Source organism: Seleniivibrio woodruffii (genome assembly GCF_004339245.1).
Taxonomy (GTDB): domain Bacteria; phylum Chrysiogenota; class Deferribacteres; order Deferribacterales; family Geovibrionaceae; genus Seleniivibrio; species Seleniivibrio woodruffii.
Genome location: NZ_SMGG01000003.1, coordinates 917,188 through 1,032,530, shown reverse-complemented (window position 1 = coordinate 1,032,530; position 115,343 = coordinate 917,188). Strand labels below are relative to the sequence as shown.

The 115,343-nt window shown below is 48.9% G+C and carries 111 protein-coding genes (2 of these 111 only partly in view); 44 read left to right on the top strand and 67 right to left on the bottom strand.

Annotation, left to right across the window (positions count from 1 at the left end; all coding sequences use genetic code 11):
• The 5 genes in view from metG to C8D98_RS04895 are tightly spaced (each overlapping or abutting the next) and all read right to left on the bottom strand, a layout consistent with a single transcriptional unit that may run on beyond the window.
• Positions 1–1,914 carry the 5' portion of a methionine--tRNA ligase gene (gene metG, locus C8D98_RS04915; protein ID WP_132872563.1) on the bottom strand. It extends 21 nt beyond the left edge of the window, so only the first 1,914 of its 1,935 coding nucleotides appear in the window; it begins with the start codon at positions 1,912–1,914; the stop codon falls past the left edge of the window.
• On the bottom strand, positions 1,911–2,657 hold the full coding sequence (locus C8D98_RS04910; RefSeq protein WP_132872562.1) for a PSP1 domain-containing protein: 747 nt from the start codon (positions 2,655–2,657) through the stop codon (positions 1,911–1,913). The genes metG and C8D98_RS04910 overlap by 4 nt, the downstream gene beginning before the upstream one ends.
• Positions 2,644–3,522: a DNA polymerase III subunit gene (locus C8D98_RS04905; protein WP_132872559.1), complete on the bottom strand. Its 879-nt coding sequence runs from the start codon at positions 3,520–3,522 to the stop codon at positions 2,644–2,646. The genes C8D98_RS04910 and C8D98_RS04905 overlap by 14 nt, the downstream gene beginning before the upstream one ends.
• A complete protein-coding gene (gene tmk / locus C8D98_RS04900) occupies positions 3,519–4,154 on the bottom strand; it encodes a dTMP kinase (protein WP_132872557.1) in 636 nt (211 codons plus the stop codon). Before tmk ends, C8D98_RS04905 begins: the two co-directional genes overlap by 4 nt.
• A complete protein-coding gene (locus C8D98_RS04895) occupies positions 4,151–5,077 on the bottom strand; it encodes an MOSC domain-containing protein (RefSeq protein ID WP_132872555.1) in 927 nt (308 codons plus the stop codon). The genes tmk and C8D98_RS04895 overlap by 4 nt, the downstream gene beginning before the upstream one ends.
• A gap of 130 nt (positions 5,078–5,207) precedes the next feature.
• On the opposite strand from C8D98_RS04895, the gene C8D98_RS04890 reads away from it, so the two are divergent.
• Both C8D98_RS04890 and cysK read left to right on the top strand, forming a co-directional pair.
• The gene (locus tag C8D98_RS04890; protein ID WP_132872554.1) at positions 5,208–5,411 is read left to right on the top strand and encodes a heavy-metal-associated domain-containing protein; all 204 of its coding nucleotides are present in this window, start codon (positions 5,208–5,210) and stop codon (positions 5,409–5,411) included.
• On the top strand, positions 5,408–6,352 hold the full coding sequence (cysK, locus tag C8D98_RS04885) for a cysteine synthase A (protein WP_132872552.1): 945 nt from the start codon (positions 5,408–5,410) through the stop codon (positions 6,350–6,352). The genes C8D98_RS04890 and cysK overlap by 4 nt, the downstream gene beginning before the upstream one ends.
• A gap of 365 nt (positions 6,353–6,717) precedes the next feature.
• Here cysK and C8D98_RS04880 read toward each other — a convergent pair whose 3' ends face one another.
• On the bottom strand, positions 6,718–7,077 hold the full coding sequence (locus C8D98_RS04880) for a flagellar protein FlaG (protein WP_132872550.1): 360 nt from the start codon (positions 7,075–7,077) through the stop codon (positions 6,718–6,720).
• Between the two features lie 59 nt (positions 7,078–7,136).
• A complete protein-coding gene (locus C8D98_RS13970; RefSeq protein WP_132872548.1) occupies positions 7,137–9,533 on the bottom strand; it encodes a flagellin N-terminal helical domain-containing protein in 2,397 nt (798 codons plus the stop codon).
• 532 nt (positions 9,534–10,065) lie between these two features.
• Between C8D98_RS13970 and C8D98_RS04870 the strand changes: the two genes are divergently transcribed.
• On the top strand, positions 10,066–11,952 hold the full coding sequence (locus C8D98_RS04870; RefSeq protein WP_132872546.1) for a motility associated factor glycosyltransferase family protein: 1,887 nt from the start codon (positions 10,066–10,068) through the stop codon (positions 11,950–11,952).
• On the opposite strand, the gene C8D98_RS04865 is transcribed toward C8D98_RS04870, so the two are convergent.
• From C8D98_RS04865 to mltB, 5 genes are all read right to left on the bottom strand, one after another.
• Complete coding sequence (locus C8D98_RS04865; RefSeq protein ID WP_243640922.1) at positions 11,939–13,114, bottom strand: M24 family metallopeptidase; 1,176 nt, start codon at positions 13,112–13,114, stop codon at positions 11,939–11,941. The genes C8D98_RS04870 and C8D98_RS04865 overlap by 14 nt on opposite strands.
• Positions 13,115–13,119: 5 nt before the next feature.
• Positions 13,120–14,055, bottom strand: coding sequence for a sigma-70 family RNA polymerase sigma factor (locus tag C8D98_RS04860; protein ID WP_132872543.1), 936 nt, complete (start codon positions 14,053–14,055; stop codon positions 13,120–13,122).
• A 329-nt stretch (positions 14,056–14,384) separates the two neighbouring features.
• On the bottom strand, positions 14,385–14,999 hold the full coding sequence (locus C8D98_RS04855; RefSeq protein ID WP_132872541.1) for a protein-L-isoaspartate(D-aspartate) O-methyltransferase: 615 nt from the start codon (positions 14,997–14,999) through the stop codon (positions 14,385–14,387).
• Positions 14,996–15,874 carry an acetylglutamate kinase gene (gene argB / locus C8D98_RS04850; protein ID WP_132872539.1) on the bottom strand — a complete coding sequence of 293 codons (879 nt, stop codon included), beginning with the start codon at positions 15,872–15,874 and terminating at the stop codon, positions 14,996–14,998. The genes C8D98_RS04855 and argB overlap by 4 nt, the downstream gene beginning before the upstream one ends.
• A gap of 66 nt (positions 15,875–15,940) precedes the next feature.
• Positions 15,941–16,936 (bottom strand): lytic murein transglycosylase B, encoded by a 996-nt coding sequence (mltB, locus tag C8D98_RS04845; protein WP_132872537.1) that lies wholly within the window; start codon positions 16,934–16,936, stop codon positions 15,941–15,943.
• Between the two features lie 187 nt (positions 16,937–17,123).
• Here mltB and C8D98_RS04840 point away from each other — a divergent pair, with 187 nt between their 5' ends.
• The 11 genes from C8D98_RS04840 (at position 17,124) to C8D98_RS04790 (ending at position 30,645) form a co-directional block, all read left to right on the top strand.
• Positions 17,124–17,483, top strand: a complete 360-nt coding sequence (locus C8D98_RS04840) for an endonuclease domain-containing protein (RefSeq protein WP_132872535.1) — start codon at positions 17,124–17,126, stop codon at positions 17,481–17,483.
• A 3-nt stretch (positions 17,484–17,486) separates the two neighbouring features.
• Positions 17,487–18,128: a ribulose-phosphate 3-epimerase gene (rpe, locus tag C8D98_RS04835; protein ID WP_132872533.1), complete on the top strand. Its 642-nt coding sequence runs from the start codon at positions 17,487–17,489 to the stop codon at positions 18,126–18,128.
• A gap of 83 nt (positions 18,129–18,211) precedes the next feature.
• Complete coding sequence (locus C8D98_RS04830) at positions 18,212–18,571, top strand: response regulator (RefSeq protein ID WP_132872531.1); 360 nt, start codon at positions 18,212–18,214, stop codon at positions 18,569–18,571.
• Between the two features lie 20 nt (positions 18,572–18,591).
• Positions 18,592–21,090: a sugar phosphate nucleotidyltransferase gene (locus tag C8D98_RS04825; protein ID WP_132872529.1), complete on the top strand. Its 2,499-nt coding sequence runs from the start codon at positions 18,592–18,594 to the stop codon at positions 21,088–21,090.
• Between the two features lies 1 nt (position 21,091).
• Complete coding sequence (locus C8D98_RS04820) at positions 21,092–23,185, top strand: glycoside hydrolase family 57 protein (protein ID WP_132872527.1); 2,094 nt, start codon at positions 21,092–21,094, stop codon at positions 23,183–23,185.
• Positions 23,186–23,295: 110 nt separating this feature from the next.
• Complete coding sequence (locus C8D98_RS04815) at positions 23,296–25,353, top strand: alpha-amylase/4-alpha-glucanotransferase domain-containing protein (RefSeq protein ID WP_132872525.1); 2,058 nt, start codon at positions 23,296–23,298, stop codon at positions 25,351–25,353.
• 3 nt (positions 25,354–25,356) lie between these two features.
• Complete coding sequence (locus tag C8D98_RS04810; protein WP_132872523.1) at positions 25,357–26,376, top strand: galactose-1-phosphate uridylyltransferase; 1,020 nt, start codon at positions 25,357–25,359, stop codon at positions 26,374–26,376.
• Positions 26,377–26,380: 4 nt separating this feature from the next.
• On the top strand, positions 26,381–27,802 hold the full coding sequence (locus C8D98_RS04805; protein ID WP_132872521.1) for a glycogen synthase: 1,422 nt from the start codon (positions 26,381–26,383) through the stop codon (positions 27,800–27,802).
• Positions 27,802–28,548 (top strand): DUF4912 domain-containing protein, encoded by a 747-nt coding sequence (locus C8D98_RS04800; RefSeq protein ID WP_165871213.1) that lies wholly within the window; start codon positions 27,802–27,804, stop codon positions 28,546–28,548. Before C8D98_RS04805 ends, C8D98_RS04800 begins: the two co-directional genes overlap by 1 nt.
• Positions 28,548–30,125, top strand: a complete 1,578-nt coding sequence (locus C8D98_RS04795; RefSeq protein WP_132872517.1) for a glycoside hydrolase family 57 protein — start codon at positions 28,548–28,550, stop codon at positions 30,123–30,125. The genes C8D98_RS04800 and C8D98_RS04795 overlap by 1 nt, the downstream gene beginning before the upstream one ends.
• 10 nt (positions 30,126–30,135) lie before the next feature.
• Positions 30,136–30,645, top strand: coding sequence for a ferritin (locus tag C8D98_RS04790; protein ID WP_132872515.1), 510 nt, complete (start codon positions 30,136–30,138; stop codon positions 30,643–30,645).
• A gap of 41 nt (positions 30,646–30,686) precedes the next feature.
• Here the strand turns inward: C8D98_RS04790 and vapC are convergent, their stop codons facing one another.
• The 20 genes from vapC to rpmE form a co-directional block, all read right to left on the bottom strand.
• Positions 30,687–31,085, bottom strand: a complete 399-nt coding sequence (gene vapC / locus C8D98_RS04785) for a type II toxin-antitoxin system tRNA(fMet)-specific endonuclease VapC (RefSeq protein WP_132872513.1) — start codon at positions 31,083–31,085, stop codon at positions 30,687–30,689.
• Entirely contained in the window at positions 31,082–31,309 is a 228-nt protein-coding gene (vapB, locus tag C8D98_RS04780) for a type II toxin-antitoxin system antitoxin VapB (protein ID WP_132872511.1), read from the bottom strand. Before vapB ends, vapC begins: the two co-directional genes overlap by 4 nt.
• Before the next feature lie 268 nt (positions 31,310–31,577).
• A complete protein-coding gene (rho, locus tag C8D98_RS04775) occupies positions 31,578–32,819 on the bottom strand; it encodes a transcription termination factor Rho (RefSeq protein ID WP_132873004.1) in 1,242 nt (413 codons plus the stop codon).
• 425 nt (positions 32,820–33,244) lie between these two features.
• On the bottom strand, positions 33,245–34,501 hold the full coding sequence (locus C8D98_RS04770) for a DUF1015 domain-containing protein (protein WP_132872509.1): 1,257 nt from the start codon (positions 34,499–34,501) through the stop codon (positions 33,245–33,247).
• 9 nt (positions 34,502–34,510) lie between these two features.
• On the bottom strand, positions 34,511–35,713 hold the full coding sequence (tyrS, locus tag C8D98_RS04765) for a tyrosine--tRNA ligase (protein ID WP_132872507.1): 1,203 nt from the start codon (positions 35,711–35,713) through the stop codon (positions 34,511–34,513).
• A 92-nt stretch (positions 35,714–35,805) separates the two neighbouring features.
• The gene (locus tag C8D98_RS04760; protein ID WP_207891239.1) at positions 35,806–36,585 is read right to left on the bottom strand and encodes a prepilin peptidase; all 780 of its coding nucleotides are present in this window, start codon (positions 36,583–36,585) and stop codon (positions 35,806–35,808) included.
• Positions 36,586–36,593: 8 nt separating this feature from the next.
• Positions 36,594–37,061, bottom strand: coding sequence for a chemotaxis protein CheX (locus tag C8D98_RS04755; protein WP_132872505.1), 468 nt, complete (start codon positions 37,059–37,061; stop codon positions 36,594–36,596).
• A gap of 3 nt (positions 37,062–37,064) precedes the next feature.
• On the bottom strand, positions 37,065–37,865 hold the full coding sequence (locus tag C8D98_RS04750; RefSeq protein WP_132872503.1) for an LpxI family protein: 801 nt from the start codon (positions 37,863–37,865) through the stop codon (positions 37,065–37,067).
• 2 nt (positions 37,866–37,867) lie between these two features.
• Entirely contained in the window at positions 37,868–38,641 is a 774-nt protein-coding gene (lpxA, locus tag C8D98_RS04745) for an acyl-ACP--UDP-N-acetylglucosamine O-acyltransferase (RefSeq protein WP_132872501.1), read from the bottom strand.
• 129 nt (positions 38,642–38,770) lie between these two features.
• Positions 38,771–39,202: a 3-hydroxyacyl-ACP dehydratase FabZ gene (gene fabZ, locus C8D98_RS04740; protein ID WP_132872499.1), complete on the bottom strand. Its 432-nt coding sequence runs from the start codon at positions 39,200–39,202 to the stop codon at positions 38,771–38,773.
• Positions 39,189–40,199: a UDP-3-O-(3-hydroxymyristoyl)glucosamine N-acyltransferase gene (lpxD, locus tag C8D98_RS04735; protein ID WP_132872497.1), complete on the bottom strand. Its 1,011-nt coding sequence runs from the start codon at positions 40,197–40,199 to the stop codon at positions 39,189–39,191. Before lpxD ends, fabZ begins: the two co-directional genes overlap by 14 nt.
• Positions 40,199–40,717: an OmpH/Skp family outer membrane protein gene (locus C8D98_RS04730; protein WP_132872495.1), complete on the bottom strand. Its 519-nt coding sequence runs from the start codon at positions 40,715–40,717 to the stop codon at positions 40,199–40,201. Before C8D98_RS04730 ends, lpxD begins: the two co-directional genes overlap by 1 nt.
• A 33-nt stretch (positions 40,718–40,750) precedes the next feature.
• Positions 40,751–42,997: an outer membrane protein assembly factor BamA gene (gene bamA / locus C8D98_RS04725; protein WP_132872493.1), complete on the bottom strand. Its 2,247-nt coding sequence runs from the start codon at positions 42,995–42,997 to the stop codon at positions 40,751–40,753.
• The gene (gene hisG, locus C8D98_RS04720) at positions 42,994–43,626 is read right to left on the bottom strand and encodes an ATP phosphoribosyltransferase (RefSeq protein ID WP_132872491.1); all 633 of its coding nucleotides are present in this window, start codon (positions 43,624–43,626) and stop codon (positions 42,994–42,996) included. Before hisG ends, bamA begins: the two co-directional genes overlap by 4 nt.
• Positions 43,626–44,885 (bottom strand): UDP-N-acetylglucosamine 1-carboxyvinyltransferase, encoded by a 1,260-nt coding sequence (murA, locus tag C8D98_RS04715; RefSeq protein ID WP_132872489.1) that lies wholly within the window; start codon positions 44,883–44,885, stop codon positions 43,626–43,628. Before murA ends, hisG begins: the two co-directional genes overlap by 1 nt.
• Positions 44,870–45,685: a peptide chain release factor N(5)-glutamine methyltransferase gene (gene prmC, locus C8D98_RS04710; RefSeq protein WP_132872487.1), complete on the bottom strand. Its 816-nt coding sequence runs from the start codon at positions 45,683–45,685 to the stop codon at positions 44,870–44,872. The genes murA and prmC overlap by 16 nt, the downstream gene beginning before the upstream one ends.
• Positions 45,685–46,752 (bottom strand): peptide chain release factor 1, encoded by a 1,068-nt coding sequence (gene prfA / locus C8D98_RS04705; protein ID WP_132872485.1) that lies wholly within the window; start codon positions 46,750–46,752, stop codon positions 45,685–45,687. The genes prmC and prfA overlap by 1 nt, the downstream gene beginning before the upstream one ends.
• A gap of 7 nt (positions 46,753–46,759) precedes the next feature.
• A complete protein-coding gene (locus C8D98_RS04700) occupies positions 46,760–47,662 on the bottom strand; it encodes a DUF1385 domain-containing protein (protein WP_132872483.1) in 903 nt (300 codons plus the stop codon).
• Positions 47,663–47,840: 178 nt separating this feature from the next.
• Positions 47,841–48,572: an FAD-dependent thymidylate synthase gene (thyX, locus tag C8D98_RS04695; RefSeq protein WP_132872481.1), complete on the bottom strand. Its 732-nt coding sequence runs from the start codon at positions 48,570–48,572 to the stop codon at positions 47,841–47,843.
• Between the two features lie 9 nt (positions 48,573–48,581).
• Positions 48,582–48,791, bottom strand: coding sequence for a 50S ribosomal protein L31 (gene rpmE / locus C8D98_RS04690; protein WP_132872479.1), 210 nt, complete (start codon positions 48,789–48,791; stop codon positions 48,582–48,584).
• A 219-nt stretch (positions 48,792–49,010) separates the two neighbouring features.
• On the opposite strand from rpmE, the gene C8D98_RS04685 reads away from it, so the two are divergent.
• The 4 genes from C8D98_RS04685 to C8D98_RS04670 all read left to right on the top strand — a co-directional run bounded on the left by C8D98_RS04685 (position 49,011) and on the right by C8D98_RS04670 (position 54,122).
• Entirely contained in the window at positions 49,011–49,580 is a 570-nt protein-coding gene (locus C8D98_RS04685) for a type II secretion system protein (RefSeq protein WP_132872477.1), read from the top strand.
• A gap of 271 nt (positions 49,581–49,851) precedes the next feature.
• Positions 49,852–50,112 (top strand): hypothetical protein, encoded by a 261-nt coding sequence (locus C8D98_RS04680; protein ID WP_132872475.1) that lies wholly within the window; start codon positions 49,852–49,854, stop codon positions 50,110–50,112.
• Between the two features lie 96 nt (positions 50,113–50,208).
• Complete coding sequence (gene recJ / locus C8D98_RS04675) at positions 50,209–51,984, top strand: single-stranded-DNA-specific exonuclease RecJ (protein ID WP_132872473.1); 1,776 nt, start codon at positions 50,209–50,211, stop codon at positions 51,982–51,984.
• A complete protein-coding gene (locus C8D98_RS04670; protein WP_132872471.1) occupies positions 51,966–54,122 on the top strand; it encodes a RelA/SpoT family protein in 2,157 nt (718 codons plus the stop codon). Before recJ ends, C8D98_RS04670 begins: the two co-directional genes overlap by 19 nt.
• Positions 54,123–54,292: 170 nt before the next feature.
• On the opposite strand, the gene C8D98_RS13965 is transcribed toward C8D98_RS04670, so the two are convergent.
• Both C8D98_RS13965 and C8D98_RS04660 read right to left on the bottom strand, forming a co-directional pair.
• Positions 54,293–56,686 carry a flagellin N-terminal helical domain-containing protein gene (locus C8D98_RS13965; RefSeq protein WP_132872469.1) on the bottom strand — a complete coding sequence of 798 codons (2,394 nt, stop codon included), beginning with the start codon at positions 56,684–56,686 and terminating at the stop codon, positions 54,293–54,295.
• A 336-nt stretch (positions 56,687–57,022) separates the two neighbouring features.
• Positions 57,023–59,416, bottom strand: coding sequence for a flagellin N-terminal helical domain-containing protein (locus C8D98_RS04660; RefSeq protein WP_132872467.1), 2,394 nt, complete (start codon positions 59,414–59,416; stop codon positions 57,023–57,025).
• A 525-nt stretch (positions 59,417–59,941) separates the two neighbouring features.
• On the opposite strand from C8D98_RS04660, the gene C8D98_RS04655 reads away from it, so the two are divergent.
• Positions 59,942–60,883 carry a GGDEF domain-containing protein gene (locus C8D98_RS04655; RefSeq protein ID WP_132872465.1) on the top strand — a complete coding sequence of 314 codons (942 nt, stop codon included), beginning with the start codon at positions 59,942–59,944 and terminating at the stop codon, positions 60,881–60,883.
• Here C8D98_RS04655 and C8D98_RS04650 read toward each other — a convergent pair whose 3' ends face one another.
• Together C8D98_RS04650 and C8D98_RS04645 are read right to left on the bottom strand one after the other, a co-directional pair.
• On the bottom strand, positions 60,884–62,758 hold the full coding sequence (locus C8D98_RS04650) for a sensor histidine kinase (RefSeq protein ID WP_132872463.1): 1,875 nt from the start codon (positions 62,756–62,758) through the stop codon (positions 60,884–60,886).
• 38 nt (positions 62,759–62,796) lie between these two features.
• Positions 62,797–63,870, bottom strand: coding sequence for a sugar phosphate nucleotidyltransferase (locus C8D98_RS04645; RefSeq protein WP_132872461.1), 1,074 nt, complete (start codon positions 63,868–63,870; stop codon positions 62,797–62,799).
• Positions 63,871–63,988: 118 nt separating this feature from the next.
• Between C8D98_RS04645 and C8D98_RS04640 the strand changes: the two genes are divergently transcribed.
• Positions 63,989–64,957 carry a hypothetical protein gene (locus C8D98_RS04640; RefSeq protein ID WP_132872459.1) on the top strand — a complete coding sequence of 323 codons (969 nt, stop codon included), beginning with the start codon at positions 63,989–63,991 and terminating at the stop codon, positions 64,955–64,957.
• Between the two features lies 1 nt (position 64,958).
• Here the strand turns inward: C8D98_RS04640 and xthA are convergent, their stop codons facing one another.
• The 17 genes from xthA to mrtJ form a co-directional block, all read right to left on the bottom strand.
• Positions 64,959–65,759, bottom strand: coding sequence for an exodeoxyribonuclease III (xthA, locus tag C8D98_RS04635; RefSeq protein WP_132872457.1), 801 nt, complete (start codon positions 65,757–65,759; stop codon positions 64,959–64,961).
• A gap of 10 nt (positions 65,760–65,769) precedes the next feature.
• On the bottom strand, positions 65,770–66,765 hold the full coding sequence (locus C8D98_RS04630; RefSeq protein WP_132872455.1) for an SDR family NAD(P)-dependent oxidoreductase: 996 nt from the start codon (positions 66,763–66,765) through the stop codon (positions 65,770–65,772).
• A 204-nt stretch (positions 66,766–66,969) separates the two neighbouring features.
• On the bottom strand, positions 66,970–67,137 hold the full coding sequence (locus tag C8D98_RS13710; RefSeq protein ID WP_165871190.1) for a DUF2292 domain-containing protein: 168 nt from the start codon (positions 67,135–67,137) through the stop codon (positions 66,970–66,972).
• 42 nt (positions 67,138–67,179) lie between these two features.
• A complete protein-coding gene (locus C8D98_RS04625; RefSeq protein ID WP_132872453.1) occupies positions 67,180–69,561 on the bottom strand; it encodes a flagellin N-terminal helical domain-containing protein in 2,382 nt (793 codons plus the stop codon).
• A 497-nt stretch (positions 69,562–70,058) separates the two neighbouring features.
• Positions 70,059–71,114, bottom strand: a complete 1,056-nt coding sequence (gene rseP, locus C8D98_RS04620) for an RIP metalloprotease RseP (protein WP_132872451.1) — start codon at positions 71,112–71,114, stop codon at positions 70,059–70,061.
• A complete protein-coding gene (dxr, locus tag C8D98_RS04615; protein WP_132872449.1) occupies positions 71,114–72,241 on the bottom strand; it encodes a 1-deoxy-D-xylulose-5-phosphate reductoisomerase in 1,128 nt (375 codons plus the stop codon). The genes rseP and dxr overlap by 1 nt, the downstream gene beginning before the upstream one ends.
• 3 nt (positions 72,242–72,244) lie before the next feature.
• Positions 72,245–73,045 carry a phosphatidate cytidylyltransferase gene (locus C8D98_RS04610; protein ID WP_132872447.1) on the bottom strand — a complete coding sequence of 267 codons (801 nt, stop codon included), beginning with the start codon at positions 73,043–73,045 and terminating at the stop codon, positions 72,245–72,247.
• Positions 73,042–73,767, bottom strand: a complete 726-nt coding sequence (uppS, locus tag C8D98_RS04605) for an undecaprenyl pyrophosphate synthase (RefSeq protein WP_132872445.1) — start codon at positions 73,765–73,767, stop codon at positions 73,042–73,044. Before uppS ends, C8D98_RS04610 begins: the two co-directional genes overlap by 4 nt.
• Positions 73,767–74,324: a ribosome recycling factor gene (gene frr, locus C8D98_RS04600; RefSeq protein ID WP_132872443.1), complete on the bottom strand. Its 558-nt coding sequence runs from the start codon at positions 74,322–74,324 to the stop codon at positions 73,767–73,769. Before frr ends, uppS begins: the two co-directional genes overlap by 1 nt.
• 4 nt (positions 74,325–74,328) lie before the next feature.
• Positions 74,329–75,042, bottom strand: coding sequence for a UMP kinase (pyrH, locus tag C8D98_RS04595; protein ID WP_132872441.1), 714 nt, complete (start codon positions 75,040–75,042; stop codon positions 74,329–74,331).
• Positions 75,043–75,104: 62 nt separating this feature from the next.
• Positions 75,105–75,788: a signal peptidase I gene (lepB, locus tag C8D98_RS04590; protein ID WP_132872439.1), complete on the bottom strand. Its 684-nt coding sequence runs from the start codon at positions 75,786–75,788 to the stop codon at positions 75,105–75,107.
• The gene (gene lepA, locus C8D98_RS04585; protein WP_132872437.1) at positions 75,785–77,590 is read right to left on the bottom strand and encodes a translation elongation factor 4; all 1,806 of its coding nucleotides are present in this window, start codon (positions 77,588–77,590) and stop codon (positions 75,785–75,787) included. Before lepA ends, lepB begins: the two co-directional genes overlap by 4 nt.
• A 169-nt stretch (positions 77,591–77,759) precedes the next feature.
• The gene (locus C8D98_RS04580) at positions 77,760–78,947 is read right to left on the bottom strand and encodes a type II secretion system F family protein (RefSeq protein WP_132872435.1); all 1,188 of its coding nucleotides are present in this window, start codon (positions 78,945–78,947) and stop codon (positions 77,760–77,762) included.
• Positions 78,947–80,392: a GspE/PulE family protein gene (locus C8D98_RS04575; protein ID WP_243640907.1), complete on the bottom strand. Its 1,446-nt coding sequence runs from the start codon at positions 80,390–80,392 to the stop codon at positions 78,947–78,949. Before C8D98_RS04575 ends, C8D98_RS04580 begins: the two co-directional genes overlap by 1 nt.
• Positions 80,392–82,224: a type II secretion system secretin GspD gene (gene gspD / locus C8D98_RS04570; RefSeq protein ID WP_132872431.1), complete on the bottom strand. Its 1,833-nt coding sequence runs from the start codon at positions 82,222–82,224 to the stop codon at positions 80,392–80,394. The genes C8D98_RS04575 and gspD overlap by 1 nt, the downstream gene beginning before the upstream one ends.
• Entirely contained in the window at positions 82,221–83,084 is an 864-nt protein-coding gene (locus C8D98_RS04565; RefSeq protein WP_132872429.1) for a hypothetical protein, read from the bottom strand. The genes gspD and C8D98_RS04565 overlap by 4 nt, the downstream gene beginning before the upstream one ends.
• Positions 83,085–83,105: 21 nt before the next feature.
• Positions 83,106–83,486: a JDVT-CTERM system glutamic-type intramembrane protease MrtJ gene (gene mrtJ / locus C8D98_RS04560; RefSeq protein ID WP_165871189.1), complete on the bottom strand. Its 381-nt coding sequence runs from the start codon at positions 83,484–83,486 to the stop codon at positions 83,106–83,108.
• Between the two features lie 263 nt (positions 83,487–83,749).
• Here mrtJ and gspG point away from each other — a divergent pair, with 263 nt between their 5' ends.
• The 8 genes from gspG to C8D98_RS04520 are packed head-to-tail and all read left to right on the top strand — an operon-like array spanning position 83,750 to position 88,641.
• Entirely contained in the window at positions 83,750–84,184 is a 435-nt protein-coding gene (gene gspG, locus C8D98_RS04555; protein WP_132872425.1) for a type II secretion system major pseudopilin GspG, read from the top strand.
• A complete protein-coding gene (locus C8D98_RS04550) occupies positions 84,168–84,593 on the top strand; it encodes a type II secretion system protein (protein ID WP_132872423.1) in 426 nt (141 codons plus the stop codon). The genes gspG and C8D98_RS04550 overlap by 17 nt, the downstream gene beginning before the upstream one ends.
• Positions 84,590–84,928, top strand: a complete 339-nt coding sequence (locus C8D98_RS04545; protein ID WP_132872421.1) for a PulJ/GspJ family protein — start codon at positions 84,590–84,592, stop codon at positions 84,926–84,928. The genes C8D98_RS04550 and C8D98_RS04545 overlap by 4 nt, the downstream gene beginning before the upstream one ends.
• The gene (locus C8D98_RS04540; RefSeq protein ID WP_165871188.1) at positions 84,915–85,565 is read left to right on the top strand and encodes a PulJ/GspJ family protein; all 651 of its coding nucleotides are present in this window, start codon (positions 84,915–84,917) and stop codon (positions 85,563–85,565) included. The genes C8D98_RS04545 and C8D98_RS04540 overlap by 14 nt, the downstream gene beginning before the upstream one ends.
• On the top strand, positions 85,565–86,485 hold the full coding sequence (locus tag C8D98_RS04535; protein WP_132872417.1) for a type II secretion system minor pseudopilin: 921 nt from the start codon (positions 85,565–85,567) through the stop codon (positions 86,483–86,485). Before C8D98_RS04540 ends, C8D98_RS04535 begins: the two co-directional genes overlap by 1 nt.
• Positions 86,469–87,452: a hypothetical protein gene (locus tag C8D98_RS04530; RefSeq protein WP_132872415.1), complete on the top strand. Its 984-nt coding sequence runs from the start codon at positions 86,469–86,471 to the stop codon at positions 87,450–87,452. The genes C8D98_RS04535 and C8D98_RS04530 overlap by 17 nt, the downstream gene beginning before the upstream one ends.
• Positions 87,449–87,937 carry a hypothetical protein gene (locus C8D98_RS04525; protein ID WP_165871187.1) on the top strand — a complete coding sequence of 163 codons (489 nt, stop codon included), beginning with the start codon at positions 87,449–87,451 and terminating at the stop codon, positions 87,935–87,937. Before C8D98_RS04530 ends, C8D98_RS04525 begins: the two co-directional genes overlap by 4 nt.
• A complete protein-coding gene (locus C8D98_RS04520) occupies positions 87,934–88,641 on the top strand; it encodes a hypothetical protein (RefSeq protein ID WP_132872412.1) in 708 nt (235 codons plus the stop codon). The genes C8D98_RS04525 and C8D98_RS04520 overlap by 4 nt, the downstream gene beginning before the upstream one ends.
• Positions 88,642–88,862: 221 nt before the next feature.
• On the opposite strand, the gene msrB is transcribed toward C8D98_RS04520, so the two are convergent.
• Positions 88,863–89,909 carry a peptide-methionine (R)-S-oxide reductase MsrB gene (gene msrB / locus C8D98_RS04515; protein WP_132872410.1) on the bottom strand — a complete coding sequence of 349 codons (1,047 nt, stop codon included), beginning with the start codon at positions 89,907–89,909 and terminating at the stop codon, positions 88,863–88,865.
• A 117-nt stretch (positions 89,910–90,026) separates the two neighbouring features.
• Between msrB and C8D98_RS13795 the strand changes: the two genes are divergently transcribed.
• The 9 genes from C8D98_RS13795 to C8D98_RS04475 all read left to right on the top strand — a co-directional run bounded on the left by C8D98_RS13795 (position 90,027) and on the right by C8D98_RS04475 (position 97,725).
• The gene (locus C8D98_RS13795; protein WP_186434584.1) at positions 90,027–90,515 is read left to right on the top strand and encodes a hypothetical protein; all 489 of its coding nucleotides are present in this window, start codon (positions 90,027–90,029) and stop codon (positions 90,513–90,515) included.
• 45 nt (positions 90,516–90,560) lie between these two features.
• Positions 90,561–91,040 (top strand): RNA polymerase sigma factor, encoded by a 480-nt coding sequence (locus C8D98_RS04505; RefSeq protein WP_132872408.1) that lies wholly within the window; start codon positions 90,561–90,563, stop codon positions 91,038–91,040.
• Entirely contained in the window at positions 91,033–91,593 is a 561-nt protein-coding gene (locus tag C8D98_RS04500) for a glycogen-binding domain-containing protein (RefSeq protein WP_132872406.1), read from the top strand. The genes C8D98_RS04505 and C8D98_RS04500 overlap by 8 nt, the downstream gene beginning before the upstream one ends.
• Positions 91,590–91,904: a hypothetical protein gene (locus tag C8D98_RS04495; RefSeq protein WP_132872405.1), complete on the top strand. Its 315-nt coding sequence runs from the start codon at positions 91,590–91,592 to the stop codon at positions 91,902–91,904. The genes C8D98_RS04500 and C8D98_RS04495 overlap by 4 nt, the downstream gene beginning before the upstream one ends.
• A gap of 1 nt (position 91,905) precedes the next feature.
• Entirely contained in the window at positions 91,906–92,811 is a 906-nt protein-coding gene (locus C8D98_RS13705; RefSeq protein ID WP_165871122.1) for a cell wall-binding repeat-containing protein, read from the top strand.
• A gap of 234 nt (positions 92,812–93,045) precedes the next feature.
• Positions 93,046–93,630 (top strand): TetR/AcrR family transcriptional regulator, encoded by a 585-nt coding sequence (locus C8D98_RS04490; RefSeq protein WP_132872403.1) that lies wholly within the window; start codon positions 93,046–93,048, stop codon positions 93,628–93,630.
• Positions 93,627–95,102, top strand: coding sequence for a TolC family protein (locus tag C8D98_RS04485; RefSeq protein ID WP_132872401.1), 1,476 nt, complete (start codon positions 93,627–93,629; stop codon positions 95,100–95,102). Before C8D98_RS04490 ends, C8D98_RS04485 begins: the two co-directional genes overlap by 4 nt.
• Entirely contained in the window at positions 95,103–96,170 is a 1,068-nt protein-coding gene (locus C8D98_RS04480; RefSeq protein ID WP_132872399.1) for an HlyD family secretion protein, read from the top strand.
• Between the two features lies 1 nt (position 96,171).
• Positions 96,172–97,725, top strand: a complete 1,554-nt coding sequence (locus C8D98_RS04475) for a DHA2 family efflux MFS transporter permease subunit (RefSeq protein ID WP_132872397.1) — start codon at positions 96,172–96,174, stop codon at positions 97,723–97,725.
• A 79-nt stretch (positions 97,726–97,804) separates the two neighbouring features.
• Here C8D98_RS04475 and C8D98_RS04470 read toward each other — a convergent pair whose 3' ends face one another.
• Genes C8D98_RS04470 through C8D98_RS04450 form a run of 5 tightly spaced genes read right to left on the bottom strand, consistent with a single transcriptional unit; the run spans position 97,805 to position 101,669 of the window.
• Positions 97,805–98,584: an RMD1 family protein gene (locus C8D98_RS04470; protein ID WP_165871186.1), complete on the bottom strand. Its 780-nt coding sequence runs from the start codon at positions 98,582–98,584 to the stop codon at positions 97,805–97,807.
• A 58-nt stretch (positions 98,585–98,642) separates the two neighbouring features.
• Positions 98,643–99,200: a response regulator gene (locus tag C8D98_RS04465; RefSeq protein ID WP_132872393.1), complete on the bottom strand. Its 558-nt coding sequence runs from the start codon at positions 99,198–99,200 to the stop codon at positions 98,643–98,645.
• Between the two features lie 10 nt (positions 99,201–99,210).
• Positions 99,211–100,416, bottom strand: coding sequence for an HDOD domain-containing protein (locus C8D98_RS04460; protein ID WP_132872392.1), 1,206 nt, complete (start codon positions 100,414–100,416; stop codon positions 99,211–99,213).
• Entirely contained in the window at positions 100,409–101,452 is a 1,044-nt protein-coding gene (locus C8D98_RS04455) for a sensor histidine kinase (RefSeq protein WP_132872390.1), read from the bottom strand. Before C8D98_RS04455 ends, C8D98_RS04460 begins: the two co-directional genes overlap by 8 nt.
• Positions 101,453–101,480: 28 nt before the next feature.
• On the bottom strand, positions 101,481–101,669 hold the full coding sequence (locus C8D98_RS04450) for a hypothetical protein (RefSeq protein WP_132872388.1): 189 nt from the start codon (positions 101,667–101,669) through the stop codon (positions 101,481–101,483).
• A 190-nt stretch (positions 101,670–101,859) separates the two neighbouring features.
• Here C8D98_RS04450 and C8D98_RS04445 point away from each other — a divergent pair, with 190 nt between their 5' ends.
• On the top strand, positions 101,860–103,290 hold the full coding sequence (locus C8D98_RS04445; RefSeq protein WP_132872386.1) for an AAA family ATPase: 1,431 nt from the start codon (positions 101,860–101,862) through the stop codon (positions 103,288–103,290).
• Positions 103,291–103,360: 70 nt separating this feature from the next.
• The gene (locus tag C8D98_RS04440; protein ID WP_132872384.1) at positions 103,361–103,615 is read left to right on the top strand and encodes an FmdB family zinc ribbon protein; all 255 of its coding nucleotides are present in this window, start codon (positions 103,361–103,363) and stop codon (positions 103,613–103,615) included.
• Here the strand turns inward: C8D98_RS04440 and C8D98_RS04435 are convergent.
• On the bottom strand, positions 103,612–104,031 hold the full coding sequence (locus C8D98_RS04435) for a bacteriohemerythrin (RefSeq protein ID WP_132872382.1): 420 nt from the start codon (positions 104,029–104,031) through the stop codon (positions 103,612–103,614). The genes C8D98_RS04440 and C8D98_RS04435 overlap by 4 nt on opposite strands.
• 111 nt (positions 104,032–104,142) lie before the next feature.
• Here C8D98_RS04435 and smpB point away from each other — a divergent pair, with 111 nt between their 5' ends.
• Both smpB and C8D98_RS04425 read left to right on the top strand, forming a co-directional pair.
• Positions 104,143–104,622: an SsrA-binding protein SmpB gene (gene smpB / locus C8D98_RS04430; protein WP_347339200.1), complete on the top strand. Its 480-nt coding sequence runs from the start codon at positions 104,143–104,145 to the stop codon at positions 104,620–104,622.
• 93 nt (positions 104,623–104,715) lie between these two features.
• Positions 104,716–105,846 carry an ATP-binding protein gene (locus tag C8D98_RS04425; RefSeq protein ID WP_132872378.1) on the top strand — a complete coding sequence of 377 codons (1,131 nt, stop codon included), beginning with the start codon at positions 104,716–104,718 and terminating at the stop codon, positions 105,844–105,846.
• Positions 105,847–106,026: 180 nt separating this feature from the next.
• Here the strand turns inward: C8D98_RS04425 and C8D98_RS04420 are convergent, their stop codons facing one another.
• From C8D98_RS04420 to gmd, 6 genes are all read right to left on the bottom strand, one after another.
• The gene (locus C8D98_RS04420; protein WP_132872376.1) at positions 106,027–106,779 is read right to left on the bottom strand and encodes an oxidoreductase; all 753 of its coding nucleotides are present in this window, start codon (positions 106,777–106,779) and stop codon (positions 106,027–106,029) included.
• Entirely contained in the window at positions 106,773–107,471 is a 699-nt protein-coding gene (locus tag C8D98_RS04415) for an acylneuraminate cytidylyltransferase family protein (RefSeq protein WP_132872375.1), read from the bottom strand. Before C8D98_RS04415 ends, C8D98_RS04420 begins: the two co-directional genes overlap by 7 nt.
• The gene (locus C8D98_RS04410) at positions 107,468–108,373 is read right to left on the bottom strand and encodes a Gfo/Idh/MocA family protein (protein WP_132872373.1); all 906 of its coding nucleotides are present in this window, start codon (positions 108,371–108,373) and stop codon (positions 107,468–107,470) included. Before C8D98_RS04410 ends, C8D98_RS04415 begins: the two co-directional genes overlap by 4 nt.
• A gap of 10 nt (positions 108,374–108,383) precedes the next feature.
• Positions 108,384–108,677: a VanZ family protein gene (locus C8D98_RS04405; RefSeq protein WP_165871185.1), complete on the bottom strand. Its 294-nt coding sequence runs from the start codon at positions 108,675–108,677 to the stop codon at positions 108,384–108,386.
• A 123-nt stretch (positions 108,678–108,800) separates the two neighbouring features.
• Positions 108,801–110,141 carry a mannose-1-phosphate guanylyltransferase/mannose-6-phosphate isomerase gene (locus C8D98_RS04400; protein WP_132872369.1) on the bottom strand — a complete coding sequence of 447 codons (1,341 nt, stop codon included), beginning with the start codon at positions 110,139–110,141 and terminating at the stop codon, positions 108,801–108,803.
• Positions 110,142–110,151: 10 nt separating this feature from the next.
• Positions 110,152–111,186 (bottom strand): GDP-mannose 4,6-dehydratase, encoded by a 1,035-nt coding sequence (gmd, locus tag C8D98_RS04395; protein ID WP_132872368.1) that lies wholly within the window; start codon positions 111,184–111,186, stop codon positions 110,152–110,154.
• 195 nt (positions 111,187–111,381) lie between these two features.
• On the opposite strand from gmd, the gene C8D98_RS04390 reads away from it, so the two are divergent.
• On the top strand, positions 111,382–112,467 hold the full coding sequence (locus tag C8D98_RS04390) for a DegT/DnrJ/EryC1/StrS family aminotransferase (RefSeq protein WP_132872366.1): 1,086 nt from the start codon (positions 111,382–111,384) through the stop codon (positions 112,465–112,467).
• A gap of 51 nt (positions 112,468–112,518) precedes the next feature.
• On the opposite strand, the gene C8D98_RS04385 is transcribed toward C8D98_RS04390, so the two are convergent.
• Positions 112,519–113,460: a Gfo/Idh/MocA family protein gene (locus tag C8D98_RS04385; protein ID WP_132872364.1), complete on the bottom strand. Its 942-nt coding sequence runs from the start codon at positions 113,458–113,460 to the stop codon at positions 112,519–112,521.
• 217 nt (positions 113,461–113,677) lie between these two features.
• Between C8D98_RS04385 and C8D98_RS04380 the strand changes: the two genes are divergently transcribed.
• Positions 113,678–115,000: an exopolysaccharide biosynthesis polyprenyl glycosylphosphotransferase gene (locus C8D98_RS04380; RefSeq protein WP_132872363.1), complete on the top strand. Its 1,323-nt coding sequence runs from the start codon at positions 113,678–113,680 to the stop codon at positions 114,998–115,000.
• 79 nt (positions 115,001–115,079) lie between these two features.
• On the top strand, positions 115,080–115,343 hold the beginning of the coding sequence (locus C8D98_RS04375) for an NAD-dependent epimerase (RefSeq protein ID WP_132872361.1). It continues 789 nt past the right edge of the window; the window shows 264 of its 1,053 coding nt (coding positions 1–264); its start codon is at positions 115,080–115,082; its stop codon lies beyond the right edge, outside the window.

Here is a 115,343-nt window from a genome sequence, read left to right as displayed (position 1 = left end):
TTCAATGCTGTCGGGCAGTTCGATGACCACATGCTTGTCAGCCTGTGTGGCCGCAAGTATCATAGCCTCGGACTGGATGTTCATCAGCTTTGCGGGTTTCAGGTTAGCCACAACGGCTACCGTTTTACCCAGCATCTCTTCCGCCTGATAGCTCTTGGCGATGCCGGAGACCACCTGACGGATATCGCCGTCGCCGAGGTCAACTTTAAGTTTGAGGAGCTTGTCGGATTTCTCAACCCGCTCGGACTCCACAACCTTTCCGGCCTTTATGACCATTTTCGAAAAATATGCGAAATCGATGGCATCCGCCGCCGCTTCCGCCTTTTTAACATCTGCGGATTTTTCTGCGGGTTTCAGTGATTCCAGCATCTCTTTTTCATCTATTCTGGGGAAAAGCTGTTCGGCCTCGCCCAGTTTCTGACCGCTTTCCAGTCTGCGGACGGCTTTCAGCGAGTTTTCGTCAGCTTTTTCAATGTCCAGTGATGTGTTCAGCTGTTTTCTTATCTTAAGCGCAGTATCCGGCACGAAAGGATAGAGCAGCAGAGACACCAGACGGATGCCGTCCAGCACTGTGTAGAGCACGGAACCCAGACGGGCTTTCTTCGCCTCATCCTTCGCCAGAGCCCAGGGTGCGTTGTCGTCGATATATTTGTTCAGTGCGCTCACAAGCTCCCAGAGGGAAGCAAGCGCCTTGTTGAACGCAAGGTTGTTCAGGTGTGTGTCCACATCGTCAAAAACTTTGCTGATGAGGGCTTCCAGAGCCTCGTCATATTCGCTTCTGTCGGTGTATGCGGGCACTGTTCCGTCAAAGTAGCGGTTGACCATTCCCATTGTACGGTTCAGCAGGTTTCCGAGGTCGTTGGCCAGATCGCCGTTGATGCGGTGGATGAGACCTTTGAACGAAAAGTCGCCGTCCAGACCGAAGGGAACCTCCCTCAGCAGGAAATAGCGGATGGCATCCACGCCGAACTTCTCAACAAGCCAGTTGGGGTCGATTGCGTTGCCCATGGATTTGGACATCTTCTGCCCCTCGACAGTCCACCAGCCGTGTGCGAAAACGCTTTTGGGCAGAGGAAGTTCCGCACTCATAAGCATTGTAGGCCAATAGACGGTGTGGAAGCGGAGAATATCTTTGCCGACCACATGGAAATCCGCAGGCCAGTATTTGCCGAAATTGCTGTCGTCTGCGTTGCCGTAGCCGAGAGCGGCGATATAGTTGGTCAGTGCGTCTATCCATACGTAGATAACATGGTCTTCGTCCTCCGGAACCGGAATGCCCCATTTAAAGGACACACGGGATACGGAGAGGTCACGCAGACCCTCTTTTATGAATGATATTATTTCGTTTCTTCTCGATTCGGGGCGGATGAAATCCTTATTCGCTTCGATATGTTTAAGGAGCGCATCACCGTATTTGCTCATTTTGAAGAAGTAGCTGGGCTCTTTCAGCTTCGCTGTCTCACGTCCGCAAGAGGGGCATGCATTGCCCTCAAGCAGCTGGGTTTCTGTGAGGTAGGTTTCGCAGGGGGTGCAGTACCAGCCTTCGTAGTGGTCGACGTAGATGTCGCCTTTGTCCCGCATTGTGCGGAAGATCTTGCGTACACCCTCTTTATGTCTTTCGTCAGTTGTGCGGATGAAGTCAGTATTTGAAATATTGAGTTTCTCCCACAGGCTCTGATATCTGGTCACAACTTCATCTGCAAGCTGTTTGGGGGTTATGTTCCGCTTCTGAGCCGCCTGTTCGATCTTCTGGCCATGTTCGTCGGTTCCCGTCAGGAAATTTACGTCGTAGCCGCAGAGCCTTTTATATCTGCTGATGGTGTCACACGCCACAGTTGTATACGCATGGCCGATGTGGGGCACGTCGTTTACATAGTAAATAGGCGTGGTGATATAAAATGTTCTCTCGCTCATATCTCTCCTCCGGAATGGTCGTCGAGCAGGTCTTTCAGCCGCACCATATCGTCACCCTCCATAACGGGCTGCTGTTTGCGGCAGCATGAAACTATATCGCCGTCGTATGAATCCTTTTCATACATCAGACAGCACATAAGCCTTCCGCAAACCCCGGAAATTTTCGTGGGGTTCAGGATGAGGTTCTGATCTTTGGCCATTTTTATTGATATGTTGTCAAATTTTCTTAAGAAGGTGGAACAGCAGAACTCTTTGCCGCAGAGGCCGAATCCGCCTATCATCTTGGTGGCGTCCCGAACGCCGACCTGTCTCATTTCGATGCGGGTGCGGAATACCCTTGCGAGGTCACGCACCAGCAGGCGGAAGTCTATTCTGCCGTCAGCTGTGAAAAAGAACGTCAGCTTGCTTCTGTCCAGCGTATATTCCGCCTTGAGGAGCTTCATGTCCAGATTATGCTGAACCACGAATTCTTTGCAAGCCTTGAAAGCCGCCGGTTCGTCTGCGGCGTTTATTTTGCGCTGTTCAAAATCGGCCATGGTGGCTTTGCGGATGACGTTTTTCATCTCCGCTTTGTCGTCCACTTCTATGTCACGGGCGGAATGAATCACGTTTGCCATGTCCTCGCCCTTTTCGGTTTCAACGATAACTTTCTCTCCGAATTTGGCCTCAACGCCGCAAGAGAGGAAATCATATATCTTGCCTGCGGGCTTGAAGGCCACGCCTATGGCATTAACTTTTCTCACTAAGTACCTCAATAGTTTTTATGTACAGGTCAAGCCTGAATATGTCTAAACTGACATTATACTCAAGCCTTTTTAAAATATCCAGTAAATAGTTGGAGAAATCGAGCAGAGTTTCGTTACCCGTTCTCTTATATTTTTCAAGGAGATAGCCGTACAGCGAAGCGCAGTAGGCACGCACTTTCTCTTTGTCGTCCAGAGATTCTATCTCAAAAAACAGCTCAACGGGGTTCAGCGTTTTGCCGAACGTGGGCTGTTTTTCCATATTTTCAAGCATGTACAGAGCATATCCGGCCGAACCGGAGCTGATTGCCACGGCCGCCTTTATCTCATCGTCGGTTTTGTCGCTGTTTGAGCTCACCACCTCACAGACCTCATCGTCGCTGAGAAGCCCGAAGCCTATGCTGATGCATCTTGAGCGGATGGTGTGCAGAACCTGCGGATATCGGGATGTTATAAGAAAGAAATATGTGTCCGCCGGAGGTTCCTCAAGGGTTTTCAGCAGTGCGTTGGCCGCCTCCTGTCCGAAGGTATCCGCACTGTCGATTACATATGCCTTTTTTCTTGCCGTAAGCGGCGTCATGAAGGCGTCGGCCGATATCTCCCTCGCTTTGTCTATCTTAAGCGGGGATTCCTCTATGATGTGTATATCCGGATGTGCGCCGCTGTCCGCCAGAACGCACTGACGGCATTTGCAGTCGGTGAGAAATGCACCGTTCTCGCACAGCACAGCCTTTGCAAGTGCTTTTGCAAAAAGTTTTTTTCCTGTGCCCTCACGGCCGCTGAGTATATAGGCATGATGCAGTCTGTTCTCTTTCAGAACCCTGCCGAAGATCTCTTTTTCCTTCTCATGCCCTATGATTTTCATACAAAGTTATCCAGAATAGCCATAACGTCGGCCAGAACAGCCTCTTTAGGCTGCATGCCGTTTATTGTCCATACGTTCTCATGGGTGTCCGCATACCAGACGAAACCCTCGTGAACCTTTTCGTAAAACTCTGTGCCCAGAGATTCGAACTTGCCCTCGTCCTGCATCATCCCGTCCCTTTTCAGCCTCTCCACAGCCCTGTTCAGAGCCGTTTTCGGGTCTATATCGATGATAAAGGTTATATCGGGCATCCTTTTAACACTATGCTGTGACAGATAGTCCAGAAAAGGCTTGTCCAGACCTCTGCCGAAAATCTGATAGGCATAGGTCGAGGACAAAAACCTGTCGCTTATGACATCCCTGCCGGATTCAAGGTTCGGCAGAACCAGTTTTGTCTGGTGCTCCAGCCTGTCGGCACAGTAGAGCATCAGCTCAGTCTCAGGCTCAAGGGCGAACTTCTGGTTCACCAGAAGCTGGCGCAGAAGCATGCCGACCTCGGTACCGCCCGGCTCGCGGGTGAGTTTCACCCTGCGGCCGAGCTTTGTAAATTCTTTATAGATGCCCTGAGACAGAGTGGTCTTTCCGCAGCCGTCTATTCCGTCCAGAGCTATGTAGAGCGGGTAATCCTTCACTGTGCGCAGTCCGCCTTGGACCCTTGCAGTTTTTCGATGCAGTGGGGAATGGCGTCGATGATGACCTCAAGATTCTCCACCGCCCCTTTGGGACTGCCGGGCACGTTTACTATGAGTGTGTTGCCTCTTGCACCCACAACAGCACGGCTGATGAGGGCACGGTTGGTCTTTTTAAAGCTCTCCATGCGCATAGCCTCTTCAAAACCGGGCATACGCTTGGTGATGACATTGAGCGTTGCGTCCGGAGCTATGTCACGGGGCGACACGCCTGTTGAGCCGTTTGTTACGACAAGATCGAATTTCTGGAGATCGCACATATACTTAAGTGTGTTCTCAAGAGGCTCCTGATCGTCCGCCTGCATTTCGATTCTGGAGAAACATACATTCAGCTTTTCTTTCAGAAGCTTAAGCACTGCGGGGCCTGTTTCGTCCTCTCTCTCGCCTTTGCTCCCCTTGTCGCTGAGGGTTATCACGCAGACGGAAAGTCCTTCCTTGGGTTTAAAAGTGACCTCATCTCCTACTTTTATATCGCCGTCATTTCGGACCACGCCGAATATGCCCTCACGGGGCATAACGCAGTCCCCTGCCTGATAGAATATTGCACATCTGTGGTGGCATATTTTACCGAGCTGGCTGATGGTGATATCGACTCCGCCGATGTTGACTGTATCGCCGACGATGAGGCTCATGAGGTCTATTCCCTCTGTTGTGATGTTCTCAGCGAAATCGCCGCTGGTGACATCAAGCCCCATGTCCTTCATTTTCTTAATGCTCTCTGTGGCCAGCAGACTGACCTGACGGTGCCACTTGCCTGCGTGGGCATCGTTTGCAATCCCGAAATCAGTGACAAGCTTAACACTGTCCACCGGAGTCTTTCTGACCCCCTTAGTTTCGCTTATGTTCAGACTCTGAACTTTAGCCATTTCTTACCCCCTTTGAAACATAGCAAAAATAATATATATTTTTGTTGTTTTGTATTGCAAAAATATAAGAAATGGAGGAGATTGTCAACTAAGGCGGGCTTATTAAGCCTGTTTATCCGGAGGTTAAAAGATGAAAGAAAAGGTGTTCAACGTATCAGGCATGAAGTGCAAACATTGCGTGATGACCGTTACAGAGGCGGTTTCAGAGGTTGAAGGCGTTCAGTCATGCGATGTCAGCCTCGAAAAAGGTACGGTAACAGTTAAATTTGATGATACAGTGGATGAATCCGAAATTTCTTCCGCAATCAAGGAAGAGGGATTCGGCGTTGCATGAAAATCTTTGAGAACAATACACTCGCAATCGGCGAGACTCCATTAATAAAGCTGAACAGCATAAAAGGCACCGAAAAGAACAACATTCTGGTGAAGGTTGAGGGGCGCAACCCCGCATATTCCGTTAAATGCAGAGTGGGAGCATATATCCTTAACGAAGCTATAAAAAACGGTGAACTGAAGCCCGAAATGTCGGTTCTGGAGGCAACCAGCGGAAACACAGGCATAGGTCTGGCTTTTGCGGGTGCGGCTCTGGGATATGAGGTCGCCATAGTTATGCCCGACAACATGAGCCTTGAACGCCGCCTGATGATGAAGGCGTTCGGCGCAAAGCTGATACTCACCGACGGCACAAAAGGAATGGCGGGCGCGGTTGCCGAAGCCGACAAAATGCTTAAGGAAAACCCCGGCAAATACTATCTGGCCAACCAGTTCAGAAACCCCTATAACCCTCTTGTCCACGAAAAGACCACTGGCCCTGAAATCCTCAGGGACACCGACGGATGTGTCGACATGGTGGTATGCGGGATAGGAACCGGAGGAACCATCTCCGGTATAGGCCGCTTCCTGAAAGAGAAGGCAGGAAAGAACGTTGTGATGGTTGGTGTCGAACCCTCAAAAAGCCCCGTCATAACTCAGAAGGTAAACGGCGAAAGACTGAAGCCCGGCCCCCACAATATTCAGGGGATAGGCGCAGGTTTTATTCCTGAGGTTCTGGATCTTAGCACCATCGACCACATGGAGCTGGTTGACGATGCGGTGGCTCTGGACTATTCCAGACTGCTTGCGAAAGCCGAGGGGATAATCTGCGGAATATCATCCGGTGCGGCTGTTGCGGCGGCTCTTGCGGCGGCTGACAAACTGGGCATGACGGGTAAGAACATAGTAGTTATCCTGCCCGATTCAGGCGAAAGATACCTCAGCTCCGGCCTGTTCAACTAAAACAGATAAATAAACTGAATAATAATTAAGAATCCCCTTTGGTGAAAACCGGAGGGGATTTTTTTGTGGGTGGAAAATGAGCGTCATTGCTAACCCTGCCAGAGCTGCGAGCGGCCTGAAGTCTAAAAGACTGCTTCACGCCGTTCGCAGTGACAGGAAAATGAGATTCTTCGGATTTGCCTCAGAATGACAGAAAAAAGGGTCTTCCCTGTTGGTGTTTAGAACCGAGCAGTTCAAGGCGGACGAGAAAAAATTGACGAGCATACATAGAAGTATGTGAGGATAATTTTTTTAAGGACAACGAAGAAATGCGAAGCGTTATAAACGCCGACAAAAAGAGAGGGGAGCCGAAGCCCCCCCTTCCCTTATGACGTGCTGTCGTATAAAAGTCCAACCATCTCTCTTATATTCTTCGATAACTTTATCGCTTCCTCAGATGGTATCTGTCTTATAACTTTTTGTTCATCCTTATCGATGATCTTAACGATTACCTCGTTAATGGAATCATCAATCCTGAACTCACGTCTGACGTTCAGGGAATCCAGAGTTTTGTTAAGCTCGCTGACGGCAGTGTTAACTTCGTCTTTGCGAGGCTTTTTTTCCTGCTCCTGACTCCCGCTTCTGCTGCCTTCCTTTGCAGGCACAGTCTGGCGTTGTTCATTCGTGTATGCAACATTGCTGGTTCTGGTGTCTGCGGCAGTTGGTGTAATACTAATGCTACTCATGATTCCACCATCCTTGCATCAGGGGGCTTAGTTAAAAGCCCCCATAATTTTCGGCAAACTTAACCAAGAAGTTGCAGAGCCAGCTGAGACTGAGCGTTAGCCTGAGAAATCATAGCTACGCCAGCCTGGCTGAGGATCTGATTCTTAGTGAAATCTGACATTTCTGAAGCCATGTCCAGATCACGGATTCTGGATTCGGAAGCTGTCAGGTTCTCTCTTGTAGTGTCAAGGCCTGCGATGGTGTAGTCAAGTCTGTTGATCTGAGCACCGATTGTCGCTCTTGCACTGGAGATCTTGTTAAGAGCTGAATCTATCATTGTGATAGATTTCTGTGCGCTTTCCTGATCTACCATAAGCACATCTGAAAGACCCAGAGCATAAGTGTCTGCCTGAGCGATGCTTGTGTTGATGGTCTGACCTTCGTTTGCGCCTATCTGAAGCTCTGTGGAGTTATCGACAAGGTGAAGTTTGATATCTTCAGCTGTTCCGGCATTGAAAGTCATCTCCTTGTTGGTGTCGTCCCAAGTGATGTCAAGACCGAGTGCGCTGTCGACTTTAACCTCAACGCCTGCGATAACGTTTTTCAGTGTATAGTCGTTAACTTTATCCGAGCCTACAGTGTTGCCTGTGTGGGCATCTGTAACCTTGATTGTCAGCTCGCTGTTCTCGCCTTCCTGAATTGTGGCCAGAGACAGAGCGTTGATGAGGTTTTCGTCACCAACGAATGACAGTTGGCTGTCATTGCCCAGTTTCGCTGTCTGAATAACGAAAGAACCTTTCAGAGCTTCGTTAGTGTTGTCAGTTTCAGTTGAAACGTAGTTTACAAGGTTGTTGTTGACATCGGAAACCACGTCGCTGGTTTCGCTTGTTGCGCCCATGCCCAGTGCCTTGATGGCATCTGTCATTTTGGTTTCGAAATCGGAAACTGTGTCATCGCCTTCCAGATAGATGGTTTTTGATGAACCGTTACCGAAGATTGTCAGCTCCTGAGTCTGGTCGAACAGGTTGCGTCCGTCACTGGTGGTGAACAGTGCAATGTCTCTCAGTTTGGTGCTGGATGTTGCAGCTTCGCCGCCGCCTCTTACTTCAAGGTTGAAGGAGTCGGTCTTGGTAAGACCGTTAGCATCTGTAGCGTTGCTGCCTTCTTTGAAGTTAAGGGTCATAGAACCCACATCAATGTTACCTGTGCCGCTGTCGATGGATGCATAGTAAACTGTTACGTTGTTTGCATCCACAACGTCGTCGCCGTTATCCTTTTTAGTCAGCGAGCTTGCGGTTGTGAAGTTGATTGTGGGGCCTGCCTGTCCGGAGGGACCATCGGAAATTTTGATGGTACCGCCGCCTGATGATGCGATGCTGTCAGCGGTTGTAACAGCACCTGACTGAGCCAGAAGCACTTTGTCACCAGACTGGATTTTGCCGCTAACGCCGAGGCTGATGGTCATGTCGAAGCCAAGTGTACCGCCGGCTGTGTCTGTCAGAGCTACCGTGTCAGCTGAAGATATGCTGATAGTGCTGCCTGTTGCAGCAGCTGTAACGGTTACCCAGTCGCCAACATCGCCTGTTTTGGCGTTGATGAATCTGATTTTTGCAGAAATTGCAGTTGCGCCTGCTGTTACATCCTGATCGAATTTAACTTCGACGTAGCCGGATGAAGTTGCAGTTGAAACTGTTGCCGCTGTTGCTACTGAGAATGAGGAACCTGCCTGCTGATATGAACCTGTAACTGTCATAGTTGCAGATGTGTTAGCAGAAACGTCGCCCACGTTCACTGTGTAGTAGCTTGTGCCGGAAGTGGCCATTGTTTTGATGTCGGTTACAGACGTAACGTTTGAATCGTTGTCGCCTGCTGCGCCGTCTTCAACGATTTCGCCGCCCACTGCATCAGAGTTAAGTGTCATAACGTCTGATTTGTAGACATAGTTTTTACCGGGGTCAACAGTGACTTCGAGGTTATAGTTGCCCTCTGCCACTTTGCCGGTAACAGCTACATCGATGGAGTTTCCTTTGTCGGTTGACCACAGTGCAGTGGCGTTTCCGTTAAGGAGCTTTTTGGTGTTGAACTCAGTTGAGGAGGCAACACGGTCGATCTCTTCTTTCAGCTGATCAACCTCTTTCTGGATCTCCGCACGGTCGTTTGAAGTGTAAACGCCGTTGGATGCCTGAACAGCCAGCTCTCTCATTCTCTGAGTCATAGACTGGATTGTTGCCAGACCGCCCTCTGCGGTCTGAAGCATAGAAATACCGTCCTGAGCGTTTGATGATGCTCTTTTGAGACCTGAGATCTGTCCGCGGAGTTTCTCAGAAATAGCAAGGCCGGATGCGTCGTCTGCGGCACTGTTTATTCTGAGACCGGATGACAGTTTCTCAAGGTTTTTTGAAATGTTGCTGCTCGTCTGATTCACATAATTCTGAGCGATCAGCGAGTTGACGTTAGTATATACTGTTAACGCCATGATATACCTCCATGTTTGAATCGTGTCGGCATCCTTGCCGACAAATACTAAATTGTTGCGCGTCGAAAATTGCCGTTTTTAAAAGAAACAAAACATAAGAGCCTGACCGATAGATCCTCCTGCCGAAAACGAAAAAAGGCCGATGCTTCAATGTCTGAATGCATCGGCCTGATTGTTTCAGTACCTGTTTTTTTAAACTGTGACCTGCAAAACCCTTGTCCAAGGGGCGTTACAGGCAATATAGAGTTTTTCTGAGAATCATATCGGCAGGAATATGGATAACTTTAGAGAAAAGACGTGATTATTTCGTCCGGGTTGAAATAGATTTATTGAAATGTAGTTTCGGGATTCAAAATAAACCGTTACGAGGCTGTTCTCACCTGGTTTCTCCTAATAGATATTTTTTCACCGTTTTATAATCGGACATTAAAATAAATACTTTTGCCCTTTTTTCAAAAAAATCAAAATTTCCATAATTTTATTGACGCACCGCACAGGCGGCGGGTATTATTTTTCCTAACGGGGGAACACCATGGACATTAAAGAAAAGAACTGGCAAACGCTGAAACAGAAATATCCCCAGATATATGAGCGGCTGCTGGCACTGCCTGCACAATCTGACTACGCAATCATCATGTCCTCCAAAGAGGGCATTGTGCCCAACATGAAAAACCTTAAGACAGGCAGGCTTTTCTATAACCCCGTAAACCCTATGGCCGAAGTTCATCAGGATATTAAAAACAGAAAGCTCAAAGTTGCCCAGTTCAACGTTTTTCTGGGTGCGGGAATGCTTTATCACGTTTTCGCTCTGTATGATCTGGTCAAGGTTCAGGGCGGTTCGCACTTTATAGTGGAAAAGAACCCCGACATTCTCCGTGCTCTGATGGAAGTGGTGGACATATCCGCCATCCTGACCCATCCCAACGTTCACTTTCTGGTGGGAGAGGAACTTCCCGTCATATTTACGACAATAAATAACGTGCTCACAGCCACCGATACGAAATTCTACGTCAAGACGGTGAACTTCATAGAGCAGGCTGTGGCCTTTTCTGAGAATAAGGAATATTACCTGAACGTTGTCAGAGCCACTAAGGACGCCATTAAAGAGGTTCTGAACTTCTTCGGCAACGACCCCCACGACTCAATGATAGGCATTGAGAACACACTTCTGAACATTGACGAAATACTCAACAACCCCGGAATAGATCAGCTAAAAGGCGCCTTTAAGGGCAGACCCGGAATAGTTGTAGCCACAGGCCCATCGCTGAACAAGAACGTCGAGCTTCTGCGGGATGTGACGGACAAAGCCGTTGTCGTAGGTGCGGATGCATCTATGAGGGTTCTGGCCAAAAAAGGCATGAAACCCCATATGGTCTGCTCGCTGGAGCGGATGCCGCCAACTGCAAAACTTTTTGAAGAGCTTTCACCGGAGGCATTTGAAGATGTATATTATGCTGCTGCCCCAGTTATCAGCCCCATTACATATCAGACATACAAGGGCAAGCGTATCATAGTATACAGAAACTTTGCCACCTTCAAATGGCTTGATATAGAAAAGGGTACACTAAACATCGGTCCATCATCTGGAAACATGGCATTTAAAATACTCGAATATATAGGCTGCGACCCCATAATACTAATTGGACAGGATCTGGCGTTCGGCGAGGACGGAAACACACACGCAACAGGCAGTACATTCGGCGAACGAGAATCAACATACTACGAAAACTGTTTGTTGGTGGAGGGCAACTACTCACCGCAGGTTCGCTCTTCCAGGGTCTGGAACATGTTCCTGAACTACTACCACAAGGACGTGCTGAACTCTCAGGCAAAGGTTATAAACGCCACAGAGGGCGGCGCAAAGATACACGGCACAGAGATAATGACCTTTAAAGAGGCAATCGGAAAATACGTCACCGAATCTTTCGATCCCCTCGCAGCCATAAAGAAGACTCTGACCTATCCAGACGGCGAAACTCTAACCGCTCAGCGGAAACAGGTTCTGGATAAGGTTGATCAGGGACTGATGACCTGCGGAAAATCCATCGAACTGTTCAAAGGATGCCATGCTCTCTGTATGGAATACATCGAAAAGGTCTGGATTCCGTTCAGTCAGGGACAGCCATACAACGAAGCAGAGGGCAACAGAATTGTCACTGAACTGGAACAGAGCGTCCAGATTTTCAGAGATCCGGATTTCTTCAACGTTCTGATGCACTACGTTCAGTCGTATGCCATAAAGACCATGATAGAGGTTCATGACATAACCGCCAGAGATCTGCCTGTGCACGAGATTCAGGTGAACGTGGTGAGCATTCTGAAAGATATGTATGAAGTGATGATTCAGCTGATAATAAAGATGGAGGAACTGCTGAAGGTTCTGAAAGAGAAACTGGAAGCGGAGCTTATATCCGGATGATCGATGGGTTGAAGCCTGTGATGCATTCCGCACCGGAATTTTTCACCACATAGGTATTCTCAAGCCCCACCAGACCCACGCCGGGGATTCCGCGTTTGGGTTCCACAGCGAACACCGTGTTCTCCTCTATGGGCGCATCAAACCCTTTTGCTATGACCGGATACTCGTCTATCGTAAGCCCTATTCCGTGGCCGAGGAATTTCACCCTCTCCTCACGCACACCCATGAAATATTCAAGAAAAGACTCATCGAGAGGGGTCATGACCTCTTCATATATTTTTGAAGGCACAGCCCCCGCCCTGAGGCGGGACACCGTATCCTCAAGTATCCTGACGCATCTTTCGTGATACTCATAGGCCTCGTCCGGAAGCGTTCCCAGCGAATAAACCTGAGTCTTGTCGGTGTAGTAGCCGTCCACCATACAGCCTATGTCGATGAAGATCAGCTCGTTATCCGCAAGCCTGCGGTCGGCGTTTCCGAAGAACGGAGCGGCAGGACCAAACCCCAGAATTCCGCCCGGCCCGTCAAATGTGTTGTGATACATGGAGTTGTCGCCGAAACAGACCTGCCCCATGAACATCTCGGTATTGAACATTGAGAGCCTTGCAACACCCTGATGTCCGTTGTTCAGCATGAACCTCAGAACTTCCGAACCAAGCTCAACCTCGCTCATCCCTTTTTTTGCCACCGAGGGCACGAAATCGTTCAGGGTTTTTGCATGAAGTTCGCCGGCTCTGCGCATTATATCAAGCTCGTAAGAGGTTTTCACCGAACGGACGACCGAAAGCACAAAGTCGCAGGAGAGTATCTCTTTGAAATTGAAGTATTTGTTCAGCCTTTCAAAATAGGCAAGAGGAACAAACTCCTTCTCAATATGGACACGGCTGCCGCAGTCACCCGCAGCAGCCGCTATGTCTTTAAAACTGTTTATCTTTACCAGAGAGGAAAATTCCGATTCGACCTGTCCCCGCTCAAAACTGCGGCGGACATAGAAAACAGCGTCTCTGCCCCTGCGGACAAGGAGTACGCCGTTCTGCTGCGTTCCCGTGAAATAGTAGATGTTCACCTTGTTCACAATCATCACCGTCTCCCAGTCGGGACACAGCGAGTCCATCCTTGCGGTGAAGTTTGACATCCTCAGTTTCAGTTCGGCAGCGGGCACTTTCGTCAAATCAGCTCCTCCAGCGATATTTTTTTGGTAGCCAGAAGGTTTCTCATTTTGCTGAGAACCCGCTTCTCTATCTGGCGCACACGCTCCCTTGTAATGCCCAGATCGTTGCCGATGGCCTCAAGGGTTTCGGGGTCGTTTCCGCCCAGTCCGTAGCGGCGGATGATTATGACCTTTTCGTTCTCCGACAGGAAGGTCAGCCATTTGAAAATGATGTCCTTCTTGCTGGAGTTCTCAATGCGCATGTAGGGATCGCAGTATTTTTCGTCGTCGGTGATAAATTCGTGCAGAGTGCTGCTTTCGTCACTTCCGACGGGCATATCCAGTGAGGTATCCTGTTTGATGGCATCGAACACTTTTTTCAGAGTCGAAAGGGGCATCTTGCAGGCGGTTGAAAGCTCGTGGATCGTGGGTTCACGCCCCAGCTGCTGCTGGAGGTCTGTCTGGGCACGCATCACCTTGCTGATGTTCTCGGACATGTGCACGGGGATACGCACCATGCGACACTGGTTTATTATGGCACGCTCAATGGCCTGACGAATCCACCATGTGGCATAGGTGCTGAATTTGAAGCCCTTTGTGTAGTCAAACTTCTCAACAGCCTTCAGAAGGCCTATGTTGCCCTCTTCCACAAGATCAACAAGGTTCATGCCTCTGTTGATATATTTTTTGGCGATGGACACAACCAGACGCAGGTTGCACTTTATCATTGTTTCTTTGCTCTGGGGACAGCCTTTTTCAATCCCCTGAGACAGCTCAACTTCCTCGTCTCTTGAGAGCACGGGGTATTTTGATATCTCGTTGAGATAGATTTTGAATACTTCAAGGTCATCGGATGAATAGTCGACCTTGACGTCTATCTCCACCTCACATTCTTCGAGTTTTTCATCAAACTCTTCCTCGAGTTTATCCTCGAGAATTTCACCTTCGTTCATAACAGCTCCGAGTAATAAAAGGTAAATTGTTTGTAGTGCCGGATGACACTCTTTTTGACTTGTCCGGGCAAAATGTAGTTGAATAATTTTGGATTTTGAACAGCAGGCATCCGCAGTTTGTCAATTGAGCCGTTCTGACGGTAATGGTTTTTTGTTCCATACTCCGGTCTCCTGCGGGGGCTGCCGTAATCGATCAGCGCAGGTTTAATGCGCTCTGTCTAAATGTAAAGCACGCCTGAGTTGCATTGTAACGAAGTTATAAAAAAAAGGGAAGAACTAAATAATCAACACAAAGAAAATTTGACACTTTTCCTTGACTTTTTGAATTCTTATGTTCCGACAAAATCCACGAATGAACAGAGTTTGAGAGGCTCCTGGGCTATATTACCGCCTTTTTTGGTAATTTTCACAAGCTTGCCGTTAACGGGAATGAGCATAAGTCCACCCTCCGCAAGCTGGTCAAGAAGCTCCTGCGGAATTGATTTGCCTTCCGCCGTACAGATTATCCTGTCGTAGGGTGCAAACTCGTCCCAGCCCAGTTTCACAGGCTCCAGCTTCATCTTGACGTTGCGCAGGGGGATTCGTTTGATTATCTGATATGTTCTGCGGTGCAGTTCGCCGATACGCTCAACAGTATACACAGTGTCGCAGAGTCTGGCCAGAACAGCCGCCTGAAATCCTGAACCTGTGCCTATTTCAAGCACTTTGTGATGTGGTTCCAGCTCAAGGGACTTGGTCATATACGCCACTGTGGAAGGTTTTGAAATGGTCTGTCCGTAACCTATGGGCAGAGCGTCGTCAACGTAAGCCATCTTATACATGGCCTCATCCAGAAACTTGTGGCGGGGCGTCTTTGCGAACGCCTCCATCACCTTTTTGTCCCATTCGCAGTTGGGACCCACTGTCTTTGAGAAGTATTCCTCTGGAATCCTTATATGTGTCATAACCTTATTTGTGTTCCTATGCCCGAATCGGTGAATATTTCCAGAAGGACAGAATGGCTTATCCTTCCGTCGATGATGTGTGATTTGCCGACGCCGCCCTGAACAGCCTCCAGAGCGCAGTCAATCTTGGGGATCATGCCTCCGGTGAGGGTTCCGTCCTTTTTCAGGATGCGTATCTTTTCGGGAGTCAGGGTCGAGATAAGCTTGCCCTCTTTGTCCAGAACGCCTTCAACGTCGGTTAGAAGAACCAGCTTTCTGGCCTTAAGAGCCGCTGCAATGCTTCCCGCAACGAGGTCTGCGTTAATGTTGTAAGGCTCGTAGTCCTCACCTATTCCCACAGGGGCGATTACGGGGATGAAATCTTTGGCGATGGTGTTGAGCACCTTGACATCAATTGACTTTACAGAACCGACATGGCCGAGATCTATGATTTCGGGGGTTTTAACGAAGTCGTCCCCCTCTTTGATGAACAGTTTTTCAGCGGTGATAAGGTTGCCGTCCTTGCCGGAAAGGCCGATCGCCTTGCCGCCGTTGCGGTTTATGAGGCTGACGATATCTTTGTTTATCTTGCCCGCCAGCACCATCTCAACAACGTTCATGGTCTCGGAGTCGGTGACTCTCATTCCGGAAATAAAGTGACTGGGGATATTCAGCTTTTTCAGCATATCGCCGATCTGGGGGCCGCCGCCGTGGACTATCACGGGGTTTATTCCGATGTATTTAAGCAGAACCACGTCACGGGCGAAGCTGAATTTCAGCTGATCGTCCACCATTGCGTGACCGCCGTATTTTATTACAATAGTTTCGCCGTAGAATTCTTTGATGTACGGCAGAGATTCGATGAGGACATCCGCCTTTCTGATAAGTTCCTGCATGTTCATCCTCCGCATTGTATTATCGGATAAAATCTTACATACAATCAGAAATAAGTGCAAGAAATGTTATTCGGCGTAAACTCCCTCTTCAAATGCGCCTCTGACGGCAGTTTTTATCTCTTCGGAGAGAGAGAAGACCGCCATGGCATAGTTGATTCTGGGGTTGTAGCGGGAAATAGCGTATAAGTTATTGTAGAGTATCCAGTATTCCTTCCCGTCAGTCCCGTCCAGAGTGTAAAGGATGGCCTTTTGCTCGGGGTTTGCGGGGGTTCTGGGGGTTATTCCGTTTGCGGTTAGCTCTTTCAGCTTCTTAACGGGGCGCATGGAACGGGTGTCGAACTGCTGCCATGCATCGCCCGAAACGTCCGACTGAACGGCAGTCTGTTCGCCCAGTCTGTAGCCGTGGGCTGAAAGATATTTGGCAACGCTTCCTATGGCATCGGGCATGGAACGCACGAGGTCGGTTTTGCCGTCACCGTCAAAATCCACTCCGAACTTATCGAAGTTCGACGGCATGAACTGGGGATAGCCTATTGCTCCGGCATAGGAACCCATATAATTATGCGGGTCGACGTTCTCTCTGTCGGCAATTATAAGCAGCCATTTAAGCTCTTTTGTGAAAAATGGTCTGCGGTTTGGCGAGTTGAACGCCAGAGTGGCCAGCATGTCTATGGCTTTCAGTTTAAGCTGATATTTTCCGTAGTTTGTCTCAACGCCGATTATCGCAGCTATGACATATCTGCTGACACCGAACTGATGCTCGGCTCTCACGAGGTCTCCCTCGTTTGCCAGATAAAAATCCAGCCCGCCACGGACACGGTCGTCGGTTATGAACAGTTTTCTATATTCACCCCATGGTTTTGCCTCTGTGGGCGCAGCGGTTCTGTTCAGAGCTATCTCGCTGATGTTTGCGCCGTACATCCACCAGAGAACCTTGTCTCTGGGCACGCCGTAACAGCTCTCCATATTGTCCGCAAACTCATGGAGCTCTTTGTTTATTTCAAGTGCTTCCGCACGGCCGAAAATCATTATAGTTAAAAGCAATAGTAAGTATTTTTTCATAGATGTTTCTGGTCTTTTAATAATTTTAGTTTATAATCGGATAGACAGTCTTAAAGCATGAATGTTTTAAAATGGGAAGAATTTTTTAATATAAATCCACCCCAACCCTCCTTTGCTAAAGGAGGGAGCTTTCCCCCTTTGACAAAGGGGGATCAAGGGGGATTTACATTATTAACGGATTAAACCTATGGAAGATTACAATAAAAACCTGAAAAAATTCTCCCGTGATTTAAGGAAAAACATGACTGATGCGGAGCGCAGAATATGGTGCCGCATAAAAGGAAAACAGGTTCCGGATGTCCAGTTCTACCGACAAAAGATACTTGATAATTTCATAGTGGATTTCTACTGTCCCAAAGCCGCCTTAGTAGTCGAAATCGACGGCGGACAGCATTTTGAAAAGGATGCGGCGGAAGCGGATGAGAAAAGAGATGAAAAGCTCAATGAGCTTGGAATAAAGGTTTTAAGATTCAATAACGCAGAGGTCATGACTAACACAGACGGGGTCATGGCTTGCTTATATGAGGAACTGAAAAAGAGGACATAATATATGCTTGTAGCACCATCGATACTCAGCGCAGATTTTTCGAGACTGGCGGAGGAGATAACCGCCATAGACAAGGCAGGAGCCGACTGGATACATCTGGATGTGATGGACGGAATGTTTGTTCCGAACATAACCTTCGGTGCGCCTGTCATTAAAGCATTACGCAAGACCACGGAGAAGGTGTTCGACGCTCACCTGATGATAGAGAAGCCCGACAGATACCTTGAGGACTTCGCCGCAGCAGGCTGCGACTACATAACTGTTCATCAGGAAGCATGCGTTCACCTGCACAGAACAATCTCCCGCATAAAGGAGCTGGGCAAAAAGGCCGGAGTCTCTCTTAACCCCGCCACCAGCCTTGCCACCATAGAGGAGATACTGCCCGATCTCGACATGGTGCTTCTGATGAGCGTAAACCCCGGATTCGGCGGACAGAAGTTCATTGAGAACACCTACGGCAAAATTTTGATGCTGAAACGGATGAAAAAAGAGGCCAAGCTTGACTTCGTCATTCAGGTTGACGGCGGAGTGAACGGCCAGAACATTGAAAAACTTGCGAAAATGGGCTGTGAGTGTGTGGTGGCCGGAAGCTATGTGTTCGGAAATCCGGACTATAAAGCGGCCATCGAAAGTCTTAAAATTTAATAAGAATATTTTACACCACATCGCATTACAAATTCTATGTCCGTATGGTATCATTATTTAATTAATAAATACGGAGGAATCAGATGGGCACGACTATACTTGTTGTTGATGACGAAGCTGAAATCAGGCTCTTATACCGTTCCGAACTTGAGGACAGAGGTTTCACCGTAATAGAGGCATCCGGCTCTGCCGAGTGCTACGATGCGCTGAAAAAAAACAAGGTGGATCTGATTCTGCTGGATATAAAGCTCAAGGGCGAAAGCGGGATAGACATTCTCCAGCATCTCTCCTCCGGCGAAAAAAAGGTTAAGATAATTCTGGCAACTGCCTACAGCGCATATCAGGATGATTTCTCAACATGGCTTGCGGACGGTTACTGGGTCAAATCCCTCGAATTTGACAATCTGATTGAAGAGATCAACAAGGTACTGAATAAAAATTAATTGTTTTCGGAGTGATTCTTATGAAAGCTGTTGTTATGGCGGGCGGATTCGGAACCAGAATCCAGCCGCTCACTTCAAGTGTGCCCAAACCCATGATCCCTGTTTTCAACAAACCTATGATGGAATACATAATAGGCTCTCTGAAGGCGGCGGGCATAGTAGATATCGTCATTCTTCTCTATTTCAAACCGGAAGTTATTCAGAACTACTTCAAAGACGGTTCCGATTTCGGCGTGAAGATAAATTACGTTCTGCCGGACGACGATTACGGCACGGCGGGAGCTGTTAAAAAAGCTCAGAAATATCTGGATGAGCGGTTCATAATCGTAAGCGGCGACCTCATCTCGGATTTCAAAATACAGGAGATAATCGGTTTCCACGAGGTAAAAAACTCGCTGGCAACAATAACCCTTACCTCCGTACCCGACCCGCTGCAGTTCGGCGTGGTTATCACCGACAAGGAGAGCAAGATCCTGCGTTTCCTTGAAAAACCGGGCTGGGGCGAGGTTTTCAGCGACACCATCAACACAGGCATATACGTTTTCGAGCCTGAAATTCTCCAATATATCCCCGAGGATTCGAATTTCGATTTCTCAAAAGATCTCTTCCCCAAACTGATGGCAAGCGGCATAGACATTTACGGTTTCAACGCCAAAGGCTACTGGCGTGACGTGGGCAACCCCGATTCATACCGTGCGGCACTGCTGGACATAATGGAGGGACAGGTTCACCTTCCCCTCTCAGGCACTCTGCGTGAGGAGAAGACCGCCCATATCCATGTCGGCGAGAACGTTGTGATAGATGAAACAGCACGTTTTGAGGGGCTTGTGGTTCTGGACGACGGCTGCGTGGTCGGCAGAGAGGCTGTAATAATCGACTCTGTCATCGGCAAAAACTCCGTTATCGAGGAGAAGGCGAAGGTCACCGACTCTATACTCTGGAAGGACTGCCTTGTGGGCAAGAGCAGCGTCATTAAGAACGCTGTCCTCTGCGACAGGGTGAAGCTCAGCTCAAATGTCAAGGCGGAGCACGGCGTCATAATCGCCGAGGACACAGAGGTGGGCAGTCAGGTCATTTTTGAAAAGGATGTGATGGTCTGGCCGGAAAAGCAGATAGAAGCCGGCTCCATAGTCAGCAGTAACCTTATCTGGGGCGACAAGTGGAAAAAATCCATCTTCGAAGGCGGAAAGGTTTCAGCCAGAACCAACGTTGAGCTTTCTCCGGACATGGCGGCAAAACTGGGTGCGGCACTGGGAAGCCAGCTTCCGCAGGGCGCAAGGGTTCTGCTCTCCAGAGACTACGACCGAGCCTCACGAATGCTTAAGCGATGCTTCCTCGGCGGACTTCTGTCCACAGGAGTGAACGTTACGGAACTGCGCATGACCCCTCTGCCCATAATGAGGCATAAACTGGCGATGTTCGGCGAAGTGGCGGGTGTTTACTTCCGCCAGTGCCAGACAGACCCCACCAACACAGAAATACTTTTCTATGACGATTCCGCATTGCTGATAGACAGCAACACTGAGAAGAACGTTGAAAGGATATTCTTCCGTGAGAACTACCGCAGGGCAACGCAGGACGACATAGGCGAAATATACGACCAGATGATGGTCAACGAGTTTTATAAGGAAGGGGTGCTTAAGAACATCGACATAACACTCCTGAAAAGCCGCAGAAGCAAGATAGTGGCCGATCTGATGAACGGCACAACGGATATGATATTCCCCGAGCTTCTGAACAAGGCGGGTGTTGACGCTGTGGTGCTGAACGCATACAGAGACGAGAAAAAACTCTCCAGAACCATGCACCAGAGCGAGATAAGTTTTAAAGAGGTCTCAAAAATTGTAAAAGTGACCGAGTCCGAGCTGGGAATCGTGGTTTTCCCCCACGGCGAAAGGCTGGGAATAATCACCGACAAGGGCGACATGCTGTCCGAGGACAGAGCCCTGATGTTCATGCTGAAACTCATCGACCTCACCGCTAAGGGCAAAATACGGGTTTATCTGCCCGCATATGCCCCCACAGTGCTGGACGATTCGCTGATGAACGTTGAGATAACAAGGGGCAAGGGTTCCGGTCTAAAGGCTGAGTTCCTGCGGAATTTCTATTTCACGGGGGATCTCAACCGCAATTTCATCTTCATCCGCAACGGAATCCATGCGGATGCAATGTTCAGCTCACTTAAGATGCTGGAGATGATGGCCCGACAGAATGTAAAAATAAGCGACGTGCTGAAGACCATTCCCGAATATTTCTTCAGCCACACAGTCATAAACTGCCCCCTTGAGATGAAGGGATATCTGATGCGGAAAATGAGCGAAGAGGCCATGGAGAAAGAGGCATCGTTCCTTGACGGCATCAAGATAATGTTCAAGGGCAAGGGATGGGTGCATATGGTTCCCGACCAGTTCACCGCAAACGTACACCTGTACGTTGAGGCGGCGACAAAGGCCGACTACGACAGCATCCACGGACAGTACAAAGAGATGATAAACGGATGGCTTCAGGAGCAGGAGTAGCATGAAAAAACTCAGGCTGTGCTTCTTATGGCATATGCATCAGCCCTACTACAAGGACGACCTTGACGGGCAATACCACATGCCCTGGGTTTACCTGCACGCCCTGAAAGATTACTACGAGCTTCCTTTTTACCACAAAATATACGGACAGGTGAAGGGCACATACAACCTTGTGCCCTCTCTCCTTGTCCAGCTCGCCGACTACACCACAACAGACGTTGCCGACACCTTTATCAGGCTTATGAAAAAGGATGTGCGGGAGCTGACGCAGGACGAAAAGAACCTGCTTATCCCTCAGCTTTTCATGGCCAACTATAAAAATCAGGCCAAGCCGCTGAAACGATACCGTGAGCTTTACGACCGCAAAGGGGACACTCCGCTGTTTGAAACGGCAAAGCTTAATTTTTCAGAGCAGGAACTCACCGACCTTCAGATAATGTATCTGATAAGCTGGTGCGGAATTTTCACACGCAGAAATGTCCCTGTTATTCAAGAACTTATGGACAGGGAGCGGAATTTTCTGCACAAGGACAAGCTGAACCTTCTGGAGGCTCTGGCAGACTTTATAAAGTCCATTCTTCCGCTGTATAAAGATTTACAGAACAGCGGGCGAATCGAAGTTTCGGCCACACCCTTTTACCACCCCATCCTCCCTCTGCTGCTGGATCACAGAAGCGCAAAGGAGGCACTGCCCGACATGCCAATGCCCAGCATAAATGCGGACTTCTCCGCACATGCAAGGGTGCACGTTCAGTCGGCGGTGGACTATTTCAGAGATATTTTCGGCAATCCCCCCAAAGGCATGTGGCCTGCGGAGGGGAGCATTTCCAATAAAGCGGCGGAACTTTTCCGCAATTGCGGAATCCGCTGGATAGCAAGCGACGAGGACGTTCTGTCGGCTTCCATAGGCCGTGACCTGCGTGACAAACATCAGAGACAGAGGCTGTATAAAAAGCACGGTTTCCACACACCCGCCGGCGGCATAAACATCTTCTTCCGTGATAAGGAGCTTTCAGACCTCGTGGGGTTCACCTACAGCGGGTGGGATGCGGGGAAGGCTGTGGACGATTTTATGACCAAGCTGGCAGAGATCTATGACCTGTGCGATTTCTCTCCCATAGTGCCTGTGATTCTGGACGGCGAGAACGCATGGGAATACTATCCCGACAATGCATCAAAGTTCTTCGACCTGCTCTACATGCGGCTCTCCTCCTGCAACTGGGTTGAGACGCTCACAATGTCCGAGGCGACTGAGTGCGACACTCCGGAAGAGCCTCTGGACAGGATACGGGCTGGATCGTGGATATATGCCAACTTCACCACATGGATGGGACATCCTGAAAAGAACGAGGCATGGCGGATTCTGGCGGAAGCCCACAGCAGATATGCGGCAAAGGCCGATATTGCGGAAAACAGAGAACTGATAGAGAAGGAACTTTTTGCGGCGGAGGGTTCGGACTGGTTCTGGTGGTACGGTGACGACCATTTCAGCCTCCAGTCGGACGTTTTCGACAAGCTGTTCCGCAGGCATATAGCAAACGTTTACACACTGCTGGGCGAAAAAGTGCCGCAGGAAGTGAACAGACCCATCAAAAAGAGCCACAAATCAGGGCTTCTCAAAGCTCCGGCGGGGGAAATATCCCCTGTCATCGACGGACGTGTGACCAGTTTCTTCGAGTGGCTGGGGGCGGGCAGATTCGACCTCAAGTTCGACGCAGGGGCAATGACCGCTTCGTCGAACGTTATGCACATGCTCTATTTCGGATTCGACAAAGAGAATATATACATGAGGCTGGACGGCACTTTCAGGGAGATAGCCAATCTCGGCTACGAGCTTGATGTGGAGATAACGGCGGGGGAAACGAAGCATTTCACCTTCCCGCTCATCAACGAATACAACGACGACAGAGGGATGCACTCCTGTCTGGAGTCGGTGTTTGAAGCGGCTCTCCCCAGAAAATTTGCCAACGGCACAGAGAAGATATACGTCACGTTCCGGCTGAAAAGGGACGGCAGGATTCTGGAAACCGCACCCGTGTATAACACGGTGGAGATAGACCTGACCCACGACAGCGGACGGGACTGGATTGCGTAAGAATACATTATATGTCACTGCGAGGGCTTATGCCCGTGGCAGTCTCATCGAGTGAGATTGCCGCGTCGCGTCGCTCCTCGCAATGACCGCCGATTTTCTCAGGAGCTAATATGAAACTTCCCCTTCATCTCGGAATACACTGCCACCAGCCGGTGGACAACTTTTATCATGTGGTGGACATAGCCGTTGACCAGAGCTATCGTCCCTTCTTCGAACTGCTGCTGAAAAAGCCCGCCCTCAAGGTGAGCGTGCATTACAGCGGATGGCTGTTCGAATACATTAAGAAACATCATGCAGACCTGTTCGGCATGATGCAGGAGGCCAACAGAAACGGACAGACGGAGTTCTTCTCCGGCGGGTTCTATGAGCCTGTGCTGGCCGCCATCCCCTCCCGTGACCGCAAAGAGCAGATAAAAAAGCTCAACGGTTTCATCGAGGATAATTTTCAGGTGTCGCCCAAAGGTCTGTGGCTCACCGAGCGGGTGTGGGACAGCTCCATAATCCCCGACTGCGCCGACTGCGGCATAGAATACGTCATAGTGGACGACTATCATTTCATCGCCGCCGGATTCTACGAATCCATGCTCCACGGACACTTCAAAACCGAGCAGGACGGACGGGAGATGCTGATATTCCCCATCAGCGAAAAGCTGAGATATATGATACCTTTCAGGCCTGCGGCGGACGTTGTTCAGTATCTGGGCGATATAGCCGCCGAGGGCGGAAAATCACTTACGATATTTGATGACGGCGAAAAATTCGGTCTCTGGCCTAAAACCCACGAATGGGTCTATGAAAAGGGCTGGCTGAACAGCTTCGTTGATGCGGTCGACAAGAGCGGACACAGCGAATTTGCACTGTTCAGAGACACGGTTCAGGCGGTTCGCCCTGCACAGATAGCCTATCTGCCCACCGTCTCATACTTCGAGATGGGCGAATGGTCGCTCTTCTCCGAACGCACCGCAAAGATGGAAAAATTCGTCAAAGAGACTGAAAAACTCCACGAGGACGACACGGCGAAAGTGTTCGTAAAGGGTGGAATCTGGAAGAATTTTTTAGTAAAATACCCTGAATCAAACAGGATACATAAACGCACGATGAAACTGTCAAAGGATGCAGACAGGCTTAAGGATGCAAGACTCTATGAAGCTCTTTACAAAGCCCAGTGCAACGACGTCCTGTGGCACGGAATCTTCGGCGGTCTCTATCTGCCGAACCTTCGCAACAACGCCTACAGGTTCATAATCGAAGGCGAAAAACTGGTTGAAGAGCTTGAAAAGCCCTCCTACCCTTCCGTTTCCGTCGATGATTTCGATTTCGACGGCTACGAGGAGGCATACGTCCGCACTCCGGAGCTGAATTTCATGTTCGTATCCGTTGATGGCGGTCAGCTGGTGTCCATCGAGGACAAGGTAAACTGCTATAACTTCCAGAACACTCTGGCACGCCGCAAAGAGGCATATCACGAGAAGATGCTGAACCCAGCAGAGCCGGAAGAGACTGAGGAGACCGAAGAAACCGCCGAAGACGACGGAATAGCCACAATCCACAACGACAGCACTGAAGTGAACGAAGAGCTTACGAAACATCTTATATACGACTGGCACAACAAGAACAGCTTTATCGACCATTTTGTCCACCGTTTCGATGCGGAGGAGTTCCGCAATATGAGCTTCGGCGAGATGGGTGATTTTGCCAACCGCCCCGCCGAAATGGATGTCAAAACAGACGGAATAACTTTCACGAGGACAGGCGGGCTGTACAGATACGATCAGAAAACACCCTGTACGGTCACTAAGGAATACTCATTCGATGAAAAGGGACTGAAACTGAAACTGAAAGCCTCTGCAGAACTTGACGAGGAGTTGGACTACGTAATGGAGATGAACCTCCATTTCAACGACCTCGAAAACGTGCTCATCAACGGAAAAGATCCGCAGGAGAGCGAAGGGCAAGCTCTGACTAAAGTCGAATTAGGAGAAAAACATACACCGTCGAAGATTTCACTTGAAATAAGCAACGGTGCGAAACTATATTCATATCAGGTGATGACTGTTTCCCAGTCCGAAAGCGGCGCAGACCTCACCCGACAGGGCATCTGTCTGCTGTTCCCCTTCCGTTTCAGAAAAAATCTTGAGCTTGAATGCAGGCTCACACTGGGCAGGTGACAGATGTCGGAACTCAGATTTGACCCCGTTAAAAAAATATGGTCGGTGATTGCTTCCGAAAGAAGCCGCAGACCTGAAGATTTTCTGGTGCGCAGGCTCACCGCAAACGGCGAACATACGGAAGTGTGCCCCTTCTGCCCCGGCAGCGAGGACAAGGCCGGACAGGAGATTTTTTCGCTGAGAGATGCGCAGGGCGACTGGCTGACAAGGGTCGTTCCGAACAAATATCCCGCATTCCGCATTGAAGGGGAACTGCAAAGGTTCGCCCACGGAATGTATGACTGTGTGGCGGGCATAGGCGCACATGAAGTGGTGATCGAAACCCCGAAACACCACATGAACATAGGCAGCTACACCGACAAGGTTTTAAAGGATGTGTTCACCACCTTCAGAGAGCGTGTGCTCGACTTGAAAAAGGACACAAGATTCAGATATATAATGCCTTTTAAAAACTACGGGACTCTGGCGGGCGCAAACCTTGAACACCCCCACTCCCAGATAATTGCACTGCCTGTTACGCCGGATATTGTTAAAACAAAGCTCACATCGGCGCAGGAGCATTACAGAAATAAAGAACGCTGCATTTTTTGTGATATACTGAATCAGGAAAAGGACGAAGGAAGCAGAATAGTCTATGAGAATCAGGATTTCACAGCCTTCTGCCCCTTCGCATCGTCTCTGCCGTTCGAGGTTCTTATTTTCCCGAAACGGCACACCCACTGCTTCGAAAAATCGGACGATTCGGAGCTGAGCGGGCTTGCGGATATCGTCCGTGAGGTTTTCAGAAGACTTTACAAATGTCTGGAAAACCCGCCCCTTAATATGGTGGTACACACCTCGCCGCCGTCAGTCAGAAGACCTTCTCAGCCGAACTACTGGCAGAGCATCGAACAGGATTTTCACTGGCACATAGAGATTACGCCCAGACTCTCAGGCATTGCCGGATTTGAGTCGGGAACAGGATTCTTTATAAACCCCGTGTCGCCGGAGAGTGCGGCAGGGTTCTTAAAAGGAGTGAACTGACAGAATGATAGCCGTGCATATCACCAGCGAGGTCTACCCCTTTTCCCGAACGGGGATGCTGGGGGATTCCGTTTTCGGACTGGCAAAGTCTCAGGCTTCACTTGGACAGGAAACAGTCGTGTTCTCGCCCATGTACACCTCGGCAGGGTGCTACGAACCCTATGGCCTTGTCAAGGGACGGGATATAACCGTTTATGCGGCCGGGGTCTGCTATTTTTTCACAACCTTTTCAACACAGCTGGACGGCGTGCGCTACGTCTTTTTTAATAATGAGGAACTCTACAACCGCAGATACATCTACGGAACCTCCAGCTATGACTACTCCGACAACGACATCCGCTACGGCATGTTCTGCATGGCCTCCCTGCAATACATCAGAGAGGAGAGTATACATCCCGATATCATCCACTGCCACGAATGGCAGGCGGGACTTGTTCCTGTGTATAAACACCTTTTTTATGAAGATATTAAAGCTAAAATAGTCTTCACCATACACGACATCACCTTTCAGGGGGTCTTCGGCAAGTTCTCCATACAGTCGCTGGGGCTTCCATGGGAAATGTACAACATTGAAGAGCTTGAGTTTTATGAAAATATAAGCCTCCTGAAGGGCGGAGCGACCCATTCGGACTTCATAACCCTTCTGAGCCCGACCTACGCAAAAGAGGTTCAGACCGAGGAGAACTCTTTCGGTCTGGGCTCGTTCATGGCGAAGTTTGAAGACAGAATAGAGGGCATTCTGGGCGGCATAGACTATGATAGGTTCAATCCGGAGACCGATCAGTTCATCAAAATGAACTACAATGCGGACACCGTTCAGCATAAACTTGTCAACAAAGAGGATTTTTTGTCAGAGACCGGACTCGGCAACACTGAGCTTCCCCTCTTTCTGCTGGAAACGAAATTTACAGAGCGCAAGGGGCTTGAGCTTCTGGCCGACTGTGCGGACAAACTTGCCGAAATTCCTGCAAATTTCGCAATTCTGGGCTACGGCGAACCAAAGTTCTGTTCAAAATTTAAGGAAATAGCAAATAACCATAACAATGTCTTTACATCCATCGGTATAAGTGAATCTATGCTCCACAAAGCCTATGCGGCAGCGGACTTTGTCCTGCGCCCCTCACTTTCCGACCCCTGCGGCAAAAGCCAGATGCTTGGAATGCGCTACGGCGCTCTGCCTGTTGTCAGACGCACCGGAGGCCTCATCGACACTGTTGTCGATATCGAAGACGGAGGCTACGGATTTTTCATGGACGGATACAGCCGTCACGACCTGATAAAACAGATCAACAGAGCAGTGGATTTTTTCCAAAATAAGGCTATATTGTTTGAATATGCCGCCAAAGTTATGAGGCTGGACTTCTCATGGATGAGAACGGCGGAGAAATTTATCCTATTGTATCAACGGATTCTTGGAGGCAGCTGATGAAATTTGAGGATATGAACAAGGCAGAATTATACGAGATTGCCAAAAAATTTAATATTAAGAACAGAAGCGCAATGACAAAGGAAGAACTGGCCAATGCTCTGTCAAAATACGACAAGACCGTTTCGAGCAAAGGAGCCGCTCAGGAGAGCGTTTCCAGCCATGTCACCGCTGAAGCGAAGAACGAACCTCAGCCGCTGAAAAAAGAGTATCCCATTCCGGATATCTACAACATAAATACCGTTGTGCTCCTCCCCGTTAACCCCAAAAAGGAATACGTATATTGGGAGGTCTCCGACAAGACCATGAACGAATTCTGCCGCAGCTACAACACCGCAGATCCCATCTTTATCCTCAAGGTGTTCACAGGCGAAGAGGACAATATCGCCGAGCTGGCCAGCGTCCGTGTGGGCAAATACGGCAACTGGTATTTCGACCTCTACTGCCCCGACCAGAGACTCTGGGCTGAAATAGGAATGCTTGACTCAATGGGAAACTACCACACCATAAGCACCTCCAAGCGCATTAAAATGCCCACCGACCGCATCAGCGACCTCATCGACGAGGAGACATGGATGACAGTCGGCGAAAACATAGAAAAAATATATCATCTTTCAGGTGTGACCGACCTTCAGAAAGAGGAACTGCTCTCCAGTGCCAGAATGCACTCAGAGCTGTTTAAAAAACTACATCAGACCGAGGGCGGAATGTCCTCATCCTCACTTACACGCAAAGGCGGTGAATAATGCCGAAAGGTTACTGGATGCTGGTGCTTCACTCGCACCTGCCGTTCGTAAAGCATCCCGAATACTCGTATTTCCTTGAAGAACAATGGTTTTATGAAGCAATATCAGAAACCTACCTGCCCATTTTGAGATATATGAAACAGATGGAGGACGAAGGAGTCCACTTCCGTTTCGCAGTTTCCGTCACCCCTCCCCTTGCGGAGATGATGTGCGACGAGCTGCTGATGAAACGCTATGAGGAACATCTGGAAAAGCTTATTGAGCTTTCGGAAAAAGAGATTGAACGCACCAAGGGAACCTGTTTCGAAGGGCTTGCCCACATGTACAGAAAGAGGTTCGGCGACCTCAAAGAGTTTTACTACGGCTGGCTGGACAGAAGCCTCATAAAAGGATACAAACATTTCCTTGAAAAAGGGAATATAGATGTCATCACCTGCGGGTTCACCCACGGGTTCCTGCCGCTTTTAAACGACAACCTGAAAGCTGTACGTGCGCAGATAGAAATGGCGGTCAAAAGCCACACCGAAAAATTCGGCAGAGCACCGAAAGGAATCTGGCTGCCGGAGTGCGCCTATTTTGAAGGGCTGGATGAGGTTCTGGCGGAATACGGCATACGCTATTTCTTCGTGGATACCCACGGCGTTCTCTATTCCAAACCACGCCCCAGATTCGGCGTTTACGCACCGGTCTACACAGAGTCGGGAGTTGCGGCGTTCGGGCGTGACTACTACTCGTCAAAGCAGGTCTGGAGCTCCAAAGAGGGCTATCCGGGCGACGCTCACTACAGAGATTTCTATCGTGACATAGGCTATGACCTTGACCACGACTATATAAAACCCTACATCAGCCCTGACGGCGAAAGGGTTTTCACCGGACTGAAATATCACCGGATCACAGGCGATTCGGACTTTAAAGAGTTTTATCAGCCGGAAATAGCGTCTCTGAAGACAGTTGACCATGCAAAACACTTCGTTGCGGGACGTGAGAAGCAGATAGAGGAGATCGCAGAACTCATCGACAGAAAACCCATGGTGGTCTCTCCGTATGATGCCGAGCTTTTCGGCCACTGGTGGTTCGAAGGGCCTGAGTTTCTCTATAACGTATTCAAGGAAATGGACAGATCGGACACCGTAAAGGCTATCACTCCCCTTGAGTATCTGAACGAATACTCCACAAATCAGGTGGTTAAGGTCAACCCATCGTCATGGGGCGACAAAGGCTACTATGACGTATGGCTGAACCGTGGCAACGACTGGATATACAGACACCTTCACTTTATGTCCGACAGCATGGTGAACCTTGCAAAATATCATCACGCAACTGCTGACGACACTATCCGCAGATGCCTGAACCAAATGGCCAGAGAGCTTTTCCTCGCACAGTCCAGCGACTGGGCGTTCCTCATAACAACCGGAACGGCCATAGAGTACGCTGTGCAGAGAACAAAAGAGCACATCTATAACTTCCTGCGCCTTAAGGATATGGTTGAAAGCAGGGATTTTGACTACGGCTTCCTTGAGACCGTTGAACAAAAGAATAGTATTTTTAAAAATATGGATTTCAGAATTTACTGCTAAGGAGAGGAAAATGATCAGCAAAAAGATGCTCAAAGCACTGAACAAACAGCTCAATTTCGAGCTTTACTCCGCATATGTGTATCTGGCCATGGCGGCCAACGCAAACACTATGGGACTTAAAGGCTTTTCAAACTGGTTCCACGTTCAGTTTCAGGAGGAGCTGTTCCATGCGGACAGATTCTACAACTATATCCTCGATCAGGACGGAGAGGTTGAACTGGAGCAGATAGACAAGCCCAAAAAGGAATACAAAGACGCTCAGGAGCTTTTCGATGTCAGTCTTGAACACGAAAGGGAAGTCACCAGAAGAATTTACGACATCGCCTCTCTGGCTCTTGAAGAGAAGGATCACGGCACACACAGCTGGATACAGTGGTTCATCACAGAACAGCAGGAAGAGGAAGCGAACGTTAAGGATATCAAAGATAAGCTGAAACTGGCGGGCAGCACCGGACAGGGTCTGTTTATGATCAACACCGAGCTTGCGGCAAGAGTGTTCACTCCCCCCGCAGTTCCCTGAGAAAATTTAGCAATACAAAGCCCTGCTCCGGCAGGGCTTTTTTATGACCAGTTTTCAAGTCGGAGACCGTCTATTCTTTCAAATTCATTCGTATTGTTTGTAACAAGGGTAAGCCCCAGTGACATGGCATGGGCGGCAATCAGCATATCCATTGCACCGATAATCCTGCCCTCTTTTTCCAGTTTTGCCCTGATCTCACCATACTTAACAGCCGCAAGGCTGTCGAAGGACAGTATATTGAGAGGAGAAACAAACAGAGCGAGTGCGTCCCTGTTCTTTTCAGAATGCTGACTTTTACAGACACCATATTCAAGTTCTGCAAGGGTGACAGATGAAATGGCTATCTCTGAAACGGAAAACGTTCTGAATTTTTCAATGATTTCAGGTGGTCTGCGCTTTATGATGTAAATGCAGATGTTGGTGTCAAGCATATACATCAGAAGCCTTCCCTTTCCTGCACAGCCGGCTGATTTCTGTTATCCATGAAAGAATCGTCAAACATGGACAAACCTTTCTCAAAGTTGTCCCAGACTCCGGATTCCGGAATGAGAATAAGCATATTGCCGACCTTTTTGATGATGACCTCATCAACATCAAGCTGATACTCTTTCGGAAGTCTCACCGCCTGACTGTTGCCGCTTTTAAACACTTTTGCACTGCTCATGGCACACCTCATGTATATACTATAAAGTATATACATTTTATTTCAACAGTAAAAGTGTGAGACCCTTCGGCTGTGCCTCAGGGTGACTGGATTTTGCTCTTGGCCGGATTTTTATTCTTTGTTTTTTAGAACCGAGCAGTTCAAGGCGGAAGATAAAAAATATGCGGAGTGTACACGAATGTACATGAGCAATATTTTTTAGCTGACAACGACGAAATGCGAAGCGTTATAAAAAGCAAAAAAAAGCCGCTCAAAAGAGCGGCTTAACTTATTTACCCATATTCTCCAGAAACTCGACGTTCGTCTTCGTTCCTTTCATTTTATCCAGCAGGAACTCCATGGCATCTATACTGTTCATATTTGCCAGGAATCGGCGGAGGATCCAAACTTTGTTCAGTTCCTCTTTGGTCAGCAGAAGTTCCTCACGGCGAGTGCCGGACTTGTTGATATCAAGAGCGGGGAATATACGGCGCTCAACCAGTCTTCTGTCGAGGTGGAGTTCCATGTTGCCGGTACCTTTGAATTCCTCAAAGATAACCTCGTCCATTCTGGAACCTGTGTCCACAAGGGCTGTGGCGATGATCGAGAGTGAGCCGCCCTCTTCTATGTTTCTGGCCGCACCGAAAAATCTTTTGGGCTTATGCAGTGCGTTTGAGTCCACACCACCGGAAAGAACCTTGCCTGAGGGCGGTTCGATGGAGTTGTAGGCTCTGGCCAGACGGGTGATGGAGTCCAGAAGGATAACTACGTCCTTTTTGTGCTCCACGAGTCTTTTTGCTTTGTTAAGAACCATTTCGGATACCTGAACGTGTCTGTATGCAGGCTCGTCGAAAGTTGAGCTGATAACCTCTGCGTTAACCGATCTCTGCATGTCGGTAACCTCTTCGGGACGCTCGTCTATAAGAAGGATTATGAGGTAAACCTCGGGATGGTTTTCGGAAATTGCGTTTGCGATGCTTTTAAGCAGCATGGTCTTACCGGTTTTGGGAGGAGCCACAAGAAGTCCCCTCTGGCCTTTACCGATGGGTGAAATGAGGTTCATTATTCTGGTTTCGTATGCTGCGGGTTTGTATTCGAGTTGGAGTCTTTCTTCGGGGAAAAGGGGCGTAAGGTTTTCGAAAAGGGTGCGCATTCTGTTTGCGGTCTCAAAGTTTACCTCTTCGACCTTAAGCAGTGCGAAATATTTTTCATTGTCTTTAGGGGGTCTTATCTCTCCGGCAACCGTGTCGCCGTTTCTGAGGCCGAATTTACGTATCTGAGCGGGGGAAACATATATATCATCGGGTCCGGGCAGGTAGTTGTAGTTGGGTGAGCGGAGGAAGCCGAAACCGTCCGGCAGAATCTCCAAAACCCCCTGACCGTATATCTGTCCGTTTCTGGCACTGGTGGTTTTAAGGATTTCAAAGATGAGTTCCTGTTTGAGCAGGCCGTCGGAGTTTTCTATTCCGACAGAATCCGCAATAGTGACAAGCTCTTCAATAGCTTTCTTCTTAAGATCGGTAAGATTCACGAGTTTCTCCATTAAGATAATAGTATAAAAGGTTGTATCGAATAACGTTCATGTAAATTAACAACGGGTTGTTTAAAATTGAATCCAGTTTTTATTTTATGATTAATTTTCGGGAACGATCTCCGCTTATGGTGTGCGGCATAAGGACTGTATATGCTTTGATATATTTAATCCCAGAAAAGGCGGATGTCAAGCTATCATTTTGTTCAGTCTGTAAAAAACAGAAGTGTAAATCCACCCCGACCCTCCTTTACTAAAGGAGGGAGCAGTATCCTTTAATTTGCTGTTTAGATGCAAGCAGTACAAGGAAGATGAGCCGAGAGGGCTGCGAGCATACAAAGCAAGTATGTGAGCAGTTCCGAGGCGAGACTGACGAAGTAATGCACCGCATATAAAAAGCAAAGAGGGGGCTGATGCCCCCTTTATCAGAATTGATATATCACAAGTCCTGTCTGCAGTTTCGGGTAGAAGTAGGTAGACTTCTGAGGCATGACCATTCCGCTCTCGGAAATCTCCCTTACTATTTCAATGTCCACACCTTTCAGAATGAAGCCCACGGCCTTTTTATCGGCGGCGAGTTTTTCAATCTGCTCAAGGGTCTGAACGAAGTAGACACCCTCTTTTTTGAGGAGTCTTTCATCGCTGACGTTCAGGAATTTCTTCATGATGCCTTCCTGAAGCAGGTATGTATCGACCTTGCGGTAGACCTGTGCGAGGTTCTCGATTACCTCGTCGTTGGCCTTGATACCGTAATAGGTGTTGTCGTAGTAGATTGCCATTGTGCGTTCGCCTGAGGCATCGTTAACGTATGCGTCGGCTGCGGCGGCATCTGCCAGCTTTTCAATGGTGAAATCGAAGCGCAGTTTCTCTTTGAAAGCCTCGAAGCTGAATGATGAATCCACTTCAAGCACCCTGTGGGTGGGGAAGATCTTCAGACCTTCGTCGTAGAAGTTCACGAACATCATCATGACGTAGTCGTAGGGCTTCTCCTCTTTCTCCATGTCCGCGTTCTGCTCACGGGCATAGTCTCTGTAGTTCAGAGCAGTTTCATATCTGTGGTGTCCGTCGGCGATGTATATTGCCTTGTCCTTCATGAACTCTTCGATCATGCGGACTGTGTTTTCGTTCTGAACAGACCAGATGGTGTTCTTAACGCCGTCATCGTCCATTGCAGACGCTGTGGGCATGTTCTTTTTTGCCTCGTTGAAAACGAGGTTCATGCGGTTATCCTTGTCCATGTAGAGACCGAATATCTGGCTGAAATTGGTTTTGCAGGCCTTCATCAGCTCAAATCTATCCTTTTTGGGACCGGAAAGGGTCTTTTCATGGGGATAAACAGAGCCTTTGCCCAGCTCTTCTATTTTCAGAAGGCCGACGAAGCCTGTGCGGACGTATTCTTTTCCGCCGTAGGTGTAGACCTGCTCATAAACATAGAATCCGGGTTTCTGGTCTTTAACGAGTATCTTGTTGTCGAGGTACTCTTTGTAAAGTGCGGCAGCATTGGCATATTTGTCGTCTGCGCCGTCGGGCAGATCCAGTGTCACAACGTTGTAGGGGCTTTTATCTTTCAGCTCCTGTTTCATTTCGGGAGAAATGACGTCATAGGGAGGGGCAACAACACTCTTCAGAAGCACTTCCTCAAGATTGTAGCGTACGCCCGCAAAAGGTCTTACAATAGACACTGTATCCTCCTAATTTACTGTAAGTTTGGCAAATTTTCTCTTGCCAACCTTTAAGACATATTCACCCTTATCAAGGGCGATGTCAATATTTTCAACCCTGTTACCGTCCAGATATACCCCGCCCGCCTTGGCTGTGCGTCTTGCTTCGCTGTTGCTGGGGGCAAACTGGAGTTTTCCGATGATATCAACAAGTTTATCCTCGGAAGATGCGGTAAATTCTACCATATCTTCGGGGTTTTCATGCTTTGAGAAGATCTTCTCAAAGTTTGTTCTCGCTTCGGCCGCCTCTTCTGCGGAATGGAAACGGGTGATTATCTCAACCGCAAGTTCCTTTTTTGCTTCCATGGGGTGCTTTGAGCCGTCTGCAACGGTTTTTTTCAGCAGTTCGATCTCCGCCATGGATTTGTCGGAAAGCAGCAGATAATATCTGAACATCAGCTCATCGGAAACGGACATCATCTTGCCGAACATGTCGGCGGGGGATTCCGCAATACCTATGTAGTTGTTCAGAGATTTGGACATTTTGTTCACGCCGTCCAGACCTTCCAGAATGGGCATCGTGATGGCTATCTGCGGGGACTGTCCGTAGGTTCTCTGGAGGTCACGTCCCACAAGAAGGTTGAATTTCTGGTCTGTTCCGCCCATCTCAACGTCGCTGCGAAGCTCAACCGAGTCGTAGCCCTGAACCAGCGGATAGAGGAATTCGTGTATGCTTATGGGTTTGTTGTTTGAGTATCTTTTGGAGAAATCATCACGCTCAAGCATTCTGGCAACGGTATACTGGGAGGCCAGCTTTATCATATCCTGAGAGCTCATCGCTCCCATCCATGTGCTGTTGAACGCAACTTCGGTCTTTTCGGGATCGAGAATCTTAAATACTTGTTCTTTATAGGTTTCGGCGTTGGCGAGAACCTGCTCTCTGGTGAGGGCTTTTCTGGTTTCGCTTTTTCCTGTGGGGTCGCCTATCATACCTGTGAAGTCACCGATAAGGAAAATAACCTGATGACCAAGGTTCTGAAAGTGTTTCATTTTCTGGATGACAACGGTATGTCCGAGGTGCAGGTCCGGTGCGGTGGGGTCGAATCCCACTTTGACCCTGAGAGGTTTGTTCTCTTCATACGATTTCTGAAGTTTTTTCAGCAGATCCTCTTCGCTGATTATCTCCTCAGTTCCACGTTTGATCAGTTCCAGTTGTTCTTCCGGTCTTAGCACTTTGCCTCCGGCCGTTTCGGCCTTTATTGAAATAGTCTTTTGTTATAGCTGATATTAATTGAATGTTCAAGAGCGGGTTGGTTATTTTTCACTCACATGCCATACAGGAACTTGTCAACCAACGGCGCATAAAACAGATAAAGTATTGCCGCCGCTGCGATAAACGGCCCGAAAGGCATTATGATGTTTTTTCGGCCGGAAACAGCCTGAAGGGTTATTCCGAACACTGCCCCCATAAATGCCGAAGCGAAGATAACGAAAAAAACGGATTTTATACCCAGCATGGCACCGACAACAGCCATAAGCTTTATGTCGCCGCCGCCCATGCCCTCTTTTTTGCGTATGAGCTTGAAAAGATAGGACGGGATGAACAGGCCGAGAAAACCTGCCAACGCACCGTAAAGTGGAAATTTGAAGCCGTAGAGCAGATATGTCAGCAGAAAGCCTATGACAAAACCTGCGATGTTCAGGCTGTCGGGAATTATGCCGCATTCAAAGTTCTCGTCCGCTGCAGTGAAAACGTCCGCAAATGCCGCCGCCAGCATAAAGAACACAACTGCGCATCCGTGCCACATGGTCAGCGTGTTGCCGAATTTTATATAGCAGGCAAGAAACAGCAATGCCGTCAGCAGTTCCGTAAGCGGGTACATTATTGAAACGGGGGTTTTGCAGTTTCTGCATCTGCCGCCGAGGATGAACCATGAAAATACCGGGATGTTATCGTAAAACCTTATCTTCTGTCCGCATTTGGGGCAGGAGGAAGGGGGGAATGCAATGTTGAGCCCTCTGGGGAGGCGATAGGTAAGCACGTTCATGAAACTGCCTAAACATGCGCCTATGAAAAAGATATAGATACCTTTAAGTATGTCCACGGCTGTGCTTAGTTACCGTCTTTCAGGGCAACTTCTATGACAAAGACCTCATCGCCGACCTTGAAGGTCATTCCGAGGCAGTGAACGTTCTTCTGTTTGCCCACCATATGGTCTTTTCCCATCACAACGTTGGGGATGGATATTTTGAACCGCACACCTGTGCGTGAAAAGATCTGTTTTGCGCCGCCTGCTATCATGTTGAGTATCTCGCCAACGGCATCCATAACGTCTTCGTCCATCTTCTCTTTCTTTTCGCCGATGAACTTTTCGACAACTTTCAGAGCCAGAGATTCCGTCATGCTGATTATGATAAAGCCTGTGGAATCACCCGCCAGACCTATTATTCCGGAGATGTCATAAGGGAGTTTTTCATTGGTTTTGACATAAAGCTGCCCACGCACAGGGTCGATACTGAGCATGGTTCTGAAGACTTCGCATGTTGATGTTATGAAGGGGTTAATGTGTTCCGCTTTCATTACCTATATCGCTACAATCACAATGTTGTTTTCATCAGCAAATCTGATGCATTTGTCTATGTCCACTACGAAAGTTCTTCCTGCCTCCACAGCAAGAACAACTCCATTATTATCTGATAAAATTTTTAATGTGTCAACCCCTACTGTAGGGATATCGAATCTCAGATCCTGTGACGGTTTCGCACATTTAACAACAACCGCACCCTCTTTTGCCAGCCTGCAACCCCTTTCAATGGCGAGGTCTGTGCCCTCTATGGCCTCAAGAGCCATAACGGCTTTGTTCTTTATGACCACTGTCTGGCCTATGTCCAGCCTGCCAAGTTCTTTTGCGGTGTCATAGCCGAAAGCGATGTCCTCTTCCTGCTCTTTCGTGGGGCGTTTCTTAGTATAGATACCTTTTTCCAGATAGAGACTGTCCAGAGCGTAGGTCTGATCCATGATCTGCATGCCGTTTTCGGTTATCAGCTTGCAGACAGCGTCCATGACAGTGTCGTCTTTGCGGTTTCTCAGTCCCGCCAGAATCTTTACAGCCAGCAGATCGAACTTGAGGTTTGAGTAGATGAGCGTCTTGTTCACCTTTCCGGCGAACAGGACGCTCTCAGTGTTATATTTTTTCAGTAATTTCAGAAGTTTGCCAATCTGGGTCACACTTATCTTTTCAAGGTCTATTCCCTGAACATCTGAGAACCCGATGCTGACCGCTTCATCCAGAGCAACAACGAGAACGCTGTGTCCCTTTTTAAGCAGATTTTCTGCGGCAAGCTTGGGCAGGACACCATATCCTGCTACGACGGCAACTTTCAAAATCAGCCCCTTACAAAACTTCTCTTGCTGTCTTTGATGAAGTCGATGAACTCCAGCACCTCAGGATAGGGATGCAGGAACGACAGTTCTTCGGGCAGATCGACAAGTTTAACAGTCAGATCCATATAAATGGAAAGAGCACGCTTCAGCTCCATTCTGACCTCAGGTCCGATCCCTCTTCTCTTAAGACCGACACTGTTAAGCCCTTCAAGCTCAGCAGGTGTTCCCGCAAGCATACAGAAAGGGGGTGCGTCCTTAAGCAGGGTTGCTTTTCCGCCTATCATACAGCCGGAGCCGATACGCACGAACTGGTGCGCTGCGGCGAATCCGCCCATGTTTACAAACGAACCCACACGGCAGTGACCGCCGAGTGCTGAAAAGCTGGTCATGGTCACGTTGTTTGCGAGCTTGCAGTCGTGGGCAACGTGTGCGTATGACATGATGAAGCAGTTATCGCCTACAACAGTCTCCCACACGTCCTCTTTTGTTGAGGCTCTGTGCACTGTGCTGAACTCACGGAAAAGACAGTTCTTCCCGATTATCAGTTTTGTGTCTTCGCCTTTAAAGCTGTAGTCCTGAGGGTCGCCGCCGATATGGGCGTTCATGCAGACCCTTGTTCCGTCGCCGACAACAGTGTCACGTTCAACAACAGCGTTGTAGCCGACTATAACGTTCTCACCGATAACGCAGTTTTTACCGATGAAAGCGCCCTTTTCAATTACGGCACTGTCAGCGATCTGCGCACTGGGGTGTACTATCGCATCCTTATGAATCATAACCGACTCCTGAGTATCTTCATCATATTTCCCCTTCAGTTAAAAGGGGGTTAAGGGAGATTTGTATTCTGACATTCCCATCGGATGAGACTGCCGCAGGCCTACGGCCTTCGCTGTGACCGGATCTCTCTAGCCGGCTCTCATTATTGCTGTCAGTTCGCCTTCACATGCAAGCTGGCCGTCAACAAAAGCTTCGCCCTTGACCTTTACGAGGTCTTTTTTCTTTTTAAGAACTTTTATTTTCATAACAAGCTGATCGCCGGGAACAACCTGTTTGCGGAATTTTACGCCGTCAACACCCATGAAGAAGAAGAGAGCGTTCTCCGGAACCTCCTCAGCGGTTGAAATGGTATGTATTCCCGCAACCTGCGCCATAGCCTCGACGATGAGCACGCCGGGCATAACGGGGTATGAAGGGAAATGTCCCTGAAAGAAGGGTTCGTTCATTGTTACGTTCTTGATAGCGGTTATACTTTCGCTGTCCATCTCCAGAACCCTGTCAACAAGCAGAAAAGGGTATCTGTGGGGGAGTTTTTTCATTATTTCTCTAATGTCCATCATTGTTCAGTTTCCTCTCAATCTCTTCAATCCTCTTAATTGTGTCGGGAAGTCCGCGCAGAAGCAGAACCTCACGCAGCCAGCCTTTTCTGGATGTGTGGGGGAATCCTGCGTATATTCCGGGCTTGTCGATGTCGGAGATCACCCCGCACTGTCCGGCAAGCATTGTCTTTGAGCATATATTCAGGTGGTCTGCTGCGCCTGAGCGTGCGCCCATGATAACATAGTCGCCCAGCGTCGTGCTGCCTGCCAGAGCCGCCTGCCCTGCCATGACACAGCCTTTGCCGAGCACACAGTTGTGCCCCACCATACATTGATTGTCTATCTTCGTGCCTTCGCCTATGACAGTGTCGGAGAACTTACCTCTGTCAACACAGCTGTTTGCACCTATCTCAACGTCGTCACCCAGCAGAACTCCGCCCACGTGGGGAATTTTTACGTTCTTTCCGCCACGCTGGTAGAATCCGAATCCGTCGGCACCGATAACGGCACCGGAGAGCAGGAGCACCCTGCTGCCCAGTTTTGAGCCTGAATAGATGCTTACGTTGGGGTGGATGTCGCAGTCGTCGCCCATGACAACGCCGTCGGCGATGGTCACGTTCGCACGGATAACGCAGTTATTGCCGATGCGCACGTTCTCGCCTATGTATGCAAAGGCATCGATGAAAACGTTTTCGCCTATCACGGCGGATTCGGCAACATGTGCTTTGGGGTGAATGCCTGATTTGCGCTGAACGGGATAGATTGCGTTCAGAGCGGCAACAAGAGCCATTTCGGGGTCGTCTGCGGAGATGAAAGTCTTTCCGCTGACGGTTTCCGTTCCGGTCTTGACCAGAAATGCGGCGGCGGGGGATTCGAAAATGCCCTCCGGAAGATCCTTCACAAGAAGAGGAACCAGAGCTCCCGCTTTTATGTCCTCAAAAGAACAGACACAGAGAATCTCTGTGTCTGCCCCGTGAAGTATTCCGCCTGTCTTTTCAGCAAGAACAGACGCTTTCATTATTTTTTCTGCTGTTTGAATACTGTGTTGTATCTCTGGATAACAACGTCTGTTATGTCAACCTTGGGGCTGAGGTAAAGAACACCGGAAGTGTTCTGCTCAAGGATTATCTCGGTGTCAAGCTCCTGACCCAGAGAGGAGATTATCTTCAGAACGTCGTCCTGAATGGTTTTAAGATATCTCATTTCCAGTCTTTTAAGCTCTTTCGCATAGTCGTCCTTGTTCTGGTTGAAGTCTCTTATCTGGCGCTGAATTTCAGCTCTCTTTTTCTCTTTGTAGTCTTCGTTTGCCACGTTTTCCTTAGCGGCATATTCCTGCTGGTTCTTTTTGATTGCTTCGTTCAGAGCGGACAGTTTTTTATCGTATTCATCGGCCTTGGCCTGAAGTTTACCCGTTACATCTTTTCCGCCGTCAGATTCTTTCAGAACTTTCTGGAAATCCAGAACACCGATTTTTGCATATGCCGATGCGGAGAAGACCGCCATTATCAGCAAAAGAAAGAAAAGTTTTGTTCTCATAATATAAAAATCCTCCTATTGGATATTATCAACTTATATCATACCGCCGATGGAAAACTCCCATCTGCCTTTGTTCGAAAGTCCCTCAGAGGAATCGGGGTTAATAGGCTGTCCGTACTCAAATCTGAGCGGGCCGATGGGGCTGTACCAGCGGAAGCCTGCACCGTATGACCTTACAAGGTCACGCTTGAAGAACGCTTCGTCTGAGTCATACGCCTGTCCCTGATCGAAGAACACAACGCCCATTATCTGCGCACTGGGAATTACGGGGAAGATAAGCTCGAAGTTGTTCTGGATGAACTTAGTACCGCCGAACTTGTTTCCGTCGTCGTCCGCGGGGGAGATGTCGCCGTATTCATAGCCTCTGATGCTGTACATACCGCCCAGTCTGTAGCGTTCTGCAATGGGTGCGTCCTTGCCGTCGAACATCTGGATGTATCCGCCTTCAAGATGCGCCATCAGAACGACTTTCCAGAAAAGGGTCACATACTGGGATGTTTCCATACCCAGCTTTCCGAAGGTATAGTCACCGCCCATGGGGCCGCCTGCCAGTTTCAGGAACAGAGTGCTCTGGTTACCTTTTGTGGGCAGATAGGGGTGGTTGGTTGTGGACCATTTCAGTGAGGGGGTAAGGCTTATTATCTTGGACTCGCCCTCCTGCGCCTTGATTATGTCGGCTGCATAGTCCTCTATGTTGGCAATTTCGTTCTCTTCATATCTGAATCTAACGCTGCCGTAGAGCTTGCGCTTGATGAGCTGGTGCCCCAGTCCAATAGCGAAACCTTTTGACTTCTTGTCGTAGTCGTCGTATTCCCTGTTGGTTTTGAACAGGTCGAGGCTGAAGCTGTAGGGTCTGTCGAACAGCCAGGGGTTTACAAAGCTGATGGTGTAGTCAGCTCTGGAGCTTGAGAACTCGCCCTTGGTGGTCAGTTCATAGCCCTTGCCGAAAAGGTTCTTCTGTGTAACGGACACCGTACCTATCAGTTTATCCACACTGGAATAGCCCGCCGCAAGGCTGAACATTCCTGTCATTTTGTCGTTAACGTCAACGTCGAGGTCGATCTGATCCTCGGCCACTCTGGTTTCCGCAACCCTTACCTGATCGAAGAAATCGAGGAACTCAAGGTGGCGTTTGGAATCTGAAATGAGTGCACTGTTGTAAAGCTGTCCTTCGACAATATCAAACTCACGTCTGATAACGTTGTCTCTGGATTTCGTGTTTCCTCTGATGTTGATCCTGTTGATGTATACCAGATGGTTCTCTTCGACGCCGAACTTAATGTCGATTGTTGCGGCATCGTCCTTCATTGATGTGTCGGGGTCAACGTTGGCATAGGCAAAGCCTTTCTGGGTGAAAACCGACGTCACTGATTTGATGTCGTTCTGGAACATTTCAACGTTGAACCAGTCGCCTGTCTTAAGGGAGACTGACTTCTTCAGCTCATCCAGCGTGGCATGCTCATACCCGGAAAACTCAATATTTGCAACCTTATATCTTATGCCTTCGTTTATCTTTAATGTGATGTATATTTTTTTCTTATCGTCAGAGATAACTATGTCAGGTTCGCCCACCTGAACCTTGGCAAAGCCCTCTTTGAGGTATATTGCCTTTATCTTTTCAAGGTCGGTGCGCAGTTCGGTCTTTTTCAGCTTGCCGGAACCGGAAAGCCATGACCAGAAGCCTTTTTTGCTTGTTTCGATGGATTTAAGTATCTGCTTTTTGGAGAAATATTTATTTCCGACGATCTTGATGTCATATATCTTGGCCTGAACGCCTTCGTCAATGCTGTAGACAATGTCAACCGAGTTGTCGTTTCTGTCCTCAACCTCAACATTTATCTTTGCGGTATAGAACTTCTCGTCGGCATATTTTTCCTGAATCAGGGCAAGGTTGGTCTCAACCTTTTTGCTGTCCAGAAGCTGTCCCGCCATGGGGTTTACAGTCTCTTCGAGAATTCTGGTCTTTATTTCGGAGTTACCGTTGAAATAGACACTGTTCACATAGGGCTTTTCGGATATCTGATAAACAAGCACCAGCCTGTCCTCGTCAACCTTCATGTCCACTGCGGCATCAGTCACCAGACCGGATGCGAACAGAGACTTTATGCTTCTGTCCACTGCGCCCAGATCGAACTCGGTGCCCTCTTTAACTGTGTATTTTTGAATAGTAGCGGTGGGTACCCTGCGGTTTCCTTTTATCTCCACAGAGTCAATGGTGGCTGCAAGTGCGTTAAATGAAAAAAGAGTTATTAACGCAATAAAAAAAAAATTTGTTTTCATGCCGACTCCACAACTTCCAGTATTTCCCTGATTCTCTGATACTTCACTTTCGCCATGCTCTTGTTGCCTATGAGGCGTGCGGTGGATTCCAGCATTGTTTCAACCTCCACCAGACCGTTCTTTTTAAGGGTCTGGCCTGTGGACACAAGGTCGACAATGAAATCCGAAAGCCCGACTATGGGCGAGAGCTCTATTGAACCGTAAAGTTTTATTGTCTCAACAAAGACACCCTTTCCCGCAAAAAAGTTCTTTGTGAGGGAGGGATATTTTGTTGCCACCACCATATCGTGGCGATATGAGTGGTCGCTGTCTTTCAGTCCGGCAACACAGAGACGGCAATAGCCGAATCCCAGATCGAGGTATTCATAAACGTCTGCGGCGGATTCCAGCAGGATGTCCTTGCCCACAACGCCGATGTCGGCTGCGCCGTGTTTGACGTAGGTGGAGACGTCCATATTTCTAACCATCATGAACTTGATGTTGTTCACTTCGTCGTGGAAGGTGAGCATGCGGGAGTTGAAATCCACAACCCCTTCTCTGGTTATCCCTTTTTTAAGGAAAAGCTCAACGGTATCCTCAGCAAGCCTGCCTTTGGGCAGGGCAACGTTTATGCAGTCGTCAGTTCTCATTATTCCTTAACCCTTGCAAGGCTGGCTCCGGCCCCGCTCAGTTTTTCGACAAAGTCCTCGTAGCCTCTGTCGAGGTGATAAAGTCTTGATATTTCGGTTTTGCCGTCGGCCATCAGCGCAGCTATAACAAGGCTGGCGCTGGCACGCAGGTCGGAAGCCATAACAGGTGCTCCCGTGAGTCCCTTAACGCCTCTTATCATTGCTGATTTGTCTTTCAGCTTGATGTCGGCTCCCATACGCTTAAGCTCGGCAACGTGCATGAATCTGTTTTCGAATATGTTCTCGGTTACCACAGAGAACCCGTTGCCCACTGTCATAAGGCTCATGAACTGCGCCTGCATGTCTGTGGGAAAGCCGGGATAGGGAGCTGTTGAAACGTCTGTGGAAACAAGTGGTTTTGTTTTTGTAACCCTGATTGTGGTGCTGTTTATTCTGTCGATCTGGAGGCCTGTTTCGGCTATTTTGTCCAGAGTGGTGCGCATAACGTCCACGGGCACGTTGGTTATCTCAACACTGCCGCCCGCAGCACCCACACAGCAGATGAAGGTTCCGGCCTCGATACGGTCGGGCATGATGGCGTAATCTGTGCTGTAAAGCTTTTCAACGCCCATTATGCGGATTTCGCTGGTTCCCTCTCCGGTTATCCTTGCGCCCATCTTTTTAAGGAAGCGTGCAAGATCAACAACCTCGGGTTCCTGTGCGGCGTTGCGCAGAACAGTTTCGCCATCTGCAAGGCATGCCGCCATCATTATGTTTTCGGTGCCTGTCACCGTTACTATGTCAAAGTTGATTATTGCGCCTTTCAGCTTGGGGCATTCCGCATAGATGTAGCCGTGTTCAACGACTATCTTTGCGCCCATGGCTTCCAGTGCTTTCAGGTGGAGGTCAACAGGACGCTCGCCTATTGCGCATCCGCCCGGCAGAGATACCTTCGCCCTGCCCTTTCTGGCCAGAAGCGGCCCCAGAGCAAGCACGCTGGCTCTCATTGTTTTAACAAGCTCATAGGGAGCTATGTAGCCTTCATGGTTGTACTGGCTGTTTATTTTAACCGACTTGCCTGTGCGTTCGGAAGATATTCCGAACTCGTTCAGCAGTTTCAGCATTGTTGCGATGTCAACAAGTTCGGGAGCTTCACTGATGTTGTATTCTCCGTCTGCCAGAATAACTGCGGAGAGGATGGGAAGTGCGGCATTCTTTGCGCCGCTGATGCGTATTGTGCCGCTGAGTTCACGGCCGCCTTCTATTACAAGTTTGTCCAAGCAAGTACCCTTTCTATCCCTTGATAATCTTTGATTTTTTTATAGTTGTTCTGTTTAAGCAAAACCGCTGCACTCTCGTGCTGACCCTGTCCCAGTTCGAAAAGAGCCACCCCGTTTATATGGCATAAATCGGGTATCATGTCCAATAGTTTTTTGTAGAACAAAAGCCCGTCGCCGCCGTCACTCAGAGCGTTTTTCGGCTCATATTTCAGTGACTTCGGCGAAGCCTCCCACTCTTCCTCGGTCAGGTAGGGCGGGTTACAGGTTATTATATCATACTTTTCGCATACATATTCTGTCAGACGCAGGGCATCGCCCTGAATCAGACGGTATCGTCCGGCGGCGTATCTGTTCAGGTTGATATCCGCCACCGCCAGCGCATCCGCACTTATATCCAGAACGTCGGCCGTCCAGTCAGGCATTTCATGCAGTATCGCCGCAGGAATGCACCCCGACCCCGTACAAACATCCAGTATCTTCAGACTACGACATCCCTTAAAGTGCCGGAGGGCTTCGCTGACTATGAGTTCCGTTTCGGGGCGGGGTATCAGCACCCGCCCGTCCACATACATATCAAGACCGTAAAATGATTTGTTATTTATGACATATGCCAGCGGCTCGCCTTCGCCAAGCCTGTCCAGCATTTTCTGAACGTCCTCCGAGACCGTCACATCATCCGACAGATGCAGAGGAACCTTTGAATATTCGATATCGAAAGCCTTTGAGGCAAGCTCAAGGGCATCGTGTCTGTTGGGCAGATAATTTTCACGGACGAAGCCGATAAACTCCGCCAGCTTCATCAGAGACCCGATTCTCTGAGCCTTTCCGCCTGATCGAAGGCGATCGTAGCGTCGATCATCTCTTCCATCTCGCCCAGCAGAAATCTGTCGAGGTTGGCGGATTCCTTTATACGGTGATCCGTAACCCTGTTCTGGGGAAAGTTATATGTTCTGATCCGTTCGCTTCTGTCGCCTGAACCCACCTGAAGTTTTCTGCTGGCCGCCTCTTCTGAGTTCTTTTTCTCTATCTCAACTTCAAGAATCCTTGATTTAAGCAGTTTCAGTGCTTTCTCACGGTTTTTGATCTGGCTTCGCTCATCCTGACAGGTGACCACTATTCCCGTGGGAATGTGTGTCATACGCACGGCAGAGTCTGTGGTGTTGATGTGCTGTCCGCCTGCGCCGCCCGCACGGTAAACGTCCACACGCAGGTCTTTCTGCTCGATCTGAACGTCAACATCCTCGGCTTCCGGAAGCACCGCAACGGTACATGCGGATGTGTGGATACGTCCGCCCGATTCGGTCTCAGGAACACGCTGAACCCTGTGACCTCCGGCCTCAAATTTCAGCTTGCTGTATGCGCCGTAGCCTTTGATAAGAGCCACAACCTCTTTATAGCCGCCGACGCCGGTGTCGTTGAAATCAACTATCTCAACCTTCCAGCCGTTCATCTCGGCATAGCGTGAGTACATTTTAAGAAGCACCGCCGCAAACAGGGAGGCCTCGTCGCCGCCGGTTCCGGCTCTTATCTCAAGGAAGATGTTCTTGTGATCGTAGGGGTCTTTTTTCAGCAGGAGTTTTTTAAGCTCTCCCTCCATGCGCTCCAGAGCGTCCTTGTTCTCCTCAAGCTCCATTTCCGCAAGCTCAACAAGGTCTTTGTCATCGGACGACGCAACGATCGCCTTCGCCTCTTCCAGAGACTTTTTAACGGCCATATACTCGTCATATTTCTCAACGACGGGGCGCATCTCCGCATGATCCTTGGAGGTCTTCATGAAAAGCTCCTGATCGGATATCACATCCGGATCGGTGAGCCTTTTGGTCATTTCATCAAAATTTGCTTTTACTTCCTGCAGTTTGTCAAACATGTATTCCTCAGTCTACTATTGTTATCCCTTCGGTGGGTATCTCCATGTCAAGTGAAGCCCTGATGGAGATGAGAGCCACTTCGAGCTGGCTGTCGTCCGGCTCCTGAGTGGTTATCTTCTGGAGCATAAGCCCCGGCATTATCAGAAAACGTACAACGGGGTTCTTGTGGAACTTTCCGCTGAGCTTAAGTATCTCATAGCTTACACCCGCTATGATGGGGATGAAGAAGAGTCTTGCGCCCAGCTTAACAAGGAAGTGAGCGTCGTTGGGAATGAGCGAAAAGGTCAGTATGCACACCAGCATCAATATAATAAGGAAGCTGGTTCCGCAGCGGGGGTGAAAACGGCTCATCTTTCTGGCGTTCTCAACGTTCAGCTCCACGCCCTCTTCGTAGGCATAGATCGCCTTGTGTTCCGCTCCGTGGTACTGAAATACCCTCTTTATGTCTTTCAGAAACGATATCCCCCACACATACAGCACGAAGAATATCACCCTGATAACGCCGTCCACTGCATTATACAGCAGAGACGAAGTATGGAGGCTCGGCAGCAGGTGCTTCATCAGCTCGGTTATCTGCAAGGGCAGATAGATGAACAGCAGAAGCCCCAGACCGATACCCATCGCCATGCTGAAAAATGTGGCGGCCTTGCTCATGTGCTCTTCGCCCTCACCCGTTGAATGGTATGCACTGAAATTAAGCGCACGGATGCCGAGGATAAGTGAATCATAAAGGGCTATCAGGCCTCTTATGAGGGGTTTCTTGAATATTTTGCTTCTGTCCAGCTTAACGTCCTCTTTTTTAAGGACGATCTCGTTTTCGCTCTTGCGGACGGCTATGACGAATCTTTCGGGTGCACGCATCATGACCCCTTCGATTACCGCCTGACCGCCGATGTTTGGTTTTGACATTATTAGTTAACTCCATTTTTGCCTCCCCTTTCACAAAGGGAGATTTACATTCGTTATTCCCAACCGTCATTCTGAACGGAGTGAAGAATCTCTGTCAGAGACTCTTCGTTACACTCAGAGTGACGAGCATCTCTATCCATTCAGATTAGTTGAAATATAAGATATTAGAACAAAAACGCTAAAGAAAGTTTTTGATGTCTGTAAATTTTTTACGGATTTCCTTCGCTTTGCCGCAGGTGAACTGGCCTTCGGGGCAAGCACCACGGACACATCCGGGGCCTGCATCTCCGAAAATGGAGGGAGCCTCTTTCCGGCAGAGTTTCAGCATTTCAAAGGACATCTCACGGATCTCCCACTGCGCACGCTCGCAACAGCGGATTGAGAAATAGTGGAGAAGTTCCCTTGCGTTCATTGTGATGATTATTTTGGTTTCGCATGCGTTGGGCAGAACATACCTTGCGTCCTCCGCAGGCACTCCGGCCTTAAGAAGAGCATCATATGCCTTGCCTATCTCAGCCATGGCCTTTTCATATTCAGCCAGAAGTTCAGGGTTTTCCGCAACGGTATGGGGAGTGATATACTCAAACTCGTTTCCGTGTTTAACATAACGCTGGGATTTCTGAGAATAGCTTGCGATTCGATGGCGGACGAGCTGATGTGTCAGGGCACGGGAGACACCCTCCACGCCGAATGTGAAGTTCAGGTGCTCCAGTACCGAATGGTGGCCCATGGACACTATCTTATGTATGAAGTCCGACTGTTCCTGACCGCTGATCTTTTCCAGCAGTCCGTCAATGTCGGACGCAGAATAGCACAGTTTAGCGGCCAACGCAGAAACAAGCTCTCCGTCGGCTGTCTTTGAAATCAGCTTAACATTAAGCCCTTGCCTGCGATTGCCGCTGTTTTCCATGCAGTATAATTATTTTGCTTTGTTGTATTTCTTCATGAACTTCTCAACGCGGCCGGCAGTATCGATGAACTTCTGCTTACCTGTGAAGAAGGGGTGGCATGAAGAGCAGATCGCTACAACAGCTTTTTCGGGAGCAACTGTTGAAGTTGAAGGGATCTCTGCGCCGCAAGCACATTTGAAAACAACGTTGTTTACTTTAGGATGGATATCTTTTTTCATCTATCTTTACCTCAGGAATTATCTTTCATAACGGAACAAGGGTTATAACACAACCCCGCACAGTATTCAACATAAAAATATAGTATATATTTGTTCACCCTACCAGTAAAGAGATTTGATATTTCTGTGAATATTATGTTAAACTGCCTTTACATATTGATTTCGACAAAATATATAGTATGCTTATGCATTAATATTAATATTCTCTAGGAGGAAAAAATGTCCAACAGCAAAGGTTTTACTCTCGTAGAACTCGCAATCGTACTTATGATTATCGGTGTTATTCTCGGCGGCGTTGTTAAAGGAACGGAACTTGTGACCAACGCTAAAACAAAAAGACTTTACAGAGACTATCAAAACGTTCAGACAGCTTATCTTGCATATCTCGACAGAACCGGAGAGACTCCCGGCGATATAACTGACGCACAGACAGATGCAAACAGAGACAATAAAGTGTCTGATAACGTAAACTTCTGGCAGGAACTCAGAAGCGAAAATCTTTATGACACAGCCGGCGCAACAGACAATATACCTGATCACGTTTTCGGCGGTTCCATGACTGCAACATCAGGTACTTCAACCGCTAACGTTATGGACTTCACCAACAACAACCTTGTTTGCTTCAACGAAGTTCTGGATAAGAATACTGAATCACTTGACAAGCTGTTTGATGACGGCGTGGGCACCACAGGCGAAATCAGACATGCAGCAACCGCAGCAACAACAGATGCATCAGCTTACTCTGCAGCAGATGGTGCTACAGGCACAATCTGCATCGCTCTTGACTAATCAGACTTCACATATTTAATATCAAAAGCGGCTCACACGGGCCGCTTTTTTTATGCCCTGTCAGAGACTCTTCGCTGTGCTCACCAAATGTTATTGCAACTACTGTGATGAGATTGCCACGCCTCCGGCTCGCAATGACGCAAAACCACCGTCACCCTGAGGCAAAGCCGAAGGGTCTCACTCGGTCTGCGGCTGATATTCAGAGTGACGATACGGCCTTCACGCAAAATTTCCTCTGGTCAAAAGATAACTTTTAGATTATATATCCCTCATGAACATCAAACGATTCAACCAATACTTCGGCGGCAGATACATGAAATACTGGTATGTGGCTTTTGTCATTGTCATGTCATGGTTTGTCGTCAATCTTTTCAACAACGGAAGCGTACACAGCTACGTCCTCACAGCTTACAGCAACGACGGACAGCCCCTCAACAGCATGGTTGTGGATCAGGTGAATATGTCTCAGCCGGAGGCACTTCCCGTTGCAAAAGCCTATAAACCTGTCAAACCGATAAAATTTCTCCCCTAAAACCCGTTTTTCTTCGGTTTTCATGGAATTGTCTTGCAATAAAAGCGTTTTGGGATAATAATATATGATTGCGGACAGTATGAAAGGGAAGAATAAATGCCGGGTTTCACCTACAGGAGCCAAAAATATAAATGGGTATATCTGCGGCCTGAAAAGCTGCTTATCAAAGAACTGTCAGCGCAGTTTAATCTGACGGACTGCATCACTGAGGTATTATATAAACGTGGAATTGTTGAACCGGGCACACTTCAGGCATATTTCGAAACCCCTCTGACAGGTCTTACATCCCCTTTCCTTATTAAAGACATGGGCAAAGCCGCTGATCACATCGCTCTTGCCATCGAAAATAAAGAAAAGATCTGCGTATACGGCGACTATGATGTGGACGGGGTAACCTCCGTCGCACTGATGTATCATTTCCTCAGCGAGGTCGGTGCGGATGTCATGTACTACATCCCCAACAGACTGGAAGAGGGCTATGGGCTGAACATTGCGGCCATAGAAGAGATAGCCTCCACGGGGGTTAAGCTAATAGTCACGGTAGACTGCGGAATAAATGCCGAAAACGAGGTCTCCCATGCCGTAAGGCTTGGGATGAAGGTTATAATAACCGACCATCATCAGCCCTCGGAGCGTATCCCTGAGGATGCCTGCGCAGTGGTGAACCCCATGCGTGAGGACGACACCAGCCCCTTCAAATGTTTTTCAGGTGTGGGGGTTGCGTTCAAGGTGATCATGGCTCTTCGCTCGAAGATGAACGATATGGGTAAATTCGGCGTCAGAACGCCGAACATAAAAAAATATCTCGACCTTGTTACCCTCGGAACAGTGGCCGACGTTGTCCCGCTGACAGGGGAAAACAGAATTTTCGTCCGCCACGGACTAGAGATACTTTCAGGAAAGGACTGCCGTGCGGGGCTTAAAGAGCTTAAACGTGTTTCCGGTGTGGACGGCGGAAAGGTGACGACCACCCACGTCGGCTTCGGACTTGCTCCCCGCATAAACGCAGTGGGCAGGCTGGGCAACTCCGACAAGGGCTTAAGACTTCTCATAACCTCCGACAGGGCGCAGGCCAAATATCTGGCCGACGAACTGGACAGAGAGAACAAGGACAGGCAGGAGATTGAGAAGGAGATAATCGAGGAATCATTCAAGAAGGTGGAGAAAAACCGCCTTCATGAAAAATATAAAGGTCTGGTGCTCTATTCCACCGAGTGGCATCAGGGAGTTATAGGCATTGTGGCCTCAAGGCTGGTTGAAAAATACCACATGCCCGCCATAGTGCTGACATTCGAGGACGGAGTAGGCAAAGGCTCAGGCCGTAGCATACCCTCTTTCGACCTTTACAAGGGGCTGGAACAGCTTCAGGACATTCTTCTGTCCTTCGGCGGTCACAAATATGCCGCAGGGCTTAAGATAGCCGAAGAGCAGATATCAAACCTCCAGAGGCGTTTTCACTCTGCGGTGGATTCTTCGCTGACAGCGGAGGACTTTGTTGCCGAACTTAAGATTGACTCATTCATTGAGCCGGACGATATTAACTCTGATTTTATGAGAATGATAGAGAAGATGGAGCCGTACGGGGCGGGAAACCGTGAACCCGTGTTCTGCATGCGGGGGGTCCGCAAATATCAGCCTGCAACATTTGTAGGCAGGGACGGAATGCATCTTAAGATGTTTCTTGAGAAGAACGGACGGACTTTTGACTGCATCGGATACAACATGAAAAGTTATGAGAAACTTGTTGCCGGAAGGGAGGCCTTCGACGTGGTGTTCACCCCAGTTGTGAACGGATACTACGGCGGACGCTTCATCCAGCTTGTGCTGAAAGATCTGAAACCGGCGGAGGAAGAATGGCAAGGGATCGTGTAATCCGCCTGATGGATATACAGGATATGCTGACCGCAAACGGTGTGGCCGAAGGGTTTGACCGTGTGCACAAGGCATACATTTATGCGGCGCAGAAACATAGAGGCCAGCTGAGAAAAAGCGGCGAGCCTTATCTTTCGCACCCGCTGAATGTAGCGTATATCCTTGCGCAGATGAACATGGACGTGGACACCGTCATAGGCGGCCTGCTCCACGATACAATAGAGGACACAGACGCTACTTTTGACGAAATAAAGGAACTGTTCGGCGAGGACGTTGCCTTCATCGTTGAGGGTGTTTCGAAAATAGGAAAGATCGTCTTTAAGTCCGCAGAGGAGAAGCAGGCGGAAAACTTCCGCAAAATGCTGGTCTCCATGTCCAAGGACGTGAGGGTTATTATAATTAAACTGGCCGACAGGCTGCACAATATGCGCACTCTGGACTATCTGGCGGAAGAGAAAAAACGCCGCATAGCTCAGGAGACAATGGACATCTATGCCCCTATGGCTCACAGGCTGGGTATCGCCTGGATAAAATGGGAGCTGGAGGACATGTGTTTCCGTATTCTTAATCCCGATGCGTATTACGATATCTATGAAAAAGTTAAGCTGAAACGGGGCGAGAGGGAGCAGTATCTTGCTGAGATAAAGGAACGTGTGATAGACGAGTTGGAAAAGCACAATATCCATGCGTCCGTATCCGGCAGACCCAAGCACTTTTACTCAATCTACAGCAAAATGATAAAGAAAAAGGTCTCCTTTGAGGAGATCTACGACCTTCTGGCTCTAAGGGTTCTGGTCAGCGATATACCCACCTGCTATGCGGTGATGGGTATACTGCATAACATGTGGAAGCCGATACAGCACAGGTTCAAAGACTATATCGCAATGCAGAAGGCGAACCTTTATCAGTCTCTGCACACCACAATAATCGGTCCGAAAGGTATAACGGTTGAGTTCCAGATCCGCACTCAGGAAATGCACATGGTTGCGGAAGAGGGCATCGCCGCCCACTGGAAATATAAAGAGAACCGCCCCTTTGATCCGCAGGAGGACAAAGCTTTCACATGGCTCCGTCAGCTTCTGGATCAGCATGAGCTCCACAGCCCCGAAGACCTTGTTGAAGCTCTGAAAGAGGACGTTCTGCCCACCCAGATATATGTTTTCACACCCAAAGGCGATGTTATGGAACTGCCCATAGGCTCTACCCCTGTGGATTTTGCATACAACATCCATACCGACGTCGGCAACAAATGCAAGGGTGCAAAGGTGGACGGCCGTATCGTTCCGCTTAAATATAAGCTGAGAAACGGCGACAGGGTCTCAATCATTCTCGGTGAAGACCACAAGCCCAGCCGTGACTGGCTGAACTTTGTTAAAACCAGCAAAGCGAAGAACCGTATCCGTGCGGCTCTGAGAAAGATAGATACGGATATGGGACACACCGTCGGTTTCGACCTGATGGATAAAGAGTTTACCAACGCAGGGCTTGATGTCCGTGAGATATTCAATAAGCCTGACAACGTAAAGAAGATAATAGAACGCTTCAAGCTGAGGGACGAGGAGGATATCTATCTTTCCGTCGGCTTCGGCCGTGTGTCTCCGAAACAGGTGCTCCATGTGTTCACCGAACCCACGACACCCCAGCGCCTTGAAGATCTTCAGAAAGCGCCTTCAAAAGATTCCGGTAAAAAGACTAACACCCCCTTCATCATACAGGGTATTGATGATGTGATGGTTAAGATAGCAAAATGCTGTACGCCTCTGCCCGGTGACGACGTTGTTGGCTACATCAGCCGTGGACGGGGTATCGTTGTCCACCGAGTGGACTGCAACAACCTGAAAAACTCAGCATTCAGCGAGGAACGACTGGTGGACGTGCAGTGGGATGCCCGAAAAAGCTACAAGATGCCCGTCAGAATACATACCTCCATCGTGGATAAGCCCGGCGTGCTCAGTGCGCTTACGACCGTGCTGAAAGAGATGGGGCTTAACATCCTTGAGCTTTCATCCAGAAGGGACAAGGACGGACTGTCATCTCAGGATTTCAGCATAGAGGTTCGCAACAAGAGCGAGCTGGAGAGCGTGATCCGAAAAATTAAAACGATAGACGGATTACGCGAAGTAAATACTGCTAATTAACTTTGAAACCTTCATCCTGAGGCTAAAGCCGAAGGATCTCAATCATGAACTCATCGTTACACTCACTGGCCGAAGACTGTATGAATCCACTCTTAATTAATTGCCGAATAGCGTGACATAAAAAAAGCGGGCCCGAAAGCCCGCTTTTATATTTGGAACTGTTTTAGCTCTTAGCCAAGAACCTGAAGAGCCATCTGAGCCTGAGCGTTAGCCTGAGAAATCATAGCTACGCCAGCCTGGCTGAGGATCTGGTTCTTAGTGAAATCTGACATTTCTGAAGCCATGTCCAGATCACGGATTCTGGATTCGGAAGCTGTCAGGTTTTCTCTTGTAGTGTCAAGACCGGTGATGGTGTACTCAAGTCTGTTGATCTGAGCACCGATTGTCGCTCTTGCACTGGAGATCTTGTTCAGAGCTGAATCTATCGTTGTGATAGATTTCTGTGCGCTTTCCTGATCTACCATAAGCACATCTGAGAGGCCAAGCGCCTTGGTGTCGGCCTGAGAGATGTTTGTTGTGATGGTCTGACCTTCGTTTGCGCCTATCTGAAGCTGTGTTGAGTTGTCAACAACGTGAAGTTTGATATCTTCAGTACTGCCGGTGAAAGTCATCTTCTTGTCTGTGTCATTCCAGGAAATGTCAAGACCGACAGCGCTGTCAACTTTAACCTCAACGCCTGCGATAACGTCTTTCAGTTTATAGTCGTTGACTTTGTCAGAACCGATTGTTTTGCCTGTGTGAGCGTCTGTAACGGTGATGTTCAGTTCGCTGTTCTCACCTTTCTGAATCTGAACCAGAGACAGAGCGTTGATAAGGTTCTCGTCGCCTACGAATGACAGTTTGCTGTCATCGCCCAGTTTTGCTGTCTGGATTACGAAAGTACCTTTCAGAGCTTCGTTCGAGTTGTCAGTTTCATTGGTTACATAGTTCACGAGGTTGTTGTTAACATCGGAAACTGTTTCGCTGTTGCTGCTTGTTGCGCCCATGCCCAGAGACTTGATAGCTTCTGTCATTTTGTTTTCAAAATCGGAAACTGTGTCATCGCCTTCCAGATAGATGGTTTTTGATGAACCGTTACCGAAAACAGTCAGTTCCTGAGTCTGGTCGAAAAGATTGCGTCCGTCGTCAGTTGTGAACAGAGCGATGTCTCTCAGCTTGGTGCTGGATGTTGCAACGTCGCCGCCGCCTCTCACTTCAAGGTTGAAGGAGTCGGTAGTTGTCTGACCGTTTGCGTCGGTTGCGTTGCTCTTTTCTTTAAAGTTAAGGGTCATAGAACCCACATCAATGTTACCTGTGTCGCTGTTGATGGATGCGTAGTAAACTGTTACGTTGTTAGTGTCTACAACGCTGTCACCGTTATCCTTTTTGGTCAGCGAGCTTGCGGTTGTGAAGTTGATTGTGGGGCCTGCCTGTCCTGCGGGGCCGTCAGATATCTTGATTGTACCGCCGCCTGATGATGCGATGCTGTCAGCGGTTGTAACGTTACCTGTCTGAGCAAGAAGAACCTTGTCGCCTGACTGGATCTTGCCGTTAACGCCGAGGCTGATGGTCATGTCGAATCCAAGTGTGCCGCCGGCTGTGTCTGTCAGAGCTGCTGTGTCAGCAGAAGATATGCTGATAGTGCTGCCTGTTGCAGAAGCTGTAACGGTTACCCAGTCGCCCACATCGCCTGTTTTGGCGTTGATGAATCTGACTTTTGCAGAAATTGCAGTTGCGCCTGCTGTTACATCCTGATCGAATTTAACTTCGACGTAGCCGGATGAAGTTGCAGTGGAAACAGTGGCTGCTGTTGCAACTGAGAATGAGGAACCTGCCTGCTGGAAGGAACCTGTCACTGTCATAGTTGCAGATGTGTTTGCAGATACGTCGCCCACGTTAACTGTGTAATAGCTTGTACCTGAAGTAGCCATTGTTTTGATGTCTGTTACAGACAGAACGTTTGAATCGTTGTCGCCTGCTGCGCCGTCTTCAACGATCTCGCCGCCCACTGCATCAGAGTTAAGAGTCATAACGTCTGACTTGTAAACGTTGTTCTTGCCCGCAGTAACGTCAACGTTAAGGTTGTAGTTACCTTCAGCAACCTGACCTTTTACAACAACATCTATAGAGGATGTCTTGTCTGTTGACCACAGAGCAGTAGCGTTTCCGTTAAGGAGCTTTTTTGTGTTGAATTCGGTTGAAGAAGCAACACGGTCGATCTCTTCTTTCAGCTGATCAACCTCTTTCTGGATCTCTGCACGGTCGTTTGAAGTGTAAACGCCGTTAGATGCCTGAACAGCCAGTTCTCTCATTCTCTGAGTCATTGACTGAATAGTTGCCAGACCGCCTTCTGCTGTCTGGAGCATGGAGATACCGTCCTGAGCGTTTGAAGATGCTCTTTTAAGGCCGGATATCTGTCCGCGGAGTTTCTCAGAAATAGCAAGACCCGATGCGTCATCGGCTGCGCTGTTTATTCTGAGGCCTGACGACAGTTTCTCAAGGTTTTTTGAGATGTTGCTGCTTGTCTGGTTTACGTAACTCTGCGCCATAAGGGAGTTTACGTTTGTGTAAACTGTAAGTGCCATGATATTACCTCCGTGTAATTAATTACCTCCGGCATCCATGCCGGGGGCTTGGATGATGGCAATAGCTAAAAAACTGTTGTTTTTGCAGAGCATTGCTGCTCTTTTGTCCTTTTAGGAAACCGATAATAAAACACTCGAAAAGTGAAACACCCCCGCAGGAACTGTGGATAAAAAAAGACCGATGACGTTTATCCAACGAGCATCGGTCTGATTATTTCAGTACCTATTCTTATTTTTTATATTCTTAGTATCGTCATAATTTCTAAAAACTTAAGATAATATGGATAAAAAAAAGCGGGCTTTTTAGGGCCCGCTTAGTTTCCTTTGGGCCTTCTCTTATCCGAGAAGCTGCATTGCCAGCTGAGCCTGTGCGTTGGCCTGAGAAATCATTGCCACACCGGCCTGGCTGAGTATCTGGTTCTTAGTGAAGTCTGACATTTCAGCAGCCATATCCAGGTCACGGATTCTGGACTCGGAAGCTGTCAGGTTCTCTCTTGTGGTATCAAGGCCGGAGATTGTGTACTCAAGTCTGTTGATCTGAGCACCCAGAGTGGCTCTTGCGCTTGATATGTTGTTCAGAGCGTTGTCTATCTTGGTGATAGCCGACTGTGCGCTCTCCTGATCTACCATCAGAACATCTGCAAGGCCGAGGGCGTTTGTGTCCGCCTGAGCAACGCTTGTGTTGATGGTCTGACCTTCGTTGGCACCTATCTGAAGCTCTGTTGTGTTATCGACAACGTGGAGTTTAACGCTGTCTGAGCTTCCGGTGAAAGTCATTGTTTTGCTTATGTCGTCCCAGGAGATGTCGAGGCCGACTGCGCTGTCCACTTTCACTTCAAGGCCTGCGATAACGTCTTTCAGTTTATAGTCGTTGACCTTGTCGGAACCGATGGTTTTGCCTGTGTGAGCGTCAGTAACGGTCACGTTCAGTTCGCTGTTTGTTCCGTCCTGAATTTTTGCAAGGGACAGAGCGTTGATGAGGTTCTCATCGCCAACGAATGACAGTTTGCTGTCTTCGCCAAGTTTCGCAGTCTGGATTACGAAAGTTCCCTGAACAGCTTCGTTAGAGTTATCTTTTGCAAGAGTAACGTAGTTAACGAGGTTGTTGTTAACATCGGAAACTGTGTCGCTGGTTGAGCTGTCCGCACCCATTCCTATTGACTTGATTGCTTCAGAGAGTTTGTTCTCGAAGTCAGCTATTGTGTCATCGCCTTCCAGATAGATGGTTTTTGATGAACCGTTGCCGAAGATCGTCAGTTCCTGAGTCTGGTCGAACAGGTTGCGTCCGTCGTCAGTTGTGAACAAAGCGATGTCTCTGAGTTTTGTTGTTGAGGTCGCAACATCTCCGCCGCCTCTCACTTCAAGGTTGAAGGAGTCGGTCTTGGTGAGACCGTTGGCATCTGTAGCGTTGCTGCCTTCTTTAAAGTTGATGCTCATTGAACCAAGGTCAATGTTGCCGGTACTGCTGTCGATGGATGCGTAGTAAACTGTTACGTTGTTAGCATCTACGATGTTGTCGCCGTTATCTTTCTTGGTCAGAGAGCTTGCAGTTGTAAAGTTGATTGTGGGGCCTGACTGTCCTGCGGGGCCGTCAGATATCTTGATTGTACCGCCGCCTGATGATGCGATGCTGTCCGCAGTTGTAACACTGCCTGACTGAGCCAGAAGGACTTTATCGCCTGACTGGATCTTGCCGTTAACGCCGAGGCTGAGGCTCATGTCGAATCCCAGAGTGCCGCCGGCTGTGTCTGTCAGAGCCGCTGTGTCAGCTGAAGATATGCTGATAGTGCCGCCAGTTGCAGATGCAGTGACTGTTACCCAGTCGCCCACTGTGCCTGTTTTGGCGTTGATGAATCTTATTTTAGCAGAGATTGCGGTTGCGCCTGCTGTTACATCCTGATCGAATTTAACTTCGACGTAGCCGGATGAAGTTGCAGTTGAAACAGTGGCCGCAGATGCAACTGAGAACGAGGAACCTGCCTGCTGGAAGGTGCCTGTGACTGTCATAGTTGCAGATGTGTTGGCAGAAACGTCGCCCACATTAACTGTGTAGTAGCTTGTTCCTGATGTGGCCATGGTTTTGATGTCTGTTACAGACAGAACGTTTGAGTCGTTGTCGCCTGCTGCGCCGTCTTCAACGATCTCGCCGCCGATTGAGGACTCGTTAAGTGTCATAACGTCTGATTTGTAGACATAGTTTTTACCGGCAGTTACATCAATATCGAGGTTATAGTTGCCTTCCGCAACTTTGCCTTTCACAACAACATCGATAGCAGATGTCTTGTCTGTAGACCAAAGGGCTGTGGCGTTTCCGTTAAGGAGTTTTTTGGTGTTGAACTCTGTGGATGAAGCCACACGATCGATCTCAGCTTTCAGCTGGTCAACCTCTTTCTGGATCTCCGCACGGTCGTTTGAAGTGTAAACGCCGTTGGCCGCCTGAACAGCCAGCTCTCTCATTCTCTGTGTCATAGACTGAATGGTAGCAAGACCGCCTTCAGCAGTCTGAAGCATAGAGATACCGTCCTGGGCGTTCATGGATGCTCTTTTGAGACCGGAGATCTGTCCGCGAAGTTTCTCAGAAATAGCAAGACCAGATGCGTCGTCTGCTGCGCTGTTTATTCTGAGACCGGATGAAAGTTTTTCAAGGTTTTTTGAGATGTTGTTGCTTGTCTGATTTACGTAACTCTGCGCCATGATAGAGTTTACGTTTGTGTAAACTGTAAGTGCCATGATATTACCTCCGTGTAATCTGACCCCGGCATCCGTGCCGGTGGTGTGTACAATGGCAAAAAAATATTATTAAACTGTGTGTCGTTTCAGAGTCGTCCTGACTCTAGTTCCTGTTATGTGCTGTGTTTTTGACAATCCTTCTTAGAGAATGCCACCCCTTTAGTCAGGCTGAAAACAAAAAAAGACCGACGCTGTATTTCCTACAGTCATCGGTCTGATTGTTTCAGTACCTTTTTTCATATTCTTCTGTTGTGATGTTAGTATCGTCATGGCTGAATCAAAACTTAATAGGAAATTTTAATTTTTTTAAAGAAAAGATTAATGTCGTTTGTTTGCAGGTGCTTATGTCCTGTCATTCTGAATGCAATGAAGAATCACTTGCAATGGGATTCTTCGGCATGCGCCTCATGGTGACGGTGCCCCAGGGGGATGAACAGGTCTTTCAGATAATCATTGACATTCACATCATTTATTGATAATGACTATCATTATCATATTTCCGCAAGTTTATTACAGGTGATTCAAATGGAAAGTCCGGCATCTTCCGCAGTAATAAAGGTCAACTACAGGATCAGGCTTCAGCTCTTCGCCGTTATCCTTATCCTGAGCGTAATCCCCATGTTCAGCATAATCCTTTTATACGAACACGAAATAGTCGAACCAAAGGCAAACGGCCTGCTCCTGATCCCCATATTCGTTCTTCTCTCGTCTAAGTCAATAACAAATCTTCTGGAATACCTGCTCTTTAAGAACACTCTGCTGAAAATCCATCAGTTTTCCGAACGCATCAAGGACGGATATTACGACACTCACTTCGTTCTGCCAATACAAAAGGATCAGGACGAAGAGAACTATCTGATGCAGGTTCTGCGCAGTCTGGAATCTCTGGCAAGAGTTGTCAGAGGCCAGAACCGCATGCTTGTAACAAATCTGAACGAGACCCGCTCCGAAGCGAACCTTATGAAGGAACTGGCCGAAAAAGATCCGCTGACGGGACTTTACAACCGCAGATACTTCGACCGTGTGTTTCAGGCAGAAGCAAAAAACGCAGTGCAAAGCGGCCAGATACTGACACTTATCCTTGTGGACTGCGATAAGTTCAAACAGGTGAACGACACCCACGGTCACGACATCGGCGACCGGGTGCTGAAACAGCTGGCATCAGTTATGAAAGAGATCATCAGAAACGGCAGAGACATCCCTTTCCGTTTCGGCGGAGACGAATTCGGAATAATACTGCCGCAGGCGGACGCATCCGCCGCAAGAAGGGTCGCCAGCCGACTGGAGGAGACCTATCTGGCATCGGAACGCTACGGAACAACTCTCAGCATTTCCGCCGTTTCTGCGGACATAAACGACAGGGACACGATAACCGAACAGATAAGAAAGATAATCAAAACAGCCGATAACGGCATTTATGATGTAAAAAAGCGTGGCGGGCACGGAATGCAGTTTTTCAGGATATGATCATCTGAGAGGCAGGCGGACGGTGAACTCGGTTCCCACTCCCTCCTGACTTTTGAACTCTATGGTTCCCTTGTATCTGTTCACAACGATGTCGTACACTGTGGAAAGTCCGTGGCCTGTTCCCATGCCCACGGCCATTGTGGAAAATCCCGCATCGAAAACACGTTTGAAGTCGTGCTTTTTGATACCGATACCCGTATCTGATATCCTGAGTTCGAAGAAATCGGCGGTGTATCTGGTGGAAACGGATATTTTTCCCTTTTCGCCGTCGGCCTCCGCTTTTTTGCGGACTGCGTAGGCGGCGTTCATCAGCAGGTTCAGCACCAGCTGCCCCATTTCGTCGGGATAACAGCGCACGGCGCACTGCTGTTTCGCCAGATTAAGCTCCATTTCGCAATATGCCTCCCACTTGTCTCTGGTGAGAAGCACGCAGCTCTTAACTGTCTCATCTATGTTGATAAATTCCTTTTCCATGCTGTCGGAACGGGTTATGGACGCAAGGGCATCCAACAGAGCAGTCAGATCGTTCAGGCAGTTTTCAGCATCGACCACATGTGGGAGCAGATCGTTTGTTGCTATGGCACCGCACCTGTTCGGACAGTCTTTAAGTGCCTGAATGGCCGATTTCAGAGTTCCGGTTATCTCCGCTGAGGTTTTGCTCATGCGGATGGGCAGTCCCAGAGCCAGTTCGCCCACCGACTGCAAGTGCTGAACGTGTCCCAGCTTGCGCTCAAGCATCTTCTCACGGGTTATGTCGAACATCAGCAATAGCCTGTGCCTCTGGTTGCGAAGCCAGACCTCAACACTGAAAACACGGATGGGCATCATGCCTCCGTGGGTCTCCATCAGCCTCTCTTCGTTGCTGCCTGTCATCTCCGCCAGTTCGAAAAGTCCCATGGGCTTCGAGCCGCAATCGTCATGGAAAACAGGCTCCAGAGCATCCTCCGCACCTGTCAGAAAAGGCAGAAGCTCCGCCGCCTTTTTGTTGTAGTCTTCAATGGAGAGACTCTCCATGTTCAGAACCAGAGCTGCTCCGGCTATTCCGTCCATAAGAGCCGAGCGGAAGGACTCGCTCTCCTCCAGAATCTCTTTTGCGTTGCGCTTTTCGGTCTCATCCCGGAGAACTGCCAGTGCACCGGAAAATCTGTCGCTCTCCTTTATCAGCAGCGTGAACTCGGCGACGTACACTCTGCCGCTGAGCGCAAAGGCATACACGCTGTTCTGTCTGCCGCTCTGGAAAAATGCACTGCTCTCACGGCTGAGGATATCGAGCATCCCTTCTGTGTCCATAAAGCGTGCGGAAGCACTGTTTGCATAAACGCAGGTTCCCTCCGGAGAGAAGATAGCACATGGACAGCCGCCCTTGTCGGCGACTATCCTGTATGGAATGGTTTCAACTTTTGTTCTTGTTATTGATTCACGGTATTCATTCATAAATCCCAGCTCGACGTGGTCGAAATATCGCTTCATGAAGGAGCGGCAGAGCCTGCACTCCTCCTCGGAGGTGCATCTGGAACTTATAAGATCTTCATATGACTGACGGATATATTTGAAAATGCCCATAAAAACAACAACGTCCAGCTTCCGGCGCATGAAAAGCCGTGCCTGACTCATGCCGAACTGGGCATATGGATCGCATGAAAAATCCGCATGTGGGTGAAGCTCCGGAATGCCGAAATATGCGGTGGGTGTTTCAAGAACAGGTTCATTAAGCTGATAGAGTGCGTTTGAGAGCCATTTGTCGCTGTCGGGCAGGTAAACGTCGTAACCCTGCGCCTTAAGGTAATACATCACCCGCTTAACAAGCCACTCCGAGCATGTTGTCAGGGTATGTTTCAGGTTTTGCGCCAGGTCAGGGTTAAGGGGTTGTCTCATATAAGCAGTGTACCACTTCTGGTGGTTTTTTCACAGCCTTAGTCCAAAACTTTCAGTTTCCCCACAGATTTTTTATACTCTTCCCACTGACCGATATCGATATATTCGTTCTCGTTCACAGGGTAGGTGAAAACCCGCTGACCGCTGCTGATTATTCTGTCGATAAGGGTTGTCATGTCCAGATATTCGTTATCTTTTATATAGTCAAGAGCACGCCTGCTGAGCACATAAAGCCCTGTGTTCACTGTAAAAGTGAACTCCGGCTTCTCTTCTATGCCCGTAACGTCGCCGCCCTTTTTAAACTGAACCACACCGTAGGGTATTCTGTAGTGCTGGATTGCGGAAACCACCGTAAGAACGGCATCGTTCTCCCTGTGGAGCTTCAGGATATGCTCATACTTCGCTTTGATTATCACATCGCAGTTGGACACGAAGAAATCCCCGTCAACATGCTCCGCCATCATTTTAAGGCCGCCTGCTGTTCCGAAAAAATCCTTCTCCCAGAGATATTCAATGTCGTACTGCTCCGCCAGATGGTGGAAATATGACTGGATCATCTCGCCCTTGTAGTTCACAACGAAGAAGAACTTTGACGCTCCCCTCTCTGCGAACTTATCAACTATGACCTGAATTATGGGCTTTTCACCGATGGGTATCAGCGGCTTGGGCAGAATCTTCGTAAAAGGTTCCAGACGGGTTCCCTTTCCGCCCGCCATAACAACCAGCGGACAGTTTTTAAGCTCGTCTGTGCCCTCCTCCTCTTTCCTCTCGGCAAAAACCTTGTCCCATGTGATGTAGTCAGCCACGGTCATATCTTCCTCCACCACCGGAAGAAGCTCGACCCTGTGGGCAAGCATTATGCTTTTTATCTTATCGAATGAAAAATCATCCACGGAAATGTATCTGGGTTTCTGATTATAGATGCCCGAGATGCTCTCTTTCAGATCTTTTCCCGCCAGAATGCTCCTGCGGATATCTCCGTCCGTCAGCGCCCCCAGAAGCCGCCTTTCGCCGTCAACCACCAGAAGAACCTTTCTGGCGGACATGTCCAGCTTGCGCAGAGCTTCCTTGATCTCAATTTCGGGGCTGATATATATGTCATTTTTTGTCATTTTCCACACCGCCGTATATCAGGTAACAATGCTTTCATAATCGGATAAAAACATTAAACATAAAGTCATTTGTAAAACCGCACGAACTGTTTTATAATGCAGCTGATACGGAGAGTCTATGAAATTTGAAAAGTTTATCACCTCATTTTTTATGCTTAATATCATACTGGCGGTTGCGCTGGTCTACTCTATGAAATCTGACGGGATACTTGCCGTTCTTGAGGATGTTTTCTACTCCAAAAAGGTCTCAGCCGGATACATGACCTTTTCGCCGGAGCTTCTGGGAGATTCTTTCAGAAGGGACACCGAAACTGATATTCAGGAGGGATATGCACAGATATTCTCCGAAACAAACATAAAAAGACAGAGACTGACAAACATTTCCGCAATCCCGCCAGTTGAGCGCAGCGGAATGATAATAAAAATGATGGGACGTGCCGGAGACGGAATCTGCCTGAACGGCAAGAGCATAACCGAAAAGATAATGCTCACCGGAAAGAGAAAGGGCTGTACAAAGGACTTTGCGGAGGTTTTCTCCGTTCTGGCCGGCTACACAGGGCTTGACACCCGACTGGTGAAGAACGACGAAAACTATGCCGTTGAGGTTTTTGACGGCAAAAAATGGTTCTATGTCGATCCCTACCATGCGGCAGTTGCATTCGATGATAAGGATCAGCCCATGTCGTTTCTGCAGATGGCCGACAGAATAAGCAGGGGAAAACATATCAGACTGGAACCTGCGGGACTTGAAAACCACCCGTTCTATGACACTTCGGAAAAAGCACACCCCTATTTTGCCGACAGGGAGCATTTCGCCTCTGTTTACACTCTGATGGGAAACAATATATTCGCAATTCTGAAAAAAGAGGCCATAACACCCCTCAAGCCTAAATTCGTATTCACCTTCGCACCCTATCGTGAGATAAAACCCCACTGGGCGCATCTTATAACCGACACAGAGAACATCACCCACATGCGGAAAATAGTCGTGACCTTCATGCTGGTGTGGGTCGGCCTGTGTATCGGAACCAACGTGGTTCTGCCCGGCTATTTCATCTATTCAAATCTGGTGAGCAGAAAAAAATAGATCAGAGCTTAAACTCCGCCCAAACGGGTGCATGGTCGGACGGTCTTTCCATCCCTCGAACCTCGTAATCTATTCCTGCGGCAACGCATTTTGATGCAAGTCCGTCAGTGGCAAGGATGTGGTCTATCCTCAGTCCCCTTTTGGGCTCAGCCTCAAATCCTTTGCTTCTGTAGTCGAACCAGCTGAAAAACTCCCTGCTTTCGGGGTGGATCTGTCTGTAAACGTCTTTAAGCCCGCATCCGCACATCTTTTCGAACCACTCACGCTCTTCCGGCAGAAAGCTGGTCTTCCCCTCTTTCAGCCATCTTTTTGCGTTCTGCTCGCCGATGCCTATGTCGAAATCGGTGGGGGCTATGTTCATATCACCCACAAGGACTACATCAGTGCCTTGCGCCGCACAGTTATTCAAATAGTTTGACATATCCGCATAAAACTTTGCCTTGGCAGGAAATTTTACAGCATGGTCTCTGCTCTCCCCCTGCGGGAAATAGCCGTTTACAAACACAAACCCATCATATGCACACATGAGCATGCGTTTCTGGGCATCATCCGGATCATCGGGAAAATTCTTCTGAACCTGCTTGGGAACAGCCTTTGACATAACAGCGACACCATAGTGTGTCTTCTGTCCGGCAAACTCCACATGATATCCGAATGCCTCTATTTCTTTAACGGGGAACTCATGATCCTGAACCTTGGTCTCCTGCAGACCGATTATATCGGGATTATGATTCTCTATCAGTTTTTCTATCTGGTGTAATCTGGTACGGATACTGTTTACATTAAAGGTTACGATTTTCATTCTAACTGCCTTATATATTATAAATATCTGTCTTGTATCCCTGAAGTCCTCTTCTGCGGAACCACTCTGTTGTCGCCGCAAGCCCCTGCTCAAGGTCGTCTGACGGCGCAAAACCCGTCAGCTCTTTCAGAAGTCTGTTGTCGCCCATCAGTCTCATGACCTCCGATGCCTCGGGGCGCAGTCTCTTCTCATCAGAAACTATTGAAGCGTCAGGATTTATCATGTTTTTTATTTTGTCCGCAAGCTCACCTATGGATATCTCACGCCCTGTGGCAATGTTTATCTCACGTCCTGCCGTGCCCTCGCACTCGGCTATCCGGCAGAAGGCTTCCGCCGTATCCCCGACAAACACCATATCCCTTTTCGGGCTGAGCAGTCCAAGCCTGACCTCTTTTCTGCCAGCAAGAAGCTGGGTTATTATGGTGGGAATAACAGCCCTTGCGGACTGTCTGGGGCCGAAGGTGTTAAAGGGTCTGACTATGGTGACGGGCAGGCTGAAACTGCGGTAAAAGGACTCCGACAGCACGTCTGCGCCGATCTTTGTTGCTGAATAGGGGGACTGCCCCTGCCTGGGGTGCTTTTCGTCAATGGGGGCATATATGGCCGTTCCGTAGACCTCGGAGGTGGATGTTACCAGTACTTTTTCCGTTTCAAAGTCACGGGCGGACTGCAGAACGTTCAGAGTGCCTTTTATGTTGGTGTCGACATATGAGTCGGGGCTGTGATAGCTGTAGGGTATGCCTATCAGTGCGGCAAGATGGAATACTGCCTGCATGCCCTTCATTGCCGTTCGCACACCGTTGGGGTCTCTTATGTCGCCGGAGAAAATCTCTATTTCCGAGAGTATTTCTGCGGGCAGGTCTTCCAGCCAGCCGTTTGAGCCGAACGAGTTGTAATATACGAACGCCTTGAGTCTGCATCCTCTGCGGACGAGCTTTTCTGCCAGATGGCTCCCGATAAATCCGCACGCTCCTGTCAGAAGTACGCTTTTTCCTTTCAAGTCCATAGTTTCACCTTTCTGACAGAATATTACCAGATATTTGCGGGAAATTGAAGGCAGGAATATAAATCCACCCACCCTCCTTTGCCAAAGGATGGAGCAATATTTTTAAGAGAACAACCCAGAAATGCACAGATTATCACCGCCAATAAAAAAACGGGCGACCTGCCAGCCGCCCGTTCCCTCGTAACACGTTTTATTATCTGTAAATTACAGCTTCACAGACTCTGTCTTGCGGATGATGGTTACCCTTCCCGCCTCGAATTTTACTTCCACAGAGCCGTAGAAGTTTGTCTGGAACATCTCTTTCAGCATATCCTGAAGTTGTTCCATCTGAGATTTATTGTTTTCTTTTTTCTGTACAGTCATTGCAGCCATAGTATTTTCCTCCAAAAAACTACATTTTATGCGGCATCATGCTTACTGAAGGAGCTGAAGTGCCATCTGGGGTATCTGGTTGGCCTGTGCCAGCATTGATACGCCGGCCTGGCCGAGCATCTGATACCTTGTAAATGTAGACATCTCTTCTGCCATATCAAGGTCGCGGATCCTTGATTCAGCCGCTGTCATGTTCTCTTCAGCGGTCTGCAGGTTTGCGATGGTGTGTTCCAGTCTGTTGACCTGAGCACCGATAGTCGCTCTGACGCTTACCACCTGGCTGATTGCGGCATCGATATCAGGAATTGCGGCCTGCGCAAGGTCCTGAGAAACCAGAGTGATGTTGTTCAGGCCGAGACCTGTAACATCGAGCTGGGGAATGCTCACCGCAAGTGTCTGACCGGAGTTAGCTCCGATCTGCAGGTCGGTGGAGTTGTCCACGATGTGGAGGAAATAGTCCTCTTTTGCTGCGGCAGAGTTTGTTGAGAAGATCACCTGATTCTTAGAGGTGTCCCATGACTCTGTAACGCCTGCTCTGGAGTCGAGAGCGATCTCAACACCGCCGATGATTCCGAATACTCTGTCGTTGCCTGTTTCGTCAGTTCCGACAAGCTGGCCTGAGTGGGCATCGTATACGGTCACTTTTGTGGTGTTGTTCACTGCGGACTGGATCTTGTTAAGGCTCAGACCGTTGATGAGTTCTTCATCGCCGGAGAAAGCAACCTGACCCTGTTCGCCTGTGAGTGCGGTCTGGATTATGAACGTACCCGCTACGGACTGGATTCCGCCTGATGTTGTGGGGATTGAAACATAGTCCACAAGGTGGCTGTTAACGTTGTTGTTGGTTGAACCCATGCCAAGTTTGTTAACGATAGCGTCTGTGAGTTTTGTTTCAAAGTCTGCAATGGTGTCATCCGCTTCAAGGTAGATCACTGCGGATGTGCCGTTGCCCCAAACTGTCAGTTCCTGTTTGTTTGAGAAGAGGTTGTTTCCGTCGGAATCTTCAAACACTGCAATATCTTTGAGCTTGGTGGTTGTGGCTGCTGCTTCACCAGACCCGCTGATCTTGAGGCTGAGGTCGCCGAGAACTGTCTCACCGTTTGATTCAGTAGCGTTGTTGTTCTCTTTAAAGTTGATTGTCATGTTACCAAAGTCAACGTTACCTGTCTGAGCGTTGATGCTAGCATAGTAAACTGTTTTGGCCTGAGTATCGACAAAGTTGTCTCCGTTGTCCTTCGCTGTGAGCGAGGAGGGAGAGGTAAACTTCAGAGTGGGGCCTGCCTGTCCTGTGGGGCCGCCGGAAATCTGAACAGTACCGCCGCCTGATGAGGCTACACTGCCTGCAGGGGCTGCGTTCGCTCCGGAGAAGCTGAGCAGAACTTTGTCGCCGTTCTGAATTTTACCGTTAACGCCGAGGCTGAGCTGGAGATCGAATCCCAGAGACTGGCCTGCGGAGTTCATAAGGTTGGTCGTGTCGGCTGCAGTAAGGCTCACTGTGCCGTTAAGAGCCGTAACGTCGACCTCTTCCCACTCGGATATATAGCCTGTAAGGGCATCGATATATCTGATCTGAGCGGATGTTGTTCCGTTTGCAGAGACGTTGTCTTCGAAAACAACTTCAATGTAACCGGAAGACGTTGCAGCTGAGTTGCTGTATCCGGCAGCGGCCACGGAGAAAGATGATCCTGTCTGCAGATATGAGCCGGTAAGGCTTATTGTCGCACTCTGTGCGGCAGTCAGGTCGCCAACTGTGACTGTGTAGTAGCTTGTGCCTGTTGAGGCAAGCTGGCTGGCATTGTTTACGCTGCCTATATTTGTGTCGTTTGTTCCGTCAACGATCTCAGAACCGATTGCGCCGTCTTTCAGCGTCATGATGTCGGTTTTGTAGATCTCGTTTGATCCGGGAATGGTTTCAAGGTTGATTCTGTAGTTGCCTTCGTCAACCTCATCCCTGATTATAGCTTTGATTTTGCTGGAGCTTGCGGACCAGAGAGCTGTTCCGTCGCCGTTCAGCAGTTTTTTGGTGTTGAACTCTGTAGCAGAGGAGATTCTGTCGATCTCGCCCTTAAGCTGTTCAACTTCTTTCTGGATTTCAATACGGTCGTTTGAAGTGTACACGCCGTTTGAAGCCTGTACTGCGAGCTCACGCATTCTCTGCAGCATTGAGCTTACTTCCTCAAGTGCGCCTTCTGCCGTCTGCAACATTGAGATACCGTCCTGTGCGTTCATAGCCGCACGTTTAAGACCGGTGATCTGACCTCTCAATTTCTCAGATATTGCAAGACCCGAAGCGTCGTCTGCTGCATGGTTGATACGAAGCCCTGATGAGAGCCTTTCGATTGATGTTGCCAGCGCTGTCTGGCTGGAGCCCAGGTGTCTTTGCGAGTTCAAAGACATGATGTTTTGATAGACTGTGAGTGCCATTCTATCCTCCTTGATTGTTTCAATAGAGGTCACGCGCATCCTTGCGCATTTTTCTCATCGACACTTTCAGAAGGATTCTTTAGCGGAAATTTTATATTTTTTTATGTTTTCTAATTAAGATGCTGATAAATAAGATTAAAATATTTTTAAGTTTTTTTTGATTAATTTGAAATGCGGCGATATTAAATCTTAGGCAGAGACTAAAACCTGAGTTTTAGTTATCCGACAGCGGAAACGGCTTAACGTCATTCCATGCGAGTTGTTGAATTTGTCATGCTGAACGCAGTGAAGCATCTCAGTTTGAACAGAGACCCTTCACTCCGTTCAGGGTGACATAGGTGGGGGTATCAGGGTGACGTTTTACGCATACAACTAATACGTTAATAATTTCGATAAACGCTCTAGTGAGGCTTCAGCCGAAGAATCTCACAGTCAGAGACTCTTCGCAAGCTCAGAGTGACAATAAAACAGGATTCAGATCGGCTGATATGTCTGACTTACTTGAAAAATCTCATGATGTCGTTGTAGAAGGCGAAGAACATAAGCCCCATAAGCAGAGCCATGCCCGCCATGTTGGCTATCTCACGGACACGGATGCTTACCGCACGCCTTGTAACAGCCTCAACCATGAGAAACAGGATATGCCCGCCGTCAAGGACGGGAATCGGAAGAAGATTAAGGATACCTAAGTTTATGCTGATGAGAGCCATGAACCCGAAGAAAGCCACAAGGCCTGTCTCGGCCGACTCTTTTGCCATCTGAACTATCATGATGGGGCCGCCCACCGAATCCGCAGGAACAACCTTCTGGAACAGTTTAACGACTCCGGTAACCATCATAACGCTTATATTATATGTCTGGGTCACGCCTTCAACCACAGCCTCGTGGGGGGCAAGACGCACGGTCTCGCTCTTCTGACCGCGGATCACTCCCATACGGCCTACCTTAACATCTTCGCCGAAGATGTTTTTATCTGTTACCGACTGGGGTGTGATGGTCAGCTCCATAAGTCGGCCGCCTCTGTCTATTCCCAGAAGAACGGGTTGTCCGGCTCTTCCCTGAACATAGCCGCTCATGTCCTCCCAGTATTTAACACTGCGTCCGTCAACGGAGATTATCATATCTCCCTGAAGAAGACCTGCCTTTGCCGCCGCAGAACCTTCGCTGACTCCGCCCACCTCGGCCAGATATCTGGGTGTGCCGTGCATGAATATTGCGGCATAGATGATCATGGCAAGAACAAAGTTAAAGAAGGGACCTGCAAAAACTATGAGGAACCGCTGAAAAACGGTCTTGTTGTTGAAAGCTCTGTGCGCCTTGGTCTCGTCAACCTCTTCGTCCGGCTGTTCGCCGTACATTTTGACATATCCGCCAAGGGGTATCGCCGAGAGTGCGTATTCAGTCTCGCCACGCTTCCATTTGAAAAGCACGGGACCGAAGCCTATCGAAAAGCGTTCAACCAGAACGCCTGTGTATTTAGCGAGCAGGAAGTGTCCGAGTTCGTGTATGAAAATGAGTACTCCCAGAAGGAATACGGCTGAAATAAGTCCCATTATCTGTAAAACCTCTTAATTACTTTTTCGGCGGCGGCTCTGGCCTCCGAATCTGCGGCCAGCACTTCTGCAATGTTCTGCGGCTCCTGCGGCATAAAACTGTCGAGCACTGCCGATATGGCCTCCGGTATCGCCGTGTAGCCTATGCGGCCGCCCAGAAACTCCGCAACTGCGACCTCGTTGGCCGCATTCATCACTATCATAGGAGCGTTGCTGTCCTTTTTCAATACCTCCGCCGCTATCTGCAGGCAGGGATATTTTTCCATATCCGGCTCAAAAAAGGTCAATGCGCCGACCTGAGCCAGATTAAGCGGCTGAACGCCGGATTCCGTCCGCTCCGGATAAGCCATTGCATAGGCAATGGGTGTCCGCATGTCCGGTTCTCCCATCTGGGCTATCATGCTTCCGTCCCTGAAAGAGACGAAAGAGTGAACAACCGACTGAGGATGTATGACAACTCTCAGCATGGAAGGTTCAATATCAAAGAGGAATCTGGCCTCAATAAGTTCAAGGCCTTTATTCATCATTGTTGCGCTGTCGATGGTTATTTTGCTCCCCATTGACCAGTTGGGGTGTCTGAGAGCCTGTTCCAGAGTGACGTAGTCAAGTGCGTCTGCTGGTGTGTTGCGGAATGCTCCTCCGCTTGCGGTCAGGGTTACGCTGTGGAGGAAGTTTTTGTCCTGCCCCTGAAGGCACTGGAAAATAGCTGAATGCTCCGAGTCCACAGGGAGAATTTTTGCCCCCGTTCTTGCCGCCGTATCAAAGAGTATCCGGCCTGAGGCCACGATAGATTCCTTGTTGGCCAGCGCAAGGGTTATGCCCCTTTTGACCGTTTCATATGCATAAACAGTGCCCGCCGCACCGACTGCGGCCAGCAGCACCATATCAATAGCTTCGCTGTCGAGGATTTTCAGAATTTCGGATTCACCGCAGAGAATACCCTCTCCGCTCAGGCCTGTTGAACAGAGATACTTTGCGGCGCACTCCCTGCCCTGCTCCCGCATCAGCTCCAGATTTCCGTTGCAGCTTAAAAACACAACCTCATACTTTCCGGGGTTGCGTTTCACAACATCAAGAGCCTGCCTGCCGATGGAGCCGGTTGAGCCGATGATTCCGATTCTTTTCATGGATTACACTAGATATATAAGATACAGATAGAGCACGGGAGCGCCGAACAGAAGGGAATCCACCCTGTCCAGAATACCGCCGTGACCGGGGATGAGACTGCCCGAATCCTTTACGTTGGCCTTGCGCTTGAACATAGATTCCACAAGGTCGCCGATTATACCCGCAGTCACCACCAGAACGCTGATGACAATTCCGTGGAAGATGCTGAAATCCAGAAGGAGCCAGCTGTATGCAACACCCACTGCAGTTCCGCCGATGTATGCCGCAACTGCGCCCTCAATGCTCTTTTTGGGGCTTATCGCCTCATAGAGCTTGCGGCGGCCGAACCTGCACCCCACAAAATAGGCGCTGGTGTCGCTCATCCAGATGAGCACTATCAGAAAGAAGATATATGCGCCGTGGGCGTCCATCTTCCGCAGAAGAACGATGAAAGAGAACATAAGGGGTGCGTAGAGCACCGTTGTCAGGGTTCCGCCCACACTGTCGAAAGTGTCCTTCAGGGGTTCGTCCTGAAACAGCTTTATGGTCATGGCCAGAAGCACCGTTATAAGCAGTGCGCCGGAGAAGAACCGCACGTCGGCGGTGTATATGCCGTAGGGCAGTCCGATTGCGCCGACATATGCGGGAAGATGCATAACTTTTACGCCGCCGTTCTCCAGAATATCGATGAACTCACGGGCGGAAAGAAGGATTATAACCAGTACCGCAAGAAAAAATACAATATTATCAAAATGATATATAAACGCTATTATCGGCGGGATCGCAACCAGAGATGTAAGTATTCGTTTTTGTCTGTCGCTCACTTGCCCACCTGTTCGTCTGTCATTCCGAAACGTCTGACCCTGCCGGAAAAGTCCGCAATGGCCTTGTCCAGTTCTTCTCTGGAGAAGTCCGGCCAGAGACGCTCTGTGAAATAGAATTCGCTGTAGGCTGCACGCCACAGCATAAAGTTACTGATACGCTGTTCTCCGCTGGTGCGGACAACAAGGTCTATATCCGGAATATCGGCATTGTAGAGACATCCGGCCATAAGCTCCGGAGTTATGTCCTCCGGCTGAATTTTTCCGTCCTTAACCATCTGCGCCATGCATTTTGCGGCATCCACAAGTTCGTTTCGGCCGCCATAGCTCAGGGCGATATTCAGAACCATCCCCTTGTTACCCTTAAGCTCCTCCACAGATCTGTCAACGATTCTGCGGGTGCCTTCGGGCAAAAGCTCCAGCCTGCCGGAAAAGACCAGACGGATATCGTTTGAACGCATCACATCCAGTTCTTTCTCAAGATATTTTTCCAGAAGATCCATAAGGAAACCGACCTCGTCCTTGGGACGAAGCCAGTTTTCCATTGAGAACGTATAGAGTGTGAGATAGGAAACTCCAAGTCCGGCACAATACCTGACTATATCGCTGACGACCTCCGCACCTTTTTTATGTCCGAACACCCTCGGCAGGGCACGGGATTTCGCCCAGCGTCCGTTGCCGTCCATAATTATGGCTAGGTGTCTTGGTATGGTTAGGTCAGACACTAAATCTCCATTATCTCTTTTTCTTTTTCGCCTGTGATAACATCCACTTTTTTAATGAAATCGTCTGTGGCTGTCTGAATCTGTTCGATGAACTTTTTGCCGTCATCCTCAGATATCTCTTTATCCTTTTCCAGTTTTTTGATTCTGTCGTTGGACTCGCGTCTCAGGTTGCGGATGGCTACTTTTGTGTCCTCTGCAACTTTTTTAACGTGTTTTACAAGGTCTTTTCTGCGCTCCTCAGTAAGCTGGGGAACGGGGATACGGATTATTTTACCGTCGTTTGAGGGGTTGAAACCCATGTTTGCGTTCTGGATTGCTTTTTCAATGGGGTTTATCATCGAAGTGTCCCAGGGAGCCACTGTAATGAGTCTGGGCTCGGGTGAGCTGAGTGTGCCCACGCCTGAAAGGGGTGTGGGTGTGCCGTAGTAGTCCACTCTGATGTTGTCGAACATAGAGATGGAAGCTCTTCCGGTACGGATGGTCTTAAGCTCATCTTTATAGTGCTGGATGGTTTTCTCCATCTTGTCTTTCATGTCTTTAACAACTGCTGCGCCCATTAAATTATCCCTCCACTACTGTTCCGATCTTCTCGCCCATGACAACTTTTTTCATGTTGCCTTTGCCGTAGATGTCGAAAACTATTATCGGTATTTTATTGTCCATACACATTGATATGGCTGTTGAATCCATAACCTGAAGTCCTTTGTTGAGAACGTCCAGATAGGATATTTTTTCAAATTTGACTGCGTTCTTGTCTTTTTTGGGGTCTGCGGTGTAAACACCGTCAACCTTTGTAGCCTTCAGAATAACCTGAGCGTTGATCTCGGTTCCTCTGAGGGTTGCGGCTGTGTCCGTTGTGAAATAGGGGTTTCCTGTTCCTGCGGCGAATATCACCACACGGCTTTTTTCGAGATGTCTCATGGCACGGCGGCGGATAAAAGGTTCCGCTATCTGGCGCATCTCGATCGCAGTCTGAACACGGGTGGGCACGCCTATCTTCTCCAGCCCGTCCTGAAGGGCGAGGGAGTTGATTACTGTTGCCAGCATTCCCATATAGTCGGCTGAAACTCTGTCCATGTTGCGGGCTGCACCCTGAATGCCTCTGAAAATGTTGCCGCCGCCGACGACCACGCCCACACGGACGCCCATCTCGACGACTTCTTTGATCTCGTTGACTATGAAGTTTGCGGTGTTGAAGTCTATTCCGTACTCTCCGTCACCCATGAGAGCTTCGCCGCTTAACTTTAAAAGAATCGTATCGTATTTAGCTTGCACGGTTTTCACCTTGTTCTGTATTCTCTAAGTATTACATATAATAACAATTTAATCAATTCCCCTTATCTGATGGGCTTGAAGAACCTCTCAAACCTGTCGTAGGCGGGGTTCAGGAAGCGGAACATGCTTAAAGGGAATTTTGCCCATGCGGAATCATAGGCGGGTGTCTCAAGGGACCAGTAGATGAGCACAGCTTTGCCCTTTATTGCGTCTTCGTCAACAAAGCCCCAGAAACGGCTGTCATAGCTGTTATCCCTGTTGTCGCCCATCATGAAATAGTAGCCTTCGGGCACTGTTATCTGCGTAAAGCTGTCTTTGGGCGATATGTCCGCAGGAAGGGGTATCATCCCGTTCAGCTGCTTGAAAGGCTCGGGCTGAGCCTGACCGTTCACATAGAGCACCTTGTCTTTAAGCTCGATCTTATCGCCGGGGGTTCCTATCACCCTTTTAATGAAATCCTTTGAAGGCTCAAGGGGATATTCGAACACAACCACATCGTTTCTCTCAGGCTCGGAAAAAATATACGCAAGCCTGTTCAGCAGGATGTAGTCCCCTTTCAGAAGGGTTCCCACCATTGATTCGGAGGGTATCTGATATGTCTGGAGCAGAAGCCCTTTTATGAGCATCGCTATGACCACAGCAACCACCAGCGAATCGAAAAAAGTATCCTTTTTGGCCTGCGCCGTTTTTAACTCTTCAGTCTCTTCCGGCTTTTCTTTCGAACCTTTTATGTCTCTCTTACTCATTTGCCGTCACCGAGTTTCAGTACTGCGAGGAAGGCTTCCTGCGGAATCTCCACATTGCCCACGCTCTTCATCCGTTTCTTACCCGCCTTCTGCTTTTCCAGCAGTTTCTTCTTACGGGTAATATCCCCCCCGTAGCATTTCGCAGTAACGTTCTTGCGATACGCCTTAACGGTCGTTCTTGCCAATATTTTGTTGCCTATCGCCGCCTGAATGGCGATGTCGAACATCTGTCTGTGTATTACGTCTTTCAGTTTATCCGCAAGATCACGCCCTTTATAAAACGCATGATCCTTGTGTACGATAATGGACAGGGCATCAACCTTGTCTTTGTTCAGAAGGATGTCGAGCTTAACAAGGTCGCCCCTTGCGTAGCCGTCCATCTCATAATCGAAAGATGCATAGCCTCTGGAGACTGATTTCAGCTTATCGTAGAAATCCATCACCACTTCGCCCAGCGGCAGGGTGTATTCCAGAATAGCCCTTGTCTTGCTGATGAACTTAATGTTCTTCTGCACGCCTCTGCGTGATATCAGAAGCTGAATGACACCGCCGATGTATTCTTCCGGCAGGATCACAGTTGCAGCTATCACAGGTTCCTCGATGAAGTCTATCTCCGAGGGGTCGGGCATTCCGGCGGGGTTGTCTATCTCTATCACCTCGCCGTTTCTTTTGGTTATTCTGTAAACAACCGTGGGAGCGGTGCTCACCAGATCGAGGTCGAACTCACGCTCAAGCCTCTCCTGAATGATCTCCATGTGAAGAAGACCGAGGAAACCGATGCGGAAACCGAAGCCCAGTGCCGCAGAGGACTCGGCTTCATATGTTATTGAGCTGTCGTTGAGGGACAGCTTTTCAAGTGCATCTCTAAGGTCTTCATAGTTCGCCGAATCCACGGGATACATCCCGCAGAAGACAACTGGCTTGACCTTTTTGAACCCGGGGAACGGGGTGCTGGTGGGTTTCTTAGGGTTGGTGACGGTGTCACCTATATCTATCTCACGGATGTCCTTTATGGAAGCGGTCATGAATCCCACTTCGCCGGCTTTCAGAACATCACTTTTCGCAGGTTTCGGGTTAAAATAGCCCACTGCGTCAACGGTGCGCTCCGCCTTGCTGGCCATGAACTGAATCTTGTCCCCTGCCCTCAGTTCGCCGTCAACCATACGCAGAAGGATGACAACGCCGAGGTATGAGTCATACCACGAATCCACGATCATCGCCTTAAGGGGCTTCGCAACATCTCCTGTGGGAGAGGGAATCCTTTTTACAATGGCCTCAAGGATCTCTTTCGTGCCGATATTCTCCTTTGCGCTGGCAAGCACCGCTTCGGAGGCATCTATGCCTATGATATCCTCTATCTCAGCAGTAACCTTTTCAGGGTCTGCGCTGGGAAGGTCTATTTTGTTCAGAACGGGGACGAGGTCGAGTTCCTGATCCACCGCCATGTAAGCGTTCGCAATCGTCTGAGCCTCAACACCCTGTGCGGCATCCACCACGAGCAGTGCGCCCTCGCAGGCGGCAAGGCTTCGCGACACCTCATAGGTGAAGTCAACGTGACCGGGGGTGTCGATAAGATTAAGGATATAAGTGTTGCCGTCGTCGGCCTTATAGGTCAGCCTTATGGTCTGAGCCTTAACCGTGATTCCCCTCTCTCTCTCTATGTCCATACTGTCCAGTATCTGGTCCCGCATCTGACGTTTATCCACAGCGGCTGTAAATTCGATAAGTCTGTCGGCTATGGTGGACTTGCCATGGTCAATGTGTGCTATGATACTGAAGTTTCTGATATTTTCGTTTCCCATGTAACCTCTTGAAGAATAGCGGCGCAGAAGTATCCGCCGTTTGAAAACATACGGGTTAAAAATACCTTAACACCCGCATAAAAGACAAGCAAAAAATACGGATATGTTGAAATGGTGCATTAAATGAGATCCTTCGGCAAAGGCTTCAGGATGACCAACAGTCACGTACCTATTTCACCAGGGAGTTCACTGAGAACAGAGGCTCCATGATAGAGATTACGATGAAACCGACGATGAGACCGATGAACATGATGAACACAGGCTCCACCACGGAGACAAATCTGGCGGTGAACTGTTCGGTCTTTCTGCTGTAATAGACGTTTACACGCTCAAGCAGGTCGGGCAGGTTTCCGCTCTTCTCGCCTGTGGCCGCAGCCGCAACGAAAAGCTCGGTGAAAAGTCCGCTCTGGCTGACGCTCTCTGAAAACTTTCTGCCCGCCGCAACGCTCTCGGCTATGTCCATGATAGCCTGACCGACGTAAACGTTTGCGATACCGGGTGCGGTGTTGCGAAGTGCCTCCACCAGGGGAAGCCCCTCTCTGAGCTGAAAGCTGAGAACGTGGGAGAGTCTTGAGGCCGTGACATCCTTGACAACGTCAAACCTGTAGAGTCTTTGGTCTATGTACATGCGGAATTTGCCTTTGATGGCATAATATCTTGAGAATACGGCAACAGCCGCAAGGATAAGCATGAAAACCACAAGGCCGTAGTGCTGGAGCACGCCGGACATGAACAGCAGAAGTTTTGTTGAAGCGGGAATATCCGCCCCTGCACTTTTAAAGATGCTCTCCAGTTTCGGAACAACGAAAGCAAGCATGAAACCGACAACGCCAAGTCCCATGGTGAGAACCACTGTGGGATATATCATTGCGCCAGTGAGCTTTTCGCCTGCCTTCTTCCTGTCCTCCTCGAAACGGGAGATATCCATAAGCACGGTGGCCAGTCTGCCCACCTTTTCGGAAGTTCTTATAAGGTGGACGTACAGCTCGCCGAAAATCTTTTTATGGGCTTCCATGGCGTCGGAGAATTTCTTACCGCCGGAAACCTTGTCGCACATATCGGAGAGAGCGTCCTTCATCTTTTTGTCGTGAACTGACTGAGCGGTAACCGTCAGAGCTTTGGTAAGCTGAATACCGCTTGAAAGGAGTATCGAAAGCTGAAAGAAAACATCAGCCAGAGGTTTTTTTCTGAAAGAGAACGAGAACTTTGACTGCTTGTCAGCTGCTTCCTTTATTGTGGAAATGAGCAGTCCGTCCGCCATAAGTTTTGACAGAGCGGTATTTTTGCCCGATGCCTCAACACGGCCTTTGACGGTCTTTCCCTTCTTGTCTATTCCCTCGTATGAAAAAACAGGCATTACTTGGCACCTATAACGGCCACTATCTCACCTGCGCAGGTTGCTCCGCTGCCCACAAGCTCATATCCGTGGTAAACGAAAGGTCTGTATCCGCTTTTGAAAGCTTCGGCAGCAATTTCCGATGCATCCGCCTTTGAGTTTATCAGCCTGCGGATACCGTCGGTAACGTTGACCATTTCAAACACACCTATCCTGCCTGTAAAGCCTGTATGCATGCACTCGTCGCATCCCACCGGCTCATAGGTTATCTCGGGCAGGCGGCCTGCCGGCTCAAAGAAGTCGTATACATACTGTTCTGTCTGAACAGGTTTTTTGCAATGGGGGCACAGCTTGCGCACCAGACGCTGACCGATAACTGTAACCAGTGCGGAGGAGAGCAGGAACGGCTCAACGTCCATATCCAGCATCCTTGCAACGGCCGTGGGTGCGTTGTTTGTGTGCAGTGTGGAGAGCACAAGGTGACCTGTCAGTGCGGCCTGAACGGCTGCGGATGCTGTCTCCTTGTCCCTTATCTCACCAATGAGGATAACGTCCGGATCCTGTCTGAGGAAGGCTCTGACTGCTGATGCAAAGGTGATGTCCACGTTACGGTTCACCTGTACCTGAGTGATCTTCTCCATGTGGTATTCCACCGGATCCTCAATGGTCATTATGTTTGTATCGTCGCTTATCATTTCTGAAAGCGCCGAGTACAGTGTCGTGGTCTTACCGGAACCCGTGGGTCCTGTCACCAGAATGATTCCGTTGGGGCGTTTGATGGCCTTTCTGAAATCGGGGAGCATATATTCGGGCATACCCGTCTTTTCGAGGGTTACCATTGTCTTTGATTTTTCCAGAATCCTGAGAACCGCTTTTTCGCCTGTTACCGATGGGACTGTCGAAACCCTTATGTCAACGTCACGGCTTCCTATGCGCAGGTTGATACGTCCGTCCTGAGATTTTCTGGTCTCGGCAACGTCCAGATCTGACATTACCTTGATACGGGCAATGACTGATTCCTGAAGGCTTTTGGGAAATTCCCTGATGGTGGCGAGCTTGCCGTCGATACGGAAACGAACGGCAAATCTGCCTGTGAGTCCTTCGAAGTGGATATCACTTGCGCCGGATTTAACGGCCTTGATTACGGTGCTGTTCACCAGTCTGATGATGGGTGCATCATCGTATGAAGCGGCAAGTATGTCGTCCGCACCTTCGATATCCTGAATATCGCCCTGAAACTCGTCTGAACGTGAGGATTCCAGAGCCTCCAGAACGGCGAAGATACGCTGGTTGTCAGCCTCTTCGACCTCAAGGTTCTCTCCGGTAACAAACAGCAGGTGGCGTGCTTTCGCAAGGCCTGCCGCACCGCTGTAGAGCATAATGGCGCTGTCGCCGATACGCTCCGGAGCAAAATCCGTGCGGTCGGGATATTTCAGATAAAGCTCAACAAGTCTGGCGTAATCCATTATTTGAACTCGTTTCTGATTTTTTCATCTATCTGTTTTTTGAAATCCAGAGACTCCTGATGCTTGTTCTCTGTGAGTCTCTCCGCATCCTCATGAGTGTTTATGATGTTTGCAGAAATAAACACCATCATGTTCGTCTTCTGGAAGTTTGTCGATCTGTTCTTGAAAAGCCAGCCCAGAACGGGAATCTTCGAAAGTCCGGGGATGGCGGAATCTGTTCTGTCGCTGTCGTCCTTAAGCAGACCGGAGATAACGACCATTGAGCCGTCTTTCAGCTTTATTCTGGTCTTTGTCGAACGGGTCAGGGTGATGGGGGATGTGGATGTGGCAGAGCCTTCCGCAACTTTTTTCACTTCCTGCTCGATCTTAAGGGTAACAGATTCGTCAGAGTTTATCTGGGGAACTATTTTCAGTTTAACGCCCACGTCATTATATTCATATGACTGAACTGGGTTGTTGTTGGAGTCGTATTTTGTGCTGGTGAGGAAGGGTCTGTTCTCGCCCACGAAAACCTCAGCCTCTTCGTTGTCCAGTGTGAGTATCTGGGGGTTGGAAAGGATGTTGATCCCGCTTGCTGTTTTAACAAAGTTAACCAGAAGGCCGATACTGGGGAAGTTTACGCCCTCGTAGGAGATTACATCACCGAGGATACCGAGGTTGAAACCATTATCCAGAGCAGTTGAATCGCCGTTTGCGAAGCTGAGCAGCTTGTTGTCGTTAACGAAACCGATGGTTCCCGCTGTGTTGCCGTTGCCCACTGTTCCCTGCCACTCAACACCGAACTTGTTGCCGTTGTCCAGTGTGGTCTCAAGGATGAGCGCCTCAACGTATACCTGACGTCTGGGAACGTCCAGTTTCTTTATAAGTTCGTCAACCTTGCCGTAAAGCTCCTGATCGCCGAAAACGATGATGGAGTTTGTGGCCTTGTCAAAAGATACGGAAGACTTGACCCTTGTTGCTGTCTTGCCGTCCGTTCCCGCCTGAGCGATGGTTCCTGTGAGGGTGTTGAGAACTTTGTCAACGTCCTCTGCGTTAGCGTTTTTAAGATAAAAAACTCTGGGAGCGTTGAAGCTGCCGGGGCTTTTTGTATCAAGCTGGGAAACTATAAGGTTTATTCTCTCAAAGTCGCCGTCCAGTGAAGCGACAAGGATGATGTTCGCATAATCGTCAGCCACGATAACGGGGTCTGTGGCGATAAGGCTTTTCTTCTCCATGTCGGCGAAGAGCTTGGTCATTTTATCCGCAACGTTGCTGGCGGAAGCGTTCTCTATTTTTATGCTTCTGATGGTGAAGTTCTGTGCTCTCTGGTCGAGCTTATCAACGAAGGAACGGATCTTAACTATTCTGGAAACTCTGTCCCTTACAACTATGGCGTTGATACTTTTAATGACTTCCGCATAGCCGCCCTTGGACTTCATTCTGTTCATGGCGTTGACAAGGACTCTGGCATCAAAGTTTTTGGGATGGATGACAGTGGTTATCAGTGCGTTGTCGTCCCCTGTGCCGGATGAATCGTCGGCATCCATAAAGTCAGCCTGCTTGACGATCTCGAAGTATTTACCCCTGTCGATAAGCTCGAATCCGTTTGCACGGAGGGTTGAGCCGAAGATATCCATAATATCGGATGAACGGATCTGTGTTGCCGAGTCTATGCTCACCTTGCCTTTGAGAGCGGTTTTGTCATAGACAAAGTTCTTTTTGGTGAATTCCGAAACGAAGGTGACGAAGTCCGTCAGATCCATATCGCTGAAATTTACGTTAAATCCTGCATGGGCAGCTGTCGAAACTGTAAAAAGCAGGATAATCAATACAAACTTTCTGATCAGGTTCATCCTTTTATCTCCACATAAATTGTCTTTTTCTTTTCAAGTCTTTCCAGATCCAGCGTAAGTGCGCTGAGGTTCTCTGCGTTGGCGAGGGTGTCGAAGAACACCGTGGGGTTCTTAAGTTCCTTGCCGTTCAGACGGACTATGACGTCTCCGGGGAGAAGCCCCATCTGAAGCAGAGCCGAATCCGGCTTCATACGGCTCAGTTTATAGCCTACAAATTTGCCCTCCCTGTCGAAAGGGTTAATGGCAACTGATTTCATGACAGTGTTAATGTTTGAAAGTTTTTCGATTACGGTCTGTCTGGGGATGCTTCTTCTGTCGACACCGTCGGCGGCGGAAGCTGAGGAGGGTGCGTTCTTATCGCCCTGTCCGGCCATAGGGTCTTTTATGTCGAGTTTCAGAGTGGAGCGTTTTCCGTTCTGCTCGATCTCGACCTCAAGTTCCCTGGCAGACACCAGCATAATACCCTCTTTCTCAAATCCCTGTCTGAGAACGATATTATTGCCGTCGGGCTTTTTAAGGATTGCAAACGATTCGCCTGTTCCTTTCAGGATACCCACCAGTTTGATACCGCCGGCATCAGAAGCGGGTACTCCCTGACCTTCGGCTTCAGGGTTATAGGAGGGCTGAAAGCCCACGGCATCCAGAGTACCTTTAACGGATGAGGTTTCAGCGTTGAAAATATTCTTCTCGATGATGAATTCCGTGCTCGGCTCATTGCTGACGTTCAGCTTTGCGCCTCTGTCCCCCGCATTCAGGGAAACGTTGGGTGCGGCCATATACTGCAGAAATCCCGTCACCGCCCAGGCAATAAACACTCCTGCCGCAACAGGATAGGCTATGTAGCTATAATTGATTTTCATTACTACCTTTTTCGCCGTCAATCAAAGACTGCGGACAACTATTGCATTGAGATTATATATACTATGGAGCAAGATTGCAAAGGAAACTCTCTGTGTCCTGTCATATAAAATTCCCATTGCGAGCGAAGGCGCAAAAACAAGAAACCCGTGGGAGCTTCCCCACCCGTACACATGCACCGCAGAGAACAGAACCGAGGTAATAACGTTTGCCGCCGACACTCCGAAAAATTCTGCCTGCATATTTTTTTTCAAACAGTGCTGAACGGTTCCCCTGAAAAAAAACTCCTCGGCAACAGGCGCAAGAATGAAAAGGACGAACAGCATATAATATGACGGCAGTTCGATCCGTCCGTCGGCCAGTCTGAGACCCGTCCAGAAAAAACCGCAGAAAATAAAAAACAAAAACAGATACAGATCTGTCTTTACTAATGGCAGACAACTTCCCGAACCAGACAGATTTGGGAGATTGCTTCGCTCCGCTCGCAAAGACATTTTAGCGTCTTCGCGAGGAGCACCGCGACGCGGCGAACTTCCACATTCAGTTTCAGCCTCAGTGCCTGTGTCTGTCCTATTAATATGCATCATCACAAATCATCTATTGAATATGGGTGGTTTGTCAAATATAATACTGCGGAAGAATGATGAATTTTTATTGAGGTGAAAGAATGAGAAACAGCAAGGGCTTCACTATCATCGAGATACTGGTGGTGCTTGTCATCCTCGGTATTCTGGGAACTCTGCTCGTTCCCAAACTGCTGGACAAACCGGACGAAGCAAGAATGACCAAAGCAAATCTCGACATCAAGGCCATTGAGGCCGCACTGAAGATATACAAGCTCGAAAACAGCATATACCCCACCACAGAACAGGGACTTGAAGCTCTGATTACAGAGACAACGATAGATCCCGTGCCCAACAGCTTCAAAAAGGGCGGATATATGGATGAGATACCCAAGGATCCGTGGGGCGGCGACTATATCTACAGAAGCCCCGGCGACGAGGACAGGGATTATGAGATAATCTCCTACGGAGCCGACAGAAAAGAGGGCGGAGAAGGCGTTAACGCCGATATAAAGAGCTTTAATGACAAACAGAACTGACAACAAAGGCTTCACTCTGGTGGAGCTTCTGGTTGTAATGATAATTATAGGTCTCGGCTTTGTGTCCCTGTCGCCCTCTCTGGCGGATAAAACCGTCAAGGCCGGCGGGGACGAGGCCTTTTTCAACGAAATCGTAGCATCCCAGATGCAGGCGGCAAAGACCCTGAACAGACAGGTCTTTATCAAAGGCACGGTGGGCACGAACTCTATTCTGCTCTACGACGGCAAGACCGTTAAAATCCCTTCAGGCACTGTTGACAGAGCCGAGGTGAACGGCAAACGGACAAACGGCGTGGAGTACTACATCTATTTCTATCCGGACGGAATCTTCGACGATTTTGAACTTGAGCTCAACAACGACAAAAAGATCATCTCCTATCCCATGATAAACACGGTGGTGATGAAATGACGTCGAAAGGTTTCACTCTGATAGAAATTCTTATCGCTCTGGCCATCCTCTCCCTCAGTATGCTCGGCATCTACCGCCTCACCTTCGTTTCCCTGAACGCATCGGAATATTCCGTGCGAAAGGCCGCAGTTAACGAGGCCGGATATCTGCGTGTGCTAGAGGAGCTTAACTATCCCGGCAGAAACTTCAGCGAAGAGAACGAACTGGCGGACGGAACAGAGATCAAATTCAGCTCAGAAAAGGGCACATCTCTATATCCCGGCGTTGACGAGGTAAAGCTCACCGCCGAGGCAAAGGATGCAAAATCGGTGTATTACTATTATGAAGCCCAGTAACAGAGGTTTCACCCTCATAGAGATGCTCATTGCGCTGGCCATATCCTCTGTGGTCGTGCTTGGCGTATACAGCATGTTCAACTCGGTCATAGCCTCGAAGGAGGCGGCGGAAAAGAGCGGCGACAAAAACGTTCTGCTCATGTCCGCCCGCAGGCTTTTCAAGCCGGATCTTCTCCAGCTTTATCAGGAATCCCTTTCGGTGAACAATGCAGGCGAGAACGCAGTGCTCAAGTTCACCTCACTGAACAGCATAAAGCTGAACAGAGCCATGCCCGTTGACATTACATATTTTGTGGACGACGACGGATGGCTGGTGCGCAGGGAACAGCAGACCGACCTGAACTATGACTGGGAGCTGAAACTGCTGCCCGATGTTAAAGAGTTCAAGATTCAGTCCCACAACGGCTACAGGTTCACCGACGACCCCACAAGTACGGACGTTATCATAAAGGTATCTTTCAAATATAAAGAGACCCCCGTTGAATTTGTCGCAGGATGCGGATTCACCGCCAAAGGACTCTCAGAGGCGGCGGCCTCCGGTTCATCCTCTGTGCCGGAAACAGGCAGCTTTAAGCACCCGGCATCATCATTTCACCCCGGCGGACAGGTGACAACCCCCGCACAGGAGGATGAATAATGAGAAACAACAGAGGCTCGGTGCTCATCTTCGTTCTGATTTTCATAGCTTTCGGTGCGGCCACCGCAATCTATATCTATGAAAAGAGCATGGCGGGATTCGAAAACGTCACCGACGATTTCTATATAAATCAGTCCAACGTGTTCGCCATGTCCGCAATAACGGCTGTGGAAGAGATAATGAAGGACGACGACAACTCATACGACTCCAAAGAGGAGACGTGGGCGTCGATACCTATAACAGAAGTGCCCTACGGCACCGTTTCAATATCCGTACGTCCGGTTAACTCAAAAATTCCTCTGAACAACCTTATCGACGGCGAGGGCTACGAAAGTCAGCGTTTTCTGGATGCATGCGAAGAGGCGGTTGAAGAGGAGAGCATCATCGATATAACCTGCGGAGAGATAAAGGACTATATCGACTCCGACGGCGAAACCACACTGGGCGGCAACGAAAACGGCGGATACGAATACACAGGCCTCACCTTCCAGACAAAGAACGCACCTCTGGAAACCTTCGAGGAACTCAGAATACTCACAAAAAATCCGGATGACTTTCTGAAGCTTCAGAAGTATTTTACATCACAGTCCGACACAAACAGCATAAACCTCAATTTCGCTTCCGCAGGAACCATAAAAACACTTCTGCCGGAGCTGAGCGACTATGCAGAGCGGATAACGGAATATACAGCAAAAAATGAGATAAAAGACGTTTCGAACATACAGGCAGAATTCGGCATTCCTCAGGACGTATACCTGCAGGTTCTGCCGTATATTTCAGTAAAAAGCACTTTATTTTATGTTAGGGTTGAAGTAACCTTAAACGATGTACCCCGTTTTTACCATGCTCTTGTGAGCAAAAACGGAGAGAACGTTAAGGTCATACGATTTATGGCAGGTTTAGATGGAGACTACTACTAGCACGATCTTTCTGTCGGGAGGTTCCGATTTCTTCCTGCTTACGGATGCGGCAAAAACACCCGTTGAGCCCCAGTCCGTTCTGGCGATGAAATCCGGATATAATCTCATCATCGACGACTCATCACTGTTTTATACAGGAATGGAGTTCCCGCAGGCGCCGAAAAAAAGGACGGATATGTTCATCCGCAACTACCTGTCCACCCAGTTTCCGGCGGAGCTGACGGCGTATTTCGCATATATGAAAAAGGGCGATAACTTCCTGATAGGGATATTCAAACCCGATCTGATGGAAAACCCCGCTATGAAAACCGTTCTGGATAAGGCAGGGAAAATAACAAGTCCCATGGCAATCCGCTACGGCACAACGGACACATTTGTTCACACCTACGGCGAAACCACCATCCAGTCCGAAGACGGGCTGGTGACCCACATCGAAAAACAGGGGCTTAACTCCCCCAGACCAACTCAGGTTCCCGCATCATCAGCACTCACTGTTCCCTTTGTAAAAGCTCCGGCAATGGCCATGGGCGAATACAAATACGCCGTGATAGCACTCGTTCTGTGCTATGCGCTGTTTGTAACCGGACTCTGGTTCCGCTATGAGTTCCACAACAGCAAAGCGAACAGAGCCGAGGCGATGCTCAACAGAATCTACCAGCAGGCAGGCGTTGCGGACGATGCAGACCCCTTCGGCAAACTGAAGTTCAAGGCCGAAAAAGACGGCGGAGCCAGCTATGCGGTGCTTTCTGTTCTGGAAAAAGTGAGCAGGGCACAGGCTGAAAGAATAACCGCCGCCTCAATTGACATCAAAAACGGAAGCGTGGTCTATGAGGGAACAACCTCCGACTATGCATTCATAGAAGACTTCCGCAAACAGCTAAAAAAGGAGACCGGTAAGGAGATAAACCTTATCGACACCAAAAAGCAGGAAGGCAGCATTACATTCACCCTGAGGTTTCAGCAGTGAACTTAAAAAACATTAATATTAATATCAACATGAACAGGGACAAGGCTGCCCTGATACTGCTGGTCGCCGGAGTATTGTTTCTGGCGTTCTACTGGACTTACGCAGGTTTCAGTTCAGCCACGGTCAATGCCGAAACAAGATATAACGACACCATGGAAAGAACCAGCTCTGCGCTTGATCTTTACCTGAAAACACTCACAACACCCACTCAGGCTCCCAAGGTTGAGGAGGGTCTTCTGACCTTCGTTGAAAAATCAGCGGAGACTCTGGGACTTTCAAACCGTCTGGGCGATATGAAACCCATCAACGTAAAGGGCGGCGAATCCGTCTCTTTCAGGGTGGACAGCCTGACAGGGGACGAGGCAGTCAGCTTTATCCGTATGCTTGAGGGCAGATCGAACATAAAGCTCACCGCTGTCAAGATCAGCAAAAGATTCGACAACGACCAGCGTCTTAACCTTGTGGTAACAGCCGAGAAATCATGAACAGAATACTCATAGCGGTCGGCATATTCATTCTGGTATTCACAACCTCACTCTGGGCGTTCTTCCCGTTCGGTCCCTTTGTCGAGAGCACGGTCTCAAAATCGGCAAAGAACATGGGGATGAAGATAAAATATGACGGTGCGGATTCCGGTATTTTCAGCACAACTCTGAAAGACGTTCAGCTCAACGGCAGAGAGATAGGCGATTTCACCCTCCGCCACACCCCCATGACCATCTTCACCAGAAGCATGAAGGTATCCGTTAAAGGGATATACAATGCAGAGGCGGAGATATCCGAAGACCTTATGGAATTTGACGTCACCACCAGCGGCAGGGCTCTGGACTTTATAAAGGAACCCGTGTCACTCAACGGAAACGTGAGAATTCAGGGAAAAATAGACATCAAAGGCGATTCCTCCCGGATAAAGGCTCAGGCAGACAAAATGCTTCTGGAAACACCTCTGGGTGAAATGACCTTTGAAAACGTTTCAGCAGACATAGAGAGCGCAAAGAGCAGGGTCACCATTAACAGTATAAAGTCTGACGACAGAAACGAACTGAACATGAAGGGCACAATAAGGCTTAAAAGGATTCATATGCCCGATTCGGAAGTGGCTCTGAACGGCTCCATCAAACTGGCAGGACAGAGAAAGAGCCTCTCGATAAACGGCAAAATCGATAACCTGCATCCGGTTCTCAACTGACAGAGTAAATATATCACGCCGTCATCAGATGAGATTGCATCACCTCTGCGAGGTTCGCAATGACGCATGCACGCCGTCACTGCGAACGCAGTGAAGCAGTCTTCCAAGTCCTGACAGCCAGCCGCTCTGGCAGATTCTGTATATGGAAGTTTGCTTCACCCTTCGGGTTCGCAAAGACAAATAACGATTCACGCCACTCCGGAGAGATTCTTAATTTCCAACTATTTAAACAGCTTCAGATATTCTCCGTAGCCTTCCTTTTCCATATCCTCTTTCGGAATGAAACGCAGTGCGGCTGAATTTATGCAGTAGCGCATTCCGCCCTTGTCCTCCGGTCCGTCCTCAAAAACGTGCCCCAGATGTGAGTCTCCGTAAAGACTGCGAACCTCGGTACGCTTGCCCAGAAGTTTGAAATCGTCCTTCTCTTTGACCATCTTTTTATCTATGGGTTTGGTAAAGCTCGGCCATCCTGTGCCGGAATCGAACTTATCCTTTGAGCTGAACAGCGGTTCGCCCGTCACAACGTCAACGTATATGCCGTCCTTGTGGTTGTTCCAGTAGGCGTTGTCGAACGGCCTTTCGGTTCCCTCTTTCTGTGTCACGTTATACTGAAGGGGCGAAAGCCTGCTCTTTAGCTCCGCATCCGAAGGTTTTTTATATTTAGGGTTCACAGACTCCTCCTTTCCCCACGTCTTTTTCAGATATCCTGCTCTGCCTGAGCCTACCTTGTAGCGGTCGTAGTGGGTCTTGTTCTTTTGAGCATAATCCTGATGATAGTTCTCCGCCGGATAAAACTTTGCGGCAGGCAGAACGGCGGTTTTTATGGATTCCTTGAACTTGCCAGATTTGCCCAGAGCATCTTTTGATTTTTCAGCGGCGGTTTTCTGTGCGGCAGTAGTGTAAAATATCGCAGTTTTATACTGTGTTCCCCTGTCGGCGAACTGTCCTCCGGCGTCGGTGGGGTCTATGTTGCGCCAGAAGATATCAAGCAGTTTTTCATATTTCACTTTTGCGGGATCATAGATTATACGCACTGCTTCATAATGTCCGGTGTATCCCGCCGAAACATCCTCATATGTCGGATTCTCCACCTTTCCGCCTGTGTAGCCTGCGGAAACGTCCTTCACCCCGTCCAGAAAGCTGAACGGCGGCTCCATGCACCAGAAACAGCCTCCTGCAAATATTGCGGTCTCATATTTCGCCGCATTCGCAGCAGGAGCCATGGTGAACATCAGAAGCATCGGAATTATATATCTGGAGTATTTCATAAGCACCTCTGACAATAAGATATGATGCCGTAAAAAATATCACAGTATTTTTGTAACCTTTTCTTTTTTCGCCCGTTATGGAGACATGAACACCAAATAAACACAAGGAGAACACAAATGAAAAAAGTTATTGCAGTATTAGCAGTGGCGGTTATGGTTATGGCGGCAGGTCAGGCATTCGCGGGTAAAGGCGGAATGGGAGGATCAGGGGGAATGGGAGGCCACGGCCACGGCGGTTCGTCTTCATCTTCCGGTTCGTCCGGCGGTTCCGGTTCATCAGGAGGTTCAGGTTCGTCAGGCTCAGGCTCATCAGGCGGCGGATCAGGCTCGTCTGGCGGTTCTGGCGGCTCAGGCGGTTCTGGCGGCTCAGGTTCTTCCGGAGGTTCAGGCTCATCAGGCGGAAGTTCCTCCGGCGGAATGGGAGGCATGGGCGGTCACGGTTCAGGAGGTATGGGCGGAATGGGCGGCTTCGGCGACGGAACTGGCTCAAATCCTCAGGACGGAACAGGAATGGGCAATATGACAAACCATGATGTGAACCATCCCTCAACAACAGACACAACAACAGACACAACTACGGATACCACCACAACACCCGTCCAGTAAGAAAAGTTTGGCGGGGGTGCAAAACCCCCGCTATAATATAAACATATGAAACACAACACGGCGCTGACGGATTTTTTTGAGAACAACAGAAAAAAACTGTTTGCTTATCTGATTAAACTATCGGGTAATCCCCACGAAGCGGAGGATATCTTTCAGGATACCTTTATCCGCTATGCCGAAAACTACCCGAATCAGCAAAATCCATCACTGCTGTTCACAGTGGCAAAAAACATCTTTCTCGACGGAAGGCGGAAAAACAGATTTTCGGAGATGCCCGAAACTGATCCCGCAGACGAAAACACTCCGGAAAAGATTCTGATATGCCGTCAGGCGCAAAACAGACTGAAAGATGCCATGAACAGCCTGAGCACCGACGAACGAAGTCTGCTTTCAATGGCAGGCGCAGAGGGTCTCAGATATGAGGAGATAGCGGCGGCGGCGGGCATATCCGTTGCCAATGTGAAAGTTAAGATACACAGAGCCAGACAGAGACTGAGACTTCTGCTGGAGGAAAAAGATGCGTGAAAAAGATATGCTTATAAGCCAGTTCATAGACAACGAACTGACACTTGAGGAGAAAGCGGAGTTTGTGCGTGAGATAAATGTCAGCGACAGTTTCTGCGCAGAAACCCTCGACATGCTGGACACGGAAATGCTTATGGAAGGCATGATGCCCGATGCTCCGCCTGTGCCTGAGATAAAGGAAAAAAAACGGATAGTCACCCCTGCGTCCCTTATGTCGTTCACAGCTCTGGCGGCCTCGCTGGCTGTGGCATTAAAGGTATTTCTTTTTGCACCCTCCCCGGTTGAGGAAGTGGACAAACACAGGTTTGTGGTATATGTTCCCGATGCGCAGAAGGTTTCCGTTACAGGAAGCTTCTCCCAGTGGCAGAGCATCGACATGAAACCAGTCGGAAACGGCTACTGGCACATAACCCTGCCCCTTAAAAAAGGCGAATACGTCTATAACTATGTTGTGGATGAGAATAAAAAAATGCCCGATCCCGCCGCACCTGCAAAACAGATTGACGATTTCGGCGGAGAAAATTCGGTGCTTATGGTTGGAGATAATATTTGAAATTTTTTTCCGCCTTACTGTTTCTGACAGTTTTAAGCGGATGCGCCGCCGCCGGGTTTTCAGTTAAAGACTCGGTTATGACAGGCACATTCAGAGTGAAGGACGCTTCGGGCGTAGCATTCTACTCGTCCGCAGACGGCTATACCCGCAGAGAAGCTGTTAAAAACGGCGGAAAATGGACGGTGACCGTGCCTGAAAGCAGACGTTTCACATATTATCTGGAAAAGGACGGCGAAATATTCGTACCCGACTGCCCCATGAAGGAGCAGGACGATTTCGGCGGCGTATTGTGCGTGTACGAGGAGGAGTGAGATGAGATTTCTGATAACTATGGCCATTCTGCTGACGGCTTTGTCGGCTTTTGCGGATATATACGATGATCTGGGCAATACCGCTCTTAAAAACGGAGCGGACAAGGCTCTGGCGGCAAAACTGACCGAGCGTACAAGAGCCTACGGGTTCAGTGGGGAAGATGCGGCGGCCATTCAGAATGCCCTTAACACAAGCACAGGAATGGCAGCGACCAAGGTTTCGGAAAAGGTTCTGGAAGGGGTTGCAAAAAAGGTTCCGGCCAGAGCGGTGACAAATGCGGCGCTCAAAGTCAGAGCCAGATATGAAACTGCGGCGGCAGTGGCAAAACAGGCAGGTCTGAAAGGCAAGGCCGCCCAGACTGCGGCGGATATATCTGCCGATGCACTGGCGGCGGGCGGACAGGAAAGCTCGCTTATGACCACAGCGGGATATATTGCAAAAGAGCAGGAAAAAGAAAAATATGCCGTGGCGGCATTGTCTCTCTACAGGGATATGCTCAGATACGGCGTTACCGAGAAGCGGGCGGCGGATGTTGCGACCAGATCGGTTCAGAAGCTTTCGGCGGATCAGATAGGCGAATACAGAAACCACTTTATGCAGAATGCAGACACAGGCAACTGCAACACCATGGCAGAGAGCATGCATCAGCATATGGAAAAAGGCGGCAGTGTTTCCGGGATGTCCTCTGGAGGGCACGGAATGAGCGGTGAACACGGCACAGGCGGCGGAAGCACAGGCGGCGGTCATGGCGGAGGCTCTGGCGGAGGCTCAGGTGGAGGTTCTGGTGGAGGCTCTGGTGGCGGCTCTGGTGGCGGCTCTGGCGGAGGTTCTGGCGGAGGTTCTGGCGGAGGCTCTGGCGGAGGTCATGGCGGAGGCGGTGGTGGGCACGGAGGCCGTTCTCAGTGACATGAGAATAAGCGTCATTGCAAACCCTGTAAGGGTGAAGCAATCTTCCAACTACAGAAATAACTTAAGCAGCCGGGGTATCTATACGTGGAAGACTGCCACGGGCTAAGCCCTCGCAATGGCGAATGAATGACTACACTTTCTCACATCACATTTCATTTCCATTCAAATTATCTATTGCAGAAATCCTGATTTTTAATATACTGACTGACTACTCAGTCAGCGAGGTGCGCCTTGACCAAAAAAGATCGTATCGTCAAAGAGGCGGCAAAGCTTTTTGCCGAAAAGGGTTACATAGAGACCAGTACGGCGGAGATCGCCGAGGCCGCGGAAACGGCCACCGGAACCATTTTTTACCACTTCGCCACCAAAGAGGGGATCCTGAAAGAGATATATGAAACTCTCATCAGGGAATACCTTAGAGCCATGGAACATGCCGCAGACGAAGCGGAGAACGGGATGGATGCTCTGGAAAGGATACTTCGCCTGCATTTCAGACTGGCAAAGGACTACAGAGCCGAGTTCACCACCGTTCACAGAGACATGCCCGCCCAGATAATCTATGACGACGAGCGCAGAACCAGAATGCGCACAAACAGCGACATCAGCGTGAAGATAGTCCGTAACGTGCTGGAACAGGGGATAAAGGACGGCTCCATCCGTCCGGAGACCGATGCCGACAGCACGGCGAAACTTATCAAAGCCATGATGATGGGGCTGGCAAGGGTCACACTCCTCAACCTGACCGAATTCGCCGATGCGGAGAAAACCACCCTGCAGTTCTGCAGAGCCGCATTGGACAACAGAGGTTCTAAATGAAACGTTTTGTTTTCCTCATCATCCTTTCTGTTCCCCTCCTAGCAAACGCCGCAACCCTGACCCTCAGGGAGGCTATTGCACTGGGGCTTCAGAACAATTATTCAATTCTCATCGAAAAAAGCTCGGCGGAAGCAAAAAAAGAACTTATCACCGCCGAGGATGCGAAGTTCGACCCTGTGGCCGGAGGCTCTGTCTCCGCAGGCGGTTCGAACAAGCCCACCGACTATGCGCCCTATAACATGGACTATCTGAAAGAGCGCACCCTGAACGGTTCCGCACAGCTACAGAAGCTCCATAAAAACGGTATGACGGGCAAATTCTCGTTTGAGACCCAGAAAACGGGAACAAACAACTCATACAACGAGCTGGATCCCGCATATCGCACAGTCTTTTATATGAATATTATCCAGCCCATCCTGAAAAACTACGGCAAAGACATCAATGCCACAGGCACGAAAAACGCCGAGCTGACCTTTAAACAGGCGCAGTATCAGCTATATTCGGAGATGACTGCAACGGCAGCCAACATCGAAACAGCTTATTATGCTTATGTCCGTGCCACGGATGTTCTGGAGCTTTCGAAAACTTCCGAAGAGCTGGCAAAAAACCTTCTGGAGTATGATAAAAAGCGCTTTGCCGCAGGTATTGTCCCCATCACAGAGGTTCAGCAGGCGCAGACCGCTCTGGCCGGAAGGCGTGAGCAGACAGTGAACGCCCGTGCGGCGGCGGACACAGCCCTGATAAACCTGCAAAACCTCATAAACAGCCCGCTGGACAGGAACGGCACAGCACCCGAAAAGCTTTCGTCCGCTTTTATTCAGGCGGACGGCGGACAATTCTACAAAACTGCGCTGGATGCCAGCCCGCTCCTTGAAAAACAGCGTGTTGAGCTGAAAAAGCAGGATATAACCCTTAAATATCTCAAAAATCAGGAACTGCCGGAGCTTGATGCACTGGCCACTCTCGGAGTCATAGGCCTTTCCGGAAACGCAAGGGACGACAGCCATTTCGACGGAACCTACCACGATTCCCTCACCGATATGACCGAAGGGGACGGCTTTGAGTGGAAGGTCGGACTCAGCATATCCTATCCTCTGGGCGCAAGGGGCGCAAAGGCCCGCACGGCGTCCGTTTCCGCTGAGAAGATGAGAGCGGTCTATGCTCTGAAAAAGATGGAGAACGACACCAGATCGGGTATCGACACCGCACTGACCGCAATGGACAGCGGAAAAAGCCGCTACCTGATAGCTCAGGAGTTTGTGGGGCTAGCCTCCGTGACCCTTGAGCAGGAGATGAAAAAGCTGAACGAAGGTCTTTCGGACACCTTCCGTATCCTGAAATTTCAGGAGGATCTCACCGATGCACGAATCCGTTCCGTGAACGCACTGTATGAATACAGAAAGGGCGAAGCGGAGCTTTACAGAACAGCCGGAACAAATCTTGACCGTTTCGGTTTCAAAGCGGGGGAATAGATGAACGCTGAAGAATACGATAAGAAACTGAAAGAGCAGGCAGAAAAGCCCGCCAGAAAGAAGAAGCTGGTGATGTATGCCGTGTTAACGGTGACAGCCGCAGTGCTTCTGATACATTACACTCCCAAACTGGTGTATGCAATGCACCACGAATCAACCGACAACGCATTTGTCAAAGGCGATGTGGTTCCTGTTTCCGCACAGGTGAAGGGGCGCATCGCAAAGGTTCTGATAGAGGACAACATGCAGGTTAAGAAGGGCGACGTTCTTTTTGAGCTTGAAAATCAGGACTACACCATCGCCCTGAACAGAGCCAAAGAGGAACTGGCGGCGGCTCAGGCGCAGATTGCCGCAATAGACGCATCCTCCGCTCAGGCGGCGGAATCAGTCCGTCAGGCGCAGTCGCTTCAGGGCAAGGCACAGACCGAAAAAGCGTTCGCCGACAAAGAACAGCAGAGATACGCTCGCCTCGTTTCAGAAAATCTGGTGTCAAAGAACTTCTATGACGGAGTGAAGGCCAAGGCTGACGAAACAGGCTCACAGGCAAATGCCGCAGAGGCCGCAGTCAGAATAGCTCAGGCCTCCATGAAGACCATAGAGGCCAACAGAAAGGCCGCAGAGTTCAAGGCGGCGTCAGCACTTCAGGCTGTCAGGGCGGCGGAGCTTGACCTCGAAAGAACCGTTATCCGTGCACCCCGAAACGGACGCATAGGCCAGAACAACGTTAAAGCGGGCAGATACGTCCAGCCCGGTCAGACTGTAATATCCCTTGTGGGTTCGGACAAGCTCTGGATTGAGGCTAACTTCAAAGAGACTCAACTGAACCTCATCCGTGTGGGGCAGAGCGTTGAGATAAAGGCGGACGCATATCCCGATATGAAAATAAACGGCCGAGTGGAGAGCATCCAGCCCGGCACAGGTTCGGCTTTCAGCCTGCTTCCCGCTGAAAACGCAACGGGCAACTTTGTGAAGGTTGTTCAGAGGGTTCCCGTTAAGATCGCCATAGACGGCGATGCAGGAATGCTCGTTCCGGGGCTTTCCGTTGTGCCCAGCGTAAAAGTTAAATGATATGTCCGCAGTTCAGCGCAATACACTGATGATAACCATTACCGTCATGACAGGGGCGGTAATAAGCGCACTGGACACCAGCATCGTGAACGTTGCCCTGCCCTACATGCGGGGGAACCTCGGTGCGTCCGTTGAGGAGATTGCGTGGGTCTCCACGTCATACATCCTCGCAAACGTCATAATAATGCCCATCATCGGGCTTTTAAGCTCCAGATACGGCCGGAAGAATTTCTATCTGGCCAGCGTTGTGCTGTTCACCATATCCTCAATTCTGTGCGGTCTGGCATGGGATCTTAACTCCATGATATTTTTCAGGGTTTTGCAGGGTATCGGCGGCGGCGCACTGATCCCCGTTTCTCAGGCGATCCTGCGGGAGAACTATCCGCCTGAACAGCAGGGGCTGGCCATGGGCATATTCGGTCTGGGCGTCGTAATGGGGCCCGCTGTGGGACCGACGCTGGGCGGGTGGCTCACAGACCACTTTTCGTGGCCTTGGATATTCTTTATAAACCTTCCTGTGGGCATAGTGAACATACTGCTCACCATGAAATATGTCGAAGACCCTCCGTTTCTTCAGCGGAAGAAGGAGAGATGGGACTACTGGGGTCTTCTGTTCATGGTTGTGGGTCTAGGCTCCCTACAGCTTATGCTTGAAGAGGGACAGACCAAGGACTGGTTCAACTCAGACTACATCCGCATTCTCACAGTTACGGCGGTCGTAGGTATGATATTATTCGTCTGGCGTGAGCTTACTGCGGAGAAACCCGCAGTGGACATCCGGCTTCTGAAGGAAAGAACCTTCTGCACGGGAACATTTCTGGGCGGGGTGCTGGGCATAAGCCTTTTCGCATCGCTGTTCCTTCTGCCGCTGTTTCTGCAACAGCTTCTGGGATATCCCGCCTTTGACTCCGGTCTGGCGATGATGCCCCGAAGCGTTGCCATGGCACTGTTCATGCCCGTTGTGGGACGGCTCTACAGCGTTGTGGGCGCAAGGGCGCTTATTGCGGCGGGACTTGCCATTAACGCTTTCAGCTTCTGGCAGCTGTCCACCCTGTCGCTGGACGTTGGCTACTGGGATATATTCTTTCCGCAGGTCTGGCAGGGGTTCGGGTTCGGGGCGATATTCGTTGCCCTGTCAACAGTAACGCTGTCAACCATAGATAAATCGAAGATAACCGATGCGTCAGGGCTTTATAATGTTGTGCGGCAGGTGTTCGGCTCGGTGGGCATAGCCCTTTCGGCAACACTTCTGACCCGCTACGAATCGATCTATCACAGCTATCTGACGGAAAAGATAACCGCTGTTAACGATGCGGCGCAGAACCTTATGTCTGGACTGGGGAATCTTTTCTATTCTTCGGGCTACGACACGGAAAGGGCATCGCAGATGAGCATTCAGGCTGTTAACGGGCTGATCACAAAGCAGGGGGCGATGATGGCGTTCAACCACGTTTTCCTTCTGGTGGCTATACTTTTTGCAGTGAGCCTTCCGTTCGTCCTGCTGCTTAAGAATGAAAAAAAACCTGCGGCACCCGGCCAGATGCACGGGGATTGAAAAACGTCACCCTGAGACGACAGGCGAATGGTCTCTGTTAAGAGAGATTCTTCATTTCATTCAGAATGACAAAGTTGTTTCAGCTGAAATGCGGTTTCAGAAACATCTCATAAAGTGTGAGAAGTATCTCGAAAACGATAAGAATGACTATATACCACTCAACGCGGAGAGAATGGCTGTTGTGCAGAAGCCCCAGCTGTGTCTCCGCCGTTGTGTTTATCAGCCTCAGCTTCTTCTCCAGAGCATCGTTGCGCTCTTTAATCTCGTATTCGTCCTCAAGGCGGACAAAGAATTTTTCAAGCTCCGGATGCTCCCAGAGCACCTCCGGCTTTTCATGCACTTCAACACGGCCTATCATGTTCTGCTGAACCAGAAGTGTCGCCCCGATGGTCTTTTTCAGCTCCTTTGAGCTGACCTTTCCCCTCAGGCCGGTCATCAGTCTTTCGGCCAGAGGCTCAGCCTCGCTGAACACCTCAGACATGACAGCTTCATAGCGCTCCAGCATAACGCTTTTTGCCAGTATATCCGCCACGACAAGAACCCGCTCACGGCTGAGCGATGGTATCTTCGCCTGTTCGCTGCCCACCTCGTCCAGCCCTTCGCCTATCTCGATTGAGATATCCTCTGATTTCTGGACTGCGTGGGGGTTCTCCATGAAGGGGTTAAGCTCTGAAAAAACATCCTGCCGTTCCTTTTCGTTCAGCCCCACAGTGGCGACCACACCGAAACGGAACACCACCACCCACTGGTTTTCGCCCAAACGGAACGAAAGGGGCAGGTGGCTCGTGCGCTCGCCCAGTTCTATGCCTTTGGTGCGTATCTTCTCGCAGAGTGAGGTTGCTATCATCGTCAGATTCATCTTTGCGTCCTTCATAGCGTTATTTATTCAACTATACCGCCGGATTGTCAGATAATTATCAGTTCTTTTCGTTAACCATCTTTTCAAGTGTCAGAAGCAGTTCCTTAAAGTCAGCACTTTTTGCCAGAACCTTTACGTTCTCAAACTCCTCGAAAACAGATTCCATCTCTTCGGGCAGCTTGCCTGTGTAGACTATAACGTGAACCTTGTCCAGATATCCGTCGGCCTTCAGGTTTTCCAGAATCTCAAGCCCGTCCATTCCGGGCATGCTGTAATCCAGAATAATTATATCCGGCATGACAGTCCGCATGCTGTGACCCATTTCAAAGGCGTTGGATGCAGTGGTCACGACTATCTGCGGAAACCTGTTGAAAAGCCTTTTAAGAGCGTTCAGCATGTTGGGTTCGTCGTCCACCACAAGAACCCTGATTATGTTAGTGCGGAACACGTCGGGAATGAACCTGCCCTCGGCCATGAGGAATTTTTCCACACTGCCTCCGTCGACGAACATAGCTCCGTCACGCTCCTCTCCGGTCAGCACCCCTTTTTTGATGAGCTCGGACAGACGGGCGGCCTTTATCCCCGTCACCAGCTCCACATAGGAAAGTTTAAACATTGATCCCCCGTTATTTTCCGATGTTCCAGACCTCAGTTATAATATATGCCGTGTTCTTAAGTTTTGCTGTACTTAATATTCCGAATGAAAAAGATTCGAGTTTATCATCAGTGATCTCGGTTCCTTTTCCTATTGCGGAAAGCAGACCGGACATCGCCGAATAGACCGCCGCAACCAGCCTGTTTTCAGGGCTGACCTTTTCGGGCTGTCCTTTGTAGAGAATTATTTCCAGAATTTCGAAAGGTATGTTGTAAAGGTCAAGAAAACTGCAGGTTATGACCCTTTCCGTGTCTGTGACATATCCAAGCTCTCTCTCCGCCTCGTCAAAGCTGCACTCCGTCCCTTCCGCAAAATTCACCGTTTCATAGTATCTTTCGGGATGATAGATAAGCAGGATTATCCGTCCCACACGGGAGAGTATCCCCAGAGTGCCCGATATCTCCTTGCTGTATTTTTCGCCGCTGTGCACCAGATAGTGCTCCATTGCCTTGTTCAGCACCAGCCCGGCGGCAAATATCTTCGCCAGCTCCTTCTCAACCGACGCAGACACTCCCAATCCTTCGGAAATCTTATACATAAGAACCATATCCTTTATGGTGGTCAGACCTATCATAAGTATCGCCTGTTCCAGAGTGGCGCTGCCCTTTCCGCTGTAAAACACAGAGTTGCCTATCTGCAATACCTTCGCCGTAAGCGACGTATCCCTCTTTATAATTCCGGCTATCCTGTCAATTGACTGCCCGGCGGTGACCGCATCATTTATTTCATAATATATCTTCGGTATGCCCGGCAGCTTGTCTATCGTTCCGAAGATCCTCAGAAGCTCTTTGTCCTTTATGTGGCGCATAGTACTGATTATATGCAGAATCTTGCCTGCAAGATCATAGTCGGTCCAAGGCTTTTTGAAATATGCCATGGCTGTGCCCCTGCCTATGGCATAGGTTATTGTGTCCGCCTCGACGTATCCGCTGAGAATGGCACGAAACATATCCGGATAGAGGGTCTTTACCCTTTCCAGAAGCTGAATCCCGTTAACATCCGGCATCTTGTAGTCGCAGAGAAGAAACTCCGCCGGACGCTCGGCGAGCATCTCCAGTGCCTCCTCGGCACTGTTTGCCGTGCGCACGTCAACGTCATGGCACATAAAAAGGCGGCGAAGGGAGCTTAAAATGTTCTGCTCGTCGTCAACAATCAGAATTGTTCCTTCTTCAGCCATGAACCGCCCCCGGATCGAAAGGAAGCCGGAAGCTGAATACTGTTCTGCCCGGCCTGCTCTCAGCGTCTATAGTACCTTTATGCCTGTTCACAATTATGTCGTATGATATATTAAGTCCCAGCCCTGTGCCCTCGCCGACCGGCTTTGTTGTAAAGAAAGGATCGAATATCCTGCTCATCAGCGACGGCGGTATGCCCGGACCGTCATCCTCCACCGTGCATAGGACGAAATCGCCCTCTATGCGGGTTTGGATGGTTATGGTTCCCTCTTCGCTCCTGTTCTGGGATTTGATGGACTGAACCGAGTTGAGAATCAGATTAAGCAGAACCTGATTTATCTCCCCTGCGCAGAAAACGAAATCGGGGATATCTTCAAGCTCCAGTTTTATCTTCGCAATGAACTTTGACTGGCTGTGGGCAATGGCGGCCGTTGTGCGGATGCTGTTGTTCAGGTTGCCCGGCCGGAAGCTTCCCACATCCTGACGGGCAAATGAGAGCAGATTGTTCACTATTCCGGATATCCTGCGGAATCCCTCCGAACATTCCAGAAAGATGGCCTCGGAATCCTCCATTATGTAATCTATCTTATATCCGGCTTTCAGCTGTGCGGCGGTTTCTCTGAAGTCGTCCGAGGCGATGCTCTCAAGATCGTTCAGAAATTTCCAGATGGATATGCTGTAGCCTCTGAGAGCCTCAAAGTTACCGGATATATATCCTATCGGGTTGTTAAGTTCGTGGGCTATCCCTGCGGCCAGCTGACCTATGGCGGCCAGTTTCTCCTGCCGCATCATAAGAGAACGGGAGGAGAGAAGATGCTCGCAGCTCTTGCTTTCGGCATCTTTCAGAGCTTCCTCAAGAGTCCGGATGCGCTCTTTGCTGCGCCTGAGTTCCAGCATTGTATCCGAAACCGTGCAGACAGCCTTAATGCAGTCTTCTGAATTGCTCTCTGAAATTATCTTTTCGGCAAATGCGGTAAAATCATCCGGGTTTTCAGGACCCGATCTGAGCATGACAATAAGTTGTGTAATGTCGGCCATATAGCACCCCTACCGACATTATAGCACATCAGCTTAAAGTTTTCCGTGATTCCGGTTTCTCATAGCATCTGCCGCAGCAGACGTGTTCGATGCTCTGTCTGTCGGCCTCCGTTCTTTCCTCTTCACAGCGGCAGAATTTTCTGACAAATAAATAGTAGGTAACGTATATTACAACCGAAATCACAATTGAAATAACTATAAGAGCGTCAGCACTCAAAAAACCCCTCCTCCGCAATGCTTCCGGCGTATTGCATAAGGCTGATTTAAACGATAATGATTTTCATTATCAATTATTCCGCCCGAAGTCAAGCATAAAAAACAGAGATCGTTTTAAATCCCGTGGTTTCCGAGTGCCTTTACGCAATTTTTGACTTGTTTCCTCCGTTTATATCAGGTAATTTTATGAAATGAGCTATATAGATTTTTTCGATTTTAAAGAGCATCCTTTCAGAATAACACCCGACGTGCAGTTCTTCTTCGCAAGCCCTCTGCACTCGGAAGCACTTCAGTCCCTTAAATATTTTGCGGATTCAAACGAAGGCTTCCTTGTTCTCACCGGAGAGCCGGGCACAGGAAAGACCATTACCCTGCGCAAGTTCATGAACGAACTGCCGGAGAACGTCGAATATGCGTATGTCATGTTCCCCTCGCTGGAACCCGAAGAGATGTTCCACGCCGTTCTGGAGGATTTCGGCTACCCCATAACCGAAAACCAGACCAAGAACACTCTTTTTGCTGGATTCCGTGACTTCCTCACAGAAAAAAGGCTTCAGGGGAAAAAGACCCTGCTGATAATAGACGAGGCGCAGAACCTCTCCGAGCGAACCCTCGAAGAACTGCGCATCCTCTCAAACCTTGAAACCGAAAAAGAGAAGCTCATCCAGTTTGTCATTGCAGGACAGCCTGAACTCGACCTTAAGCTGGATTCACAGGCTCTCAGACAGCTGAAACAGCGCATCACTCTGCGCATAAATCTCGATATAATGAGCTATGAGGAGATGTCCAAATACGTCTCTTTCAGGCTTACAAAGGCCTCATACAGAGGAATATACCCCGATACGGCATTCTACAAAAAACTTTACAGCTATTCCAAAGGCAACCCCAGACTCATCAACCTTCTGATGGAAAGGGCGCTGATGGCGGCATATGTGGATCAGAACAAACTGCTGAACAAAAAGCATCTGATATCCGCCGCTGTGAGCCTTCAGATGGATGTTGAGAGGGAACAGCCAAAATCGAATCTGCTTCTTTATGCAGTTGCGGCACTGCTGGCTGTGGTCTGCATTGCCGGAGCGGCCTTCTATTACGGCACGCTCTATTCCAAACGGCTGACACCGCCACCTGCCCCCGCACCGGTTGCGCAGCAGGAAGCACCAAAGCCGAAACCTGTACCCAAAGCACCACCTGTTCAGAAGCCTGAACCTGTTGCTCCGATTCAGCCTGCGGCAGAACAGCAGACGGCGACACAGGCCTCAACAGCGGCGGCAGAAACTGTTCAGGAAAAGCCTGTGGTCTCAGTTTCCACAAGAACACCCGTGACAGCCCCTAAAGCCGCACCAGTTCAGCCCAAGGCTGAGAAAGCGGCCGTTAAGGAACCTGTTCAGCAGGCCGTTCAGAAACCGGAACCCGCTGCCGAAACAGGAACGGTCAAGGCCAACATCCTCAATCTGCGCAAAACGCCCGATCTGAACGCAGAGATACTTGCGAAGGTTTCAGGCGGCGAAACAGTCACTATTCTAAGCGAAAACAGCGAAGGCTGGCTTGAGGTTAATCTGAACCGGAACGGCAGAAAGGTTTCCGGCTGGATATTCGGAAGGAACGTCGCCCGGACGAACTGATTGCTTTTTTTCCTTGAAAAATCTGCACAAGATTATATTATTTCTAAAAATTATTAATAAAAGGTGCATTATGCCTATATATGAATATTCTTGCGAAAATTGCGGCAAAGTGACTGAGAAACTGGTCAGCTTCAGCGCTGCCGACAATCCTGTTGAGTGTCCCGAATGTAAAGGTGAGGCAAAGAGAATGATATCAGCTTCAGCTTTCCATCTGAAAGGCGGCGGCTGGTATGCTCAGGGATATGGAAAGAACGAAAGCAAGCCGTCCTGCCCTGCGGCCGGTTCCGGCGGAGGATGCGGCGGCTGTCCCGCGGCGAAAGGCTAGGAAGTTTTTGATTTGTTGACCATTGCGATGAAATAGTCACCGAGGATCTTGTCGCTCTTTGAAATGTGCCTGCTCAGCCAGTCGGCCATAAGACGCTGGATAAGCAAAGGAAATGCATGGTCGGCACCACGCTTTGCATATTCGCCGATGACCTTTGAAAGTTCGGTGCGCAGTTCGTCATGCTGAACGGCGTGGTTCTCAATATCGTGGAAACGGTACTTTATCATTACCTTTTCTTCGTCTTTGAGATGCTTTTCGGTATATTCGGCAAGATAGTCCAAAGCGAACACGACATGCTGTCTGCCCTCGCCCGTTTTCATTGCGTGGGAGAGTTTGTTCAGCTCGCTTATAAACTTTTTGGTGCCATTGTCCATAAAGGCTATGCCACAGCAGAATTCCTCGCCGAATGATGCCAAATTTCGACCCTCGCTGAAATACTGAAATAATGGTCATTGTACATCAAACAGGTTGCTTTTCAATATAAAAAATGTATCCTAATCACATATACATATAAATAACATCCTGCTATTTATATAGAAATTAAGCGGAAACCAAGGGAGCATATGTCCGATTTTGCCAAAAACAAGAAGGCTTTTTTTGATTACGAAATACTGGAGACCTTTGAAACAGGGGTCGCACTCACCGGAACGGAGGTTAAGTCCGTAAAGGCGGGAAAAATCAGTATCAAAGAGGCTTTCGTAAAGATACTTTCGAACGAGTTATGGCTGGTCAACTCCCATGTGGCTGAGTATGAACAGGCGAACAGGTTTAACCACAACCCAACCCGCAGCCGCAAACTGCTGATGAAACGCAGAGAGATAGACCGTCTGATAGGCCGCATCAAAGAGGCGGGACTTACCCTTGTGCCCATTTCCGTATATTCAAAAAATCGTCTGGTTAAGGTTGAAATTGCTCTGGCAAAAGGCAAAAAGACACACGACAAGCGCAACACGATAAAAGAGCGTGACCTTCAGCGTGAGCTGGGAAGGGACATCAAACTCAAGTAGAATCCGAAAAGTATTTTAAAATAGTTATAACTTTTTTAAAATCTATTTTCAAATAGTCATTGTTTTTCTCTCCCATATGATTATACTATCATCATGATACACAGAAGCCTGACATCAAAAATATCTGCAAAATTAGGAAAAGGCAAAGCCGTGATAATTTACGGTCCTCGCCAAAGCGGAAAAACAACCCTTATCCGCAGTATGCTTTCAGACATGAAAGACAGGGTGCTTTATCTTAACGGTGACGATATGGACGTCAGGGAAACCCTTTCTTCATACTCAACGGCAAAACTGAAGGCTCTTGCAGGCACTAAAACCACCGTTTTCATAGACGAAGCTCAGCGGATAAAAGATATCGGGCTTATCATCAAGATTTTAACTGACAATTTTCCGGAAATTCAGGTCATAGCCACCGGATCAAGCGCTTTTGAGCTTAAAAGCAGTATTAAAGAACCGCTGACGGGCAGAAAATATGAATTTAATCTTTTTCCGCTCTCTTTTGCTGAAATGACCGAACATCACGGACTTCTGGATGAAACCAGAATGACGGATCAGAGGCTGATTTACGGATATTACCCTGAAATTGTTACCAAACCGGATGAGAGAAGAGATAACCTGAAAATGCTGGCAGACAGTTACCTGTATAAGGACATTCTGTCTCTGGAAAATATTGCGAAACCTCATCTGCTGGAGAAGATTGTCAAAGCACTGGCTCTGCAGGTAGGGAGCGAAGTTTCCTTCAACGAACTTGCACAGCTGACAGGAACAAGCGCACCCACAGCGGAAAAATATGTCAATCTTCTGGAAAAAGCCTATGTGGTGTTTCAGCTTCCGGCATTCAGCCGCAATGTACGCAACGAAATTAAGAAAAGCCGTAAAATCTTCTTCTATGATAACGGAATCAGAAACGCAGTAATAGGTAATTTCTTACCCGTGGAATCAAGAAGCGACATAGGGGCACTCTGGGAAAATTATCTTGTGAGCGAACGAATTAAAAGAAATCACAACAATACTTTAAGCTCAGATTCATACTTCTGGCGCACGAAACAGCAGCAGGAGATAGACTATATTGAGGAGTGTGAAGGACAACTTCATGCATATGAGTTCAAATACGGCAGCAGGAAGGCCAGCTTACCCTCAACATTTGCCCAGGCTTATCCTGGACACACATTTCAGACCGTCACAAGGGAGAACTTCTGGGAGTTTCTAGAGCATTTTCCATAATATCTGTCGTACACTGCTTAATCCCATGCGTAGGTTGAATTTGTCATGCTGAACGCAGTGAAGCATCTCAGTTTGAGCAGAGACTCTTCGGCTTCGCCTCAGAGTGACGTGAGTGGAGTTATCAGGGTGACGTTTTACGCATACAATCAATACGTTAAGCATTCTGAACTATGCTCTAGCCTAGAGGCTGAAGCCGTCGTCCACCACTATGTTCTGGCCGTTAACGTATCTGCTCATTCCGCTTAACAGATAGACCAGTGTTCCGCTTATGTCGGTTTTGTCCAGCATACCTTTATTCAGGCAGTTTTCCGCATATTTTTCCAGAAAAGGTTCCGGCTGGCCGTCAAGGATTCCGCCGGGACTGATGCTGTTCACCCGTATATTTTTTCCTTTAAGGTATGCGGCCATATATTTCGTCAGGTGTATCAGGCCGGACTTTATGACCGAATACTCAACTGGCATGGTCATCTTTGTCCCTTCGTATATTTCAAATTTGGGAGCTGAAACCCCGTATATCGAGGCGATATTAACTATATTTCCGTAGCCCTGCCTGACAAAATATTCGGCAAATATCTGCGAAACAAGAAAATACCCGCCCAGATTCAGGTTCATGTTATGGCAGAAATCGTCATAGTCCACATCGAAAAAATGTCTGCCGTAGTTTTTGTTACGGGGATAGGCGCTGTTAACAACGGCATCCACCCGCCCGTATTTCAGGTGAAGAGTTTCAATAAGCCTGCTGACGGAATCCTTCGAAGTGATGTCCAGATGCTGAACATCGCAGTTCAGTATTCCCTCTGCGGCGGCCTCAGCCCTTGCCGTGTCCATATCCGCCATGACAGCCGTTGCGTTCTGCGCCGTCACAGCCTTAACAAATTCCCTGCCCAGAAGCCCTGCGCCTCCGGTTATGACCACAACCTGATTTGTCAGCATCTTTTCCTCATAAGAAATTCGACGAATTCGAAATCCAGTTCCGAATCGATGTCTATTGAACGTTCCTCCGGCATGACATAAAGTCCGGTATTGCCGTTGAACACAGACCCGCTGTTGAGAATGCAGTCCCTCGTCCAGACGTATATCGAAGCGTTCATGTCATAGGTTTTAGGCGCATCCTGACGCCGGACAACGCTCTTATCCAGCCGTTTGGAAAGGCCTACCCTGCCCTGTTCATCAACCTCTATCAGGTTGAAATAAGGGCTTCTGCGGCTCGGCATTGCGGTTATCAGGTTGCAGTTGCCGTCGCACACACACTGAATGAAAGCCGAGCGGATGTCCCGCACGTCTCTCAGGGGCGAAGTTGCATCCAGATCCACCAGATAGGTGTATGTCCGGCCGTAGTGCTCCTCGCTCCGCACAAATGCGTCACGGATAACGTCCAGCTTGCCCGCCGTGTCCGATGCCAGCTCCGCATCCCTTTTAAAGAATACCTCCGCACCGTATCTTACGGCTGTTTCGGCTATCTCATCGGAATCCGTGCTCACAACAACCCGGTCGAACAGCTTTGTCTCCAACGCCTGTTCAATTGTATGTGCTATCAGGGGTTTTCCGTTAAGCTCCCTGATATTTTTGTTTAAGACTCCCTTGCTTCCGCCTCTGGCGCAAATGGTACATAAAACATCCGTCATCGGCTCTGTTCCTGAACCGTTCTGATAACTTTCATCACCTCAAGTCCCTCCGCATATGTGCATCCGAGGGTTCCGCCCGCCAGAGCATCCCTGTGCATGGCGTCGAACATCTCGTTGCGTTCAATAATAAAGTCTGTGACGACATCCTCGCCGTCCTGTCCGCAAAATTCAATCCGGTTTTCAATAATATCGGCGGAAACAGTAAATTCATCCGTATGTGCCAGAATTTTTCTGACGGGAATCCTGCTGATATAGTCCATATTCATGGTGACCACGCCGCCGCTCTCTGTCTTCGCTATGATACTTACGGTGTCCTCGCTGTCTGTTTCCAGTTTCGACACCTTCGCAGTCATTCCCCTGACCTCGGCGAAACCGCCGAAGAGCATGAGAGAATAGTCTATCTCATGGCTGAGATCAAGCAGTGCTCCGCCGCCCTCCGCCGCCTTTGCGCTGTATGTTGTTCTGTAGTCCCTGTCTTTGCGCCATTGGGGAAGATAAGATGCGCAGATGACGTTTGCTGATATAACGGGTTTTCCTGAGAGTATCCGCCTGAGCTCCTGCACAACAGGATGGAACCTGAGCACATAGCCCGCAAAAACTCTGTTGTTCCTAATTTCAGGCAGAACTCCGTCTGCAAACAGGGGTTTTTCGCACATGATCGTCCTGCCCGACACGTTTGAGTCGAGCCAGACAAGCTGTTCGTAATGTTTTGATGTTTCAGATGCTATGACGAAATAGTCATAACTGTTGATATCCTTCACCTCCGGAAGGGAGGCATAGGCCGTTCTGCCGTCCTGCTGTCTGCGGGAGACAAAATCAATATCCGTGAAAAGTCCGGTGTTTCGAAGCACCTCGTCGTGTCGCTGTCCGATGGAACCGCAGCCGATTATCAATGCCTTCATAGAACACCCCTCATGTCGTTCGTCTGAAAAAAGCGAACAACCTTATCATAATATATCCGAGCAGAAGTCCTGCCCCGTCCGCAGCCAAATCACCTGCGGATGCGGATCTGAATGGGATATATCCCTGAATAAGTTCGACAAAGGCACCGTGTCCCAGCAGAAATATCCATAGAGGAAACGCCCGCCTGAAAACCGCATATCCGCTTACAAACAGATAGCCGTAGCAGGCGGCATGAACAATCTTATCAGCGTTATCAACACCTACATCCGGCGCATTCAGCGGAGTAAGCATCAGATAAGACACCAGTATCAGGACACCGAAAAAATTAATCCTCAGCTTAAGCATACTTATATTATACAGGATAATTCCTCATTCAAAAAGAGATGATTCAGGTAAAAAGAAATCCGTTGCACAGCAGCAGGAAAATCAATCCCTGTCGTAGTCATCCTCGGAACGGATGATATCATCCTCTCCGGTATACTCGCCCACCTGAGCCTCTATCACCACAAGGGGAATCTTTCCCTCGTTGGCCAGCCTGTGCATCTCACCCATTTTGATGTAGGTGGATTCATTTGGACGAACCATCGTGGTTCTGTCGCCCACAGTGACGGTGGCTGTGCCGCTGACCACTATCCAGTGTTCGCTACGGTGCATGTGTCTCTGAAGGCTGAGTTTTTTACCGGGCTTGACCTCTATCCGCTTTATCTTATAGCCGTAGGTGTTCTCCAGAACAGTGTATGTTCCCCACGGACGGTAGGCTGTCATATGGATGTTCGCCAGCTCAGGCTTAACGGTCTTTATCTTGTGGACAACGTCCTTGACCTTCTGGCTTGAACCTTTTTTGCATATCAGAAGAGCATCGTCGGTATCAACCACTATCATGTCGTTCACATCTATTGTGGCAACATATTTATTTGATATAATGAGGTTATTATCTTTGTCGTTCTCCAGCTCCGCCGAAAGGGAATCGAAACTGCCCACATCGCTCCAGCCGATATCGCTCACAACCACCTTGAGACAGTCGCACTTCTCTATCACGGAATAGTCGATGCTGTCCTCGGGGATCATAAGCATATCTTCAAGCCCGATACGCACATACTGGGAATTTGAGGCGTTCTCAAGGGCAACCCTGCATGCATCGTATATTTCCGGCGCATGTCTCTGAAGCTCCTCAAGAAACTTTCCGGCCTTGAAACAGAACATGCCGCTGTTCCAGTAGTACCTGCCGCTTTCAACATATTCTCCGGCGGTTTTTGCATCAGGCTTCTCTTTAAAGCTGATAACATCCTCGCCGTCCACCTCGATATAGCCGTAGCCTGTTTCGGCATAGGCAGGTTTTACGCCGAAAACCACAATATTGCCCTGCTCCGCAAGAACAGCGGCACGGGCAACGGCCTTTTCGTATTCCTCGTGGTTCTTTATCAGGTGGTCGCTGGGGGATACAAGCACCATATCGTCATCGTTCAGCGTAAGACACGCAAGGGCGATGGCAGGGGCTGTGTTTCTGCCCACAGGCTCAAGTATATATTTAGTATCTTTGACTATTTTCTTATTAAGCTCTGATGCGTCCATCTGGTCGTGAGCCAGAAAGAAATGCTCAACGTTTGAGATTATGCAGAAACTGTCGCAGAAGGCGCTGTTTCGTTCCAGAGCCAGCTGAAAAAGCGACTTGTTGTTGATAAGCTTAGCGAACTGCTTGGGCATAAGGTTCCGGCTGAGAGGCCAGAGCCTCGTTCCCGAACCGCCGCAGATTACAAGGTTTTTCATAGATATTCCTCTAAAAACAGAAACCGGTGTTATTCCTTTCAATATCCGCCTGAACCATCATCCGGCAGAGTTCCTCAAGGGTTGTGCCGGACTCCCAGCCCAGTACCCTTTTTGCCTTTTCGGGGTTTCCTATGAGAAGTTCGACCTCGGCGGGTCTGTAATATTTCGGATCAACACGGACAAGGGTCTTTCCGGTCGCGGTGTCCACTCCCGTTTCCTGATCCCCGCTGCCCCTGAACTCAAGCTCTATTCCCACAACGCTGAACGCCATCTTAACGAAATCACGAACGGTCACCGTGCGGTTTGTTGCCAGAACGAAGGTGTCGGGCGTGTCTGCCTGAAGTATGCGCCACATGCCCTCGACGTAGTCTTTTGCGTAGCCCCAGTCCCTTTTTGCGTCCAGATTGCCCAGATAGACGCATTCAGCCTTATTCTGGATTATCTTTGCAACGGCATCGGTTATCTTTCTGGTGACGAACTCAAGCCCTCTTAAGGGGGATTCGTGATTGAAAAGTATTCCGCTGCTGCCGAAAATTCCGTATGCCTCACGGTAGTTCACCGTCATCCAGTGAGCATACAGCTTGGCTATTGCGTAGGGGCTTCTGGGATAGAAGGGGGTTTTCTCGGTCTGAGGAATCTCCTGCACCAGTCCGAACATTTCGGAGGATGATGCCTGATAGAATTTTATCTTAGGGTTCACGATGCGCACTGCCTCAAGCAGGTGCAGAGCACCGATTCCCGTTATTTGTGAGGTTGTTACGGGCTGTTCAAACGAAACGCCCACAAAGCTCTGAGCCGCAAGGTTATATATTTCGTCCGGCTGAACGGAGTTCACCAGACGGATGCTGTTTGGCTGGTCGGTGAGGTCATATTCAACAAGGTTCAGCGAGGGGTGCTTGAGGATTCCCAGCTCCTCCAGACGCCAGAAATTAACCGAAGACGTTCTTCTGTATGTACCGTAAACCCTGTATCCTTTATTAATAAGAAGCTCTGAAAGATAGGCTCCGTCCTGTCCGGTGACGCCTGTTATGATAGCTGTCCTCATATGCCCCCGCAAAATATACACATAAAAAGCAAATTCGTTTTAATCTTCGATTGTACGTTAAAATCTCTTTCATTTCAACAGCTCTTTACCAAAGCCGCCGGAGCCGCTCCGGCTGTTTTCTGTTGTAATTTGCCGCAGAAGTATTACTATATTTCTTTATGAAAGTACGCTTTCAAACCAAAAACAGGTGAGAATATGAAAATGAACTTTATTGACCTTCAGGCACAGTACAAAAAATATAAGGACGAGATCGACACCCAGATTCATCAGGTGCTTGATACGTCATCCTATATCCTCGGCCCCAAGGTCGCAGAACTGGAAAAGAATCTTGCGGAATTCACCGGAGTGAAGCACGCAATAGCATGCAGCAGCGGAACGGACGCTCTCCTTCTGGCTCTCATGGCTCTGGACGTTAAACCCGGAGATGAAGTTATAACCTCACCCTTCACCTTCATCGCAACAGCCGAGATGATCGCTTTCGTGGGCGCGGTTCCCGTTTTCGTTGATATCGAAGACAAAACCTACAACATCGACCCCGCAAAGATCGAAGAGAAGATAACTTCCAAAACAAAAGCCATCATGCCCGTTTCCATTTTCGGCCAGACACCCGATATGGACGCCATAAACGCCATCGGCAAAAAGCACAATATACCCGTTATTGAAGACGGTGCACAGAGCTTCGGCGCACTCTACAAGGGCAAACGCTCATGCGGCATGTCCGAAATAGGCTGCACGTCATTCTTCCCCGCAAAGCCCCTCGGCTGCTACGGAGACGGCGGAGCAATCTTCACCAACTGCGATGAGCTGAACGCCAAAATGAGAATACTGCTGAACCACGGCCAGACAGAACGCTACGTTCACAGCCATGTGGGCATCAACGGCAGACTTGATGCAGTTCAGGCGGGCGTGCTCAACGTTAAACTGAAATACTACAACGAAGAGATCGAGGTCAGACAGGCTGTGGCAAAACGCTACGCAGAAGGCCTTAAAAACGTTGTCGTACCCTTCGTAGAAAAGGACAACGTTTCCGTATGGGCGCAGTACTGCATCAGAGTCAACGACCGTGACGCAATGATCAAAAAATGCAGCGACGCAGGCGTTCCCACGGCGGTTTACTACCCCATCCCTCTGCACCTGCAGAAAGTTTTCGCATACCTCGGCCACAAAGAGGGGGATTTCCCCGTTACAGAGACAGTGTCCAAGGACATCATGGCTCTGCCCATGTCCGCTTTCCTGAAAGAGGACGAGCAGAAATTCGTTATCGAAACTGTAAACTCATAAAGCAAAGGCGGCCGTTGGGCCGCCTTTTTTTTCGACTTATGGACTAATCGTCTATATCTGTTTTCTTATCTCTTCAGCTATCTCAAGGGATTCAAGCCCCGCATAAACATCAGAAGCCTGTGTCTTCTCCCCTCTGCAAAGTTTCAGGAAGTCTGAAAGCTCCGCCTGAAGAGCGTCATAAAGCTTAACCTCCACAGCCTCATCCTTTGCGGAAAGAACAGCGCCATTAATTGTCTGTTCAGGCTGACGGTGAACCCTGACCTCTTTGTTCAGCAGGTTGCAGTCGATGAACATATCCTCACAGGCAATATTAACCTGACGGATGCGCTTTTCTGTGATGCGGCTTGCGGTTATGTCTGAAACCCTTCCGTTTTCATGGGTCACAAGAGCACGGGCGTATTCTATCATGCCGTTTTTGCGGCAGCCGTGACCGGAAACCCTGACCGCTTTGCCGTTCAGCCCCAAAGCAAGGTCTATGTCGTGGATCATAAGGTCAATAACTACGTCAACGTCGGTGATGCGGCCGCTTGCCACCTTGTTGGAACGGTTGAACTCTGCGTTGATGACGCTTGAACTGTTCAGCATTACAGCTTTAAGGGATGCTACGGCGGGGTTGTATCTTTCGATGAAACCCACCTGAATATTCAGCCCCTTCTCCTCTGCCAGCTTCACAACCTCTCTTGCCGTCTCGGCGCTGTCTGTAAGAGGTTTTTCGACAAATATGTTTTTAACGCACTCAGCGGCACGCTTAATATAGTCAAAGTGAGTGAAAGTCGGGGTGACGATAACGACTCCGTCAACCTTTTTCATATCCGCATCAAGGTCTTCGGAGACAGCAACGCCATATTGCGCAGAGAGCTTTGCGCACGTTTCCCTGTCCACATCATAAATAAACGAGAGCTCGGCATCCTTAAGCTGAAGGATGTTTCTCAGGTGGTTCTGTCCCATTCTGCCGACGCCGAGAAGCCCGATCTTAATTTTATCTGTCGCCATATCGAATCTCCTGTATGGGTCTACTGTAAAGCATTATATTATTAGTTATCATTCAAACGGGCAATATAAAATTCATGAAATACAAAATCATCCTTACTGATAATGGTATAAATACCATGTCACACAAATTTATACTACCAAATAAGGTAGTTGGGTGATATAATTAAATTTCATTGGTATCATTATGATATCGGATAATGACTGAATTTTTTAGATCATGAAGATTGGAGATATATACACAATGTTATCAGAACAACAAAAAATATCATTTTTTCTACCTATAATTGACTTTTTTGTTTTCCTCCTTATTGCATTCACTGTCAGGTTCTTAAAATCTGACCTGACACTTTTCACCAGCACTATCATTCTTTTCATGCTTCTTATGGTGGTTTTCAACTTCTACAGTGCAAGATTTCAGAACAGAAGCACCTATTTTATAAGTGTAATTACGTTGATCATCGTTTTGAACATATGCATAATAATTCTTCAGTTCTCTCTTTTTGAACGTTTCATATACACAAAAACAGGTCTGCTGAAGATAAACGGGCTTTCGCTCATCTATCTCTACATAAGAAGATATCTTCTTTTCATTTATCTGAAAAACAACAGAAAAAACATATACATACTCAGCAGTTCCGGCACTGAAAAGATGGAATACCTTATAAAGGAAAAGGCATCACGCCGCAATAACTGGTATTACATGGGTGTTCACAAGACAGAGGACTTTTTTACAACTGTCCGGCAGAATCTGAACAAAGAAGAAACAATTGTGCTGATTAACAACCTGACCAGCTACACCGAACATGAGCAGAAAAATATTCTTGCCCTGAAAATGAACGGATACTATGTCCATACCTATGCGGATTTCTGCGAACTTTACCTCAACAAGATCGCCATTGAAAGCATTAATGACGAATGGCTCATTCTCTCAAAAGGCTTCGACAGCATATTTTTAAGCAACTATTCCCGCCTGAAAAGAATCACGGATATTTTTCTCGCAGTGATAGGCCTTACAATATCTCTGCCCCTGCTACTGATTGCGGCGGTGATGATAAAAATTGACTCAAAAGGCTCCATCCTTTTCTCCCAGACAAGGACAGGAAAAAACGGTAAGCCTTTCACAATCTACAAGCTCCGAACAATGAGACAGGATGCCGAAAAGGACGGTGCTAAATGGGCATCCCAGAATGACAGCAGAATAACTCCTGTGGGCAATTTTCTCAGAAAAACCAGAATAGATGAAATACCCCAGATGTATAATGTTCTCATCGGAAACATGAGCTTCATTGGCCCCCGTCCGGAAAGACCCGAGTTTGACAGGGAGCTTTCAAAGGAGATACCCTACTACATGCTGCGCTACCTCATAAAACCCGGCCTGACAGGCTGGGCTCAGGTAAACTACGGTTATGGCGCATCCGTTGAGGATTCCAAAATGAAACTGAAATACGACCTTTACTACATAAAGAATTATTCGTTCTTCCTCGACTTAAGGATAATTTTCAAAACAATACTTATTGTCCTGTTCCGAAAAGGGCGATAAAATAGTATTTTAAGCTTAAAAATGCTATACAAAACCGACTCATTGGCTTAAAGTTCCACATACGAAAGGACGAGGACATATGAAGATTCTTTTAACGGGCACAGCCGGATTCATAGGCTTTCATACCCTGAACAAACTGATAAAAGACGGACACGAGGTTGTCGGTCTGGACTCTATAAATGACTATTACGATGTCAGACTGAAATATGACCGACTGAAAGAATGCGGCATAAACACAGACAATATCGAATACAACCGTCTGACTGCTTCAAACACCATGCCCGCTTACAGGTTCATAAAGCTGAATCTGGAGGGCAGGGAAAACCTTCACAACCTTATGAAA

Excerpts from the sequence above, each read along its gene's own strand:
- C8D98_RS04805 (WP_132872521.1), top strand. The coding sequence starts at position 26,381 with ATGATAGCCGTGCATATCACCAGCGAGGTCTACCCCTTTTCCCGAACG.
- C8D98_RS04830 (WP_132872531.1), top strand. The coding sequence starts at position 18,212 with ATGGGCACGACTATACTTGTTGTTGATGACGAAGCTGAAATCAGGCTC.
- C8D98_RS04445 (WP_132872386.1), top strand. The coding sequence starts at position 101,860 with ATGAGCTATATAGATTTTTTCGATTTTAAAGAGCATCCTTTCAGAATA.
- C8D98_RS04755 (WP_132872505.1), bottom strand. The coding sequence starts at position 37,061 with ATGAAAGCGGAACACATTAACCCCTTCATAACATCAACATGCGAAGTC.
- C8D98_RS04425 (WP_132872378.1), top strand. The coding sequence starts at position 104,716 with ATGATACACAGAAGCCTGACATCAAAAATATCTGCAAAATTAGGAAAA.
- C8D98_RS13705 (WP_165871122.1), top strand. The coding sequence starts at position 91,906 with ATGAGATTTCTGATAACTATGGCCATTCTGCTGACGGCTTTGTCGGCT.
- cysK (WP_132872552.1), top strand. The coding sequence starts at position 5,408 with ATGAAAATCTTTGAGAACAATACACTCGCAATCGGCGAGACTCCATTA.
- rseP (WP_132872451.1), bottom strand. The coding sequence starts at position 71,114 with ATGGGACTTATTTCAGCCGTATTCCTTCTGGGAGTACTCATTTTCATA.
- prfA (WP_132872485.1), bottom strand. The coding sequence starts at position 46,752 with ATGTTTGACAAACTGCAGGAAGTAAAAGCAAATTTTGATGAAATGACC.
- C8D98_RS04575 (WP_243640907.1), bottom strand. The coding sequence starts at position 80,392 with ATGGATTACGCCAGACTTGTTGAGCTTTATCTGAAATATCCCGACCGC.
- prmC (WP_132872487.1), bottom strand. The coding sequence starts at position 45,685 with ATGAAGCTGGCGGAGTTTATCGGCTTCGTCCGTGAAAATTATCTGCCC.
- dxr (WP_132872449.1), bottom strand. The coding sequence starts at position 72,241 with ATGAAAAGAATCGGAATCATCGGCTCAACCGGCTCCATCGGCAGGCAG.
- C8D98_RS04660 (WP_132872467.1), bottom strand. The coding sequence starts at position 59,416 with ATGGCACTTACAGTTTACACAAACGTAAACTCTATCATGGCGCAGAGT.
- C8D98_RS04790 (WP_132872515.1), top strand. The coding sequence starts at position 30,136 with ATGATCAGCAAAAAGATGCTCAAAGCACTGAACAAACAGCTCAATTTC.
- C8D98_RS13965 (WP_132872469.1), bottom strand. The coding sequence starts at position 56,686 with ATGGCACTTACAGTTTACACAAACGTAAACTCCCTTATGGCGCAGAGT.
- C8D98_RS04535 (WP_132872417.1), top strand. The coding sequence starts at position 85,565 with ATGAGAAACAACAGAGGCTCGGTGCTCATCTTCGTTCTGATTTTCATA.
- C8D98_RS04630 (WP_132872455.1), bottom strand. The coding sequence starts at position 66,765 with ATGGACTTGAAAGGAAAAAGCGTACTTCTGACAGGAGCGTGCGGATTT.
- C8D98_RS04870 (WP_132872546.1), top strand. The coding sequence starts at position 10,066 with ATGGACATTAAAGAAAAGAACTGGCAAACGCTGAAACAGAAATATCCC.
- C8D98_RS04410 (WP_132872373.1), bottom strand. The coding sequence starts at position 108,373 with ATGAAGGCATTGATAATCGGCTGCGGTTCCATCGGACAGCGACACGAC.
- C8D98_RS04400 (WP_132872369.1), bottom strand. The coding sequence starts at position 110,141 with ATGAAAAACCTTGTAATCTGCGGCGGTTCGGGAACGAGGCTCTGGCCT.
- C8D98_RS04815 (WP_132872525.1), top strand. The coding sequence starts at position 23,296 with ATGAAACTTCCCCTTCATCTCGGAATACACTGCCACCAGCCGGTGGAC.
- C8D98_RS04700 (WP_132872483.1), bottom strand. The coding sequence starts at position 47,662 with ATGTCAAAACCAAACATCGGCGGTCAGGCGGTAATCGAAGGGGTCATG.
- C8D98_RS04880 (WP_132872550.1), bottom strand. The coding sequence starts at position 7,077 with ATGAGTAGCATTAGTATTACACCAACTGCCGCAGACACCAGAACCAGC.
- C8D98_RS04685 (WP_132872477.1), top strand. The coding sequence starts at position 49,011 with ATGTCCAACAGCAAAGGTTTTACTCTCGTAGAACTCGCAATCGTACTT.
- C8D98_RS04485 (WP_132872401.1), top strand. The coding sequence starts at position 93,627 with ATGAAACGTTTTGTTTTCCTCATCATCCTTTCTGTTCCCCTCCTAGCA.
- frr (WP_132872443.1), bottom strand. The coding sequence starts at position 74,324 with ATGGGCGCAGCAGTTGTTAAAGACATGAAAGACAAGATGGAGAAAACC.
- C8D98_RS04455 (WP_132872390.1), bottom strand. The coding sequence starts at position 101,452 with ATGGCCGACATTACACAACTTATTGTCATGCTCAGATCGGGTCCTGAA.
- gspD (WP_132872431.1), bottom strand. The coding sequence starts at position 82,224 with ATGAACCTGATCAGAAAGTTTGTATTGATTATCCTGCTTTTTACAGTT.
- C8D98_RS04645 (WP_132872461.1), bottom strand. The coding sequence starts at position 63,870 with ATGACAAAAAATGACATATATATCAGCCCCGAAATTGAGATCAAGGAA.
- bamA (WP_132872493.1), bottom strand. The coding sequence starts at position 42,997 with ATGAAAACAAATTTTTTTTTTATTGCGTTAATAACTCTTTTTTCATTT.
- C8D98_RS04385 (WP_132872364.1), bottom strand. The coding sequence starts at position 113,460 with ATGGCGACAGATAAAATTAAGATCGGGCTTCTCGGCGTCGGCAGAATG.
- lepB (WP_132872439.1), bottom strand. The coding sequence starts at position 75,788 with ATGAGTAAGAGAGACATAAAAGGTTCGAAAGAAAAGCCGGAAGAGACT.
- C8D98_RS04800 (WP_165871213.1), top strand. The coding sequence starts at position 27,802 with ATGAAATTTGAGGATATGAACAAGGCAGAATTATACGAGATTGCCAAA.
- C8D98_RS04460 (WP_132872392.1), bottom strand. The coding sequence starts at position 100,416 with ATGGCTGAAGAAGGAACAATTCTGATTGTTGACGACGAGCAGAACATT.
- gmd (WP_132872368.1), bottom strand. The coding sequence starts at position 111,186 with ATGAGGACAGCTATCATAACAGGCGTCACCGGACAGGACGGAGCCTAT.
- C8D98_RS04500 (WP_132872406.1), top strand. The coding sequence starts at position 91,033 with ATGCGTGAAAAAGATATGCTTATAAGCCAGTTCATAGACAACGAACTG.
- C8D98_RS04670 (WP_132872471.1), top strand. The coding sequence starts at position 51,966 with ATGGCAAGGGATCGTGTAATCCGCCTGATGGATATACAGGATATGCTG.
- lpxD (WP_132872497.1), bottom strand. The coding sequence starts at position 40,199 with ATGAAAGCGTCTGTTCTTGCTGAAAAGACAGGCGGAATACTTCACGGG.
- xthA (WP_132872457.1), bottom strand. The coding sequence starts at position 65,759 with ATGAAAATCGTAACCTTTAATGTAAACAGTATCCGTACCAGATTACAC.
- C8D98_RS04380 (WP_132872363.1), top strand. The coding sequence starts at position 113,678 with ATGAAGATTGGAGATATATACACAATGTTATCAGAACAACAAAAAATA.
- thyX (WP_132872481.1), bottom strand. The coding sequence starts at position 48,572 with ATGGAAAACAGCGGCAATCGCAGGCAAGGGCTTAATGTTAAGCTGATT.
- C8D98_RS04810 (WP_132872523.1), top strand. The coding sequence starts at position 25,357 with ATGTCGGAACTCAGATTTGACCCCGTTAAAAAAATATGGTCGGTGATT.
- C8D98_RS04650 (WP_132872463.1), bottom strand. The coding sequence starts at position 62,758 with ATGAGACAACCCCTTAACCCTGACCTGGCGCAAAACCTGAAACATACC.
- C8D98_RS04475 (WP_132872397.1), top strand. The coding sequence starts at position 96,172 with ATGTCCGCAGTTCAGCGCAATACACTGATGATAACCATTACCGTCATG.
- gspG (WP_132872425.1), top strand. The coding sequence starts at position 83,750 with ATGAGAAACAGCAAGGGCTTCACTATCATCGAGATACTGGTGGTGCTT.
- C8D98_RS04420 (WP_132872376.1), bottom strand. The coding sequence starts at position 106,779 with ATGCTGACAAATCAGGTTGTGGTCATAACCGGAGGCGCAGGGCTTCTG.
- C8D98_RS04625 (WP_132872453.1), bottom strand. The coding sequence starts at position 69,561 with ATGGCACTCACAGTCTATCAAAACATCATGTCTTTGAACTCGCAAAGA.
- C8D98_RS04390 (WP_132872366.1), top strand. The coding sequence starts at position 111,382 with ATGAAAATGAACTTTATTGACCTTCAGGCACAGTACAAAAAATATAAG.
- C8D98_RS04530 (WP_132872415.1), top strand. The coding sequence starts at position 86,469 with ATGGAGACTACTACTAGCACGATCTTTCTGTCGGGAGGTTCCGATTTC.
- C8D98_RS13795 (WP_186434584.1), top strand. The coding sequence starts at position 90,027 with ATGAAAAAAGTTATTGCAGTATTAGCAGTGGCGGTTATGGTTATGGCG.
- msrB (WP_132872410.1), bottom strand. The coding sequence starts at position 89,909 with ATGAAATACTCCAGATATATAATTCCGATGCTTCTGATGTTCACCATG.
- rpe (WP_132872533.1), top strand. The coding sequence starts at position 17,487 with ATGCTTGTAGCACCATCGATACTCAGCGCAGATTTTTCGAGACTGGCG.
- C8D98_RS04505 (WP_132872408.1), top strand. The coding sequence starts at position 90,561 with ATGAAACACAACACGGCGCTGACGGATTTTTTTGAGAACAACAGAAAA.
- C8D98_RS04470 (WP_165871186.1), bottom strand. The coding sequence starts at position 98,584 with ATGAATCTGACGATGATAGCAACCTCACTCTGCGAGAAGATACGCACC.
- C8D98_RS04540 (WP_165871188.1), top strand. The coding sequence starts at position 84,915 with ATGAAGCCCAGTAACAGAGGTTTCACCCTCATAGAGATGCTCATTGCG.
- C8D98_RS04890 (WP_132872554.1), top strand. The coding sequence starts at position 5,208 with ATGAAAGAAAAGGTGTTCAACGTATCAGGCATGAAGTGCAAACATTGC.
- C8D98_RS04680 (WP_132872475.1), top strand. The coding sequence starts at position 49,852 with ATGAACATCAAACGATTCAACCAATACTTCGGCGGCAGATACATGAAA.
- C8D98_RS04860 (WP_132872543.1), bottom strand. The coding sequence starts at position 14,055 with ATGAACGAAGGTGAAATTCTCGAGGATAAACTCGAGGAAGAGTTTGAT.
- C8D98_RS04825 (WP_132872529.1), top strand. The coding sequence starts at position 18,592 with ATGAAAGCTGTTGTTATGGCGGGCGGATTCGGAACCAGAATCCAGCCG.
- hisG (WP_132872491.1), bottom strand. The coding sequence starts at position 43,626 with ATGAGAACTGACGACTGCATAAACGTTGCCCTGCCCAAAGGCAGGCTT.
- vapB (WP_132872511.1), bottom strand. The coding sequence starts at position 31,309 with ATGAGCAGTGCAAAAGTGTTTAAAAGCGGCAACAGTCAGGCGGTGAGA.
- C8D98_RS04465 (WP_132872393.1), bottom strand. The coding sequence starts at position 99,200 with ATGTTTAAACTTTCCTATGTGGAGCTGGTGACGGGGATAAAGGCCGCC.
- recJ (WP_132872473.1), top strand. The coding sequence starts at position 50,209 with ATGCCGGGTTTCACCTACAGGAGCCAAAAATATAAATGGGTATATCTG.
- C8D98_RS13970 (WP_132872548.1), bottom strand. The coding sequence starts at position 9,533 with ATGGCGTTAACAGTATATACTAACGTCAACTCGCTGATCGCTCAGAAT.
- C8D98_RS04895 (WP_132872555.1), bottom strand. The coding sequence starts at position 5,077 with ATGGCTAAAGTTCAGAGTCTGAACATAAGCGAAACTAAGGGGGTCAGA.
- C8D98_RS13710 (WP_165871190.1), bottom strand. The coding sequence starts at position 67,137 with ATGGCTGCAATGACTGTACAGAAAAAAGAAAACAATAAATCTCAGATG.
- mltB (WP_132872537.1), bottom strand. The coding sequence starts at position 16,936 with ATGAAAAAATACTTACTATTGCTTTTAACTATAATGATTTTCGGCCGT.
- C8D98_RS04480 (WP_132872399.1), top strand. The coding sequence starts at position 95,103 with ATGAACGCTGAAGAATACGATAAGAAACTGAAAGAGCAGGCAGAAAAG.
- C8D98_RS04840 (WP_132872535.1), top strand. The coding sequence starts at position 17,124 with ATGGAAGATTACAATAAAAACCTGAAAAAATTCTCCCGTGATTTAAGG.
- C8D98_RS04855 (WP_132872541.1), bottom strand. The coding sequence starts at position 14,999 with ATGACACATATAAGGATTCCAGAGGAATACTTCTCAAAGACAGTGGGT.
- C8D98_RS04565 (WP_132872429.1), bottom strand. The coding sequence starts at position 83,084 with ATGAAAATCAATTATAGCTACATAGCCTATCCTGTTGCGGCAGGAGTG.
- C8D98_RS04580 (WP_132872435.1), bottom strand. The coding sequence starts at position 78,947 with ATGCCTGTTTTTTCATACGAGGGAATAGACAAGAAGGGAAAGACCGTC.
- C8D98_RS04640 (WP_132872459.1), top strand. The coding sequence starts at position 63,989 with ATGAAATTTGAAAAGTTTATCACCTCATTTTTTATGCTTAATATCATA.
- C8D98_RS04520 (WP_132872412.1), top strand. The coding sequence starts at position 87,934 with ATGAACAGAATACTCATAGCGGTCGGCATATTCATTCTGGTATTCACA.
- lpxA (WP_132872501.1), bottom strand. The coding sequence starts at position 38,641 with ATGATTCATAAGGATGCGATAGTACACCCCAGTGCGCAGATCGCTGAC.
- lepA (WP_132872437.1), bottom strand. The coding sequence starts at position 77,590 with ATGGGAAACGAAAATATCAGAAACTTCAGTATCATAGCACACATTGAC.
- C8D98_RS04545 (WP_132872421.1), top strand. The coding sequence starts at position 84,590 with ATGACGTCGAAAGGTTTCACTCTGATAGAAATTCTTATCGCTCTGGCC.
- C8D98_RS04550 (WP_132872423.1), top strand. The coding sequence starts at position 84,168 with ATGACAAACAGAACTGACAACAAAGGCTTCACTCTGGTGGAGCTTCTG.
- C8D98_RS04905 (WP_132872559.1), bottom strand. The coding sequence starts at position 3,522 with ATGAAAATCATAGGGCATGAGAAGGAAAAAGAGATCTTCGGCAGGGTT.
- C8D98_RS04655 (WP_132872465.1), top strand. The coding sequence starts at position 59,942 with ATGGAAAGTCCGGCATCTTCCGCAGTAATAAAGGTCAACTACAGGATC.
- C8D98_RS04730 (WP_132872495.1), bottom strand. The coding sequence starts at position 40,717 with ATGAGAACAAAACTTTTCTTTCTTTTGCTGATAATGGCGGTCTTCTCC.
- C8D98_RS04820 (WP_132872527.1), top strand. The coding sequence starts at position 21,092 with ATGAAAAAACTCAGGCTGTGCTTCTTATGGCATATGCATCAGCCCTAC.
- C8D98_RS04440 (WP_132872384.1), top strand. The coding sequence starts at position 103,361 with ATGCCTATATATGAATATTCTTGCGAAAATTGCGGCAAAGTGACTGAG.
- C8D98_RS04795 (WP_132872517.1), top strand. The coding sequence starts at position 28,548 with ATGCCGAAAGGTTACTGGATGCTGGTGCTTCACTCGCACCTGCCGTTC.
- fabZ (WP_132872499.1), bottom strand. The coding sequence starts at position 39,202 with ATGATGGACATTAGAGAAATAATGAAAAAACTCCCCCACAGATACCCT.
- C8D98_RS04415 (WP_132872375.1), bottom strand. The coding sequence starts at position 107,471 with ATGACGGATGTTTTATGTACCATTTGCGCCAGAGGCGGAAGCAAGGGA.
- argB (WP_132872539.1), bottom strand. The coding sequence starts at position 15,874 with ATGCAGGAACTTATCAGAAAGGCGGATGTCCTCATCGAATCTCTGCCG.
- rpmE (WP_132872479.1), bottom strand. The coding sequence starts at position 48,791 with ATGAAAAAAGATATCCATCCTAAAGTAAACAACGTTGTTTTCAAATGT.